Genomic DNA, 115,343 nt, shown 5'->3' with positions numbered 1-115,343 from the left:
GATCCGGGCCGGGGCCGAACGAAGACCGGCTATCTGTGGGCTGTCCTGCGCGACGATCGCGGCCACGGCGGCGCTGATCCACCAATCGTGGTCTACCACTACGCGCCAGGACGCGGTGGTGACCATGCTGAGCGCATCCTCGAGGGCTTCGACGGCATCCTTCAGGTCGACGGATACCAGGGCTATCATCGGCTCGCACGGCCCAAGCGCAAAGGCGGCGTGCCGCTGCGGCTGGCCGCATGTTGGTCCCACTCAAGGCGCAAGATCATCGCAGCGACTCCGAAAGCCGGCTCACCCATCGCCGAAGCCGTTCTCGCGCGCATCGCCGCACTCTATGCGATCGAGAAGGAGATCCGTGGCGCCGACGCCCCGGCTCGGCAAACGACCCGTAACGAGCGATCACGGCCGCTCGTCGCTGAACTCGAGAGGTTTCTGCGCGAGCAAGCCGCTCGCCTGTCGCCGGGCAGCGAGATGGGCAAGGCGATCGCCTATCTCCTGAACCATTGGGATGGCCTCACCTTGTTTCTCGACGATGGTTGCGTTGAGATGGACACCAATCCCGTCGAAAATCAAATCAGGCCGCTGACTCTGACGCGTAAAAATAGTTCATTTGCTGGTCACGACGAAGGTGGTCGTTCATGGGCGCGCATAGCTTCGCTCATCGCCACCTGCAAAATCAACAGCGTGGAGCCCTACGTCTGGATCAAAAATTAGGCGGCTTACAGGTGGCGGGCGAGATGATGCGCCGGCTCGTACGACGAGCCGAGCATCGAGCCCGGTATGCCGTCGTTGCTGGATGCGCTCCGTCTCGGCTTTCCGTTCCCAGACAATACTGCCCTTCCACGTACGCCCTTTCTTTCTCTGCCTGGGAACCAGCCGGTCGTTTGTATGCCGCCCACGTCTTTCTCATCGCCGCGTTCGCGATAATCAGCGACGCCGACCAGCGTCTCTCCGATAGAACCTGTTTTCGCCGACGCAGGCGCGCATGTCGGTGCGCCGGAACCAGATGGCGCGTCCGCATCGCAGCGGTGGATTGCCCGCAATAAAGATGACCTGCTCGTCGGTTCGCATGCGCAAGACATCATGCGGCAGCATCAGCGGCCGGCGCGCGAGCTGCTTGGACCGCGTCCGGGAGGAACCCGACGTCTGCGAGGACCGGCTCAGCTGATCGACCTCGACCGTCGTGTCGCCGCAGCGCTTGGAGATGTAGTCCGCCGTCTCGGGGTCGTTGATCGCCGAGAAGGAGATCCAGGATGCGCTTTCGAACCACTTGCTGGTGGCATCGCGGCCGCCATAGGCCTCGCGCATCTGGCCGATTGACTGGTAGAGCATCAAGAGGGTGATGCCGTATTTGCGCCCCGCATCACGCGCGGTTTCGAGAATGCGTAAGTAGCCGAGACGCGCGACCTCATCGAGTAGGAACAGGGTCCGGCCGGTCACTTCGCCATTGCGATTGTAGATGGCGTTGAGCAGCGAGCCGATGATGACGCGGGCGAGGCCGGCATGGTTCTCCAGGGTCTTCAGGTCGAGATTGATGAAGACGTCCGTCCGGCCCTCCGCGAGCTCGGCCGTCGTGAAGCTCGATCCGGACACCAGGGCGGCATAGTTGCCATAGGAGAGCCAGTGGGTTTCCTTCACCGCATTGGCGTAGACGCCGCTGAAGGTCTCTGGCGTCATGGCGATGAAGGGCGCGACATTCTCCTTCACGAATCCGGACTCGGAGTTGTCGTAAATCGTCTGAAGCCGCTGGCGCAACTTCGGCTCCGGCTCCGACAGGTTGGCGCGGACCTGGCGGAGGTGCTGATCCTTCTTTTCCGTATGACCGGACAAACAGACATCGGCGATCAACGCCGTCAGCAGTTGCAGCGCCGAGGCCCGAAAGAAGTCATCCCGCGCCGAGCCCTGGCGCGGATTGTCGGTCATGATGAACATCCCTCGTTTTGAAAAGGAAACCTCATGTCTGAAAGTCGAAAGCCCACGCACGATGCCTTCGCTGTGGCCGGTGACGGCCGAAATTCTACATGGACGCGGATCGGCGCCGCTTGGCCGAACGATGACGGCAAGGGTTTCAATATCGTGATCGCGCCCGGCTTGGCCGTTTTGGGTAAAATCGTGCTGCGCGAACCGAAGCCCCAGGCCGACCAGGAGCCTGACTAGTACCCACTTTTCTTGGAACGTGAGTCGTGATTCAAGGTCGGGATGATACCCGAAGCAAGAGAAGTCCACCTTTCGAGGAAAGATCGCAAGGTGCTTGAGGCGTGCTGTCGCTCACCGGTGACGTTGCAGCGCGATTTGAAGCGGGCGCGGATAGTTCTGTTGGCGGCGGATGGGCGCAGCACCCGGTCGATCGCCAAGGAAGTTGGGGTCCAGCCGCGGATTGTCAGCCTTTGGCGGCATCGCTATGCCGACCATGGCCTTGAAGGGCTGCAAGACAAGCCGCGGCCTGGCAAGCAGCCGATCTATACGAAGACGACCGACAAGCGGATTCTGAAGCTGCTGGATAAGCCGCCACCGCAAGGGTTTGCGCGCTGGACCGGCCCCCTGCTGGCCGAGGCGCTGGGCGATGTCGATGTCCAATATGTCTGGCGGTTCCTGCGCAGCCACAAGATTGACCTGGTGGCTCGCAAGTCCTGGTGCGAGAGCAACGACCCGAACTTTACGGCCAAAGCCGCCGATGTTGTCGGCCTCTATGTCGCGCCGCCGGCGAAGGCCATTGTGCTGTGCGTGGACGAGAAGCCCTCGATCCAGGCTTTGGAGCGAGCGCAGGGTTATCTGAAGTTGCCCAATGGCCGCGCCTTAACCGGCCAAAGCCACGATTACAAGCGGCATGGCACCACAACATTGTTTGCGGCGCTCGAAGTCGCCACCGGAAAGATCATCGCGACCCATTCAAAACGCCGGCGCCGCGTCGAGTTTCTCGATTTCATGAACAGCGTCACCGCGACTTTTCCGAACCGCAAGCTTCACGTCATCCTCGACAACCTCAACACCCATAAAAAGAACGAGGACTGGCTCAAGGCCCACCCCAACGTGCAATTTCATTTCACGCCGACAAGTGCGTCATGGCTCAATCAGGTCGAAGTATGGTTTTCCATCTTGCAGGGGCAGTCGCTCAGCGGCACCTCCTTCACGAGCCTCAAGCAGCTTCAGGAACACATCGATGCCTACGTCAACGCATACAACGACAGAGCCGAGCCCTTCGTCTGGACCAAGAAAAAGGTCCGTCAACGCCGTTTCAAAGGCCGCCGTATCACTCAGCTCTGATTCCGGGGACTAGATTCGATAACCTGTTTTGTTGAGTAGCGTGATGGTCAAGGTTGCCAAGCCCCGAGCCATGGCTCGATCGCGTCCTCGGCGGGCTTGAACACCGGGATGTGGTAGTTCGAGCGCATTGATGTGACGCGCTCGCGGGTCCAGCGATTGCCGTTGCCGGTCTTGAGGTCGTTGCGATTGAGGAGGCCGGCAATCAGATCGTCGCTGGCGATCAGCACCAGTTGACGCACGGCCTGGACGATATCGGCAGAGGTGCTGTTGCGCTGTCCGCGCCGGCGCTTCGGCAAGCGCAACTCGCTGTGGGCGCCCCCCACCCAATGGACGATGAGAACGATCTCCGAGGCCGCGTCGTCGATATCGGCCACGACCTCATGGATGAGGGTGCGCACAATGCGCTTCTTGAGGCGAGCATCCGTCGTCGGCGCATCCCAGACCGTTTTGAGGTTCGAGGCCAGAACGCCGAGCGAGACTGGATCGGCAAGGGGTGCGGGCGTGGCCGCATCATGCATGGCGATCTTGGCCTCAACCTCCGCCGCGTGAGCGAGCGCCCTGTTCCAGCGCGCTTCCAGCTCACTGGCCACCAGCCGGTTCGCGGGATCAGCGGCATCGTATTGCCGGAAAGCCCTGTCGGCGGCATAGCGCGCCGCTTCGAGGTCGCGACTGAGAGCATCGCGTACCTGATCGCGCCGTTCCCTGGCTCCCTTGGCGGCAGCGGTTGCGGCGGCGACAGCGCCCGGACCGACGACTCCAAGCAGCGATTCTTCGATGGCGTCATCGACGCGCAGTCCGCCGAAGGCGATGCAGTGGGCCCAGCCATTATCCATCCAGGCACGGTTGCAGCTGTAGCGCGGGATATGGTTCTCCATGCCGGAGTACCGGAGTGTGAGCTTGCGACCGCAGCGCTTACAGCGGATCAGACCGGCCAGCAACGCGTCACCATGGTTGGGCGCGCCGTGATGCCGACTGGTGGGAACATTGCTGCTGACCATGGTGCGAATCGCCTCGAACTTCTCCCAGCTCACATACCCTTCGTGAGTGTTGGGCTTCAGCGTCAGCCATTCGTTCCGCGCCTTGCGGCGGATCTTCAGGCTCACGCCAGCGGTGCTGTATCCCGCCGCCACAGCTGTCTTACCATAGGCATAGGCGCCGCCGTAGACCGGGTTCTCAATGATCCGGTGGATGGCAGAGTAGTTTGGTCGCCGCCAGGCCGTGTCGCCGTTGGTCTGCTTCACCGGCAGATCGAGATTGTACTCATGGAGCCAGCAGAGCGCCTGTCGCGCGCTGCCCAGTTCCTCGACCTTGTCGAACACCAGCTTGATCGCCTCCTGGACACGCCGATCCGGGTCTTTCTCATAACGGTCGCCGGCCTTCACGAAGCCGACGGGCGCTGTCACAACCAACTCGCCCCGGCGCGCCTTCTCGTAGCGGGCCGAGAGCGAGCGCTGGCGCAACAGATCCAGCTCGTACTCGTTGAGGCTGCCCTTGAGCCCGAGCAGCAGGCGGTCGTTGCCGTGCCTTGGCGCATAGATGGTCTCTTGATCGACCAGAACGGTATCGACCACGCGGCACATCTCGATGAGTTGCTGCCAATCCCGGCTGTTGCGGGCGAAGCGCGAGACCTCGCGGGCGCAAACCGCACCAACCCTGCCGAGGCAAACCTCCGCCACCATTCGCTCGAATCCGGCGCGTTGTATGCCGCCGGCGGCTGAACGACCATCTAACGACGGACAATCACGGACAAGCTCCGTTCGTACGGCGCTGCGAGGGCGAAGATGGGCTTTCACGTCGAACATCGCCAGCACAAAGCTCTCAACAATTGGGCCGAGAATTCTCATCAGCCGACGCGGCGGCGCGAGCGGATCATGGAGCGTTTCAAATCGTCCCGTCAGGCTCAACGGTTTCTGTCAGTTCACGATCAGGTCGCGAACCTTTTCCACATCCCCTATTCTGGAGCCGTCACTGCCGACTTCCGTCGTGCTTCGCGCGGGCGAGCCTTTGCGACTTGGCGCGAGATCTCCGCGACAAGCGCTATCGCCGAATCTCGAACCTTTGAGAAGCGCCTCCTTCGGCTCGCGGTCGATTAAGTTGACGATGCCCCGCTGCCTCCAGCAGCACGCCAGGCGCGATGGAATTGCACCCCACGGTGATCCGGGTTTTCCTGTGAATCGGGGAGAAGCGCCCTACGTCAGCTACTCGTCAGCCAGCCAGTCTATGCAGACTGGCTGCGCACTCTCGACTTTATCGGAGGTGGAATATGACAGGCATTGGCCGAGCTGGTAAATCGCACGTTGGGCCCGCAGGAGCCGACAGCGCATGGGGATCGAGTAGTTCGAGCCCGGAGCTCGGTCCCGCCCCCGGGGAGGGCGGGCAATCTTTCGACTCTGTCGTGGAGCGGATGCGCTCCGGGCCTCGAGATGGAACGGCTCCGCTCGTGAGCCTGCCACCAGCTTCGGCGGTGGCAGTCCAGATTTCCTCAAGTGGCGACGGAATCAAGGCAGCGAAGCAAAAAATGCGCAGCCTGCTTGCGGGGCTTGATGCTTCTAAAAATGCAGCCACACGAGCCCGGAACCCGAACCCGTCGGAGGCGCAAGAGCTGATCGATCAAGTCGTCAAGGCAGGCTCGGAAGTTCTGGGCTATTACGCGAGCCTCCCCCCGGACATGGCGCGGGGGCTTCTTTCCGACGGTCGGGCTCGCCGACTCCGCGAGGAAACTATCGCTGCGGGAAACGAATGCGACATCGTGGCCACCTGGATTATCGGCGACCTGGAGAAGAGCAGGAAGAAAGCAACAGCCTTGCTCAAGAATATGCGAGTTGCCAACGCTCAGCCTGACCAGCTGAGCCGAGCGGTATCCAGCGTGGCGAAGCACTACGAGGCCTGCATGGAGGGGTGGGGAAAGAAGGCATTGCGCATGGAACGGATGCAGTCCGTCTGCGCGGCCACCGCCAACTTGCCGAGCACCACGCCCGAGATGCGGCAGGCCGAAGAGGCCGCACTACGCCTGCAGACCGGCTGGGCACTTTATACGAAGTGCGTGTATCTGCAATCGCAGGTTGCTCTTGCTCAGCTTCTAATTGAGTCGCGGGCGAGCACGTTCGAACCAGCTGTAAGCGACGCCCTCATGGGTGAGGATGGGCGGGTGCGTCTGCTCGGGACCTTTATCGAGGATGTTTTTCCGGCATTTAACTCGGCGTCCGAAGCCGTTCTGAGCAGCAACGGAGCGGCACTCGACGCAGACCACTGCACCGTTCTGGAAGGAGTCATGGAGCGGCTTTCGGAATTTGCCTCAGGGGTGCACGGAATCGTTACCAGGCTAAGGGACGCCGGAACGGATGCCGACCTTCCATTAAAACTGTTGGGCCAGATCGCGGATGGTGCATGGGTCACCGCGGACGACGTCACGCGTCTTTTGGACGTGCAGCCAAAGACGCCCGCCGTGATTGAGCCGACGGCCCGGACTGCCGTAGTGGTTGAGGGGGGCGCGGCCCGCAGGGAGGGGAAGGGCAAGCGCGCACCGGCCGCAGGCGAGCGAAGTTCGGCGGCCGGGCCGCGCGAGCCGCAGCTCGCCACGCCCGACGCTGCCACGGCCCCGACAGTCAAGGTGATCGTACTCTCGGATCTGGGTACGAAGAAACTCGCGAGCGCGGAGGAGGCGGCACTCGCGAGGGCGTCATCGTCGGCGACCGGGCACCTGGAGATATTGCAGGCTCCGCCCTCCAGGAACGCACTGACCGGATTACTCAAGCGATTGGACGAACTTTTGCAGTTCGATCTGCCGGCTCAGCAAAGCGCGGTCTCGCAAGCGCGCCACGGGAAGCCCGAGGACGCCGATCACGCCGTGGATCTCGTCGTTAAGCGCCTGCAGACACAGGCCTCCGAGATTGAGGCCAGTGTAGCCGCGCTGGAGGAGCCTCGCCGACGTGTCCTACTCACGCCTGCGCAAGTGCCGGAAGTGCACGACAAAATAGCCCGGCTCAAGGCGATGTTGTCCGAGGTGCAGGGACAGGCAAACTCTTTCACGGCGCAAAAGGCGGTGATCACGATCGATTGCATGAAGACCTACGCGTTTCCGTCCCAGAAGTATCTTGAACAGTTGCGAGCGGCCGGGGAGTTGGCGGCTGTGAATTCACCGCGCGCCTTGAAGGATGATCCGGGGACACTGTTCGAGATCAAGCTGCAGCCCAAGGCCCTGCGCAATGGCGCGACGCCAAGCCCGATGTGGGTGCACATCCATACCAAGCGGCCGGTACATGCCAGGCAGTTGGCAACGCTGAGCGATGCCGGGTTCGCCGCTTGCCACGTGAAGTCAAATGACCAGCGCGGCTACAATCAGGACTGGCAGAGCGCTCGAGCTGCGACGGGGCGCGAGAACGTCGTGATCCACCGCGGCAAGCTCACGCCGGCGTTCTGTAGGTCCTTGTTGCGCACCGCAGCTGGCGGCCAGCCGTGGCATCCCCTTCCCGAGGCGGAGCACGCGTCGATGCAGTTCGCGCGCCTCGGGATGTAGTTACCTGGGTGTCCCGCGCCAGAGCGTCGCTGTGGTGACACGATCAAGTGGACCGTTTCTCACCGAGAGGAAATCCTCGATGAGCTCGAAGCCGGCGCGGGCTTCCTCGAACAGATCGACAACAGGGTCCGATTGAAATTCGATCGGGAGCGTCGTGACCCCAACTTCCTTTCGCTTGGCAGCTGAACCGTCAAATGCCGGCGATGTGTCGTCTCAAGTCCAGGCGCATGCGATCAGCGCTCCAGGCTCTTCATCTTCGAAAGTGAGTACACATGAAATTCGTCTCAATGAATCGGGGGGGGGCAACAAACGGATAGCGTGGACGCGCAAGATGCCTCTCCAGCCGACTCGTCGGCAGAGGCGGCGGCCTTTCAGCGGCAGCTGAGCGAGGTCGCTGTCCTGTCCGCTCCCGTGCTCATGCAGGTCCGCGCCTATCAAGCGGATGCATCGCGATCTGAGGCGCGACCCATCGTGCGGGCGAGCGGGCAACCATATACGCCGGCTCCGCACGGTGAAGGCGGTGGAACGACGCTGAATGCGTCGGCGCTGCCGCTCGGCCATGCAAATTTGGTTTTCGCAGGAAGCGGCATGGATCCTGTTTATTCCGACGATGCGTCTCTTATTGAGGGGCTCGGGCCGGCACTCTTCAAGGCTGGGGCCTCCGAGCGCACCGTCAGGCGCAATGTACGTTGTCTTCTCGGATTGGGGCATTGGCTCGTAAAGAACGGAAAGCCGGGCATTGCTGCCCGGCTTTCCGAAGAGTCGCTGGTCGAGGATGCCCTGGAGTTCGGCAAGCAGGAGGGGCAGGCCATCGCTACGCCACTGGTTCATCTTCGAGCCTCCCAATCGCCGGGCGGCATCGCGCCGATTGCAAGCCGGGTTGAGCTGAATCCCTATTCCCAAGATGCGGATCTCATCAAAGGGTACAAGGAAGATGCAGCGTCAGGCACCGCCAACACCGTCAGGAAGTATGCAACTCTTCTTATCGATTTCAGTGATTACCTCCGTGAGAACGATAAGCCCGGCATTGCTGCTCGACTTGGCGACGGCTCGCTGGATAATGATGTCAGCCAGTATAAGGAGGCGGACCCCCGTGGCCGCAGAAAAGCCGGGGCCGCACTGGCTCATCTCCTGAGGTCGCCGGCGGGTGCTAGAGCGATCGAGCTCCGGCCTCATATTCGCCCCGTTCCTGATTTCGAAGGCGCGGTTCGCGCTGAGCCGAGCCGGACCCGGGCCGCGACTGCACAGCACAGCTCGAGCGGAGCTATCAGCTGGCCGGAGACTCTGCCTGCGAACCAGCAGGATCTGCTTTTGGAGACGATGGACGGACCCAGCTCCTCGCCGCCTATCGAGACAATTGCGCACCATCAACAAGCAGCGGATGCAGGAGGGTCTTTTCGTGACTTGAACTTGCCCCGCGCCGACCATGGGGTTTCACCGCCGCATGGCCTGGCATTGGATGCTGCAGGGTCCCTGAACTGGCGCCACCATGACGACGAACTGACGGATAAACGTCACAGGAACCCGCTCGGGCCAGGCGAGCAGGTTCTCGTCATCAATGAGCATGATATAGGGGAGTTGAGATCAGCGAAGAGGCAGAAGACGCTAAGCAATCCGCAGGGCGTCGCCGTTGAGCGGCAGCTGATGCAGACGCCATCCCATCAACTGGCGGCGTCCCCATCGCAGATGCAGGCTCCGATGCTGTCGCAAAACGAGCTGATCGGCGAGCCGCTCTCGGGGGAAGACGCGGAGCTCTTGGCGAGGTTTCGTGTAGACGCCAAGCGGCGCAAGCTCACCCCAGGCGCCATCAATAACAGTGTTTCCGGGCTTGGGAGATTTGTTCGCTGGGTCAACGCAGAGCATGGGGGGTCCGTAGCTTCTCGGCTACGAAAAGGTACACCGCTGGATGAGGAAATTGCGGCGTACCGGAGATTGGGCCGTGACCCCCAGCACCGCATTACATCGGCCCTGGATGTTCTCCGGCGGCTCTTGCGTGGGGGTGAAGAAGCCGAAGCTCCCGAACCCCGCGTCCTCGGTGCCCCACGTCGCCTGGTTCCTCATCCAGAAGATGCGCCCCTCATCGAGGGCGCGCTGAGCCAAGCTCTGAAACATGTTAAAACTGCGAAGGATAAGGGGTCTGCGCAAAAGCGGGCGACACGTCTTCGCGCGCTGAGTGCGTGGCTTAAAGGGAATCGCAAAGGGAGCATCATCGGGCGACTTAACGGCTCTAGCAAGGAGCAGTTAACGCTGGACAACGATGTGCTGGCGTTCCAACGGACCGGAGGCGCAAGATACCGTCCCGATTTGTCGCATCTTCGCAGCTACTTAAAACTCATCGAGGCGAACCGAGAGCTGGGGCTGCCAGGCCCTGAGCAGCCGAGCTCGCCGGCCGCGTGGGGCGATCGGCATCCCGGCTCGGCGCAGGATCTTCCCTCAACGCCGGCAAGCCCAAGCGCGGGAGCTTGGGTTTGGTTGGGTGAACAGCTGCACGAACCAGCATCACCATCCAGGCCCCCGTCACATGCTAAGGGCAGGCTTGAGCCATCTGTTGATCTGAATGCGCCGACGCCGTCCGAGTTGCGCGACGATGCTCATTTTGCGCCAGCGCATCCTGCCAGGGCCCGTTCAGACACCTACGCTGGTCTTGAGCCATTTGTTGATCTGAATGCGCCGACGCCGTCCGAGTTGCGCGACGATGCTCACTTTGCGCCGGCGCATCCTGCCAGGGCTCGTTCAGACACCTACGCTGGTCTTGAGCCATTTGTTGATTTGAATGCGCCGACGCCGTCCGAGTTGCGCGACGATGCTCACTTTGCGCCGGCGCATCCTGCCGGGGCTCGTTCAGACACCTACGCTGGTCTTGAGCCATTTGTTGATCTGAATGCGCCGACGCCGTCCGAGTTGCGCGACGATGCTCACTTTGCGCCGGCGCATCCTGCCAGGGCTCGTTCAGACACCTACGCTGGTCTTGAGCCATTTGTTGATCTGAATGCGCCGACGCCGTCCGAGTTGCGCGACGATGCTCACTTTGCGCCGGCGCATCCTGCCAGGGCTCGTTCAGACACCTACGCTGGTCTTGAGCCATTTGTTGATCTGAATGCGCCGACGCCGTCCGAGTTGCGCGACGATGCTCACTTTGCGCCGGCGCATCCTGCCAGGGCTCGTTCAGACACCTACGCTGGTCTTGAGCCATTTGTTGATCTGAATGCGCCGACGCCGTCCGAGTTGCGCGACGATGCTCATTTTGCGCCAGCGCATCCTGCCAGGGCTCGTTCAGACACCTACGCTGGTCTTGAGCCATTTGTTGATCTGAATGCGCCGACGCCGTCCGAGTTGCGCGACGATGCTCATTTTGCGCCAGCGCATCCTGCCAGGGCCCGTTCAGACACCTACGCTGGTCTTGAGCCATTTGTTGATCTGAATGCGCCGACGCCGTCCGAGTTGCGCGACGATGCTCATTTTGCGCCAGCGCATCCTGCCAGGGCTCGCTCAGACACCTACGCCGGTCTTGAGGCAGCGGTTAATCCGAATCCGCGCACACCATTCGAGTTGCGTGACAATGCTTGGGCCCCGGCGCCTGACTTTCGGCCGCTGTTTGCCGGGCCAGTACCGGGGCATCACCAGGGCGCTCGACAGCCCGGCTCGCCGCAGGGGCTTTCTCCGGCGCCAGCCTTCTCGGATGATGAAGCTTTGGCGTGGTTGCGCGAGGAGCTGGCGCGACGGCAGATGCAAGAACCGGCCTCACCATCAACCGGCAGGGCTCCCTCAGACATCTACGGCGGCCTTGAGTCATTGGTGCATCTGGATGCGCCCACGCCGTGGGAATTGCGCGACGATGCTCACTTTGCGCCGGCGCCCGCTGCCAGGGCGCGCTCGGACACCTACCGCGGTTTTCCATTGGTTGATCTGACTGCGCCCACGCCGTCCGAATCACGCGACGATGCTAATTCTGTACGGCCGTTTCCGATCACCTCCGCCAACGCTCAGATCGGGGCTTTAGATCCGACAGTCTCGTCTCACGGCCACGGGCTGGTGCTCGAGGACACGGAATGGCTGGGCGACGAGCATATCGACAGGGATTACCGGCTCCAGGAGCAGGATTTGCAGAGGAACGATCCGGATCTCGCCGCCCGGACGCGGTTCGTGAATCCCCTCATCGTCCTAAATTATCTGGGCTCTAACGACGATGGCGTCGTGCAAACCGAGTTCCAGCGCATCGTCCATGATGATGAATTTAATGATACAGCCGACTTCCTGTTCCTGCCCGTGATTAATGCCAACCCTGAAGATCCTAATAACCTCGGCAACCATTGGTCGCTGCTGTTCGTTGATCGCAGTGACCGGGGGCAGCCGGTCGCCTACCACTACGATTCCTACAGGGGACTCAACAAAAAGCATGCAGAGCATCTCGCAAGTAGGCTGCACCTCCGCCTGGAGCCAGCCGGCATGGCCCAGCAGCAGAACACTTATGATTGCGGCGTCTTTGTCGTGGACGGGACGCGGGCGCTGGTTAGGCAATTGGAGCAAGGAGGGCAGACAGTCCACCTGGACCAGCTCGTCGTCGATCGGCAGGCACTGCAAAACCGACTCAGGGGCTGATGTCGCCGTGGGCGAGATAGAGTTGGCTGTGAATCGACGCTGAACATTGACCCCCGTACGCGCGAAGTCAATCAAGTACTTGGGACGCCGATCGGCGTCCGGACCCCACACGATGACATAATTGCGGTCGGCGCCCGCGGGACGAAAGGTCCGCTATCTTCAAGCCTGCACGCAATCACACGAATCGGAGGGGCTATGAAGCAATATGTTGGGCTTGACGTCTCACAAAAGGAGAGAATCAGGAACAGCAGAAGCCCGTTCCCGAAGATCATACGTCCGTCAGCAAGGACGAGGAATCGGGCGCACGAGGGTTGCAGCGCGATTTGCAGGATCGGTTGCAGCCGGCGCACGACGAGCCGGTGAGCGAGCCCGTCAGCGATAGTGCTTCCCATCCCGAAGTACCTGCAGGCTCGCGCCGGTTCGCCGCCTGCTCAAGGTCGGCATTGGCCTTGCGATTGTGGCCGTCTTCGGATGGTTGCCGCTGAAGGCCGTGCTGCAGACCTCGAGCGTTGCGGCCGTGGTCAATGCCAGGATCGTGACGTTGCGCTCGCCGATTGACGGCACCGTGAGCGCGAAGCCGCCGCAAGGCTCGACGCAACTCAGCGTGGTCCATGAGGGCGACGCGATCCTTCATGTCGTCAACGCGCGTGGCGATCGCGTGCGGCTCGACGATCTTCGGCGGCAGATGTCCCGGATGGAAAATGAGCGCCCGAGTTTCGCCGCCAAGCTTGCGGCCGCCGAGACGGCGCAACAGGACCTCGCCCGCCAGGCGGCCCAGTTCCGCGACGGTCGCATCCTCCAGCTCCAGGCGCGCATTGCCGAAATCCAGTCGGCGATCGAGGCCGCGGCCGCGCGACGGGAGAAGGCAGTGGCCGCCGTCGAGCGGGCCTCGTCACTGATCAAATCGGGCAGCGTCTCGACGGTCGAAATGGCCCGCCTGACGCGCGAGCAGGCGATCGCCCAGCAGACTGCGGATTTCACGGATCGTGAGCATCGATTTCGCGCGATCGTGAGCACTGAATTCAGACGATCGTGAGCAGCCCGCTACGGCCGATGGGAGATAGAGTCAGTGTTCTGGTTGCCGTCAAGGGTGATGGTTTTGGCGCTGCGTTTTCGCATGCTTTCTCCGGTGAGCTGGAGGCGGTGGGCGTTGTGGACGAGGCGATCGAGAATGGCGTCGGCGACCGTGGGGTCCCCAATGGCTCCATGCCAGGTGTCCACGGGGAGCTGACTTGTGACGATGGTGGATGCGCGGCCATGTCGGTCCTCGAGGATTTCGAGCAGATCGCGGCGTTCCGCGGCGGTGAGCACCGATAGTCCCCAATCATCCAAAATCAGAAGCTGAGCGCGGCCGAGGCTTTTGAGGAGCCGGGCGTAGCGTCCGTCTCCGCGCGCGAGCGCGAGCGCCTCGAACAGCCTTGGAACGCGATGATAGAGGACTGATCGGTTGTCGCGGCAGGCCTTGTGGCCGAGCGCGCAGGCTAACCAACTTTTGCCCAGGCCGGTTGCCCCGGTGACGAGCAAATTCTCGTGGCGATCGATCCAGCGACCTTCGACGAGTTTGGCGAAAACGGCGCGGTCGATGCCCCGCGGGGTGCGCAGATCGACGTCCTCGACGCAAGCAGTCTGGCGCAGTGCGGCGATCTTGAGGCGCGTGGTGAGCCGCCTGGTGTCGCGTTCGGCGGCTTCGCGGTCGACCAACAGGCCGATGCGATCTTCGAACGGCAGGGCTTCGAGATCGGGCGATCGGCGCTGCTCCTCGAAGGCCTTGGCCATTCCGGTCAGTCGGCGCCGTAGCTTTTGACGAGCGCCAGAATGCCAAGGCAGGTTCGAAAGCCTTGTTCTGGATGGGGCCGGGCGTCGATCGCGGCCTGGAAAAACGCTGCTGTCGAAGGACCGATCCGCTCGCCGGCGGCGATCACCGCGGCGGGGGTCCATTTGCCGTAGCGGCGATGGGCGCTGGGCATGTGGTCGGCGATGGTGGTGTGTCCGCGTCGGTTGGGCGCGCGGGCATGGCTGGCGATCCGCTGGCCCTTGTGGAAGATCTCGACCGTCCGATCGTCGATACGGGCATCGACCAGCTCGCCAATCAGACGATACGGCGCGGAGTACCAATGGCCGTCGACCTCGACATGATAATCGGGAGCGAGGCGGCAGCGCTTCCAGCGTGCGAAGGCATAAGGCTGATCTGGCAGCGGGGTTAGCTTGGGTTTGTCGAGTTCGGCAAACAGTTCGGCGCGGCTTGAGCCGAAGCCACGCATTTGACGAGCATTGAGTTCGTCGACGAGTGTCTTGATGCCGGCGTTGAGCTCGGCCCGGGAAAAGAAGCGCTGATTGCGCAGCCGGGCCAGAATCCAGCGCTGGGCGATTTGCACCGCGACCTCGACCTTCGCCTTGTCTTTTGGGCGCCGCGGCCGTGCGGCGAGAATGGCGGTGCCGTAATGGCTCGCCATCTCGGCATAAGTGCGATTGAGGCCGGGATCGTAGCGGTCGGGGTTGCTGACGGCGGCTTTGAGGTTGTCGCAGACCACGAACGTCGGCGTTCCGCTCAAAAACGTGAACAAGTTGACGTGGGCCCGGATCCAGTCGGCCAAGCTCTCGCTGGGGCAGGCCTCGGCGTAGGTGTAGTTCGAAGCGCCCATCGCCGCGACGAACAGCTTCATCGGCTGCACTTCCCCGGTCAGGGGATCGACGATGTCGATGGTGTCGCCGGCGAAATCCACGAACACCTTCTCGCCGCCCAGATGAATCTGCCGCATCGAAGGTCGGACCCGCCCCTTCCAGGCCTCGTAGGTAGTGCAGAACCACGTGTACCCGAAACCGTCGGGATTAACGGCGCGATACTCCTCCCAGAGCAGGCGACGGGTTACGTTGCGCCGGCGGAGCTCTTTATCGATGTAGCTCCAGTCGGGCACCGGCCGCTGCGGGCTCTGAGACGCTGGTCGTGGGGCCGGGAAAAGCAAAAGCTCCAGGTCTTCATCGGTCATTCCCTCCGGAAGCGGCCAGCTCAACCCAGCAGACGAGCTATGCGGGAAACTGGGTGATGACGGAATGAGATAGGCGGCGTATCGAGGCGGGTGTCGAGCCTGCCAGAACCTCAAGGAGAGCGATACGCCATGAACGAGCATAGCAACATTGTCCCACTGCGTCAGCCCGATGAGATCGACGATCCACTGACGAATATTTTGCGATCTGGTGCTCGGCAGCTGCTTGCGCAGGCTGTCGAGATGGAAGCCGAGGCGTTTCTCGCCGCGATGAAGGGCTTGAAGCGTCCCGATGGCCGCGACCGCCTCGTGCGGCACGGCCATGGTCCAGTGCGGACGATCCAGACGGGGATCGGCGCCGTCGAAGTCGCCCGGGTAAAGATTCGCGATCGCGCGGTGACCAGCGATGGCGAGCGGATCCGCTTCACCTCGGCGATCCTGCCGTTGTGGGCACGGCGCACGAAGAGCTTGGATGCACTTTTGCCGGTTCTGTACCTGCGAGGCATCTCGACGGGCGACTTCCAGGAGGCGCTGGCGGCGCTCTTGGGCAAGGATGCGCCGAATCTTTCTCCGGGGGTGGTTTCCAGACTGACGACGGAGTGGCAGCTCGAGTACGAGCGTTGGCAGAAGCGCGATCTGTCGGCGCGCCGGTACGTATACGTGTGGGCGGACGGCGTCTTCCTGCAGGCTCGCATGGAAGACCACAGCGAATGCATGCTGGTGCTGATCGGCGCGACGCCGGAAGGCAAGAAGGAACTCATCGGCTTCCAGGTCGGCGTGCGCGAGAGCACGCAGAGCTGGCACGAACTGCTCGTCGAGGCGAAAACCCGTGGGCTGAAGATCGCCCCGGAAATCGCCGTCGGTGACGGCGCGCTCGGCTTCTGGAAGGCGCTCGACGAGGTCTTTCCCGCCACGCGACATCAGCGGTGCTGGGTGCACAAAACCGCGAATATCTTGAACAAAGTCGCAGTGTCGGTACAGGCCAGCATGAAGAAGGATCTGCGCGAGGTCTATTTGGCGTCCAACCGAGCTTCGGCCGAAGTGGCGATCGATGTCTTTGCCGAGAAATACGGAGCGAAGTACGACAAGGCGGTCGAGTGCCTGACGAAAGATCGCGACGCAATGCTTGCGTTCTACGAATTCCCCGCCGAGCATTGGGACCACTTGCGGACGACGAATCCCATCGAAAGCGTGTTCGCGACGGTCCGGCACAGAACGGTGCGCACGAAAGGTTCGTTATCGTCAACGACTGCCAAGTTGTGGTGTTCAAGCTGCTCTGCGCCGCATCAAAGACCTGGCGGCGGCTGAAAGGCACAAATCAGTTGCCGAAGGTCATCGCAGGTGTCAGATTCGAAAACGGCATCGAGGTCATCCAAGTGCCGGAAAACCACGCCGCCTGATCGCCTCGTCACCCAAAATCCCGCATAGCTCAGACGAACTTAGGTTACGTTCTGACACAGGAGACATCAATGCTGTCTCCTCGGTCCTCCTTAGCTTAGCAGTTGCTGACTGATTTGTTTGCCCTAAGAAATTGGGGGCTACAGTACAAACCAGTTGCTGCCGATGCTCGCTGCGGCGAGGACACCTGTGTGATAGCCCGGCCGTGGTGGGGACGTGTTGCGCCGAGCACGTTTGACGGGTTGGACCAGAGGTCTGCCACACATGATGTGGGAGCTTGACGATAGCCGGAGCGCTGGGAATCGATAACGAAGCGGCGGCCCTATAGACAAGTCCAACCCGCACGCGTCAGCGGACGTAACAATTCCTTGGGCTGGGCATCGTTCAAAGCGCTTTCACCGGAAAAGCGGTGACCAAGACATGAGGGGCGTCCTGGCGAAGCTCCATTTCGTCGTCACCGCGGCTGGGCTGAGCACAACCAATCTCGTGCTTGCCGAGCGCTCTCGGGAACCGCTCTGCAATGGAGCATATAGCTTCGCTCCAGGTGGAGTTAAATGCTAGGGGCGCTGATCGCTCTGGGCCGGCATTACTTTGATCACGACCTGGAATGAATCGAGCCGGCGTACCCTCCGTCTCTCGCAAGGTCAAAGGTTGTTTTGCAGCCGACAGTAGCCGGTAATGCTTTGGCGGGCAAGAATTAGCTCCTAATAACGTTAGGGCAGGTCGCGGTTCCGGCCGCAAAGAGGTTGCCCGGTGCGTGATCGTCGTTAGATCGGACAAGAACGCGCAGTTGATCGAATCAGATGCGGCCTCGGTCGCCATATGCCTGCAGTGCGCTGTCGAGACACTTGAGTAACTCTTGTACGCCGAATGGTTTGGCGAGGAAGCCGATCGCTCCGGCGTCCAAGGCTGACGCGCGTACGCGCTCGTTGGGGAAAGCTGTAATGAAAATGAAGGGTGCTTGGTAACCACGCGTCCGCATCTCTGCCAGCAGCTCCAGGCCGCTCATCGCTGCCATCTGCACATCAGTTATGACGCAGGATATCTCGTTCAACCGCGGCGACCGCAGGAGCGCCTCGGCCGAGGCAAATATCTGCACGACGTAGCCACGCGATTTCAAAAGGTTTTCTGTCGCCGCACGGACCGAGGGGTCGTCGTCAACGACGGAAATCAAAGGCGTGGACAAGATGAGCCCTCCCGACGCAGTACAGCGGCTGCCAAACCGTCAGCCACTTTCGCGAAAGTGGGCTTAAGTGATGGAATTGTAAAATCATACTTGGGTTTGTTCAGTGTGATTGGCGCTAATTCCGAGCGTCTCGCTCATTCTGATCAAGTCAGCCAGCGAGCGGGCACGCATCTTTTTCATTACGTGTCCCCGGTAGATCTTGACGGTGATCTCGGCGAGCCCAAGTTCGGCGGCTACCTGCTTGTTCATCAGCCCCGTCGCGACCAGTTTCATCACTGCCTGTTCTCGCGGGCTTAGGGTCTCAAATAGAGATTTCAGGTTCGCCACGGTTCGCTGAGCTTCTCGTCTTTTGCGATCGCGTTCGGTCGCCGCAACGACGGCATCAAGCAGTTCCTGATCGCGGAAGGGCTTGCTGAGGAAATCGACCGCGCCTCCCTTCATGGCCCTGACGGTCATGGGAATGTCGCCATGGCCGGTAATGAAGATGATTGGGATGTGTATGTTCAACCTGGCGAGCTCGGTCTGGTAGTCAAGGCCGCTCAGGCCCGGCAGCCGGACATCAAGAACTAGACAGCTTGTGACGTCCGGCATTGTGCTCTGCAGCATTTCACGGGCCGATCCGAACGCCACGACCTCCAAGCCTACCGATCGAAAAAGGTTCGTAAGCGAGCGACGCATAGAGATGTCATCCTCGACGACAAAGACGATTGCCTTCGTCGAAGCCTCGGCATGTCCGCCTTGGCCTCTCCAGTCAAATCGTCCTGTCACGAGATGGCCTCCTTATGCAGCGGAAGGGCAAACTGGAACGTCGCGCCCGGTCCATTTTTCTGAACCACTGAAATTCGTCCTCCGTGAACTTCCACGATCGACCGGCAGATCGAAAGGCCCATTCCTAGGCCGCTCGATTTGGTGGTGAAGAAGGGGTCCAAGACGCGGTCCGCGTCATTCTCGGCGATCCCGACGCCGCAATCGGTCACGGAAAGCTGCACGTACCCCAGATCGTCCGTAGATGATTGAATCAGAAGTTCACGCGGCCGGTCTGTAACTGCGTCCATGGCCTCGATTCCGTTCATCACCAGATTGATGATCACTTGTTGTAGCTGAATTCGATCACCGAGGACCCTAGGCAGCGCAGACGCCAACTCGCTTCGCAACGTCACTTGGTGGCTCACCAGCTCTCGTGTTACCAGCGCGCTGACGTCCCTAACCACCTGATTAATGTCGAGCGGCACCATCTCGATCTCGCCCTTTTTCGCGAGTGCGCGAATACTACGGATCACCTCGCTTGCCCGGATTGCATCTTCTATGATCCATTCGACTGAAGAGCGCGCGGCTGCAAGATTGGGAACATCGCGAGCCATCCAGCCGAGGCACGCATCGGCGTTGCTGAGGATAGCGGCGAGTGGTTGGGTTATCTCGTGGGCGATAGAAGTTGTCATTTCTCCCAAGGTCGTTACACGCGTCACATGTGCAAGCTCCGCCTGTGCCTTTCGCAGCTCTTGTTCGGCCTGATCAGCGCGAATGGTAGCGGTGATGTCAGTGCTGACGCCGCGATAGCCCAAAAAATTTCCGTTTCCGTCGAAGAAGGGCTTGCCACTCGTGCGGACGTAGATCGGAGATCCCATCCTATTTACGGTACGGTAGATGAGATCCCGGAACGGCAGGTGTGCCTGCAACGTCGCCCGATGCTGACGCCACTTCTCCGGTTCTTCTTCCATGTCGCACGCGATGTCCCAGCGAAGCAGGCCCGTTAACCCTGTCGCCAAAATTCCCGCAGCGCTGGTGTGCTCGGACAAGTGAGTGACCCGATGATCTGGCCCGGTTTCCCAGAGCCAGTCGGAAGCAGTCTCGGCATAGTCGCGAAAGCGCTGTTCGCTCTCGCGCAGCGCTACAAGCGTGTTTTCCAAGCGTTCCCTAGCTGCGTGTTGCTCGGTAACATCCATATGTGTTCCGATCAGCTCGCTGACATTACCATCGCTGCCGACGACAACGTGTGCAACGGAGTGTATGCGCCTTATCCCGCCATCTGGCAGAATAACACGGAAATCATATTCGAACCGTTCGTGCTCCTGGTCAATCGCCTGACGCTGCACCTCCTGCAACCCTGGCAAGTCTTCCGGATGGATGCGCGATCGAATAGTCTCTAGCGAAACCGGCTCTTGTGGGTTAAAGCCAAACAGGCGGTCGACCTCAGCGGAGCGATAAACGAAATCTCGTGTGTGGACGTCCCAGGACCAGCTGCCTGTGTGAGTGAGATGCTGAGCCTCGGCCAGATAGGCCTCGCTTCGGCGCAACTGCTGTTCTGCTCGCCTAGCTGCCGTAATATCGGTGGCTGCCCCAACAAACTCAATTTCACCAGAGGCGGTTCGCGTGACTCGTGCCTGCGCATGGATGTGCTTCACGGAGCCGTCAGGTAGCAGCAGCCGGTACTCGTGCTCGAAATCCCTCAGGTCTCGCATCGCTTCATCGATAATCTCTTTGACAGAAGCCCTATCATCTGGGTGCGTGCGCTCAATGACGAGTTGTGGCGCCGGTGTCGTCTGAAGATCGATTTGGAAAATCCGAAATGTCTCCTTAGACCAGAAGGCCTCGCCGGTAGAGGCGTTCCAGCTGAAGCTGCCTGTATGACTCAACTCCTGCGCGTGAGCCAAATGCGCTTCGCTCCGCTGCAGCGCAAGCTCGGTCTGCTTGCGCTCCGTAATATCTTCGCACGCCATGAGGATGACGGGGCGGTCGCCGGCCCAAAGCATGGCCTTGGCGTTTTCACGCACCCACAATACAGAACCGTCCTTCCTGACTTTCCGGACGTCCCAAGTGCGCGATTGTCCAACATCCTCAAGACACGTCTGAATGCATTTGCGGACGAATGCGCGATCCTCCTCCAGAAATACGTCGAGCACGGATTGGCCCAATAGTTCTGCACAAGCAAATCCCAGTTGTGTCGCGCCCAACGTATTGACGTTGAGGACAATGCCGGCCTCATCGACCATGAAGTACATGGCTGGATTGTGCTCGAAAATTGCGCGCCACCGTTTTTCACGATCCTCCAAATCCGAGGCACTCCGCTGAAGCTTGGCCGCAGCCACACGTGCAGCCTCTCTTTCCTGGCGGAGTTTTCCAATCAGGTACGTTCCGACAACAGAGACAATAAGAAATGCAACAACCACAGGAACATCGCGGGGATCATCGATTCGTAAACTAAACGCCGGCGGCGCAAAGTAGTATGCGAGAGCAGCGATTGCGACGATGCAAAGCGCTGATGAAGCAATGAAGCTGCCCATCAACGAAAATAGTAAGACTACTAACAAATAGGCGAACGCCGCGGCGGCGAAATGCGCCTGAAAGTACACGCAAGTCAGTGTAACCGCGGCTAGCGCTATGCTGCCCAAGGTCAACTGAGGGGCTGAACGTTTGAAACTGCTGATCCTATACATTTTGAGACCGTCCGGCCTGTTATCCGGCGGGAGAGCTATAGCATTTTAGGCAAAAATGAGGCAATCTTGAACACTTGGGTCCGCATGATAGCGTGTGCAAGATCGATCATCGGCTGCCGAACTCAGCACGCGCGGGGAAAAAACGCATTATAAACATACGTATATTTGTCCTAAACCTTCAGTAGGTGTCGCTGACGCGACTTTAGTCGAAGCTGAAACGTCCGCTTTTGCGCATCGCTCGAGCCTACGGCCAATGCGCCCCATTAGGCCGCGGAATGAGGACAGTGGTTTCAGTTCAGCCGATAGGTTCGAAGGCGCGCCTCCGGACCGGCAAGGATCAGAAAAAAGCTGCCCAATGACTCGTCTCCCCGACACAGCCGCTCCCGCGAAGAAAGCGCAAGTTCGCCTGCCGACACAGAAGCCGGAGTCGCGCGAGTCCTACGCGCGATGATGATTCGTTCCAATCTTATCGCGCTTTAGCTGCGAAAAACTGGTTCCGCTGGAAGCGAGCGGCGTCGCAGAACGCAGGGCAGCCTCGTATGACTCGCCACGGCTTTGTCGAGTGCCATTCACGCTGATCACACCCACCATGCTCTCTGCTAACGCAGCGCGCATCGTAACGAGAACGACAAGCTGCGTCCGCAGGATCCCTACGTCGTCCTTAATCGCGTGAGGCAAGTGGAGCGACGCGCATATGGATCTTCGTAGGCGGACCAATACCTAGTCCGTCAGTCCCGTCATCGGCTTGGCAAAAATGTTGCACAAGCGTTCAGATGGCCGGTAGCCCTTGAGTGCGAAAGCGAAACCCTGAAAAAGCTCCTGCCTCTTTTCTCGCTAGTACCCACTTTTCTTGGAAAGTGAGTCGTGATTCAAGGTCGGGATGATACCCGAAGCAAGAGAAGTCCACCTTTCGAGGAAAGATCGCAAGGTGCTTGAGGCGTGCTGTCGCTCACCGGTGACGTTGCAGCGCGATTTGAAGCGGGCGCGGATAGTTCTGTTGGCGGCGGATGGGCGCTCACCCGGTCGATCGCCAAGGAAGTTGGGGTCCAGCCGCGGATTGTCAGCCTTTGGCGGCATCGCTATGCCGACCATGGCCTTGAAGGGCTGCAAGACAAGCCGCGGCCTGGCAAGCAGCCGATCTATACGAAGACGACCGACAAGCGGATTCTGAAGCTGCTGGATAAGCCGCCACCGCAAGGGTTTGCGCGCTGGACCGGCCCCCTGCTGGCCGAGGCGCTGGGCGATGTCGATGTCCAATATGTCTGGCGGTTCCTGCGCAGCCACAAGATTGACCTGGTGGCTCGCAAGTCCTGGTGCGAGAGCAACGACCCGAACTTTACGGCCAAAGCCGCCGATGTTGTCGGCCTCTATGTCGCGCCGCCGGCGAAGGCCATTGTGCTGTGCGTGGACGAGAAGCCCTCGATCCAGGCTTTGGAGCGAGCGCAGGGTTATCTGAAGTTGCCCAATGGCCGCGCCTTAACCGGCCAAAGCCACGATTACAAGCGGCATGGCACCACAACATTGTTTGCGGCGCTCGAAGTCGCCACCGGAAAGATCATCGCGACCCATTCAAAACGCCGGCGCCGCGTCGAGTTTCTCGATTTCATGAACAGCGTCACCGCGACTTTTCCGAACCGCAAGCTTCACGTCATCCTCGACAACCTCAACACCCATAAAAAGAACGAGGACTGGCTCAAGGCCCACCCCAACGTGCAATTTCATTTCACGCCGACAAGTGCGTCATGGCTCAATCAGGTCGAAGTATGGTTTTCCATCTTGCAGGGGCAGTCGCTCAGCGGCACCTCCTTCACGAGCCTCAAGCAGCTTCAGGAACACATCGATGCCTACGTCAACGCATACAACGACAGAGCCGAGCCCTTCGTCTGGACCAAGAAAAAGGTCCGTCAACGCCGTTTCAAAGGCCGCCGTATCACTCAGCTCTGATTCCGGGGACTAGGGTCTGTACCTAAATAGCGCCACGTGATTCTCTTGCCTACGTGTTGATTCGGGGGCGAGAGAATGCGCGCTGGTTTGTTTTGGCTGAACGACAGGCAATGGGCGCGTATCGAACCGCATCTGCCGAGGGGACTGACGGGGCCGGATCGGGACGACGACCGACGCATCGTCAGCGGCATCATTCACATGCTGCAATCGGGTGCACGATGGCGTGATTGTCCACGTGAATACGGCCCTTACACGACGATCTACAATCGCTTCAATCGCTGGGCCAAGCGAGGACGATGGTGCGCAATCTTCGAAGCGCTGGCCAAGCCTGGCGAAGACGGCGTCGTACTGTCGCTCGACTCGACCTCGATTAAAGCTCACCGGTGTGCCTCCGGCGGAAAAGGGGGGAGCACAATCAAGCAATCGGCCGCTCGCGCGGAGGCCGCACGACAAAAATCCATGCGCTGAGCGATCCGCTCTGCCGGCCGGTCGTCCTGCATCTGACTCCAGGCCAGGATGCCGATATCGCTGCGGCTCCCGATGTCCTGGCGCTCGCGCCACCCATGAGCGTGCTCCTCGCCGACAAAGGGTATGATGGCGACAAGCTTCGCGGCGAAATCATTCGTCGTGGCGCCAAGCCCGTAATCCCCAATAAATCTAACCGTGTCGTCATCCATCGCTTCAACAAACGCGCCTACAAAGGACGAAATGTCATCGAACGCTGCTTTTGCAGGCTCAAGGACTTCCGGCGCATCGCCACGCGATATGACAAGCTCGCCCGTAATTTTTTGGCCGCTGTTCATCTCGCCGCTCTCGTCGCATATTGGCTCAATTGAGTCTGGACCCTAGCCTCTCAGGGGCAGCTGCCCTGGCTGCGGCGCGGAATAATGCTGTGCGCCGGAGAGCGCAGGGGGAGTATTCGTGTCCGAATGGCGGCGGTTCAGATCCGGGACCTACCTCATGTGCTTGTAGTGTCGATAGTAGTGGAAGCGGTGGACTTGTTGAGCCGAGTCTGCAGCGTCACGTGATCGAGCTCGCTTTCCCACCAGGATACGAACACAGCCGCGATGCCATTGCCGATGATGTTGGTGAGGGCGCGCACCTCGCTCATGAACTTGTCGATAGAAAACACGATTGCCATGCCCGGCACCAGAGCTGGGTTTACTACCGATAATGTCGCAGCGAGCGTGATAAAGCCTGCGCCGGTGACGCCGCTTGCTCCCTTCGAAGTTAGCATTGCTACTAGCAGGATCGTGAGCTGCTGGCCAAAGCTGAGATCGACACCGAGTGCCTGGGCAATGAACAATGTTGCAAGTGTCATATAGATATTGGTGCCGTCAAGGTTGAAGGAGTAGCCAGTCGGCACCACCAGCCCGACCACCGGCTTGGAGCAGCCCAGCCGCTCGAGCTTCTCCATCAATTGAGGGAGCGCGCTTTCGGAGGATGAAGTACCGAGCACGATCAGAAGCTCGTCTTTAATATAGATAAGGAACTTGAAGATTGAAAAGCCGACGAGGCGGGCGATCAGACCAAGCACGACTACTACGAATAGGGCAGCAGTCACGTAAAACAGCGCGATCAGACCGATCAGATTGCCGAGTGCTGCGGGCCCGAACTTGCCGACTGTGAAAGCCATGGCGCCGAAGGCGCCGATCGGGGCCGCTTTCATTACAATAGCTATTACCCCGAACACCGCGTGCGCGACGTCGTCAATCATGCCGCGCAGACGCTCGCCACGCTTTCCCAACGCCATCAGCGAGAAGCCAAAAAGGATCGCGAACAGGAGAACCTGCAGAACATCGCCGCGAGCGAAGGCGCCGACCACGCTATCGGGAATGATGTTGAGAATAAAGTCGACGGTTTTCGAGGCTTCCGCCTGCTTGACGTAATTGGCGACCGCCGCAGCATCCGGTTTGACCGCAAGGCCATGGCCAATCCGGACCAGATTGCCCATGGCAAGGCCCAACAGCAAGGCAAAGCTGGAGACGATCTCGAAATAGAACAGCGCCTTGACGCCGACGCACCCGACTTTCTTGGCATCTTGAATATGCGCAATGCCAGACGTGACGGTGCAGAAAATAATGGGCGCGATCACCATCTTGATGAGCTTGATGAACCCATCACCGAGCGCCTTGACCCAGTCGTTTGTGGCGACAGACGGCCATAGGCAGCCAACCATGGCGCCAATTAGGATTGCGATCAGCACCTGGACGTAGAGTATCTTATACCAAGCTTGCGACGCGCGCACAGGCGCCGCGGTTGCCATGGTGGTCATGACGCTTCCTTCCCGAATATACTCGAATGTGTGCCGCGGCTCGGTGAGAGGCGACAGTGTCATACGAGACTAATCATTATAGCCTTGCGCGATTGAAGACGCGTCCGAGAGCCGGCGCGTCTTTCCAAAGGCAGGCGTTTAGTTGCGTTGTCCTTTCTCGCTAAGCAAGATATGCACCAAATCCCAAACTGCGGCGGACTAAAAAGTCGCGGACAATGGCCTCCCTTCGGTGGCATCGGCTTGAGTGCTCTTAGCCGTGTTCGCAAGGTCGAACATTAGGCTGCAGCGTAGCGCGCATTAGCGGAATGCTGGAGTGTTGAGATCGTGCAGCAGTACGTGCAGTTGGTAAAATTGCTATTTTGGATTGAACGAATTTACCGAATGGAAGTCTGGCTAGGAGCTGCGTTGCCCGGGTAGGACCTCTGATGGATGACTGCGTTTTTCCGCAAGCGGCCAATCTCGTCGATGACGCGGCGTTTGTCTCCACGCCTGTGCTGACGATGTGCAAGCTAAGCCGGTCAGGGGAGCGGCCGTCGCTCGCGGCCCCTCGCGCCTTTGCCGCGTCGCCGAACCAGCCTTACGACGAGTTTTCAGCTACTTCGTTTGCGTAGCTGCCGACCGGCAGGCTTCTTGCGATCGGTTCAGCTACCGGCCCTGCGAGCACGGGATTTGAGCCGCCGACAAACCAAACAGGCATTTCTCGAGTCGAGTCTGCCGTTTTCGTTGGGCGGCTGTTGCTGTCCGCTTGGAAACAAAGATGCCAGAAACCTGACAAAGCGTTAGGTCCACTCCACGGTGACGTCGGCGTCTACGCAAAGTGCTTTCACATAAGCATAGCGCCGCCGCTGTTCGCACGTGGCACTCGAATTGCTGATGACAAATGAGAAGCTGCCGCCGTCGGGTGGGACGAAGCGGACTTGTCACAGGAGTTGCCGATGAGCCTTGCGATGCTGCTCTTGCTCGCAGAAACGGTGCGCGTAAATTTGGGGGACAGAGCGAGCTGCCGCACGAACAAATGGCTATTCGCACCACATCGCTGGGCAGCCCGACGTGCAGGCAATCACTATCGCGATACGGCGACCTGCGCTCGTTGGCGGGCTGACGCACATGGATTTTGATTCGTCAGAGATCTCGCAATCCATTGCGCTCACGATAGAGCTCGCTAGCGTGACGACCGTGATCCTCCTCGTGATTGGTGTGCCCCTCGCCTGGTGGCTGGCGCGTTCAAAGACTTTTCTGAGCGAGGCTGTCGCTGCGCTAATTGCCCTTCCGCTGGTACTACCCCCAGCGGCTCTCGGCTTTTGCGTACTCGTTCTGCTCGGCCCCGACGGACCCGGCGGCGTTCTCGCCTCTTTCTGGGGCGAGCGCACGCTCGCTCTTACCTTCGTCGGGATCGTGGTCGGATCGGTGCTCTCGGCGCTGCCATTGGTCGTGCAGCCGATACGTAACGCCTTTCTTGCGGTTGGCGATCACCCGTTGGAAATGACAGGGCGTGTTTCGCCATTGTATGGCTTCGTTGCTATCATCGCACCGCTGGCGCGACTGGAGCTCGTTAAAGCGGCCGTGCTTGGATTTTCTCACACGATAGGCACATTCGGCGTCGTGATGATGATCGGCGGAAATATTCCTGGACGCACCAAGGTGTTGTCGGCCTATGTCGTGGACTACGTCCAAGAGCCGCGCTGGCACGAGGAAGTGTGGTTGCCGCTGGTATGGTGATGTTCGCATTTGCGACAATCTTCACCTTAGCCATCATCGACAGACATTGTACCGGGCGAGGCAACGAATCATCTTAGGTTTGCCAGGGCGATCGCTCTAAACGTCCAGCCTGTCGCCGCGCACAGCCCCGTAGGCGACGAGCCCCTTGGAACCAGGGGCAGATCGGATCAAATCAGACCTAAAGTCAAGCCAACGTGCGCACCACATTCTCAGTCCCTTGCGGGCTCTGTTCCTTGCTCGGCAACCGCGTTGGTACGTGCTGCCTGCATTAGGTTCGATTATGAGCGCTTTAACGCACCGTTGGTCAGCGATCGGCAAGTCTGATTGAGGCCGGGCAATGTGGTGCCCGTCGACTGAACCAATTCTATTCAACAATCGGCATCATGAGTGCCGCCTGCAGGAGCGTAGTTCCCTTCAGCGGTGAACGATCGGCTTGATTTGTTAAAGTGCTCACATCGACGTCGAAAACTGGACACCAATAGCGTAGCAGATCAATGGCCTAGCTTCTGGGACGCTGGCCGGATTCGACAAGCCGAAAATCTTAAAGCGGTGGCTTGTTATCTTTCAGGTGTTTCGCTCTGCTGGCTTGTTTCTTGCCGAACATCACCAATCGTAACGCTGGCGACAACTCGCTTGGAAGGTTTCATGGGTGATGCAACGGAAACCTTCTACGGCGTGATCAGACGACAGGGTATCACGCGTCGCAGTTTCCTTAAATTCTGCAGTTTCACGGCCGCGAGCTTGGGGCTTGGTGCAAGCAGTATTGCGCACGCCCTGGAAACCAAACCGCGAGTGCCCGTCATCTGGCTGCACGGGCTTGAGTGTACCTGCTGCTCGGAAAGCTTTATCCGCTCGGCTCATCCCTTGATCAAGGACGCGCTGCTGTCGATGATTTCGCTCGACTATGACCATATGATCATGGCGGCGGCAGGACACCAGGCTGAGGCCATCCTGGAGGAAACCCGTGCCAGGTACAAAGGCGGATATGTGCTTGCCGTTGAAGGTAACCCGCCCTTGAACGAGGGTGGCATGTTCTGCATTGACGGCGGCAAGCCGTTCGTTGAAAAGCTCACGTCGATGGCGGAAGAGTCCATGGCGATCGTCGCTTGGGGCACGTGTGCGTCCTGGGGATGCGTGCAGGCGGCCAAGCCAAATCCGACTCGCGCGGTGCCGATCGATAAGTTAATCACCAACAGGCCCTTCATCAAGGTGCCCGGGGGCCCGCCGATCGCAGAGGTCATGAGCGGCCTCGTGACTTTCATTACCACGTTCGGAAAGCTTCCAAAGCTTGATCACCAAGGGCGTCCAAGTATGTTTTATTCCGAGCGCATTCACGATAAGTGCTACCGGCGGTCCCATTTCGACGCTGGTCAATTCGTCGAAGAGTGGGACGACACCAACGCACGCAAGGGCTATTGCTTGTACAAGTTGGGCTGCAAGGGACCAACCACCTACAATGCCTGTTCGGCCCTTCGGTGGAACGGCGGCGTTTCATTTCCCATTCAATCCGGCCACGGCTGTCTCGGCTGCTCCGAAGATGGCTTCTGGGATAAAGGGTCATTTTACGACCGACTCACGACCATCAAGCAGTTCGGCATCGAGCAGAACGCCGACGAGATCGGCATGGCCGCTGCCGGCGTGGTGGGGCTAGCGGTCGCTGCCCACGCGGCGGTCACCGCCGCGAAGCGGTTGAGGCACCGGCCGGATCGCCCTGCCCACAAAGGCAAGCCGAGTTGAGGAGGTAACGACGGTGGCCGTCCAGACGCCGAATGGGTTCAATCTCGATCGTTCCGGCAAGCGAATCGTTATCGATCCGCTGACTCGCATCGAAGGCCACCTGCGCATCGAAGCTAATCTCGATTCCGACAATGTGATCCGCAATGCAGTCTCAAGCGGGACGATTTGGCGTGGCATCGAAGTCATCCTGCGTGGGCGCGATCCGCGCGACGCATGGGCGTTCACCGAGCGGATTTGCGGGGTCTGCACCGGTACCCATGCGCTCACCTCCGTGCGCGCGGTTGAAAATGCACTAGGAATTACGATTCCGGAGAATGCAAATTCGATCCGCAACATCATGCAGCTGTGCCTGCTCGTGCATGATCACCTCGTACATTTCTATCACCTCCATTCGTTGGATTGGGTCGACGTGGTCTCCGCCCTCAAGGACGATCCCAAGTCGACCTCTACACTGGCGCAATCTATCTCGCCCTGGCCGCTGTCATCCCCTGGCTATTTCAAGGATCTACAGATCCGGCTCGGCAAATTCTTCGGATCAGGGCAACTCGGTCCGTTCAAGAATGGCTATTGGGGGCATCCGGCCTACAAACTGCCACCGGAAGCGAACCTGATAGCGGTAGCTCATTATCTTGAAGCACTCGACTTCCAGAAGGAGATCGTCAAAACCCAAGCGATTTATGGCGGCAAGAACCCGCATCCAAATTGGCTGGTGGGCGGCGTGCCGTGCGCGATCAACATCGACGGAATCGGAGCGGTGGGCGCAATCGGCATGGAGCGACTGAACATTATATCCTCCATCATCGACCGTTCGATCGAGTTTGTCGAGCAGGTCTATCTGCCCGACATTGCCGCGATCTTTTCGTACTATAAGGACTGGCTCCACGGCGGCGGTCTTTCGAGCAAAAGCGTGATGTCCTATGGCGATATCCCCGAAAAGGCCAATGACTGTTCCGGCGAGAGTTTCAAGCTGCCGCGCGGGGTCATTCTTGATGGCAATCTCAAGGAGATATTGCCGATCGACCATGGTGATCCCGAACAGATCCAGGAATTCGTCGCGCATTCATGGTATAAATACCCCGGCCATTGCTGCGGACTGCTTCCCTGGGATGGTATCACCGAGCCGAGTTTTGAACTTGGGCCAAAACTCAAAGGCAGCAAGACAGATATTAAAGAACTCGACGAAGGCGGCAAATATTCCTGGATCAAAGCGCCGCGATGGCGCGGCCGCGCCGTGGAGGTTGGGCCGTTGGCCCGATACATTATCGGTTATGCGCAAGGCAAAGCCGAGTTCAAGGAGCCCGCCGAGAGACTGCTCAAGGGGCTCAATCTTCCCGTGACTGCGCTGTTCTCGACCCTTGGCCGTACTGCGGCGCGGGCGCTCGAATGCCAATGGGCGGCGCATCAGATGCGCCATTTCCAGGATAAGCTGGTAATCAACATCAAGGCGGGCAACACGGCAACTGCCGATATCAGCAGGTGGAGGCCGGAAACCTGGCGCAAGGAAGCCAAAGGCTACGGGTTCACTGAGGCGCCTCGCGGTGCGCTCGGGCACTGGATTACGATCAAGGACGCTAAGATTGACAACTATCAATGTGTCGTGCCGACGACATGGAACGGATCTCCTCGCGATTCAAGCGGCAATATTGGCGCTTTTGAAGCTTCGCTGATCGGCACTCCGATGGCCGATCCGCAGCGCCCGTTGGAGATTTTGCGCACCATCCACTCCTTTGATCCGTGCTTGGCTTGCTCGACGCACGTGATGAGTCATGAGGGTCAAGAAATGGCCTCAATTAGAGTTCGTTAGGCCCATGCGGAACAGGGCTCAGAAGTTTCTTGCCGCCGCCGATGCGGCACTGGCTGGTCGCAGCATCCGTGGGGGCACCGCCCACATTTATGCGCTGGTGCGACTCTGGCATTGGGCTAATGCAGCCGCGATTCTGGTACTGAGTTTAACAGGCTATCTTATTGGAACCGGGACACCGGCGATATGGGGAATGGCAAGCGGCGGTTTTCTATTCGGCTATATCCGCTTTGCTCATTTCTCGGCGGGATATGTACTCAGCGCCGGCTTTCTTCTGCGTATCTACTGGGCCTTGATGGGAAACGCGCACGCCATGCAGATCTTTTGCGTGCCGCTTTGGCGCCGGTGCTTTTGGCGGGAGTTGCACCACGAGATTCGCCGGTATTCGTTCCTTGCGGTTGAGCCTGAAAGGGGCCTCGGGCACAACCGCCTTGCTCAGCTAGCAATGTTCTTCATGTTTACGCAGACGATCACGTTCATGGTCGTCACCGGCTTTGCACTTTACGGGCAAGGTGCCGGTACTGACAGCTGGCAGTACAAGGTGTTCGGCTGGGTGTTTTCACTCTGGCCGAACAGCCAGGACTTTCACACCTGGCATCATCTCGGCCTGTGGGTGATCGTGATGTTCGCGCTGGTCCACATCTACGCGGTGCTCTGGGACGACGTCGTGTCGCGCCGCAGCTTCCCTTCTATCAAGTAGGTGAGCATTGGTTTGGCGATTGACTGGGAAGCGGATGCTCAATTCAACAGAGAAAAAGCGGATTTTGGTGCTCGGCATTGGCAATATTCTGTGGGCCGATGAGGGATTCGGTGTGCGTGCGGTCGAGGAGTTTCATCGTAGCTACGCGGTCGATGATACGTCACCGTTTTCGATGGCGGCACCCAGGGGCTCTACCTCGTTAGTTTTCTTGAGGGGGCCGACTGCCTGATCGTGTTCGACGCCATCGACTATGGATTGCTGCCCGGGCAGTTGGAGCTTGTACGAGATGACGAAGTGCCAAAATTCACGGGGGCCAAGAAGGTGAGCCTGCATCAGATGGGCTTCCAGGAGGTCTTGAGCGCGGCCGATTTGCTTGGCCGCCGCCCGCGAGAGCTCGCTCTTATCGGCTGCCAGCCGATGGATCTGGAGAATTGGGGCGGTCCGCTGACCGCGCCGGTGCGCTTTCAGATTCCCCCCGCGATTAGACTGGCCTGTAAGCTCCTAGAGCAGTGGGACTCGCCGGCAAAACCGCGGAGTGCGCCGCTGCCTGCATCAGAACGGCTGTTGGCGAACAATATTGACCATGCGAATTATGAAATGAAAGGCAGAGCCGATCTAGCGGCCTGCGGCTGATTATGTGCCTTGGCTTGCCAATGACGATTGTCGAGACCGACGGTGTCACCGCGTTATGCGAGTATGGCAATGAGCAGCGGCGCATCTCCGTCGTGCTGCTCGCTGATGTACGGGCCGGCGCCAAGGTGCTCGTTCATATCGACAGCGCAGTGCGGCTCCTGGACGAAAACGAAGCAAGGCTGATCTGCAAAGCACTTGACGGGCTTGAGGCCAGCCTCAACGGTCAGAGCTGCGATCGCTTCTTTGCGGACTTGATCGGTCACGAGCCGCAATTGCCGGAGCACCTACGCTAGCGCTTCCGCTCCCTTGCACCGGCTGGGGTTCATAGACCGGATTCCAGTCGCAGGACCATCGGCTTGGACAACGTCAGGCGCTACGCCGTTGGGTCGAACGCGACTCGCGCACCTAGAGATGATTGGCATGCGCCTTGCTAACCGCCATGCTGGCAGAACCGATCATGATCAGAGAGGAGTGTGATGAAGTTGCAGCCGGCTCAGCATGCTCTGACACGGCCCGCTCCGTCCGACGACGTGGAGGGCGTTAGCGCCGATGCGCGCCTGGTCGCGCACGTTCCCAGGAAGGCGACCTTGATGCCGCTGCCGGCGGCTGATCCCCTACATATTCTGCGGATCAGTGAAGCACCCTCGCGCGGCCCTGGTGGCACACTGACCGGCCGGCCCGGCCAGCGTAGACTGTCGACGCCGCGCCTATCCCCGAGGAACAATATACTCTGCCTGATCGGCAAGAGACCGGATCGTTTGCTCACGATCAACCGCATCTCCTCACCGATCCTTTGGGCACTCGCCGGCAGCACCGACGCCGGCAAGTGCAATACCCCTCGACACAGACAATGGAACATCGCATCGTGAAAGCAGCGATCCCCGTTGTATCTGGCGGCGCCGGCCGCGCGGCGAGCGGCTTTACCACAGGTTCTGGAACTCTCGATGTATTCTATCGCGGCGCGACAAGTGCGCTTGTCAATCGCGTTTGGCGGGTTTGCGACGAACGTGCAAGGAAGTATCCGAACGCTGCCCTGCTAATGTCAAATGTCGCTGCTGCTGTTGGGGGTCAGAGAAGCGGTGATCCGACACAATTGTACGGACTCGCAAATTTCAGCGATGCCGAGCGCAAGCTGATTGACGAATTGCTCGGGGAAGGCGAGGTGACCGGGTGGTTGCGTTGCCGGACGGCAGTTTGGCACAAATCCGGGAGTCCGTGCATGCCGGAATCTGGCGCGTGCGCATCGGAACCGAACCGGCGCACGAATATGTCGAGGTTGGAGCGATTCCGCAGATTGTCCGGCGTGCCGCAACTGACCTGACATCAACCGAACTTCTGATTGACACGCCGCCGGATGGCGCGATGAACGTTCAACCGGTGCTGGCCGAAATACGCGAGCGGGCCAGCGTCTGGCAATTTTGCATGAATGCGCATGTCATCAATCTGACGTTACTGCCAATGAGCGTTGTCGACTTGACATTCCTGCAGCAAAGCTTGGGCAACGGACCCGTCCAACTCATGTTGCGGGGCTACGGTGCCTGCAGAGTGCAGGCGACCGGGACTAGGAATGTTTGGTCCGTGCAGTTCTTCAATTCTACGGACAACATCATCCTTGATACGGTGGAGGTCGGGGGCGTGCCGATTGTTGCGTTGGCTGCCGACGAGGATTTCCAGGACTCTGCCGGACGCGTGCAGGAAATTCTCGAGGCGTACTTCACATGATGCGCTCGGGCACTCGACATCAGTTGCGATCCCACAGACGGCGCCTTCGGATGGATCATAGCTTGCGCGGGGGGAGGGGGCAGCATTGCGCATGAACCTCACTGCAAGCAACAAAATCCATGTCCGCGTATTGCTAGCTGCCGACGTAGTCGCCTCGGTCGAGATCCAGCCGCGAGTCCGGCCGCCGCTGGGTCGGATATTCGCCGGAAAGCAGGCCTCGTCACTGCTCAACGCAGTGCCGCGGCTCTTCGCGTTATGTGCCGCTGCGCAGCAAACCGCACTGTTGACCGCGATCGAAACGGCGCGCGACGAAGTGATCACCCTCGCAAAAAAAACAGCATCGTATTGCGCTGATCGTTACCGAGCGCATCATGGATTTGGCACGGGGCCTATTTGCCGGACATCTCACGCTAGAGGTCGCCAGTGCGGCAGCAATCCGCTCCCTGATGTCGGAATTGTCAGCGCTTGTTCGCTCCGCCCAGCGAGCCTCGTGCCCCCCCCTCAACGGGAAGCAACAGCGCGGATCGCGGCGGCGCTGGCCGCGCTGGGCGTACCGAATGAGGGACGCGCGCTCAGGTCCGGCAGCCCACTGTCGCTTCGCGTCGCGGCGCTTCATGAGGCCGGCTTGAAGTCGGCTCCGGCAGCATACTCGTTCCTGTCCGCTGCTGACGACTTCAACATCGCGAAGCGATTGCTCGGGGATGATTCGACGTTTTGCGATTGTCCGGATCTGGAAGGACATGTGCCCGAGACGGGTCCTTGGGCGCGCCAAATGACCCGGGATCGGTTCTTGCTGAGACCCTTCGGTGCGGCCGAGCGGCTGATGGCCAGAATAGTTGAAATCGTCCGGGCTATGTGCCTGGCTTGAGGCCGGCGCTCAGCCGGATACCGCAGAGCATGGGATTATCGAAAGATATAAGCTTGGGCCCGGTCGTGCCGCGGTCGAATGCGCCAGGGGACGTCTCTACCACGCTGTTGAGCTTGACGCTCACGGCCGGATATCTCGCTTCGAATTCCTGGCGCCGACGGAGTGGAATTTCCATAAGCGCGGACCGCTTGTACGGAACCTGCAGGGCGCCGTGCTGACAGCTCCGCGGCGCTGTGATGCAGTCCACGCGGTGATTGCGTCGCTGGATCCGTGCGTCGGGTTCACTCTCAATTTTCGTGAATTTCACGATGCATGAAATGGCCATTTGCATGGGGATCATTCAGATCGTCGAGGAGAAGGTACGGGAGCGATCCTCTTCGCGGGTGCGGAGCGTCTGTTTGGAATTGGGAACGCTGAGTCATGCCGCGCCTGAAGCGATCAGGTTCTGCTTTGCTGTCGCTGCAATGCGGACCGTTGCCGAAGGCGCCGCGCTTAATATCGTTGAACTACCGGGCGTTGCCTGGTGCATGAGCTGTTCGAAGAGCGTTGAAATTGCACGCCGGGGTGATTGCTGTCCTTGCTGCGGCAGTTATCAGTTGCAGGTAACCGCGGGCGAACAGATGCGCGTGAAAGCGCTGGAGATCGATTGATGTGTACCGTTTGCGGCTGCACGGAAGGTACACCGACGACCAAACACTCGAGGACAAATGATGCGAAGAGCCACGAGCGATACAATGACCATGTGCGGGACTCTTGCGATGGCCATTCTCCTCTTCGCCGGCCGGCCCACCATCAGGCACATGGCATACAGCCGCTTCCGAGCGGCGGCGCCGGCTCGGCTGATTCAAGGGTCGGGGGCATGAGCGGAAAGCAGGTCATCGAGATCGAGCGCGATATCCTGGGCAAGAATAATGGGATTGCGGCGGTCAACCGGGCCCTCTTCCTTGCCGATGACGTTCTCGTGTTTAATCTTTTATCCAGTCCCGGTGCAGGTAAAACGACGCTGCTGGTCCGTGCCGCGTCCGAGCTCAAGCGCAGCCGCCCGGTCGGTGTCATCGAAGCGACCAGCAGACCTCGAACGACGCTGAACGTATTCAGGCTGTCGGCGTGCCAGCCGTTCAAATCAATACCGGCAAGAATTGTCATCTCGATGCTGCAATGATCGGCGGAGCTTATCGCCGCTTGCCCCTGCTTTCAGGCGGCATTCTCTTCATCGAGAACGTCGGTAATCTGATCTGTCCCGCTGCCTTCGATCTTGGCGAGGCCTGCAAGATCGTGGTTTTCTCGATTACGGAAGGTGAAGACAAGCCCCTCAAATGTCCTGATATGTTTGCTGCTTCATCCCTCGTGGTGATCAACAAGATCGATCTGGCGCCGCTGCTTGAATTCGATTTGGAAAAGACCATCGAGAGAGCTGGCCTCGCAAATTCGGACAGTAGCTTGAGTGGATTTTCTGCCTGACAGCGGCGAGGATTCTTGCTGCGAATCAGGAGCGAAGATGACGAAGAAGAGCCGCCGGACGCATTATCCGGCATTCAAGGCGAAGGTTGCTTTGGCTGCGGTCAAAGGAGACAAGACACTGGCGGAGCTGGCGCAACTGTTTGATGTTCATCCGAACCAGATCACGATCTGGAAAAACCAGCTCCTGGAAGGCGCCGCCGGCGTGTTTGGGCATGACAAGACATCGGCCGAGACGCCGGTCGATTTGAAGGCGTTACATGCCAAGATCGGCGAGCTGGCGTTGGAAAGCGATTTTTTGTCCGGCGCGCTCACCAAGGCGGGCCTGCTGAGCGCAAAGCGATGATCGACCGCGGTCATGATCTTTCTATCGTGCGCCAGGCGAAGGTCCTGAAGCTGGCTCGCAGCACGGTCTACTATGAACCTCGGCCAGTTTCGGCCGAGGACCTTGCCTTGATGCGTCGGCTCGATGAGCTGCATCTCGATTATCCCTTCGCGGGAGCGCGTATGCTGCGATCGTTGCTGCGGCGGGAGGGGGTATACGCCGGTCGCCGCCACATCGCGACGCTGATGAAGCGCATGGGGATCGAGGCGGTCTATCGTCGCCCGAACACGAGCAAGCCGGCTCCGGGTCACAAGATCTACCCGTACCTGTTGCGCGGATTGAAGATCGAGCGGCCCGACCATGCGTGGGCAATGGACATCACCTACATTCCGATGCGGCGTGGCTTCGTCTATCTCGCGGCGGTCGTCGATGTGTTCAGCCGACGGGTCCTGGCCCATCGCGTCTCGATCACAATGGAGGCGGCCTTCTGCGTCCAAGCGGTCCAGGAGGCGTTGGCGAAGCACGGCAGACCCGAGATTTTCAACACGGATCAGGGCAGCCAGTTCACCAGCCTCGAGTTCACCGATGTGCTGCTGGACGCGAAGATCGCCATCAGCATGGACGGCAAGGGCGCCTGGCGCGACAACGTGTTTGTCGAGCGGCTCTGGCGCACGGTCAAATACGAAGAAGTTTATCTCCGCGCCTACGACAGCGTGTCCGAGGCGCGAGCGTCAATTGCCAAGTATCTGGCCTTCTACAATCAGGGACGCCCTCACTCGAGCCTTGACGGGCGCACGCCCGACGAGGCTTACTTCGGCACGCAAGCTATGGTGATGGCCGCATGACCGTCGCCGACGATTTTGTCGTCGCTCTGGTCGGGCTACGCCCTCCCGACGCAACGACAAAATCGTAAAGCCCCGCGTTCAGCATAACCCGGCAGGAATCCACTTAAATCCAGCGCGGCGCTGTCCAAACAACCGGGGCCAGCTCTGAGTATGCCAGACGGGTCAACCCAAAGATTGACGTGCTTGTCGTTTCGGCTCGTACTGGCGAGGGCTTTGGCGCGCTCTACGCCTGGATCAACAGGCAGGCGCGCCGTCAGAGGCGCGCCTTAGAGGACGCAAGGCGATGAGCGCCGCAGCCACCTGCGATCGAAAGCGACTGCGCGTGCGCGTGAGTGGAGCAGTGCAAGGGGTTGGCTTTCGTCCCTACGTCTATGGACTAGCCATGCGGTACGGATTGGCGGGATTTGTCATCAATGGTCCCGAGGGCGTTCTCATCGAGGTCGAGGGGCACCGTACGTCTGAGTTTATTGCCGCGTTGCCGCAGCGTGGAGAGGCTGGCCCGGTCATCGTTGTCACCAGTGCAAATCTCTACGGCGAACCCCTGCTGATCGATAACGTGGAGGCGTTGAGACAGCTCAAGGGGGTCGCCGACCTGGTCGTGACCCATGATCGCGATATCTTGGCGTGCGCTGATGATTCCGTGGTTTCGGTGGCCGCTGGCCGGGACCAATTCATCCGTCGTGCTCGCGGCTATGTTCCCGAGCCAATTCGGCTTGCAAGGTCTGTCCCGCCCGTGCTCGCCGTCGGCGGGATACTGAAGTCGACCGTCACCATCACGCGGGACGACCAAGCGTTCGTCTCTCAGCATATTGGCGATCTAAATACGGCCGAAAGCATCCGTGCGTTCGAGAAGACGATCCGGCACCTCACATCGAGCCTCGGCGTGGAGCCTGTCGCCGTCGCCCATGATTTGCATCCCGATATGGCTTCTACCCGGTTTGCGGAAGCAAATGCTCGCGCGATAGTCGCGGTTCAGCATCACCATGCACACGCTGCCGCAGTAATCGCTGAGCACGGCCATGCGGGACCTGCGCTTGCCCTGGTGCTCGATGGCCATGGCTTTGGCTCCGACGGCGGTAACTGGGGTGGCGAATTATTGTTGTGCGAAGAGACGTCGTCCCAGCGCATCGGGCACTTAGCGCCCCTGCAGATACCGGGTGGAGATCGTGCAGCCCGCGAGCCGTGGCGCATGGCCAGCGCAGTATTACACGGGCTCGGCCGGGGTAACGAAATCGGGCAGCGCTTTGCCGCGCAGCGGCAAGCCGGCTGTCTGTCGGACTTGCTCGATCAGCCGGGCGGGACCACCACGACCAGTGCGGGACGGTTGTTCGACGCGGCAGCGGCGCTGCTAGGTATTGCGAATCTGCAGAGCTATGACGGCGAAGCAGCGTTGAAGCTCGAAGCGCTGGTGCGGGGTACTACGATTCTGGAAGCCGGCTGGACGATCGAGGGCGGCGTGCTGTCCCTTGGTCCGCTATTTTCACGTTTGATTGCTGATGACATTGACGCTGCCGGAGGAGCCGGGCTGTTTCATGGCACGTTAGCCGCTGCCTGCGTTGACTGGGTCACACGCTCTGCGCGGACAACCGGCATCAATACCGTGGTTCTGAGCGGCGGCTGCTTCCTGAACGCGGTGCTGGCGGACAAAATCCCGCGGGGGTGCAGCGATGCCGGTCTTACCCCCCTGGTACCGCGACGGCTGCCGCCCAATGACGGCGGTTTGAGCCTCGGCCAGGCCTGGATTGCGGCTCTAAAGATTGCTCAACAGCCGCCCGCCGGGCAGGAGCTGCCTGATATGTGTCTTTCGGTTCCGGCAAAGATCGCGAAAATTCTTCCCAACGAAATGGCCCTCGTGTTCATCGATGGCGTCAACCTGGAGATATCGATTGCCCTCCTCGACGAGCTCGACGTCGGCGATTTCGTCCTGGTCCATGTCGGCTATGCGCTCGCTAAGATCGATCCAGCGGAAGCCAAGCGCACGCTAGAGCTCCTGCAGGAGCTAGGCGCTGCGAAGGAATGCCGATCGTGAAATATTCCAGCGAATTTCGCGACAAGACTATCGCGCAGGGACTTGCGCGAGCAATTGACGCTGAGGTCAGTTCACAACGAGCCTACCGGTTCGTGGAATTTTGCGGTGGACACACTCATGCAATCTCCCGCTACGGTCTTGAGGATCTGCTGCCCGCGAACGTTCGGATGATCCACGGGCCCGGTTGTCCCGTCTGCGTTCTGCCGGCGAGCCGTATCGACATGGCGATCCGGCTCGCCGAGCGGCCAGAGGTCATTCTGTGCGTCTACGGCGACCTGATGCGCGCGCCTGGGTCGCAAGGGCAGTCCCTGTTGCTTGCCAAAGCGCTGGGTGCCCACATTCGGATGGTCTACTCGACCCTCGACGCTATCCGGCTCGCCGAACAGACGCCGGGCCGCGAAGTGGTCTTCTTTGCCATCGGATTTGAGACCACGACGCCCCCGACGGCGGTCATGATCAGGATTGCCGAGCACAAGCGGCTCGAGGGCCTTAGCGTGTTCTGCAATCACGTTCTTACGCCCTCTGCGATGCACCGCATTCTCGAGAACCCGAAGATCCGCAACACGGGCGGGGTCCCCATTGACGGCTTCATCGGGCCTGCACATGTCAGCACCATTGTCGGTACGCAGCCTTACGAGCCCATGGCGGAACAATTCGAGAAGCCGATCGTGGTCGCCGGATTTGAACCCCTCGACGTGCTGCAGGCTGTCCTGATGCTGGTGCGGCAAGTGAACCAAAACCGCCACGAGGTGGAAAACCAATACAGCCGTGCAGTGACACGCGAAGGCAACCGGCGCGCCAAGGAGGAGGTCTCGCAGGTCTTCGAGCTGCGTGAGCAGTTTGAATGGCGCGGGCTTGGACTGGTACCCAACAGCGGACTGAAGCTGAAGCAATCATATGCAAAATTCGACGCCGAGACGCGCTTTGCGATCCATGACCTGCGTGTCGCAGACAATCCGGCCTGCGAATGCTGCGCGATCCTGCGTGGCGCCAAACGGCCGATCGATTGCAAGTTGTTTGGCAATATCTGCACGCCGGAAACGCCCATAGGAGCCTGCATGGTGTCATCAGAAGGAGCTTGTGCGGCGTATTGGACCTATCGCCGAGTTCGCGATGAGCAGGCGAGGCAGACGTCATGAGCGTGAAAGCCTATCAACGCAAGCTCGATGTGGAGAACGGACGCGTTGAACTTTCCCACGGGGCCGGAGGCCGTGCCATGGCACAGCTAATCTCCGGCCTCTTTCATCAGGCCTTCGGTAATGAATGGCTCGCCGGCTCCAATGATCAGTCGGCGTTCGATGTTACCGCAGGCAGGATGGTGATGACGACTGATGGCTATGTGATTTCGCCACTGTTCTTTCCTGGCGGCAACATCGGGTCATTGGCTGTGCACGGCACGATTAATGACATCGCGATGTCCGGTGCGCGTCCTCTCTATTTGTCGGCCAGCTTTATCATCGAGGAGGGTTTCCGGTTTTCGGATATCAAGACGATCGCGGAGTCGATGGGCGCGGCGGCATGTGCCGCCGGCGTCTATATCATTGCCGGGGATACCAAGGTGGTCGAGCGTGGCAAGGCGGACGGTCTGTTCATCTCTATGACCGGGATCGGGCTGGTGGCCGATGGGCTCGATCTTTCCGCTGACAAGGCAAAGGTCGGGGACCGTGTGCTGCTGTCCGGTAGCCTCGGTGATCATGGGGTGGCGATCATGTCAAAGCGTCAGAACGTTGCATTTCAAACCGAAATCGTCTCCGACTCAGCAGCGTTGCATAGTCTCGCTGCGGCCATGGTTGCCGCTGGCGGTGGCGGCATCCGGGTAATGCGCGACCCTACGCGCGGCGGGCTCGCTGCGGCTCTCAATGAGATCGCGCTTCAATCAGAGCTCGGCTTCCATCTGCAGGAATCGATGATTCCGGTGAAGCCTGCGGTTGCGGCTACCTGCGAACTGCTTGGACTCGAACCGATCCATGTTGCCAACGAAGGCAAGCTCGTCGCGATCGTGGCGCCGGATTCTGCCGATGCCGTTCTCGCAGCCATGAAGGCGCACCCCCTCGGGTCCAATGCGGCCGATATCGGTGAGGCGGTGGCTGACGATCACAAATTTGTGCAGATGACGACCGATTTCGGCGGCCGGCGAATCGTCGACTGGCTGTGGGGGGAACAATTGCCTCGGATCTGTTGAACAGGCTGCGCAACGTCCATTTCTTGGCCGCCATTTACTGACAACGCCATTAGCCCTCAGCTCAACAAGCGTTTCGCTTGATAGGCAATCCTACCTAATTGGCAAATTGCTGTCTTTGCTGCTTGAGGAGTTCGGCGAGGCTGGATTTCGGTTGTTGGCTTTTCTGCGGGCCGCGACTGCAATTCGGAACGATTCACCGGCATCGCGCAGTTTTCGACGGCTAAGTTCAGCGAACAGGATCACACGATCTACCCAGCACCCCTGGGTTTGAAATCCTGCGAAGCCTCGCAAATATCGCTGAATTCCTGCGCCATTTTGCCCGGCTGCGTCGCGATATCGCTGCGCGCTTCCGATAAGAAGGCGCGTCAGGCAGGGAGTATTCAAATGAAGGTCGGAGTTCCAAAGGAAATCAAGGCGCACGAATATCGCGTGGGCCTTACCCCAGGAGCTGCCCGTGAATACGTGGCAGCGGGCCACCGCGTGATGATCGAGACCAATGCCGGCGCTGGCATTGGTGCAACCGATGGCGATTATCGCAATGCCGGCGCAACGATCTTAACTTCGGCAGCTGAGGTATTCGCATCGAGCGAGATGATCGTAAAGGTCAAGGAGCCTCAGCCGGCCGAATGGTCCCAGCTGCGTGAGGATCAAATCCTGTTCACCTATTTGCACTTGGCCCCGGACCCGGAACAGGCTGCCGGCCTCTTGAAATCTGGATGCATTGCAATCGCCTATGAGACCGTAACTGATGCTCATGGTGGTCTTCCACTGCTGGCGCCGATGAGCGAGGTCGCGGGCAGGCTTTCGATCGAAGCGGCGGGTAGCGCTCTAAAGCGGAGTACAGGGGGGCGAGGGCTGCTGATCGGTGGGGTGCCCGGGGTTCAGCCTGCCCGAATCGTGGTGATTGGAGGTGGGGTCGTCGGTACGCACGCCGCGCGCATGGCGGCTGGTCTGGGCGCAGAGGTGACCATCATCGATCGTTCGATCATCCGGCTCCGTGAGCTGGACGAGCTATTCGAAGGACGGGTTCGCACTAGGTTTTCGACCATCGAATCCGTGGAGGAAGAGGTATTTGCGGCGGACGTGGTGATTGGTGCGGTGCTCGTCCCAGGGGCAAGCGCTCCGAAGCTGGTCCGCCGGAGCATGCTGAGCTCAATGCGCAAGAGAGCCGTACTCGTGGACGTCGCTATCGATCAGGGCGGCTGCTTTGAGACATCGCGCCCAACCACTCACGCTGATCCAACATACGAAGTAGATGGCATCATTCATTATTGTGTGGCCAATATGCCGGGTGCCGTGCCGCTAACCTCGAGCCAGGCACTGAATAACGCGACCCTGCCGTTTGGTTTGGCTCTGGCCAACAAGGGTTTTTCCGCCGTACTCGAGAATCCACATCTGCGCGCAGGCCTCAACGTCCATCGGGGCCGGCTAACATACAAGGCGGTGGCCGAGAGCCTCGGGCTGCCCTTCTCCCCGATCGAACAGGCTGCGGCCTGATCCCAGAGGCCCTCATGGGCGTTTCCTCCCTGACTAAGGCCACCCTTCGGGGTGGCTCTTTTTTTCGGCTATTAATCAACTGACCTCCGCCAGTATTGATTAGGAGTGCGGAACGAAGCAGAGGATCACCGGACGAACGCCTGCCTCAACCGCCGCCAGGATAGGGAGACGATGTACCTTCCGGTCCCATTGAGTGAAGCCGACAAGATGCGCCGCGGGCGACCTGATACTTGCCCGGACAGCTCCATGATGTCGCGACACATCGATCATAGCCGCGGCAGGCGGCCTTAAGGATCTCGGATCGTTCCCTAATGCTGGAGAAGGTGGTTTACCTGATCGCTGACGGCCGTGACACCGATCATGCGCAAACCACAGGATCGAGATCAGATTGTCATGTTCGTTGTAGGATTTGCGACACCGTATCGGGTCGGCGACCTGCGTTATCGAAATTTCTTCAGATGAATCAAGCTCAAGATGTCTGGCACAAGACTTGATAGCAAGAAACTGTTCCGCACCTTTTGCTTATGGAATAGCACTGATGGCCTACAAGATAATCGCATCCCAATGCACGGTCTGCGGTGCGTGCGAGTTCGAGTGTCCCAATGCCGCGATTAGCCTGAAGAACGACATCTATGTGATCAATCCGTCCCAGTGTACCCAATGTGAGGGGCATTCTGACGCGCCAAAGTGCGCCGTGGTTTGCCCCGTGCCAGATACTTGCGTGCCCGCATAGGAGCGGCAGCCGATGAGAGGGGCTCCTGCACGAAGCATGATGAAGATAATATCCAAAACAGCCGCCTTTGCGACCCGTCTCCCGTTTTCCTCGCTCGCTAGTACCCACTTTTCTTGGAAAGTGAGTCGTGATTCAAGGTCGGGATGATACCCGAAGCAAGAGAAGTCCACCTTTCGAGGAAAGATCGCAAGGTGCTTGAGGCGTGCTGTCGCTCACCGGTGACGTTGCAGCGCGATTTGAAGCGGGCGCGGATAGTTCTGTTGGCGGCGGATGGGCGCTCACCCGGTCGATCGCCAAGGAAGTTGGGGTCCAGCCGCGGATTGTCAGCCTTTGGCGGCATCGCTATGCCGACCATGGCCTTGAAGGGCTGCAAGACAAGCCGCGGCCTGGCAAGCAGCCGATCTATACGAAGACGACCGACAAGCGGATTCTGAAGCTGCTGGATAAGCCGCCACCGCAAGGGTTTGCGCGCTGGACCGGCCCCCTGCTGGCCGAGGCGCTGGGCGATGTCGATGTCCAATATGTCTGGCGGTTCCTGCGCAGCCACAAGATTGACCTGGTGGCTCGCAAGTCCTGGTGCGAGAGCAACGACCCGAACTTTACGGCCAAAGCCGCCGATGTTGTCGGCCTCTATGTCGCGCCGCCGGCGAAGGCCATTGTGCTGTGCGTGGACGAGAAGCCCTCGATCCAGGCTTTGGAGCGAGCGCAGGGTTATCTGAAGTTGCCCAATGGCCGCGCCTTAACCGGCCAAAGCCACGATTACAAGCGGCATGGCACCACAACATTGTTTGCGGCGCTCGAAGTCGCCACCGGAAAGATCATCGCGACCCATTCAAAACGCCGGCGCCGCGTCGAGTTTCTCGATTTCATGAACAGCGTCACCGCGACTTTTCCGAACCGCAAGCTTCACGTCATCCTCGACAACCTCAACACCCATAAAAAGAACGAGGACTGGCTCAAGGCCCACCCCAACGTGCAATTTCATTTCACGCCGACAAGTGCGTCATGGCTCAATCAGGTCGAAGTATGGTTTTCCATCTTGCAGGGGCAGTCGCTCAGCGGCACCTCCTTCACGAGCCTCAAGCAGCTTCAGGAACACATCGATACCTACGTCAACGCATACAACGACAGAGCCGAGCCCTTCGTCTGGACCAAGAAAAAGGTCCGTCAACGCCGTTTCAAAGGCCGCCGTATCACTCAGCTCTGATTCCGGGGACTAGCCCCGTGTTCGAAGAGAGCTGGCCCCGGTTGTTTGGACAGCGCCCCGCTGGATTTAAGTGGATTCCTGCCGGGTTATGCTGAACGCGGGGCTTTACGATTTTGTCGTTGCGTCGGGAGGGCGTAGCCCGACCAGAGCGACGACAAAATCGTCGGCGACGGTCATGCGGCCATTGCGGAGATAAACTTCTTCGTATTTGACCGTGCGCCAGAGCCGCTCGACAAACACGTTGTCGCGCCAGGCGCCCTTGCCGTCCAACGCGCCTAGTCGTCGGGCGCGTCCCCTAGCCACAACGCAATGCTGATGGCGATCTTCGCGTCCAGCAGCACATCGGTGAACTCGAGGCTGGTGAACTGGCTGCCCTGATCCGTGTTGAAAATCTCGGGTCTGCCGTGCTTCGCCAACGCCTCCTGGACCGCTTGGACGCAGAAGGCCGCCTCCATTGTGATCGAGACGCGATGGGCCAGGACCCGTCGGCTGAACACATCGACGACCGCCGCGAGATAGACGAAGCCACGCCGCATCGGAATGTAGGTGATGTCCATTGCCCACGCATGGTCGGGCCGCTCGATCTTCAATCCGCGCAACAGGTACGGGTAGATCTTGTGACCCGGAGCCGGCTTGCTCGTGTTCGGGCGACGATAGACCGCCTCGATCCCCATGCGCTTCATCAGCGTCGCGATGTGGCGGCGACCGGCGTATACCCCCTCCCGCCGCAGCAACGATCGCAGCATACGCGCTCCCGCGAAGGGATAATCGAGATGCAGCTCATCGAGCCGACGCATCAAGGCAAGGTCCTCGGCCGAAACTGGCCGAGGTTCATAGTAGACCGTGCTGCGAGCCAGCTTCAGGACCTTCGCCTGGCGCACGATAGAAAGATCATGACCGCGGTCGATCATCGCTTTGCGCTCAGCAGGCCCGCCTTGGTGAGCGCGCCGGACAAAAAATCGCTTTCCAACGCCAGCTCGCCGATCTTGGCATGTAACGCCTTCAAATCGACCGGCGTCTCGGCCGATGTCTTGTCATGCCCAAACACGCCGGCGGCGCCTTCCAGGAGCTGGTTTTTCCAGATCGTGATCTGGTTCGGATGAACATCAAACAGTTGCGCCAGCTCCGCCAGTGTCTTGCCGCCTTTGACCGCAGCCAAAGCAACCTTCGCCTTGAATGCCGGAGAATGCGTCCGGCGGCTCTTCTTCGTCATCTTCGCTCCTGATTCGCAGCAAGAATCCTCGCCGCTGTCAGGCAGAAAATCCACTCAAGCTACTGTCCGAATTTGCGGGGCCAGCTCTGTGTCCCTCGGCATGTACAACGCACGCGAAGACATCGATGTGATCGTGCGTGCCCCTTATCAAGGCGCGACGATGCTCGTGTGATCTAACGAGCCTAAGAAGTTCACGTGGCGTCGAGGTAGCTCGCCTTGAGATCTAGAGCGCGAGATCGCGCACGTCATTACATCGCAGGTGAGCACCTGTAGGTTTCAATAAGTATGAAGGATTGGAAGCCAGACTTGCGGCCTGCTTCCGCCTTACACCGCAGAGCGTTGCTGTCGCGCATAAACTCAAAAACTCCGCCGTGAATTTCACGCGCGGCCGCCTTGTTCCATTTCGAACACCGCCAAACCAAGAGTCCCTCGCAAAGGCGAGATGTCGGATTCGCAACAACAGCCCGTCACCGTACAAGTCGCGCTAAGAAACTGTTGTTGTTCTAGTTTTAGTGCTCATGAGACCCTGGCATGCCGGTTGCAAAGTCTTGGATCAAGAAGCCGCCCTCCCAACAGCTAACCTTTTAAAGGACACCAGATGAGTCTCGCCACGACCAACAGCGTCGCAGAAATCAGGGCTCGCAACAAAGAGCTGATCGAGGAGGTGCTGAAGGTCTATCCGGAGAAAACCGCGAAAAGGCGTGCCAAGCACCTCAACGTGCACCAAGCAGGTAAGTCGGACTGCGGGGTGAAGTCCAACATCAAATCCATACCCGGCGTGATGACGATAAGAGGGTGCGCCTATGCAGGGTCGAAGGGGGTGGTCTGGGGACCAATCAAGGACATGGTTCATATCAGCCATGGCCCGGTTGGCTGCGGCCAATATTCATGGGGCTCGCGGCGCAACTATTACGTTGGCACCACGGGCATCGATAGCTTCGTGACTCTGCAGTTCACCTCCGACTTCCAGGAAAAGGATATCGTATTTGGCGGCGACAAGAAACTGGACAAAATCCTTGATGAAATCCAAGAGCTGTTTCCACTCAACAACGGCATTACGATACAATCAGAGTGCCCGGTAGGGTTGATCGGTGACGATATCGAGGCGGTGTCAAGGGCGAAATCCAAAGAATATGGAGGCAAGACCATCGTGCCGGTCCGTTGTGAGGGCTTTCGGGGTGTGTCGCAGTCACTAGGCCATCACATTGCAAACGATGCGGTACGCGATTGGATTTTCGGGCATATCGAGGCCGAGGGCAAACCAAAGTTCGAGCCGACACCATACGATGTTGCGATCATCGGAGACTACAATATCGGCGGCGATGCTTGGTCATCGCGAATTCTGCTTGAAGAGATGGGACTACGGGTAATCGCGCAGTGGTCCGGCGACGGTTCACTGGCCGAGCTCGAAGCAACGCCGAAGGCAAAGCTCAACATTCTGCATTGCTACCGTTCCATGAACTATATCTCACGCCACATGGAAGAGAAGTTCGGCATCCCTTGGTGCGAGTACAACTTCTTCGGACCTTCAAAGATCGCGGACTCACTGCGCAGGATTGCGGGTTATTTTGACGACAAGATCAAGGAAGGCGCCGAGCGAGTGATCGAGAAGTATCAGCCGCTGGTGGACGCCGTGATTGCAAAATATCGCCCGCGCCTCGAGGGCAAGACGGTGATGCTGTACGTCGGCGGCCTTCGTCCGCGTCATGTGATTGGCGCGTACGAGGACCTCGGGATGGACGTCATTGGCACTGGCTACGAGTTCGGTCACAACGACGACTATCAGCGCACAGCTCAGCACTACGTGAAAGACAGCACCCTCATCTATGATGACGTCAATGGCTATGAGTTCGAGCGCTTCGTCGAAAAACTCCAGCCTGATCTTGTCGGCTCAGGCATCAAGGAAAAGTACGTTTTCCAAAAGATGAGTGTGCCGTTCCGGCAGATGCATTCGTGGGACTATTCGGGTCCATATCACGGTTATGACGGCTTTGCGATCTTCGCGCGCGACATGGACATGGCCGTCAACTCGCCAATTTGGAAAAGAACGAAAGCTCCCTGGAAGGAAGCGCCGAGCGCCAAGCTCCAGGCTGCAGAATAACGCAACTCGTCTCGCTCTCCGGGAAAGCCCGGGCGATTCCAATCTGATAGTGAAGGATTTCACCGATGCCGCAGAGTGCCGAACACGTGCTCGATCATGTCGAACTGTTCCGCGGTCCAGAATACCAGCAAATGCTGGCGAAGAAGAAGATATTCGAGAATCCGCGCGATCCTGCCGAGGTCGAACGTATCAAGGAATGGACCAAAACGGCCGAATATCGCGAAAAAAACTTCGCGCGGGAGGCGCTGGCGGTAAATCCGGCGAAGGCGTGTCAGCCGCTTGGCGCCGTATTCGCCTCTGTCGGCTTTGAGCGCACGCTGCCCTTCGTCCACGGCAGCCAAGGCTGTGTGGCCTATTACCGCAGTCATTTGTCGCGGCACTTCAAGGAGCCTAGCTCCTGTGTCTCTTCATCAATGACGGAAGATGCTGCCGTATTCGGCGGTCTGAACAACATGACCGACGGGCTCGCGAACAGCTACAAGATGTACAAGCCCAAGATGATTGCGGTTTCCACAACCTGCATGGCCGAAGTGATCGGCGATGACCTGAACGCCTTCATCAAGACGTCGAAAGAAAAGGGCTCGGTTCCGGCAGACTTCGACGTGCCGTTCGCCCACACGCCCGCATTCGTTGGCAGTCACGTCACCGGCTACGACAATGCCCTCAAAGGCATTCTGGAGCATTTTTGGGACGGCAAGGCCGGAACAGCGCCGAAGCTGGAGCGCAAACCGAATGGAGCGATCAACATCATTGGCGGGTTCGATGGATATACCGTCGGGAACCTTCGCGAGATTAAGCGCATCTTGGAATTGATGGGCATCCAGCACACAGTTCTCGCCGACAATTCTGAAGTGTTCGACACTCCGACAGACGGCGAATTCCGGATGTATGACGGTGGTACGACGCTGAAGGATGCGGCGAACGCGATTCACGCCAAGGCGACCATCTCCATGCAGCAATGGTGCACGGAAAAAACGCTGTCATTTGCGGCAGAGCATGGCCAGGACGTTCTATCCTTCAACTACCCGGTAGGCTTATCAGCAACGGATGACTTTATCGTCGCGCTGTCACGCATCAGCGGCAAGGAGATTCCGGAGCAACTCGCGCGAGAACGTGGCCGCTTGGTTGATGCCATTGCCGACTCAAGCGCTCATGTTCATGGCAAAAAGTTCGCGATCTATGGCGATCCGGATCTTTGCTATGGATTGGCTGCGTTTCTGCTCGAACTCGGCGCCGAGCCGACCCATGTGCTGTCCACCAATGGCAACAAAGCGTGGCAGGAGAAAATGCAGGCGCTGCTTGCAAGCTCGCCATTTGGACAGGGCTGCCAAGTCTATCCGGGGCGGGATCTCTGGCACATGCGTTCACTCTTGTTCACCGAGCCGGTCGATTTTCTGATTGGCAACACCTATGGGAAGTATCTGGAGCGTGATACCGCAACGCCACTAATCCGCATCGGCTTTCCGATTTTCGACCGGCATCACCATCACCGCTCCCCCATATGGGGCTATCAGGGCGGTCTGAATGTGCTGGTCAAGATCCTGGACAAGATCTTCGACGAGATCGACAACAAGACCAACATTCTTGGCAAAACCGACTACAGCTTCGACATCATTCGTTGATGAGCAACTACACGTGCCATCGTCCAGGACTGGACGATGGCACGAGCACATAACGGTTGAGTTTACAATTTGTTGCCCTGAGAGGAAGCAGGATGAGTTCACTGGCGGCCACGGTCCAGGATATCTTCGACGAGCCGGGCTGCGCCAAGAATGGCAGTAAGTCTGAGGCGGAACGCAGGAACGGCTGTACCAGACAGTTGCAGCCGGGTAGCGCTGCGGGTGGCTGTGCTTTCGACGGCGCGAAGGTTGCGCTGCAGCCGTTCACCGATGTCGCTCACTTGGTACATGGCCCGATCGCGTGCGAAGGTAATTCCTGGGACAATCGCGGCGCGGCGTCGTCCGGCTCGGATTTGTGGCGCACCGCTTTCACAACCGATTTGAGCGAAACCGATATTGTATTCGGAGGCGAGAAGCGGCTGTGCAAAGCGATCAAGGAGATCATCGACAAGTGCGATCCGCCCGCAATCTTCGTCTATCAAACCTGCATCCCGGCGATGATCGGCGATGACATCAATGCAGTCTGCAAGGCAGCGTCGCGAAGATTCTCAAAACCGGTGATCCCGATCAATTCTCCGGGCTTCGCCGGTTCGAAAAACCTCGGTAACAAGCTCGCGGGCGAAGCCTTGCTCGACTACGTGATCGGCACGCGAGAACCGGACTACACCACGCCGTACGACATCAATCTGATCGGAGAATACAACCTTTCAGGAGAGCTCTGGCAGGTGAAGCCAGTGTTAGACGAGCTTGGAGTGCGAATTCTCTGCTGCATTTCGGGCGATGGCAAATACCGCGAAGTCGCTTCATCTCATCGCGCGCGGGCGGCAATGTTGGTGTGCTCAAAATCCATGATCAACGTGGCACGCAAGATGGAGCAACGTTACGGGATCCCATTCTTCGAGGGGTCGTTCTACGGTATTCAGGATTCAAGCGAATCGCTACGCCAGATCGCCCGCTTATTGGTTGAGCGCGGCGCCCCGGCAGATCTGCTCGGGCGCACCGAAGCGGTGATCGCGCGCGAGGAAGCGCGGGCGTGGGCTGCCATCCAGCCGTACAAGCCGCGACTCGAAGGCAAAAGGGCCTTGTTAATGACCGGCGGTGTCAAGTCATGGTCGGTCGTCTCGGCGCTCCAGGAAGCCGGGCTGGAATTAGTCGGAACCAGTGTGAAGAAATCGACCATGGAAGACAAGGAGCGCATCAAGGAGCTCATGGGGCAGGATGCCCACATGATCGACGACATGACTGCGCGCGAAATGTACAAGATGTTGAAGGACGCAGAAGCGGACATCATGCTATCGGGCGGCAAGTCGCAATTTGTCGCGCTGAAGGCGGCGGTGCCATGGGTCGATATCAACCAGGAGCGTTGCCACGCCTATATGGGCTATGCCGGAATAGTCAAGCTGGTGGAGGAGATCGATAATTCGCTCTCAAGCCCGATGTGGGAGCAGCTACGTCGGCCAGCGCCATGGGAGGCTTTGGCCAAAGCGCGGGAGCAGATGCAGTCCATGGCCGCGATCGCCGGCGATCCGGTCCTCGCCGAAACAGCGCGCCGCGCGAGGAATATCTGCGTGTGTAACAGGGTTGATCTGGGCACGATTGAGGACGCAATCTCCGTGCACGGCTTGAGGAGCGTCGCAGCGGTCCGAGAGCATACCAATGCGGCCGGTGGCTGCTGTCAAGGACGCATCGAAGATATGTTGATGTCCGAGCCATCTGATATGCGACAGGCCGCAGAGTAGGGAGTCGCCATGGCCCTGGTCACGGCGCCGACAAAAGCCTGCGTTGTCAACCCGCTGAAGATGAGCCAGCCGATCGGCGGCGCATACGCCTTCATGGGTTTGCGCGGTGCGATGCCGCTTCTGCACGGCTCACAGGGGTGCACATCCTTCGGTCTCACGCTCTTTGTCCGGCACTTCAAAGAAGCAATACCGCTGCAGACCACCGCGATGAGCGAGGTCGCGACCGTACTCGGCGGATATGAAAATTTGGAGCAGGCGATACTTAACATCTCCAAGCGCGCTAAGCCGAAGATCATCGGAATCTGCTCGACCGGTGTCACCGAGACCAACGGCGACGATGTGGAAGCGTACCTCAAACTAATCCGGAGTGCGTATCCGCAACTCACAAAGTTGCCGCTCGTATATGTATCAACGCCTGATTTCAAGGGCGCGTTCCAGGATGGGTGGGAGAAGGCAGTTGCACGCATGGTGGAGGTGCTGGTGGACCGGCCAAGTGCCAATGGCCTGCGGGATCCCTCGAAGGTAAATGTTCTACCGGGGTGTCACCTGACGCCCGGCGACCTTGATGAACTCCGTGCCTTGCTGGAGGATTTCGGATTGTACCCCTCCTTTCTCCCTGACTTGGCGGGATCGCTCGACGGGCATATCCCCGATGAGTTTACGTCAACGACCATCGGCGGCATTGACGTCGACGAGATCGCGAGCATGGGGCGCGCAGGGTGGACCATTGCAATCGGTGCGCAGATGCAGCGCGCGGCTGAGGTCATGCAGACTAAAACCGGGGTGCCTTTTCGTGTGTTCGAGCGACTGTGTGGTCTTCATCCAAACGACGATTTCATGATGTTTTTGAGCGAGATTAGCGGGCGCCCGATACCCTCGAAATATCGACGCCAGCGCAGTCAGCTCGCCGATGCTATGTTGGACGCGCACTTCCATATTGGCGGCCGCAAAGTCGCGATCGGTGCCGAGCCAGACCTTCTGTTCGATTTATCCGGCATGCTGCACGATATGGGCGCGCAGGTGACCGTCGCCGTGACGACCACTCAGTCTGAGGTGATCGAGCGAATCAGGACCAAGGAGGTTCTCATTGGTGACCTCGAAGATCTGGAAGGATTTGCAAAAGAAAAGCATTGCGATCTGCTGATCACGCATTCGCATGGAAGGCAAGCGGCGGGGCGGCTGAAAGTGCCGTTCTATCGCGTAGGTTTTCCGATATTCGATCGGCTTGGCGCGGGCCACCAAGTATCCGTCGGCTATCGTGGTACCCGCAATGTGATCTTCCAAATCGCCAATCTCGTGATCGCGCATCGCGACGAGAATGACCGACCTACACCCGATAGGTGGCGGACCACGCCCGGACTGCCACAACACGTGGGGCATCGCCGCTCCACTGGCGCGCCTGAAAGGTCAATTGCATGAAGGTCGCTTTTGCCACTCAGGATCTGAGACGCGTCGATGCTCATTTTGGCTGGGCAAAGAATATTGCAATCTACGATGTCGCGCCCAGCGGGCATGTCTTTCTTAAAGCTATCGAGTTTGAGGGCGATCTTGAGGAGGACGGCAGTGGTGACAAGTTGGCGCCAAAGATCCAGGCGATCAAGGATTGCGCCATCCTATACGTCGCGGCCATTGGTGGTGCCGCGGCTGCGCGAGTGGTGGCCAGCAAAATTCATCCTATCAAGGTGAGCAAACCGGAAAGCATTCACGTGTTGCTGGAAAAGCTCGAGTCGGTGCTGAAGGGCACGCCACCTCCCTGGCTGCGCAAGGTCCTTGCAAAGGACCAACCGCGATCGTTTGAGTTCGACGAATGAGATGATATGACCGCAAAAATAGCGCAGCAGGGCAGCGTCGTCGACGCACCATTTCTAATCGAGTTAGTCAAGCTTTGGCGCGCCCAGGATACCAATGAAGCCTGGGAAGGGAAGAGCGACCTTGATCTGCTCGAACCCTATATCCTGAACAGGGAGAGACGACGCGCATTGCCGATCATCGGTGATCCCGATCCCAATACACTATGGCGGCTTGAGTTGTTCTTCAATGCGGTCGGCCTGTCAGTAGAGAGGGAGACCGGCATTATGGTTCAGCCGATCCTGAAGCTGCATCATGAAGGCTTCGGGCGCATAGTGCTCATCGCAGGGCGGTTGGTCGCCGTAAACAAGCAGCTGCGCGACGTGCATCGCTTGGGATTCGATAATTGCGTCAAGCTGGCTCAAGAGGGGGATAGATATGTCAGCGAGGGAATTGGCCTGATTCGGAAATTTCCAGACGTGGCTAACTATTGAGGATACTCACTCATGGGCGATCAGTGAAATACTGAAGGCCGAACTAAAGAAAGTGTCCGCCAAGGCGATACAGGCCAAGATGGATCTGCACGACCTTTCGGAAGAATTGCCCATCAACTGGACGTCGATTATGGCGGTGGCGCAGAAGGCGTACGATGTCTATGTCGAACTGGAGCGCAAGAGTCGCGAGCTAAAAGAGCTGGAAAATACTTGAAGGGCAATGCATGTCATTTGCAACGCGAGACGGCCGCGACTGGATGCCACAATACCTAGCCTCGATCGATGCCAAGAAGTGCATCGGCTGTGGCCGCTGTTTCAAGGTGTGCGGTCAAGATGTCATGACTTTGAAAGGCATCAACGAGGAGGGCGAACTCGTCAACCTTGACAATGACGCGGACGATGAAGTCGAAAAAAAGATTATGGTTCTGAACGATCAGGGCGCCTGCATCGGCTGCGGTGCGTGCGATAGGGTTTGCCCGGCCAGCTGCCAGACCCACGTCCCAGCCGCAGCTGCATGAGCGAAGGGGATCTATCTCCCGTTCGCCACGCGTGGAGGGAGGCCCCGCTGGATCAGGTCAATCCGCAACGGAGACTCGTGCCAGCCGGCCCGAATGGCCCGATTTTTTCCCTGAATGGCAAGACGGAACGAGCGGAGATGCGCATGGCCGAATGCTGCTCAGCCCCGAGGCAAGCCATACCGGCTGTCTGGCGCCTGCTTGCAAGTCTCGCTCGTATCGCAGGATCCGCGTTTTTTTCGAAAAGCGACTTGGCCTTGGGCGGGCGATCATATTACCGTCGTGGTCGTCTAGTCGGTTTTCCGAATAGGCACTTCCTTCGGAGCCAGTCGTGCTCATCCTATCCTGTGGCCTTCGGTTGCGGGATCGGCAGGAGCGAAAGTCTGCCGCGGTCCACGGGTTTTACAATTGTCCGGCCGATCATAGCCGCCGATCGCGTTGAAGCGCATGTGATGGTGGCACCTGTGTCTTCGCGATTCTATCCTGGGACCGGATGGTGCTGCTCCGAATTGGATGACAGTGCAATAGCACGTGCGAGTCGCGGACGCCGCGACAAAAGCACCGGGCAGCAATTCTGCGCGCACGCCGCCGATCCTCGATAGACGGCTGCATTGGTCAATGGCAGCGACGACCGAAAGTAAAGGGCGGTGCTGCAGATCTGCGCCGTTGAACGTCACATTTTTGATGATCAAGCGCGGACAATATCGCACGTTATCAGCCTGCGATTGCTGGCCAGCGGGTGCGTGACTCGCTTGCGGATTGCGCAGCCGCAGCCTCCGAGCGCCGGCAGATGCTTAGGTCAGGTTGTGGTCAGTTAGGTTGTATATTATGAACGCGAGCTTGCGCGGCATGAGCTCAATCGCGTGCAATGTTGCCGATAGGAGAGCGATCTGATGTATGGCAGAGTCGTTGGCTCATCCAGCCAATCCACAAGCGCTAATCAAGTTGATGAACCGGGAGATAGCCCCCGCTTTGCGGAAACACTTGCAGGTATGGAGCCAGGCGGGTCGTCATCTGAAACAAGGGCGTACTATCTGAATTCCGGTCCGCCCATTGTTGAGATCGACCAGCGTTCCTTCGATCGAGGGCTGCGGAGATTTTTGGGCCGCGACATCATGAACATCGCCATTAATCCGCAAGAGTACTCAGACTTCGTATCAAAGAAAGCTGAGCGGGCAGCAACGGTTGCTGGCAGCTATAGCGCCACTCACTATGATCCAGCCAGGCCCGTGCGCTTCTTCAGCTATCAATTGGGTGACGAAACAGTTGGCCTGTTGAGAGCAGGAGGTCCGGTTCGGATCAAGGGGGAGACCTTCCGGGAAAAGTTTGGGCGCAACGATCTCACGTCCGTGGTGGACCTTCGGGTCACTCATCCCCTGGTTGAGAACGCGGGCGATATTTTGCTTGAGCACCAGCTGAGAGAGGATGGTGATGATCCCTTGATCTTGTCAAAACCAGGCTTGCCCGGCATGGAACCCCGCCTAGCAGAAATGGGTTTTGTTCATGTGGGTCGAAATCACTGGGTGCTTGATCCTCACCAGCATCCCGAGGTGTGGACGAAGAATGAGAACGACCAGTGGCAGCGAGTAGGCAAGCCTACGAAGTACCTTAGTAAGGTGGAGGATGATGATGCCGCCGCTGAATCGACGGTCCAGGCGGACTATTCTGACGAAGATGATCCGTCAGTCTATTTGGAGCGCGTCTTCACGGGGCTAAGCATGGAGTAACGCAACGGCGACCCTGAGCCATTTTTCGAAAGCTGAGAGCAGTGATATCGACACTCAGTTTCGAAAGCGAATTGTTGCACGATGAGCCGTCACCTTGCTTGAAGTGCATGTTGCCGAACGCGCATGGAGTAAGGTGGCTGCAATAGCAACACCGAACCTGAAGTGATGGGCGTTTGACCGTTCAAAGCGCGGGCGCAACAGTCTTAGTTCAAAGGGGGCGCGCGCTCGCTGCGCGCGCCCTGCGCCGGCTGGAAGCGAGCACATGGCTCTTCTGCGAAGGCCGCGACGCCGTGAGACATACGCCATCGGAGGGCACCGTGGCCCCGCTATGCGGCGTGGCCATTAACGAGCAGCAGCGACATCCGCCGCGTTTGGCCGTCCGGCAAGCCCGGAGCGCGGAGCAGCAGTTCTGCAGCTAGCACGGAGGGAACGAGAAGGCTCAATGTGCCTTTGTCTGAAATATACGCCGCTGTGCAACGAGATCTGCTGAAATAGCCAAGTTTGCGCGTCGGATGACCAGACACGATTCGTTTCGGCGCTCGTACGGTTATTGCAGGGGCAATTGCACAGCGACAATTAAGTCTTGCAAGAGCAACCTATGCAGCCAACTCTCGTCTATGCGATTTGCAGCTTTAACGACATTCCGAGCCGCCAGGCCATCGGATTTCATCTTATGGTCCTCGAAGATGACGGCAATCACCGGCCGTGGCCCATCATTGTGGTGCGATGGGGCAAGAAGGTGCTTGGCTATGTCAATAAATGCCCGCACCACAGCGTCAATTTGGACTGGGAGCAGAACGAATTCCTCGATCCAAACGGTATCCGGCTGATGTGCGGCAAGCACGGTTCGACCTTCGAACTCGGCACCGGGCGGTGCGTCGAAGGTCCATGTCAAGGTAGAGCGCTTACGCCGATCGCGTTGGTAGTTGTGGATGGCGACATCTGCGCCGTCGGTGTGCATCTCGCGGAGGACGATGCATGAGCCAACAACTGAAGACCGCCCTCAGACCGGGCGGTTCTCGTTGCGGTTTTTCACAGCCTCCATCCTCTTTAGTCCGTCGTCATACGAGATTTCCTCATAGGATAGATCGAGATCCCTTGTGGCATCGAGGAGGTAATCAAGCTTGCCGGCCGGATCGAGCTTCTTGATGTCGTCCTTGTTCAGCCCGACCAAGTCCATCATCTCCTTCCAAACCGTGGATTCATCGCAGGGTAAGACGTGGAAGTTAATATCGCCGAGCTTAACTCGATACTTCGCCAGCAAATCGATGTTGTTGCAGAAAATGAAATAGCTGCCGATTGGGCTCAAGGCACCGTCGAGGACGGTCGCGACGTCAACAAGATACGCGAAGGAATGTAGGTAGCCGGCCAGCACGGGGATAGTGCGTTCTCCGTTTTGGGCGATCGTCAGAACCTGCTCAATGGAATAGTCTGGCGGTCGTTTCTCGTCCGCGACCTGAGTCTGGAACTTTAGTGCGACGTCGCCGCGAAAGCCGAACCGACCCGGCTTGGTGGTCGCGCCTTTGAATACGGCGTTGAGAAGGCGGCTCTCCTTCTCAAGTCTGCCGAGTGCAGTGTTCTCGATAGCGGTCATTAAATCTGTCCTTGATCTATGCTCTTCACCGACGCGTTGTCGGAGCCAGATGCGATGCAAATTGCCTGCCGTCGCCTGCGTGGCGGCGTTCAGTGAAGCTCGGAAAGAAAACGCGCCGGTGGCTGGCACCGCCTTACGTGCCTTGTCAGGAACCCGACATCCGTTGCCAGCCAAGGGGCGCGGAAATGAGCATCATCAGGCGTCTGCGCGCTGGCACGTGACTTGCTCTTAGCTGGGCCTAAGCTGACGAGGCAAAGACGTGATCAACCTGACCGATAGCGCAGTCAATGCAATCAAGAGCGCGATTTCATCTTCGGAGCGGCGGGCGGGTGGTCTGCGCGTCATGATCGAAGCAGGCGGCTGCAATGGATTCAAATACAAGATGGGCATCGCCGATGAGCCAAAGCCTGACGACACCGTGATCGACTGCGATGGGCTCAAGGTGTTTGTCGATAGCAAGAGCCGAGAGCATCTGGCCGGCACAACCATCGATTTCGTGCTGGCACCGGAGAGCTCTGGCTTTACCTTTCATAACCCGAACGCGGCCACCAACTGCTCCTGTGGAAAATCATTCGGCTGATGGAAACATTGATCAGGCGATAAGGAAAGGGCAATGAACCACACCGGCCGAACCAGACCGACTGAAGAACTCGTCGATCCCCACGATGCGAGAGGGTCCCGTTCGCTGCGCGAACGAAGAGATCGGACCCAATCGCCAAGCCGAAGCTGGCGCCTGTTAGCTGATCGGCACGATAGCAGCATGCTCTTGGCGCGGCTCGACAATGCTGGCAAGCCGTACAAGCTTCCGAGCGTGAGTCTAGAAGGGATTCAGGGGCACCTGGTAGGTAAGATCGGAGGTTTGGATCGCCTGGTCCTCGTTGTTGCTGCAGGCGGGGTGGTGCAGTGAGCGAGAATCGAGCGCCGATTTACCTCGATAACAATGCAACGACGCGAACTGATCCATCCGTCGTGCAAACCATGTTGCCTTTCTTCACTGAGCAATTCGGCAATGCCTCGTCCGCGCATGCCTTTGGCAACGAGGCCGCAATTGCGGTGAGGCAGGCACGGAGAAGCTTGAGCGGCCTGCTAGGTAGTGCATACGATCACGAAATCGTCTTCACCTCGGGAGGGACCGAAGCCAATAATGCCGCAATCCTCTCGGCACTTGCAACCCAGGAAGGTCGAGACGAGGTTGTCACCACTTCGGTTGAGCACTCCGCCGTACTTGCGCTAACGGAGCAATTGGCGGCAAGGGGAGTCAAGACGCGCATTATTGCCGTAGATGCTTGCGGCCGGCTCGACATCGAGGCGTTTCGCTGCGCGCTTGGGCCACGCACAGCGATTGCCTCGGTTATGTGGGCCAATAACGAGACCGGAACGATATTTCCCGTGAAGTGTCTGGCCGGGTGGACCCGTGAGGCGGGAGCGCTATTTCACACAGATGCGGTGCAGGCCATTGGTAAAGTACGCTTAAACCTAAAGGACAGCACGATCGACATGCTTTCACTATCCGCGCACAAACTGCACGGCCCGAAGGGGGTAGGTGCGTTATATTTGCGTAAAGGGACAAAATTCCAGCCGCTGATCTGCGGCGGATCACAGGAACGAGGGCGGCGCGCTGGGACCGAGAATATTCCCGGAATCGTCGGACTAGGAAAAGCTGCCGAACTTGCGGCGGAGCGGCTTGAACCCGAGCGCATCCGCATTGGCGCGTTACGTGACCGCCTTGAGCAGGGAATTTTGCGCAATGGCGAGTGCGTTGTGCTTGGCGACATTCGCAATCGTTTGGCGAATACGACTAATATTGCCTTCGACCATCTCGAAGGTGAAGCGATTGCCCACCGTCTTAACCGGGCGGGCATCGCCGTATCGCTCGGGTCAGCCTGCAGGTCGGGCTCAATGCAGCCATCGCATGTTCTGCGTGCCATGCAGGTGCCTGCGTGGCGGATGCACGGCGCCGTGCGCTTTTCTCTTTCGCGCGAAACCTCCCTCGCCGAAGTCGATGAGGCCGTGTGCGCTGTGTCAGATATCGTGACTCGCATGCGCGCCAGCTCCCGCGCCACGGTCAGGGAGCAGACCTCGTGAAAATCATGATCCGCCGCTCTCCGGACACGGGCTTGTCAATCTACGTGCCAAAAAAGGATATCGAAGAGTCAATCGTGGCCTCCGAGTACGAGACCCTATGGGGCGGCTGGATCAAAGTCGCTAACGGTTGGGTGCTCGATTTGCCCGAGATGGCGAGCGACACACGGTTACCGATCACAATCGACGCGAAGAAGCGGGATGAGAGCGGCGACGATCCATGAAGCGCTCACGGAGATGAGCGCTGTCGATGCGGCGGATGCAAAGGTTACTCTCGCGGACCTTGGCGCCCGCCCTGGGGACCGAGATCATTGTCGTCTCTCTCGTCCTGGCATCAGGGAATTGAAAATGCGATGTGCTGAGCACACCAGATGCATCGGTCGGCTTATTCGCCGGTAAGTCGGCGCTGTCTCGGGGCTTTGGGGGTCGACTGGCTGCGGCGCAGCATATCAAGATCAGCAAACGTCGGCCCGCCGCGACGGCATTGATGAGGCGGGGTTTACTCAGCCAGTCGGGACAAGGCGATTGCACCATCATCTTTGGCCCTCATTGCTGCCTGTCATATTCGGACGCGTGTTGCCCTAGTATTGGCCTTATGATGTCCGGCTTCCCCAGTTCGGATCGGGCCAATTGAGAGCGGCAGCGCGCGAAAGCCCGTTCAGATGAGCTGGATCGGGGCGAGCCCCGCGAGAGTGAAAAGCACACGAGATGGAGCCCCGAGTGAGAATGGCGACGCATCTGTCGCTTTGCCAACAAGCTCATCATTGCTGTCTTGCAAGTGCCAACGCTATCGCTGCGCCTACTCGGTGTACTGTGGTTGCATTCGCATCATCCTCGCCACGGCATGCAAGTTGCTAATCTTCCTGAAGCGCGCTCTAGGATGATCTGTGGGCGTCGATGCTTGCAGGGGAGTGATCTCGGTCGTGGAGCGCGGAAAATATATCAAAGCAGCGGTCAATAGCGGGAAGATCATGCAGTCCATAACCGAGCATAAGGGCTGCCGCGCTTCGGCGAAGACCGGGCGGGCGAGCTGCGGCTCGCAGGCCGGCCGAGGCGATCTGCCGGTCGAAATCTGGGAAAGGGTGAAAAACCATCCCTGTTACAGCGAGGATGCGCACCATCATTACGCTCGCATGCATGTCGCGGTCGCACCTGCCTGCAATATCCAGTGCAACTACTGCAACCGAAAATACGACTGCGCCAATGAATCGCGTCCGGGTGTGGTGAGCGAGAAGCTCACCCCTGAGCAGGCAGTGAGAAAAGTGATCGCGGTCGCGACGACCATTCCGCAGATGACGGTACTTGGCATCGCTGGTCCCGGCGATGCCCTGGCCAATCCAGCAAAGACGTTCAAAACGCTCGCGTTGGTCACCGAGGCTGCTCCTGACATCAAGCTGTGTCTGTCAACCAACGGACTAGCGCTGCCAGACTATGTCGATACCATCGTGAGGGCCAAAGTTGACCACGTCACCATCACCATCAACATGGTCGATCCTGAAATCGGAGCCAAGATTTATCCATGGATCTTCTTCAACCACAAGCGATACACCGGCATCGAGGCGGCAAGGATACTCACCAATCGCCAGCTTCAAGGGCTCGAGATGCTTAGCGAACGGGGCATTTTGTGCAAGATCAACTCGGTGATGATCCCCAATATCAATGATGACCACCTGGTCGAGGTCAACAAGGCGGTCACGTCGCGCGGTGCCTTCCTTCACAATATCATGCCGCTGATCTCCGTACCCGAGCACGGAACAGCATTTGGCCTCAACGGTCAGCGCGGTCCGACGGCTCAAGAATTGAAGACGCTGCAAGATGCTTGCGAAGGGAAGATAAACATGATGCGGCATTGCCGGCAGTGCCGCGCTGATGCGGTCGGTCTACTCGGCGAGGATCGCAGCGCGGAGTTCACCAATGATCAGGTGATGAAAATGGACGTCCATTATGACCTAGAGATGCGCAAGGCTTATCAAAAAAGGGTAGAGAATGAGCGCGTCTCCAAAGTCGCGGCCGGTCAAAAGGAGTTGGCGGGAGTCTCCGGAGAGATGAGCGCGATCACTGTTCTAGTAGCCGTCGCAACTAAGGGCTCGGGATTGATCAACGAGCACTTTGGACATGCAAAGGAATTCCAACTGTACGAGCTCTCCACATCCGGCGCCAAGTTCGTCGGGCTACGTCGTGTGGAGGGTTACTGCCAGGCCGGCTATGGCGAGGAAGATAGGCTATCCGTGATCATGCGCGACATCCGTGACTGCCACGCGGTCTTCGTGGCTAAGATCGGCGGCTGCCCCAAGAGCGGCCTGATCAAGGCTGGGATCGAGCCGGTCGATCAATTCGCCTATGAGTACATTGAGAAGTCGACGATCGCTTGGTTCAGGGCCTATGTCGGCAAAGTAAAGCGCGGGGAGATCCAGCATGTGCAGCGCGGCGTGCCCCCGCGTTGGCCTGGAGATCGGATCTCTGCGGCGTAAGGAGGAATATGTGCCATTCAAAATCATCGCCTCGCAGTGCACGAGCTGCTCAGCTTGCGAGCCTTTATGCCCGAACGTTGCTATTTCGGAGAAGGGGGGAAACTTTGTCATTGAAGCGGCGAAATGCAGCGAATGCGTGGGGCATTTTGACGAACCGCAATGTGCCGCTGCCTGTCCGGTCGACAACACCTGCGTGGTTGACAGGGCCTTGCCTCGCTACCAGGCGCCCGTCTGAAGTGTGGAGCCTGACCGGCAATGCAATCGCTGGTGCTGAACACGTCCCAAACGTCGCGCTGCGAACTGGCGGCTCCGCAGGCGCCGGCGTCTGCTCTTACGGACGGTGGCCGCTCTGGATTCCTGCGATGGGGCTGTTGCTGGCGGGCAGCACAGCCTGGCGACATTTCGGCGCTCGAGGGCGCCTCGTGATGCGGAGCAGAGTGTCCCCTCGGCGTGCCCCCGCGCCGTCGGTGCATGAGGAGCGAAATATGAACAGAATTCCCCGGGATAGCGACGCCGTCGAGCTAAGCGACCCACCCGCCTTCAGCTTTGGCCAAAAGCTTCGCGCCAATCGCGTCATCCGGAATGATGGCACCTATCCCGGCAAGGAGATCGGAGACGTCTTGGTCAAGAAGGGGGAGGTGGGCTACGTCGTCTCGATCGGCACGTTCTTGCAGCAATTCTACATCTACGGCGTGGAGTTTTTGGAAAGCGGCTACCGCGTTGGCATGAAACGCAAGGAACTTGAGCCAGTGGATGCAGGCGAGGAGGTCGATGATTTGCCACTACCGGAGGAGTCATGACTCAGCGAGGTTTTCCAAAATATTGGTGGGGCCAGCGGGGTAAACCGACAGCCGACCTGATCAAGCACCGCTCATCGGTCGATACGGAGACGGACGGAGCTTCGCTCGCCGCCAGGCCGAGCCGCCAGACCGTCATCGATACTCTCAACAACAAAGCGCATGAGCCTATCTTTATCGTTGATTTTGGTGAGGAGCTGCTCATCTGCTGGAGTTCAAGAGAACATCAAAAGGCATTGAAGGGAGGCTTTCATCATGAATTCCGCACTGATGAGGAAAGTAAAACCGGGGTTGGCGCGTCATCTCAACGAGCTTGATCGCAAACGGATCGAACGCGGCTTGAGCGCGCGGAAGCGCTATCTCTACGTCTCGCCAAACGTGACGCCCGTGTGGGGCGGCTACTGCATCGAGAGTCCCTGCTGCTCGCGCAATATCGACAAGGATGGCGCGCTCGTCGATGTCGCGCTGATCCTTTATGATGGCGTGACCGGGATCTGGAAGCTGTTTCGCAAAAATCATGCGGGGGGAGTCTGGGAATTTTACAGCCTCTATCATCGCTTGATCCCTGCAATCGACGAATTGAATGCGGATCCTGAGCGCCTGTTCTGGCAATGAAGGACCACCGTCCCCGAGGATAGAAGAACGACGATGGCGATCACGACCGAGGAATTGATCGAGATCGAACGGCTGCTTGCTGCCGATAGCGACGGCATGGGTCCCTTTGTCCAGCTGCGCCGCGGGCGGGGCGTGATGCGTGAGTTCGACACTCAACGCGGGCGACCGGGATCGCATTGGCCAAAGGAATGTTGGGCCGTGAGCAATGAGCCGGCCGAATACGGCGCAGTGCTGTGCAAGCCTACCGATGATGTCTTGGAGTGGTGTCGCATGGTCGAGCAGTGCTACGACGCGCATCTGCAATCACGTGAAGGAGTCCCGCTAAGATATTCGAAATCGACCACATTACAGTCGAGCTTGTCGGGTGTCAGCTCGTGATCGTAAGCGGCCAAAATAAGGAATCGGTATGAGCTTGTAACAAATCATCATCCACGTCCGCTTCGCCCCGAATGGGCGGGTGATACAAATCGGCCAGCGTCCAGGGAAGCTCACTCCGAACGGGTGGTTCGATGTCCTCAACACCCGTGCCAGCTCGGCTTATCAGCCGCTCGCTCGTGGCCGCGGGGTATTCCGGTTGAGCCGAACTGCTGTCGATACCTTAAAGCAGGAAACGACGGGGCCGGGTTGAGCGAACCGGTAACCGCGATTTGATGAGTGAACAGATCGAGGGCGACGCCGTCTCTCCGGCCGACATTATTGTTCTGAGCGAGGCCATGGGCATTCAATCGCTGATAGCGGCGAGAACGTCGGCATTGCCGCAACTTCCCTCAATTGTGAGGCGCGCTATGACGCATTTGGTGTGCAACTTGCTCTTCGAGAAAGTTGATCGGGGGGATTGTTGCATGAATGAGAGGTCTCGATGCCGGGAGAAGAGGTTGTCATTGATCAGCAGGCGACCTTCGGACGTGAATGTGCCTATCGCTCATCTCAGCGACGACAGCGAGTAAGGCGCCCGACCATTCCGACTGCCTTCGCAAGCGGGAGTTGGTGTCAGCAGGTGTCCATGCGCCAATGGACGGTCATCGTTGGACATTGCGGGCGGCTATGCGCTCACATCTCATCCCGACAGCTGAAATTCACTATCAGAGGATAGGCGCGTGAACTCAGAAAAAGAATTTCATCTCCCTCAACTCTATAGGCACCATGTCTTTGCGTGCAACACGCAGCGTCCGCCAAACCATCCCCACGGCAGTTGTGGCGCCTCCGGCGCGCAAGCTCTGTGGGATCGAATGGGCAAGGCGATCGAAGCGCAAGGCCTCGACGATATTGGCTTCGCGACTGCGGGCTGCCTTGGCTTTTGTAACTCTGGTCCTTTGCTGGTTGTCTATCCCGACGGAGTCTGGTATCGCGCGACCACGCCTGAGGATGTCGACGAGATCGTCATATCCCACCTCAAGCACGGCCAACGTGTCGACCGGCTTGTGATAGTGCTCAAGCGAAGCTAGAGGCGTCGCTTGGCGGCCGCTTGCCGGGTTAGCTAGCATGGTCGGCTCGACGTTGGGGGGCGGATCGTCTGAGATTAACCGGGCACTTCGCGGCCAAGATTAGGCTGTCAGCGGCGTATCGCCTTCTTATCAGGCAAATGGGAAAATGGCTTCGGTCTTAAGCGTGGCGAAACAGACGTATGATCATATTCTGAGTCGACGTTTGTGTAATGTTACTCACGTGCTGCGCGATTCGTAACTTGCAGCGCGAGCAACGCCAGCGGTTCCCTCTCTTGCGAGCTGACGCGTCGATGGCGCGTCAGCCGGCTTTCCGTGTCAGTCCGGCGAGAGTAGGAGACGAGCTCGATGATCCTGCTGGGATCCGAGTTTATCAAACGGCCTCTCCACTCTGGCTCTGCTCTAACGTCAGAACTTGTAAGCGACGCCGCCGCTGACGAGCCATGGATCAATATGGGCGCGGCCCGTAACGGCAATCGCATTGTTTAAGGTGGCCGAGTACTCCGGCCGCAGCCACAGCTTTTTAACGTCAAAGTTGAGGCCCCAGTGGCGATCGAGCATGTAATCGAAACCGAATTGGACTGCCGCGCCGAATTGGTTTTTGATGTTTAGATCCGTGACGGAAAGCCCGGCGAGCGAAGTATTGGCTGCCGATTGGTTGAAGAATACAGTGTAGTTGATGCCCGCGCCGACATAGGGCTTAAGCGGCCCAAAATCGGTGAAGTGATATTGCAGGGTCAGTGTAGGAGGCAAGAGCCAGGCTTTGCCGATATCGAGCCCTGTGAGCGCGCCATTGCCGCTGACGTGATGGCTGGTCACGCCGAGAATGAGTTCGGCGGCTAAGTTAGCTGTGAAGAAATAGGTGATGTCGAGCTCTGGTATAGCTTGATCGCTGATCGAAAGCCCAGAGTTGGGTGATGACAGCAACGGCGTCCCTGGAACGTTGACGGAACTGCCTGCGGTATCCGGCAAAACGCCAAGCACGCGCAGGCGGATCATCCACGGGTTGCGGGGTTCAATAGGGGGAGCTTTATAGTAGACCGGCGCCGGACCCAGATCAGCACCACGTACCGAGTTGCTGGCCAACGAGGTCGCTAGCGCGAAGACCGATACAGTTGCCAGGACTGTTCTTGCTCTCATCGAATTCTCCATTCCAAAAGTCGCGCGAGAAGCCGCGCAAGGTCTCTGTCACACATAAGGAACGGCGAAAGATTTGATACCAATCAAATATGGGAGCGATCGTGCCGCTCAGTTGCATCAGGATCACAGCTGCGAAACACGTTTTGCTAAAGGAAATACTCGCGCCAAGCAAGCCGCAAGTCGAGAACGTCATTCTTCTGGTGTGATCGTCCGGAACAGGCTCATTCGCTTGATCCCATCTTCGGGCAGCGCGTGCGAGTTGCTTGGTGCAGGCATCCCTGGAGATGCTCCTGCGTCTGGTGGCCAAGCAGCGACAGCGCGGGCTCGCGATCGAGCCCGGCACATCGTATTCCGTCTAAGTCGATCAACGGTCGTCGTATCAGGAGTGGATCACTCACCATCAATGCGAGTGCGCTCGCCGCGTCGATAGAATCGAGATTGACTTCGCCCGACTTGACACGAGGCGCGGCTCGGTTGAACCAGGAGCCGACGGGCATATTGCGAAAGAAGCTGCGCAATTCGTCCGCATGCCATGGCTCCTTCAAGATGTCCTGGACGACCACGTCATGACCGGCGGACTTTAGCGCTTGAATCTGACGCGCGTTCGTGGCGCAGCCGGGCTTCTGATAAAAGATGATTGTAGCCACGGCGTACCTATGTAGGCGTGCTATGCTGGGCGAATAGCACAGGGCTGCTGCTTCCCGGGAGCCATTCGAAGTTCTTGACAGTCAACGTCAATATCAGCGCATGGTGCGCCCTCAGCGAATTTGCAAAGCCGCTGGCCCGTCTCATTTTGACTCCGTCCGGCATCTTTACTCCTCACATGGCTGAGCTTGCGCGAGCGGCAGCAAGTTCTGTTCCACAATGGCGGCATCGGCTAAGTCAGCCTATTTGGCTGTTGGCGTTCATGTTTGCGATTGTTTGTTCGTTGTCTGACAGCCGGGCAGATCTTGTCAGATCCAAAACAGCCTACGATCGCGCGCCGGCTGGTTGCTTTTGGAAACGTAATCAGAAGCTTAAGGTGCCGGGTTAGACCTTGGCACGGCTGTTGCTGATAAGCGGCAGCAACACTGAGTGAGGGCTGAGTGCACGCCGACGTGTAAGGCGAGCGATGCGCTCCTTCCCTTGAACCCGTGTGCCCCCGCTTCTGCGAGGGAAGCAAAGCTCGCAAAAGAAGCGCGCAACGTTTGGCAAATCGGTTGATGGAGAGAAGCATGGCTTCACTAAGACAAATCGCCTTCTACGGGAAGGGCGGAATCGGCAAGTCCACCACTTCGCAGAACACGCTAGCGGCGCTGGCAGAGATGGGTCAGAAGATCCTGATTGTAGGGTGCGATCCGAAAGCGGACTCGACTCGCCTTATTCTGCACGCCAAGGCTCAAGACACGATTTTGAGTCTTGCCGCGAGCGCCGGCAGCGTGGAGGATCTAGAGCTCGAGGACGTAATGAAGGTTGGCTACCAGGACATTCGCTGCGTTGAGTCCGGTGGCCCTGAGCCAGGTGTCGGCTGCGCCGGCCGCGGTGTCATCACCTCGATCAATTTTCTTGAAGAGAACGGAGCCTACGAGAACATTGACTATGTTTCTTACGATGTGCTTGGCGACGTTGTTTGCGGTGGCTTTGCGATGCCAATCCGCGAAAACAAGGCGCAGGAGATCTACATCGTGATGTCTGGTGAAATGATGGCAATGTATGCCGCAAACAATATTTCCAAGGGGATCCTGAAGTACGCGAACTCAGGTGGGGTGCGGTTGGGCGGCCTGATCTGCAACGAGCGGCAGACCGACAAGGAATTGGAACTGGCGGAAGCGTTGGCCAAGAAGCTTGGCACTCAACTGATCTACTTCGTGCCGCGTGACAATGTGGTGCAGCATGCAGAGCTGCGTCGCATGACGGTGCTTGAATATGCACCCGATTCCAAGCAGGCTGATCACTATCGGAAACTAGCGGCCAAGGTTCACAATAATGGCGGCAAGGGCATCATCCCGACCCCGATCTCAATGGATGAGCTCGAGGACATGCTGATGGAGCATGGCATTATAAAGGCCGTGGATGAATCAATCATCGGCAAAACCGCCGCCGAACTCGCAGCCTCGTAAAGGCCGCGAGTCGCCGCCTTGCGAAGGCGAGCGACAGATGCCGGTCTCCCTCACCCCCCTTCCCGGGGGGGGGCCGGCATACTGACGATCGGCCGCGAAAACCAGAGTGCGCCGTGACGAACCACGCATTGTGAAAAACCGCAGAGTTATGTCCGAGCCGCACGTCCTTCCGTTCACGACTGCCTGTGCTGCTGACGCCAATAGCCAGTTGCACAAGGGAATTTCAACCTACCGGCTGCTCACCGGTGAACATCCTGCAAATGCCGATATCGCCATCGACAGCAATCTCGATCGCCATGCCCTGGCGTCTATCCTGGCGGCTGCCACGATGGATGGTGGCTGTCTGTCTGAGAAAGTTGGCCTGTCCGGCGTTGAATTGGCGGTCTTACTGGAGCAGCACTTTCTCCCAACCGGGATCAGGGCCCCGGAGCAGGCCGCGCCCTTCAAGCGGGAAGAGGATGAGGAGATCGCAAAGCTTCGCGATCTGTTGCTCAAGCATCGCTCGACGGAAGGGGATATCGGCCGGTGGCTGGCTGCGATGATCGCGCGCCGCGCCATGGAGCCGGACCATCTTTGGGAAGCTCTCGGCTTGCGTGATCGTGGCGAACTCTCGCTCGTGATGAGCCGGCATTTCGCGCCGCTCGCCGCGAGCAATGTCAACAATATGCGTTGGAAGCGCTTCTTCTACCGCATGCTTTGCGAGGACGAAGGCCTTGCGATGTGCACGACACCCGTGTGCAATCAATGTAACGAATTCAACATCTGTTTCGGTGAAGAAAGCGGTGAGAGCCGGATGGCCGAGCGTCGGCGCGATTTGCTGTTGCAGGCCGCAGCATGGCCGGCTGTGTCCAGCGGCCGGGCATCTGAAACGCCAGGAGAGACCGCAGTCGCATCGTTATCCGAAAAGGCTTCAGCGCATTTGTAGGCCGCAGGTCGGAGGAGGGCGCGGATCACCAACTTGGATGCGAGCGGACGGCCGTGTGGTTAAGGCGGCAAGATCGAGTGCTAGGCTACAGTTCACCCGTGTTGGTGCGCCGCAACGGACCTGTCGCACCAAAGGGCAACGCGTTCGGCCTCATAGCGCTGTCGCATTTGCCACGATGCATTTGCTGAACAAGGTCATAAAGAGAAGCGTGACTTCTTGCACTAGGTCGGCCGTTAGGATCACAAAGACTGCGGCGGTAACGGCGGGCGCGGTCAACAAAAACATCGCGTCCGCGCAATTATCGAAGCAGATCTTCCGCTTACCATGATGGAGTGCCGCACGGACCCGGGAAAGAGGCGCCGACGCGAGGGTCGACGCAAGGGTGTCGATGAAATATGTGGTCCCTTGCCACAATATCCATGCCGTCTTCGGGCTGTGTAGTCATCAGGAGCTAACGATGGAAAAGGTCAACCAAGTGTTAGGATATACCGGGCCCGCGAACTTCAGGTGTCAGTCATGAGAAGTCTTTCCGCGCCGTCACCGAGTTCTCATCAGATTGAGCGCAACCGCAAAACCCGCGGGCGCGTTGTCGTTACTGTTTCGGATCCGCTCAATGTGGGCGCTCACCAGAGCTAAACCGAAGGAGAATATTCGATGATCAGCTCATCCCCAGCAACCGGTATTCTAGATCGACTCGGCAAGGCCTCATCGGCAGAGGAGTTTTTTTCGCTGCTTGGCGTCGAGTACGACCCTAAGATCGTGAATGTCGCGCGCCTTCACATTTTGAAGCGCATGGGACAATACCTCGCACAGGAGAAATTTGCTGGTGCCGCAGAGCCGGAAATCAGAACTCGATGCAAGGCGATGCTGGAACGGGCATATGGAGATTTCGTGGCATCGTCACCGATCGACGAGCGAGTGTTCAAGGTTTTGAAGGATGCCGTCTCAGACTCCAAGAAGGCTGCGGCCTTCGTTCCTTTGAGCGAGTTGAAGTGACCTAGCGTTCCACTGTAAGCGAAGTCTGTCCGGCGGACGCCGAGGCGCTCCGTTAATGCGGCTTTCTATTTATCGCGGCAAGTCTCTTAGTCATGGCCCGGCCAACGGCTGTCGTATTCCCGACCCATGTCCGGATTATTCGTGACCAGGTATCAGCAGCTGTTTGATGTGTGGCGCAAGCCAATACGTCCCACTGACTTCAATCGTCTTTGCAACTGGTACGACACTTGCTGTTGTCCTGCTGATCTGATCATCGATGCCGACAGATGGTGGCGCCCGCGGTGAGTTTGAAGGAGGACCCATGATGCTGCTTACATTGCCTGCCGAGCCCCCCTGCGGCATCATATCGAGGCCTACGATGCCGTCAGGTCTGTTCGCAACGGTCTTTGACGCGGTCGCAGTTTCGTAGTGACGGTGAGATGGTAGTCAATAATAGGTGTCCCCTTCGCGCGGCTCTTGCGGCGGCTATGCACAGTAGCGTCCGCATCAAATCGGCCCCCGATCCCGCTCAAATGTGTCTGCATCTCATCGCAGATAGAAACTGCGCTACGAAAAGTGGTGCCCTCCTCCCACACGGAGTGCCAGCGCTGGAGGCTCGGCACGGTCGCGTGACAGAAGCCTTGCCAGGACCTCCATCGATGGTACCGGCGAGGCGCCGCGAACGGACTAGTCAACTAAGGCATGGAAGTGGCCGGTCAGGATCACCTCGTCCTGGCCGGCCACGGTGGCGCTCGTCGAGCCCGGCACCCAAGGATTCAGTTTGCAAGATCCCTCCAAAGCCGGCCGAATGGGTGCGCCAATTGCGACGACGCGTATTGTGGTGCGACTGGTCCGAGCGCGCAGGCGGGCAGAGCAGCCAGCCACTTGCCGGCCAAAAGTGAACTTCGGTTAACGAAAGCGAAAAAGCAACCCGTGGCGCGGGCGCGCCTATCTCCAGAGGAATTTAGACTATGAGCAAGGTCAGCAAAACGGCGATGCCAGCAGGGGCCGGCCGCGGAGCAGCCAAAAAAGAACTGCCGGAGCATTTCAAGTCGTACAAGCACGTCTGGGTCTTCGTCGAGCTGGAGCGGGGCCAAGTGCATCCCGTTTCCTGGGAGCTCATGGGTGCGGGGCGTGGTCTTGCCGACAGGCTAAAGGTGAATCTTGCCGCTGTCGTTGTCGGTCCGGAGGGGCAGCACACACGCAACGCCGCACTTGAAGCCTTTTGCTACGGCGCCGATCTGGCCTATCTCGTGAGCGACAATGTGTTGTCGGATTACCGCAACGAATCTTATACGAAAGCGCTCACCGAACTCGTCAACACCTACAAGCCCGAGATATTACTGTTGGGTGCCACGACGCTTGGTCGCGATCTCGCAGGTTCCGTGGCGACGAATCTATCGACGGGGCTTACTGCCGACTGCACCACGCTGGACGTGGACGCCGACGGTTCACTTGCGGCGACGCGGCCAACTTTTGGCGGCTCGTTGCTCTGCACAATCTATACCTTGAATTACCGCCCGCAGATGGCCACGGTCCGCCCGCGAGTGATGCCGATGCCTGCACGCGTTATGCGCGATGCCGCTCGTATCGTCGTTCATCCGCTCGGCCTTGTAGAAGACGATATAGTCACGAAAGTATTGTCCTTCCTACCCGACCGCGATGCAGAAACTTCCACTCTGGCCTATGCCGATGTTGTGGTTGCGGGCGGCCTTGGACTGGGATCGCCTGAGAACTTCCGGTTGGTACGCGAGCTCGCAGCTCTGCTTGGGGCTGAATATGGCTGCTCGCGTCCTCTCGTGCAAAAGGGCTGGGTTACGTCTGACCGGCAAATCGGTCAGACAGGCAAAACCATCCGGCCGAAGCTCTATATTGCCGCGGGCATTTCCGGTGCGATCCAGCACCGGGTCGGCGTCGAGGGCGCGGATCTGATCGTCGCCGTTAACACGGACAAAAACGCTCCGATCTTCGACTTCGCCCATCTCGCGATCGTCAGTGATGCTATGCAATTGTTGCCAGCCCTGACGGCTGCATTTCGCGCGCGGCTTCTGCCAGATTCGCGCGCCAGGATCGCGGTCTAGAGGAGATATTGATGATTGAAGAGAGATTCGATGCGATCGTGGTCGGAGCCGGTATGGCCGGCAACGCGGCGGCATTGACGATGGCCAAACAGGGCATGAAGGTGCTGCAGCTCGAGCGGGGCGAATATCCCGGATCGAAAAATGTGCAGGGGGCCATCCTCTATGCCGACATGATGGAAAAGCTGATCCCCGAGTTTCGAGAGGAGGCGCCACTCGAACGCCACCTGATCGAACAGCGGTTCTGGATGATGGACGATCGCTCGCATGTCGGCATGCACTACCGTTCGGAGGACTTCAACGAGCAGAGGCCGAACCGCTATACGATTATACGCGCCCAGTTTGACAAATGGTTTTCTTCAAAGGTGCGGGAAGCTGGCGCGATCGTGCTTTGCGAGACCACCGTCACAGAGCTCGCGCAGGACGATCGTAACAGGGTCGTCGGTGTTCGTACAGATCGCCGTGACGGCGAGATACATGCTGACGTCGTCGTTCTGGCCGAAGGGGTCAATGGCTTGCTCGGCACGCGTGCGGGCCTGCGCGCCCGTCCGGCACCCGATAACGTTGCGCTCGCGGTGAAGGAAATGCACTTCTTGCCCCGTGAAACCATCGAAGCACGCTTCAATCTTAAGGGGGATGAAGGCGTCGTGATAGAGGCTGCCGGTACCATTTCCCGCGGCATGACCGGGATGGGTTTCATCTACGCCAACAAAGAGTGCATTTCGCTTGGCATCGGTTGTCTCGTCGCCGACTTCCAACGCACGGGCCAAACGCCGTATGGCCTGCTCGATGAATTCAAAAGGCATCCCTCTGTGGCGCCACTGATAGCAGGGTCCGAAGTAAAGGAATATTCGGCGCATCTCATTCCCGAAGGCGGTTACAAATCGATCCCACAGCTTTATGGGGAGGGCTGGGTCGTCGTGGGCGATGCCGCCCAACTCAACAATGCCGTTCATCGTGAGGGCTCCAATCTCGCGATGACATCGGGCCGTATCGCGGCCGAAGCGATAGGTCTGGTCAAATCGCGCGGCGAACCGATGAGTGCAACAAATCTCTCAATCTACAAAAAGATGTTGGACGATTCTTTCGTCATCAAAGATCTCAAGAAGTACAAGGATTTGCCACCCCTCATGCATACCCACTCCGAAAATTTCTTTCTCACTTATCCGCAGCTTATCTCCAAGGCGATGCAGAACTTTGTGCGCGTCGATGGTACGCCCAAGGTTGAGAAGGAGAAGGCGAGCCTCAAATCCTTTGTCAAGACGCGGTCATGGTCAGGTCTGGTCGGCGATGCTTACCGTTTTGCCAGGGCCTGGCGGTGATCGCGACAGTGTGAAGTCCAACAGTGGAAGGCAAAAGCATGAATGTCGAACCCTCCGTGCGCGTCGAAGACAAGCTGTACTACAACCGTTATCTTGTCGACGCCGGGCACCCTCACGTCAGGGTACGTGCGCACAAGACGCCATCGCCGCAGCTCCTCACACTTTTGAAGGCCTGCCCGGCGCGATGCTACGAGCTCAACGACAACGGCCAGGTCGAAGTTACAGTTGATGGCTGCATTGAATGCGGTACCTGCCGCGTGATCGCCGAGCCGACCGGCGACATCGAATGGAGCCACCCGCGCGGCGGATATGGTGTTCTGTTCAAGTTTGGGTGATGACAGAGCGAAGGGTGGTGCGGCGTTAGCCGACGCAATCTCACTGTATCTGTGGCGCGCTCACTGTCACCTGCATAGCGCCGGGTTGTTTGAGAAGACACCCGTCATCGCAACGCGACGCAAGACGTGACATGCAGATAAGCAGCAAAAGGCTCGTTGTGGCGCCACTGAGTAGCGCCACGATGCCGTCGATCTGATGGCAGAGAAAAGATCAGTCTCCTGCCTGAGGGGAGGCAGGCCCAGCGGCCTCGAGTGCGATCGCCACTGACTGTGTGATCGCAGCAAAGCGCACGGCGGTCTGGATCGTCTCCGAATTGACGCCCGCGGCTCTCAATGTCCTCTCATGGGCATCAATGCAGATACCGCAGCCGTTTATGGAGGAGACAGCAAGCGACCACAGGTCGAAATCGGACTTGTCCACGCCGGGATTGCCAATCACGTCCATGCGCAGCCGCGGCGGCATCGTCTTGTATTCTGGGTTGGAAGCGAGGTGAACGAAGCGGTAGTAGACATTGTTCATTACCACTACGGAGGCCGCAGCTTTCGCTGCGGCGATCGCCACAGATGTCATCACGCCCGAGGCTGCCGATTCCACCGCGGCAATCAGGGCTGAATTGCGGGTGGCAACTGCACTCGCTACCAGCACCCCGTATTTTCGCCGCGGCGAAAGCGTCTCATCGGCCATCAAGGAGGTCAAGTTAATCCTGACATCCTTCGCGAAATCGGGAATCTTGTCGTAGATTTGTTCGATCGGCGACATGCTGCGTCACGCAACCTTCAGTGTTTCCCCGCCGATTTCGCGGTTGCAGGGACAGAGCTCGTCGGTTTGCAGCGCGTCTAGAACGCGGAGTGTGTCCTTAGGACTGCGGCCCACACTCAGATTGGTCGCATAGACGTGCTGAATCGTGTTTTGGGGGTCAACAATGAAGGTATAACGATAGGCAACCCCTTCGGGTGAACGCACCCCGAGGCCATCGACGAGCGTTCCCTTTGTGTCGGCAAATTGCCAGATTGGTAGATTGTGCAGGTCGACATGTGAGCGCCGCCAAGCAAGCTTGCAGAACTCGTTGTCAGTCGAGCCACCCAGTACAACCGCATCTCGGTCAGCGAATTCCTTGGAAAGCCGAGCAAATTCTGCGATCTCTGTCGGGCAGACGAAGGTAAAGTCCTTTGGGTAAAAGAAGATGATCTTCCATTTCTCCGGAAAGCTCATTTCGGTCAGCGTCTCAAACGCACTCTGCCCTTCCTCTTCCTGCGCTTGAAAACCGGGCTTCACGCCTGTGATGTCGAATGGCGGCAACTGACTTCCAATTCCGAGCATGGTGTCCTCACAAACTTGCTTTTGTAGATCGTGACCTCACTGGTGGAGCAAACCATATGCCACGCATTCTTAGACCTAGAATTGGCGCAACAAGACCAGCCCAGCGGCTTGGATACAGGCGCCTTTGAGCACGAAAGTACACGGGCGCTGGCTACGCGGTTGGCGGGAAGACGGCAGCCAGACCTAAACCGAAGCAATCTCGTCCCCGACCGGTAGGCACTGCACAGCCGGCCTGGCCGGGCTATGGCAGTTTGGCGCTCGCCGCTGGTAACTGCGACGTCGTGCCGTTCAAGGTCCACAATCGGCGCGTTCGCAAGGCATCGAGGCGGCGCAGCAGCGGACGCGGGAGCTAAGGCGGCTTCCGCAAATGGCGAAGGGTTTCGATGGGCGTGCGCCGCCCGGTATCGTTCCGACCAATAGCCGCAGCTGGGGTTGAACGGCGCCGGCCGCAAGGCATGTTTTTCGGAACGTCTGTTAAGTCCGGTACGCCTGGCTATCGTAACGATTCGGCGCGCAGGTCCGGTCAGCTCATTCCCGTTGTTTGGCGAATTTGCTGATCGCAAGGAGATGGGGTCCTGCTGCGAAGCGCCCGGGAGACGGCGGGCGCAGCCTCGGCAACCGTTTTTGTCAAGACCGGATTGTTCTGCTGCCGAACGGTTGGGAAATCGAGATCTGTTCTCCCCTCGCAACGTTCGCTTGCGAGCATAATGTGTGTGCCCCCCTCGAGTGCCGCTGCACCTGTAAGGTGATGCCTTCCTCGCTGCGCGACATCCAAAGCGGAATCGGCAGGTAGCCTCAAGATCGTCTTTGGCAGGTAAAGAACTGCCCGGAGCGCTATTCGAATCTATCTCATCTAGACTATCGATGATGGCCGCGATCTTGCTGGTGTGTTTCTCGCGTCCAGACATAGCCGTCCAAGGTGCTCATGGGGATGTGGCAGGCCTTGCAAGCCACCGCTCGGCAGCCCGAGCGGAACGGCGCGCGCGACTTCCGCGAAGAGCTATGCGGGATTTTGGGTGACGAGGCGATCAGGCGGCGTGGTTTTCCGGCACTTGGATGACCTCGATGCCGTTTTCGAATCTGACACCTGCGCTGACCTTCGGCAACTGATTTGTGCCTTTCAGCCGCCGCCAGGTCTTTGATGCGGCGCAGAGCAGCTTGAACACCATCAACTTGGCAGTCGTTGACGATAACGAACCTTTCGTGCGCACCGTTCTGTGCCGGACCGTCGCGAACACGCTTTCGATGGGATTCGTCGTCCGCAAGTGGTCCCAATGCTCGGCGGGGAATTCGTAGAACGCAAGCATTGCGTCGCGATCTTTCGTCAGGCACTCGACCGCCTTGTCGTACTTCGCTCCGTATTTCTCGGCAAAGACATCGATCGCCACTTCGGCCGAAGCTCGGTTGGACGCCAAATAGACCTCGCGCAGATCCTTCTTCATGCTGGCCTGTACCGACACTGCGACTTTGTTCAAGATATTCGCGGTTTTGTGCACCCAGCACCGCTGATGTCGCGTGGCGGGAAAGACCTCGTCGAGCGCCTTCCAGAAGCCGAGCGCGCCGTCACCGACGGCGATTTCCGGGGCGATCTTCAGCCCACGGGTTTTCGCCTCGACGAGCAGTTCGTGCCAGCTCTGCGTGCTCTCGCGCACGCCGACCTGGAAGCCGATGAGTTCCTTCTTGCCTTCCGGCGTCGCGCCGATCAGCACCAGCATGCATTCGCTGTGGTCTTCCATGCGAGCCTGCAGGAAGACGCCGTCCGCCCACACGTATACGTACCGGCGCGCCGACAGATCGCGCTTCTGCCAACGCTCGTACTCGAGCTGCCACTCCGTCGTCAGTCTGGAAACCACCGCCGGAGAAAGATTCGGCGCATCCTTGCCCAGGAGCGCCGCCAGCGCCTCCTGGAAGTCGCCCGTCGAGATGCCTCGCAGGTACAGAACCGGCAAAAGTGCATCCAAGCTCTTCGTGCGCCGTGCCCACAACGGCAGGATCGCCGAGGTGAAGCGGATCCGCTCGCCATCGCTGGTCACCGCGCGATCGCGAATCTTTACCCGGGCGACTTCGACGGCGCCGATCCCCGTCTGGATCGTCCGCACTGGACCATGGCCGTGCCGCACGAGGCGGTCGCGGCCATCGGGAAGCTTCAAGCCCTTCATCGCGGCGAGAAACGCCTCGGCTTCCATCTCGACAGCCTGCGCAAGCAGCTGCCGAGCACCAGATCGCAAAATATTCGTCAGTGGATCGTCGATCTCATCGGGCTGACGCAGTGGGACAATGTTGCTATGCTCGTTCATGGCGTATCGCTCTCCTTGAGGTTCTGGCAGGCTCGACACCCGCCTCGATACGCCGCCTATCTCATTCCGTCATCACCCAGTTTCCCGCATAGCTCTTCCGCGAATACTTCCGCTCCAATACTGAGCCGTAGGGCATCAAAGGAGCGGCGCGTGATGCGCGCCAAAAGCGGCACGCCAGAGTGGCCAGTTTCAAGGGTCAGAACCAAGGTGACCTCAGCATCGCCGTGCGGCAGAGAGGCCGTTATGCGTGCTCGAAATACATTGAGGATAGAGCTTGCGCGCGGAGGTTCGCACGCAATGCTGACGTCGCCGGCAGCGATGCGCAGCCGCAGCCTTGCGCCCGGCCTTAGCGGTACTGCTGGTATCAGAAAGCGCGCGGATTTGAGGCGGAGCTTGACCAGCCCGTAGCGCCCGTCATAACCGCCGACCATAGTATCCAGACAGATTGCCGCTTCACTGCGGCTGGCGAGCGCCGGGTCGCTCTGGGTGACATTGAGCGGACCGGCCGCAGTCACGGTGCCATCTTTCATCATGACGAGATGATCGGCGAGACGTTCGATATCGGTGATGTCATGGCTGATGTAGATCATCGGCAACGCAAGCGATTGCAGGATGCGTTCGAGAAATGGCAGGATCTCGCATTTGGCGGAGCGGTCGCGCACAATGAGTGGATCGTCCAGCAGGAGTAGCCGAGGCTGGCCTAGCAGCGCACTGCCAAGGGCAAGTCGCTGCCGCTCGGTCTTGGAAAGATGTGATGGCGTACGCTCGAGCAGTGGCGCCAAGCCGAGCAATTCGACCACACCATCAAAATCGATCAGTGTCGGTTCCGAGTTTGACGCGTTGTATAAAAGGGTGCGTCGTACCGACAAATGAGAAGAGAGGATCGGTAGCTGAAATACATATGCGACGCGACGCAGATGAGGCGGTCGAAACGTCGTCTCATCTTGCCAAATCTCCCCATCAATCGCACAGAAGCCATTCGGCAGACGCTGCACGCCAGCGATGCAGCGCGCGAGTGTAGTTTTGCCGCACCCAGGCGGACCAAAAATCGCTGTGACGCCTTTGGCCGGTACGCTGAACTGCGTATCAAGCAGAATGCTCGCGAGCGAGCCGTTGAAGGCAACCTCAATATAGCCCTTCTTGGCTTCTTTGGTGAACCCGCCCATGTGCTGTATCTTCCATCTAAGTGAGGAGCCTAGCGGCTGCACTGGAGGTGATCGTTATGCTGCTGGCCATCCAGTCTATTCCGCTCCAGCACGGCGCTGCTGCTCGCAAGAGGGTATAAAGTGGGAGGGAGGCGTGCAGAGCGGTTTCAAGTCCGGAGCCTTGTTGAGCAGCTCCACGCCGGTGGATCGTGGCAATCGGTACGGTGGCCGGCGCGCTTACCTTAAGAGTTAAGCGCCGCCTTTCCAGCAACGCGAGGTCTTTGGTCTGCTTGGCCGGGCCGAGGCCTTCTGGTGAATGTTGAATGGCGCGGCTTGAGAGGTTGGGGGGCAAAGATGCCGGCTCACGCCAAAGCTGAATACTGGCCCGCGGCCGGAAATCGGCATCAATGATCCCACAGCTTCGCGAGCCGATTTGAAGTCTGCCCAGTAGCTGATCGTAGCCTCTGCACTCTCAGGTGCGACCAGCATCAGCGCCAGGTCGATTAACATGAATCGAATAAGTCTCATTGGAACTCCGGCTCCGCCTGAGCCGCTTCCTTCCCGGCAACTGGCTGATACTTACCCAGCAATCCGCGTGCCGTTCGAAGTGATAACTGGGCGGTTAGCGGCAAGGGAGGCGTTTTATCTGTCTCCACTCCGCGTCTTAAATCGCCGCATCCTATTGTAGGACTTTGACGCTCGCGTCTCCAACCGCACATGCAGGGCCGTGAGGCGGCACCCAAGGATCATGCCAAGCCTCTCGCGTTCGAGATCGTGCTTTGGCGAATATGCGGCCGTAGAGCTCGTCAATGATGCACAACTCCATGCCATCCGACTGACGCGCCATCCGATCTACTCGGCGGAGAAGGCCTGTAGACGGTCGCTTGGCGAAAGCGCTGACCGAGATGATATGCGGTGCCCGCGCGCTCAAAGTGCTTGAATCGACCGTAACGTCAGGTTGTAGGCATGGCGAAGCAGAAAACCATATTGGGAGCCAACATGGGCACATAAGTGCTAAACGGCCGATCTCTGTTTGTCGCGGTCTTCGCAATGCGTGTTGCGAGTGGCGGGATAATGATTCGGAGCGCGGCAATCATTGCAGCCGGCCCGCGAGAAGCGAGACTCATGGCTGCCGAGGCATTCCAATCCGGTAAACAGATCACCTCTCGGGGCAAAGAAAAACAGAGAAGCACAGGCGTCTTATGAGGGGTTTGGTCAATCAAGAGCGACGAATGGGCTGGACTTGCAATGCGCATCGCTTTGCAGCCGTCCTCGCTGCGATCGCGATCGCTGCGACATGGTGCACAGGACACGCTCGCGCGCGAGATCGGCGAGCCGAGGAAGTCTTGGCGTCGTGCAAATCAGACGTGATCCGCTTCTGTGACCGCTTTACAGGCCGTAGCGATGTTGACGTGGCCATGTTTTGTCTTAGGGACAATTTCAAAAACTTGCACCGCGAATGCCGGCGCATGATGCCAACCGCGGCAAACGAAAACGATGCACCGAGACAATCGCTCAACAAGCGCCCGGTAGGCCCTCATCGAGAGACGCGGCAGTTGCGAACTCGAACGATAGTGAAGTATTCAGACTGACGGGCGGCGGGGTTGGCCAGCTTGGTGGCTGAAGGTCGACCGGGCTGGAGCATCAGCCTGCCGAGGCGCAGTCGGCTGGGTGGGACCGATCCGTGATTGGATTGGCTCGATTAGCGATACAGTTGCCCAGGCGTGGTGCGGCCTTGAATTTCGAGTTTCGTGCTGCAGCAGTTGCGCTTTGTTCAGCGCTGTAGCCATTCGCGGCTTCGAGGTTTTGTGAAGTTGCTTTCGTCTCTCTGTGGCTGGTCCCAAGGGCAATCAGCGTCAGCTGTGGAGGCAGTGGACCGTACTGTCATCAATTTATGGCATTGTGGCCCGCGACTACGTATTTTTGCGGAAGTGGCTAAGTCGGCTGCGACAGCCAATGATTGCCGGAATATCAGCGCGTTTGTTTCATCGCGGTTGCCTTAGATTTCTCAGGATTACCTTCGGCTAGACTGAGCTGTAACAGATTGGGCTAGGAAACCTCTTTTGTTAGCCGCTGATCGATTTCCCCATGCAACCGCTTGATACCATTGCGGCGTTCTCTATGGGCGCTTCAGGGGAGTCGCTTCGCCCGATTGTGGTGCTCCTGACCGAATACACTTTAGAGCTCAAGGCGAAAGGAAACGCCGTCGACGAGAGCCGTTCAAAGGCAGAGAGCTGTTCATGCAGACGCTTCTCAAGGGCCTTGCGTTCGGTGCCAGGCAGGTCGGTGTTAAGTAGCCGGCGGCAGCGCCAGATTCCGTTTCGCAGCCATCTGATCTCACTTAGCGTATCATCAATCGAAGTCATCACGGATGTTGATCCTTAAGTGTAAAACATGGCGATGCTCGTCGAGCGGTCGTTCCCTGGCTCCGCATTCCTGCCGGATAGTTGAGCCGACAACGGCGTATCGCCCGCTCGTGTCCGGAGGAGGCGAGAAGTCCGATGTATGCGACGCTTATAAGTCAATATTATCCTACGCCGCGCGTTTGGCGAGAAATCGCGGCAGATCCTCGCGGTTTCAATGCGCCGCGAACGTGTGTCCTGCACAATTCCAGCGCTCATAGGGTTAAGCGTGTTTAACGCGAGATCAACAAGGCGCACTAGCTGCTCGAGTTATTTGGTCGCGGCGCAGCTAGGCTACACTGAGCTCGACACAGAAAATCTGTCGTACCAGTGACAGATGCACCTGTCCGATTATCCAGTCGGAAGGATACCGTGAAGAGCCGCCCGATCGCCGTTTGCCGGTTCACGTGACCAATGTTAAAATGGCTGGGAACTCCGCGTCGAAGAGAATTAGCGAGCCCGCGGTGTTGACATCGGGGCGCGCTGCGTCTCGTAGCCAAGCGCGTTAGCGCGATAGGCTGCAAGCTTTTGAGCTCAGCTATCGCCCAAGCGTTTGACCCCGGGGAGAAGTATGGCCGCCTCGCCTCACGTCACAGCAAAGTTGCCGGCCTAAACGCGCTGCTGCCGGCGGACCGGCACCCGCCACCAGCCGGTCCAGCACAAAGTGATTCGTCTGCGGAGAGCTGAGCCCAAGGTTACGGAATTACAAACGCCATCCGTCATTTCGTCGCTCCGGACTGCGTCAGGTTATCGACAGGTGGCGCTCGTATCATGAGCGCCGCTACTCCCTTGCAGGCTTGGCTCAATGGGCGCAGAGCTCGCAGGCGAGACCGGTGGACTGCAATATCAATTGATCCGCGAGCGAAACGCCGTCTGGATTCGCTACACTGTCTGCAGTGGGTGCTAGTTGCAGAAGCGTATCCGGGCCATTCGTGCCTGTCGGCACGCTTGTGGGATCGCACCTCACTCCTTGTGGGCCGGTGGCGCGTCAGCCATAGTGGAGGATTGGCGGTTCTAAGATGCGCCGCCCCGGCGCATTCGCTTCATTTTGCTACCGAAGAAACGATATCGATGAACACAGAACAGCTCGTCACTCGTATTCCTTCCGCAACTTCCGATTTGGAAAGCTCCGAACCAGGCTCTCCGGCCGCACCGCTGTGGGGAGAGACCTTGGCCGGCGTGCACACGTCCGCTGCCGGAGCGGTTGCCTCGCCGGAGGAGGTGCTGGCCAACTGGGCTGCCGAAGACGGGCAGGGGCAACATGGGGATCGGCAACAAGCGGTAAGCCGAACGTCGGCTTGGCGGGGGACGGGTGATCTCAATCAGCCGCTAGATCTGTCGTCTCGGTCCCTTACCGCCTTGCCTGCGCCCATTTTGGCCGAGGTGCGCCGCCTGAATGTGGATCACAATCAGCTCGACAGCCTGCCCGAGACACTTTCGACCGGCCTCCAGCGGCTCTAGGCCATCAGCAATGGGCTGACGCGCCTGCCTGCAGAGACCGTGAACTACCATCACTAGGCGTTCCGCCTGGCGGTCGCCGAAGATCTGCGGCAGGCAGCCGTCAGGCCCCGTTTACGCGAGCAGTATTTCGAGTTGGCTTCGGGAGCGAACGGGAGCTGCGAAGATCGCGTTACTTTGGTCTGGAACGGCATGCAGACCGCACGCCTGAACGCTGATGTCGAGGACGGACTCTATGACGGGCGCCTCGGCGAACTGCTCCAGAACGACCGCGTCTTGTTTCGCTTGGAAGCGCTTGACGGGATCGCGCGCGAGAGGGTCAACTCACTTCGCCGTGCCGATCCCGACGCGGATGTCGACGAGATCGAGGTTTATCTTGCCTACCAAGCCCAGCTGCGGGACGCCCTGGAGCTGCGGCACAACGCTCCCGACATGCGCTTCATGAATGTGTCTCAAGTGACCGAGGCCGATGTGGCCAGGGCCGAGGCGTCGGCGCGGGACGGGAAGCGGCGGAATTTCGGGACTATTTAGCGACGCGATGGCAACCATGGAAAGCGTGGTGAGGCGTATGGTACCCCAAGATTATGCTGAAATGCAGGAGCGGCTCGTCGGCGTGATGGGTGTACAATTTGAAACCCGCTTGGATGAGCGACTGGCTGAGCATGGTCTGACGGGCGATGCCGATGCCGAGCCGGTCCTCGGCGCCAGATACGAAACGAGATTGCCCGCGCGATCAAAAGCGCGCTCCTGCATCAGGTCCTCGGGAAGCTCGGCCTTCAGCTATGAGCGCACCTCCGAAGGAGGGTCCGTCGATCCGCCTCGCCGGTCACAAAAGTCAAAATTTAATCGACGCCTTCCGGGACGGACTGCCTGCATGACGGACTGTCTGCATGAGCCATTGCCGAATGAGCTCTGTTAATTGCGCCCGTGCGTCCGTGCGGACGATCATGGTATAGGATGGACATCCAAGAGAAGATTAGCAAAACGCAATGCGTTCACGTTGCGAGCGCCGTTGAACTCAGCGCTCAACGGCCTCTCATAGGCCAGACAAATAGATGGGGGATCAGACCGATCTCTTCAAGTCGCCCTCGTGCAACGTAGGCTACCGATGTCCGTCCCCCGCGGCCGATCCCACCTTCGCAGCGTCACACTCGAATCCAGATCGCGAAACATGCCGTAATTCCGCCGGATCCATTGATGCAGCTCGGTGGACCAGTCCTTCTCGTTGCGCAGATACCCAGTGAAGGAAAAGCCAAGCCGATCTATATATCTCTTAAGGAACAGCGGTAGTGCGGAAATTCGAATCACCCGATCGCCGTCCATCGCTTCAGGTAATCCGCCGCGCAGTGCGAATTCATTGTGGATGATGACCAGCGAGGCCGGGGGAATTCGCCGCCGCAGCATCTCGTAACCACGAAAGGAGATGCGATCTGCGCCCGCGACGAAGAGTACGACAGGGGTGACACAGCACCGCGCCGTCTCCTTGACGAAGCCAATCTCCTCGCACATCTTGAAGAATTCGTCGAAGGCGTGAAAGCCGAGATCGATTACTTTGGGTACACGATCGTGAACGATGAGAGGGTCCATCAGCTGCATCTTGCCGTATGTGTCGATCACATCCGCGGTCTCCGTGATGTTGGGCAGGTAGTCGAGCAATGATGGCTCTTTCAAGTTGACGTCAAACGACAGCGTTGTACCGTCTTTCAGCAGCAAGAACTCGCTCATGGCCCGAGCGATGAGGGTTTTACCGACCTGCGGGCTAGGTGAGCAGATGATGTAGATGGGGGTCGCTAACATAGCCAGCAGATCAATTTCGTTCTGTGCGTGGGCTCGAGCTTGCCGGATATACGGCTACTTCTCGCCGGCCCGGGTGGCGGACTTGGCCCCGGCCAATTCCGTCAAGTTGATGCGATCAAATTCGCTCCAGACATTTGCCAGCCAGTGCCGGACATAGCCGCGCAGCACGAAGGAGTTGTTCGCGGGTTCATCATTGCGTCCCTTGTTCGCGACGAAGTCTATGAACGGGACGGACGCGACTTCCACCTGCTCATACGCCATCTCGTTAAGCTTCGGGATGGTCAACTCAGTCGCATGTTTGATGCGATGAAAATAGGAATTATAAGTGGCTTGATCCCACTGGAAGAATTGAGTGTCGTTGATGAAGTTCTTGACCAGGTAGTACTTTGCACCGGTCATGAAAGTCGCGGTTTCCTCGATCTCGTCTAGCGACGCGATAGATGATCCCAGGATGTGGAACACGGCAAATGTGATCTGGCCAGACCGTGCCGAGTCCAGAAAGCCGATGTTGCGCAAGGAAGCCAGCGCAGAGGACAGTAGGCCTGCGCGAGCATCGATGACAGTGACGGACAGCCCTGAGTTCAAGGTATCGAAGATCTTCATCTGGTCCGCCGTCGCAGTCATGTCGACGATCTCAGTGATCCCGGGGTAAAAGCGCTTCAGCGTTCCCCGGGGCGACTCCGTGTCGAACGCGCGTATTTGCACGTTATTGACGCTAAAGTAGTCCAGTAGCGTTCGTGATACGGTCGTCTTGCCGACTCCTCCCTTGTCCGCACCGACTACAATTACCACTGGCTTCACCATAGAAAAATCTCCTGAGCTCTTGCTATTGCCGCGCGCAAAGTGCGCTATCGGCGCGTCACTGCTTTGGGTGCGAACATGGCGGAAAGAAGGGGCAATGAACCGCCGATGCGAGAGCTCTGCAACTGATAAGCGTTTTCAACATCTAGCGAGTAACGTCGCGTGATGATGCAGCTCCGGCAATGGGAGTAATCACTTGTACTGGTGATTTACGTGAGGTTTGTGTGCGGCTGGAATATGCGGGGCAAGAATCAAAGTCTGCCCATGGTGATCGTTGGATTGCCGTAGGTTCGCTATGGATGCTGTCGCTGCCGCTATCAAATTTTAATGGGAGACCGAGTCTTACGTAGCGTCAGATTGCGAGCTCGATGAAAGCGCAAATCGGGGGGATGCTAGGCGGTCCGACTATGGCTTCGCAGACCATCAAAGGTCTACTGGATCAGATCGCCGTCTTTTCGGTATGCCGAGGAATATCTCCACGAGCTAAAGGTGAGTGGCTAAAGGCCTCTCTGCGCGCGAGAGCTAAGCACATGGGCTGCTAGAAAATAAATTGGGCGGCGTCGTCGGGCCGGTGTCTAGCTGATCGGCGCCCGGCGGGGGTGTAGTCCTGGACGGCACAATGGCCGCCTGCGCTGCGTCCTTTGGGGCGCGGCCGACGATAATTGTGAGCAGACCCCCGCCCCACAGCCGCTGCGCTGCTCTCTTTGGCGTCTTCCAGCGTCACCGCATCGACGACGGCATTCTGGTTTTCGAGATAGTCGATAGGCAACTTGTCAAGCTGATGCTGCAGTAGCGTTCGCGCCAGTTTTGATGATGTGTTGAGAGCTACCAGTTGCGAGCCCTTCAGGTAGGACTTTGCGTCATCGAGCTCCTGCTGAGTCGGTCCTTCCGCGGCGATCTGTCGGACCTGCTTCTCGATTTCTTCAACCGTTTCACCGGCCCGATCGGCGCAGGTGCCGCTGGTACCGAGAAACATGGCTGAATGATCCAGCCAGACAAGCTGCTCACGGACTGAATAAGCCAGTCCGCGCTTCTCGCGGACTTCGCGGAACAGGCGTGACGTCAGGCCGCCGCCGCCGAGAATGTGGTTGACGATACAGGCGGGCATGAAACCCGGCTCGCTGCGACGGACGGCTGGACCGCCAAAAGTCACAACTGTCTGCGGCACATCGAGCTGAATAAAGACCCGCTGCGGCGGCTTTGCTGCGATGACGTCGGCGACCGGCATCGCTTCCGCGTTGCTCGGCAGGCTGCCAAAGGTCTTATCGAGCAGCTTGCAGACGGCCCCTGGATCGACCCCGCCGACCACCGCGATTTTGAACGTGTCTTTTTGCAATGACGCGCCGGACATAACCCTTGAGATCCTCGGCCTCTATCTTCGGCACGCTTTCCAAGTAGCCATCGACTGGGCGAGCATAGGGATGATCCCCAAAAGCGACTTCGAGGAACTTGCGGCGAGCCAGCGACGAAGGATCGGTTGAGTCGTGCCGAAGGCGCGCAAGCACAGCGGCACGGTTCCGTTCGACGTCGGCGGCCTCAAAACGCGGCGAGGTTAGCGCGATCCGTAAAAGCTCGAAGGCCTCCTCCGCGCTGTCATTGATCGTGCGCAAGGCACCGCGGAAGTGATCATGGGTCACGTGAAAACGCAGCTCAATGGCATGGCGGTCCAGCCGCTGATGAAAGGTCTTGAAGTCAAATTTGCCGGAACCTTCCTTGAGCAGCCCAGAAACCATGTGGGCTACGCCAGGTCTTTGAGCGGGATCCTGAGCCGCGCCGCCGGTGAAGGCATATTCCATCGAGATCAATGGGACAGTGGAGTCCTGCACGAACCAGGCTTCTATGCCGCAAGACGAAATCAAACGCTTGATCCTGGTCCGGTCCAGTGATCGTGGTGCGGCATGCGAATTTGACGAAGCGAGCACCGCCATGGAGAGGGAGGCTCCTCCAAGGAGGATCCCGCGTCGAGTGCAAGGATGGATCACTAGAGCGTCTCCCAGTGTTGCGGGGTAGACTCTTTGACGAGATAGCCGGTTACCGCTCGTTTCTTGTCGAGCCATATCCGCGCGGCCTCATGCACCTGCGGTGCGCCGACCGCGCGGATGTCGTCCGGCCAGCGTTGTACATCCTCGATGCATAGTCCCGTCGTCAGGGCGCGGCCATACCAGTGAGCGAGCAGTTCCTGACTGTCTTGGGCGTAGGCGACTTGCGCGGTTAGCCGCGTCTTCGCCCGCTGGAGATCTTCGGCACTCGCGGGATTACGGGCAATACCGGCGATTACCTCGTCGATGCAGCGCTCGATCAGGCTGAGGTTGGCGCCAGGCTTTGGTATGACGGAAATCTCGAATAGCGATGGATCGAGCGCGGCAGAGTGGTAGCTCGCCCTGGCGGTGACCGCGAGCTGCTTTTCGACAACCAGCGAGAGATAGAGATATGAGTTAATGCCGCCGCCCATCAACTGCTCGAGCACCTCAAGCGCTGGACCCTCGCCCGCGGCCGCGCTGCGAGTCGAGGGTACGAGATAATAGCGGCGCAGGGCCGGCTGCTCGACGCGGGCATCGGCCAGTGTCACTCTGCGCTGCGCGGCCGGCGGCGGTTCCTGCGGCCGCAGGCGTTCCTTGGGAATCGAAGGTTGCGCGGGGATGCCGCCAAACGTCTCCTTCACCATGGAGCGCATTTCCTTGGTGGCTACGTCGCCAGCGACAATCAGGATCGCGTTGTTAGGTGCATAGAAGCGCCGGTAGAAGGCAAGCGCGTCCTCTCGGGTAAGCTTTTCGATTTCCTGGCGCCACGCGATAATAGGGTGGCCGTAGGGGTGGTTGAGGTAAAGCGCCGCCATCATCTGCTCAGCAAGCCGGTTACCTGGATGGTTGGCGACCCTCATATTGAATTCCTCCAGCACGACGTCTCGCTCGGAGAGCACGTTCTCGTCCTTGAGAACGAGACCGGTCATGCGGTCGGCTTCAAATTCCATCATCTTGCCGAGGTGCTCTCGAGGCACGTGGTGGAAGTAGCTGGTGAAGTCGAACCCGGTAAAGGCGTTCTGGTAGCCGCTGGCGCGCAGCACGGCCTTGGAGAATTCATCCGCCGGATGTTTGGAAGTACCCTTGAACATCAGGTGTTCGAGGAAATGCGCAAGCCCCGATTTGCCGGGCGGTTCATCCGCGGAACCGACCTTATACCAGATCATCTGAGTGACGACTGGTGTGCGATGATCCTGGATCACAACCACCTGCAGGTCGTTCTGAAGCGTGAAGCATGCTGCTCGATCTGATCTGACCGTGCCGGCATAGACGCTAACCGCCGGAGTGGTGCGCGTCGTCGAGTCCAAGGCTTCAGGTGGCCAAATGTAACCGTCGACATGTCATGAACACAACCTTGCGCACAACGTCTCAGGAGAACTTGGCGTCTCTGGAGATTTGGGGGTAGATCAAGCGCGATATACGCTGGCACAACACTCAGCAGCTTGCCGTCACACATCTCGCTCTACACGATGAGCGGCTTGACGATTTGTCTGCCAGCGAGCAGCTCCTCTGAGTACACTGCGCCGAAGTAGTCCAGGATGAACGTGCGACAACAGCGTAGTTTATCGGCCGCGCGCATCAGGTGCCGCGGGGGAGCGCGATTGAGAAGATTTGCCGCAAAAGCCCATCGGTTGTTGACGCGCGAGGTAAACAAATGCTCAGCGATAGCTTCGATGAGACAGTGGAAGTCACTTGCCGGCCGTCGCGGTTTACGTAAGGCAAAGGGAAGCCGAGCGCACCGCTCACCGTCCTTAAATCACCTGCCAACAAGTCACTCAGATTAAGGATACCAAGGGCACCGCAGATCGCGGTCATGTGATTTGCGGTTGCAAGCCGGAGCCTGGTTGGCGCATGTTAACTACTTCGCTATTTCTCCTCTCTCTTATCTGAACGACAAGATGCCAGAAGGGCGTGGATGTAGCAGTGCCGAGCGGGTTTGATGAGGATGTGATCCTCCCGGAGGACGTTCATGCCGGCAAGATTCTGCCAACCAATCATGCCGTCCGCTGCCGGCGGCTAAAGGGCTGAAAACGGTTTGCGAGCAAGTTTTTTCCCGGGAAGGCAGAGGAGGAGATCCTCACATGGCAGGACCGGGTGTCATGGAGATCGTGCGCCGCCATCGCGCGCTGTAGCTTCGCAGTGCCGATAGACCGCGTCATTTCGGCTGATACAAGGAGGCTCTTTGCTGGCGCAAGCTGCAGATCAGGAGGAACACGAGGCTGCGGAGTCCGAGAGATAATCGATCTGCTGCTCGTCCGGCTTGATTCCGCCAGACGAAAGGGCCCACAGCGCAGTCCAACTCCGCCTGCGGATACGGAAAAGATGTCGGTGCTCAAGAGTACATGCAGCAGGAAATGAGATAGAGGCCTGATCTTGCCCCGCCGATCCGGCCAATCGCTCTTCGTGTGATGCCTGTAGGCTCTACATAAAGTCATATTCCTCATCATACGGATCGTTCGCGGGCTTCGCTACACTCTCGGTATACTTGGCATTGCCGCTGTTGTCTTCAGTCGCGGCAAGATACAAAGGCGGCTTACCCGCCCGCTGCCAATTGCCGCCTTCGTTCTTCCATTTGTCATCGTGCTTGGTGGGATCTAGCACCATCATCGAGTCACTAACCTCAAGAAAGCCCAACGCTGCCGCGCGGGCTTTCGCTTCCGGATTGGAAGAGTGGGAGAGAACGAGCGGTTTGTTTCCGTCGATCTGGAGCTGATGTTCAAGCAAGATATCGCCCGCGTTCTCGACGAGCGGATGAGTAACCCGGAAAGCTATTGTTGAGGTGATTTCATCTCGTCCAGGAAATTGATGGCGCTAATCATTGTTGCCCTTGAACAGCTCACTCATGCGGCCTCCGGGTTCCGTTCTCAGAAGCCCGACGCTCTTGTTCCCAAGCTGATAGCTGAAAAAGCACGATTTCTCCGAAATAGACTTCGTGCCGAAGCGAAATGCAGTGTCCGCTGTGCGTGAGCCTTTTCGGAAACCCAGCGCGAGTATCGCTGCGGATTGGCAGCAATATCCTCTATGTCTCCTCCATAAAAATCTGCCAGCTTATTCTCAAACGAAGATTTTGAGATCTCAACCACCGGCCGCTCGTCAACCAGCGCGTATGGCGGGACTGCTGCCAAAGATGCATCAACGGAGCAGCTCGATGGCGCCAAACTCAGAGCAGAGAATACATCCAAGAATCTTGGGCTATCCGTGTGGGAGCCATCGTCCGAGCTCGTTCCCATTTCATCGAGCTCGGACGCACGTTCGCTGTTAGATAGAGCTTTAGTGTTTTGAAACATAACACGTCCTGTTATGTCGGCGAGGCCGCGCCGGAGTGGGGTTCCGCGCTCATAGTAAGCCTAGCTGTCGGCAAGCTGACAGCTAAGCATCACGCTTCGCTATTCCTGCCCGCTCTTGATCGCCTTATCTTGAACGAGCCAATGCTTTCCGGCTGCCCGCCTGAGGTGCTGCGCTGGCATCGCCGGCGTCCATCTTGCCTTGAAGGGCGAGGGACAGTCCGAAATTGTTGCGCAGCATCGGGTTTGCAGGTTCCGCCGCGAGAGCTTGGCGGTATAGCTCTTGGGCTTCCTGATGACGGCCCTCGTGATCGAGAACAACTGCTTTGGCATTTAATGCGCGCAGGTCGCCAGGGGTTGCCAATAACACGCCGTCGAGCACCTCAAGCGCATCATTCGGACAGTTGCGTGCCAGCAGGGCTCGCGCAAGAGGAATAGCCGCATCAATGTTGTTCGGCTGTTGCTTCAATGCGTCGCGCAGAGCCCCTTCATCAGCATCTCGGCCAAGCGCGTGCGAAATGCGCTCGCGCGCGGCGGGGTCGATCTCTTCGCTGTCTGCGAGGTCTGATGCGGACCTCTGCTGCGGTGAAAGGCCATGTTTGTCTGCGGTAGCGCAACCAGCGAGCAGCACAACAGTCAGCATCGCAAGCAGAGCCGGCCGCAGCCTTGGACTGGCGGAGCACAGATATCGGCGGAAGCTGGTGTCATTAGATTTCATCGGCTACTCACAAGGTAGTGCTGCGCACTCTTAGCTTGCAGCTGTTAGGAGCCCTCCTGAGGAAGGCGCCTTTGGAAGCTTGACGGATCCGATCGGCCGGACCGTGAAGTCCGCGGCGAGATCTTGATAGGACAGAACAGGCAAGTCGATTCCGTTGCGCGTGAGAAAACCGCGCACGAAACGCCGGATATCCATCGAACCGAGGACGACAGGCTGGCTCTTACTTTGCGCGATGGTCGCATGAATCTGACGAAATTGTGCAAGCAGCTTTTCGCTCTGCCATTCATCCAAGACGAGATATGGGCCTACGGCCGTTTCCCGTACTGCGCCGCGGATGATTTCCTCGCTCTCACGCTCGATGATAAAGGCGACCACGACGCGATGGGCATTAGCATACCGGAAGCAGATTTGGCGTTTTAAGGTAGCACGAACATACTCGGTGAGCAGGACGGCGTTTTGCTCGCGCTCGCTCCATTCTGCCAATGCCTCCAGAAGCAAGCGGGTATTGCGGATTGGAATGCCTTCATCGAGCAAGCGGCGCAGGACCTCGGCGATCCGAGGGACGGTGGCCGTACGCAGTACCTCCTTCACCAGATCAGGGTATTCCTGCTCCATCCGAGCGAGCAATTGGCGGGTTTCCTGAATACCGACCAGGCGCTGTGCAAAGCGCGTCAATGTGGAATGGAGACGTAAGGCAAGAACTTCGCTTAGCCGATGATATCCGATTCCGGCGGCCTTGAGAGCCGCTGCATGCCGTTCTTCGATCCAGACCCGATTCGTTTCAGGGTCTTGTTGAAAGGGGATGCCGCTCAATTCGATGTTCGCGACATCGTCGTTGAGTGCCAAGTGCCCGGGATTGATCACATCACGCTCAACTGGCACACTATCGACATCGACCCTGAACTGCGACGAGGACAAGCTGTCGCCAATCTGGGCAGGGATCCGCGGAATGGTGATGCCAAGGTCCGCCGACACGAGCCTTGAAACACGCGAAATGCTCTCTTCCAGCTCGTCTTTGTCGATCGAATCCGTCAGGTTTGGTGCAAGGAACAACGCGATCGGAAGCGCTTCCGCATGTGCGGCCTGCTTTTGGACCGCTGCAGGAACCGGCGCCGATGCCGCGGCGCTAGCTCCTATTTTGGCGGCAGGCTTGTCGTCTTTGGGGCCGACCTTGACGTAGCTTGCGGCAGCGAACAGGACGGCCAGCACGGCAAACGGGGGCAAAGGAAAGCCAGGAACGAGCCCCATGAATACCAAGACGCAAGCGGCTAGCCTAAGTGCCTCCGTACTTGCGGTAAGTTGGTGAACGATATCGGCGCCGAGTCTGAGTTTGGAGGGTCCGTTGACGCGCGTGACAATGGTCGCGGCGGTAATTGACAGCAGCAGCGCCGGAATCTGCGAAATGAGCGCATCACCAATCGTCAAAAGAGTATATTGATGCAGCGCTTCATCGAGCGACATGCCCTTGGAGAGCAGGCCGATGCTTATTCCGCCAAGCATATTGATGCAGATCACGATCAGCCCGGCGATCGCGTCTCCCTTAACGAACTTCATGGCACCATCCATAGCGCCATGAAGCTGACTCTCTTGTTCCAAGGCGGCACGTCGGCGGCGTGCTTCGTGTTGATCGATGTGGCTGTTGCGTAGCTCCGCATCGATCGCCATCTGCTTGCCTGGTAGCGCGTCAAGCGTGAAGCGCGCAGACACCTCTGCGACGCGTTCGGCACCCTTGGCAAGAACCATGAATTGGACCATGGTCACGATCAAGAATATGACAATTCCGACCGCAATATTCCCTGAAATGACGAAGTCGCCGAAGGTGTGAATGATGCTGCCCGCGTCGCCTTCGGCGAGGATCAGCCGTGTTGTTGCAATCGTCAGCGCCAGCCGAAATACGGTGGAGATCAGGATGACGCCCGGCAAGGACGAGAAATCAAGCGGTGTGCTGAGATAGAGGGCAACCATCAGCAGCAATATGGCAAAGCCAAGATTGAAGCCGATCAGCATGTCGATCACGATGATTGGGATTGGCATGATCATCATGCCGATCGCTAGAAGCAGCATCAAGGCAACCATGAAATCCGGGTGGGCCGGAGCGCGCACGACAAAGCCGCGCAAGGTGTTAGCCATGATAGATCCCTATTGCTTTCGGATGAGGGCTGTACTCGCGCGCAATGACACATAGGTCTGGAAGACCTCGCGAGCCTCGGCCATGCGGCCAGCGTGCCGTAGCGCGTGACTGCGCAACAGCGTCATCGGTATGCGAGAAGAGGGTTGCGTATCAAGTGCGTCCAGCCGGTCCAGCACATGGAGTGCTTCCTCGCCGAGGCCCTCGGCGATGAGCGTGTAGGCTAGAATGCGGAGTAGACCGACGTCGTTGGAATGCTCGCGAGCTGCAATTCGCAACAGAGCCAGGCTGTGTGCGCTCTGCCCGCACGCGAGATGGACATATGAGAGTGCGCAAAGCAGGTCGCGCTCTGGCCCGGAGATCGACGGAATATCGCCGGATTTTGAGACTCCTGGAGCCAGGGGAACGGCGACGCGATGCAATCCATCAGGATCGGCCATGGCTAACCCTTGATTAAGCTGTTTTGGTTTTGTCGGAGCATTAGTAACCGCTGCAGCTCCTGCTGCAGGATTGCCAAGCACTCTCGCGCCGTCTTGTCTTCCGGCGTCGCCTCCAATGTTCGCGTCAAGCGTTCCAGAAGAACACCATGCTTGTCAGCGCGCAGTACGTCGGGATGACGAAGGCGCGGAACTACGAAGGAGAGTAGTCCGCGGGACAGATTGGGACCATAAAGCGAAGCCAATCTCGCGCGTGCATCTACCTCATTCGCTCCTGCTTCGCTTTCGAATAAAGTGACGCGTGAGATGGCGCCGACGGAATCGACCCCGAGCGCCGCTTCGCTCGCGCCATCAATTGGCAGATCATACGAAGCCGCATCCTGCCACGACGCCCGCTTCGTGCCGCTATCCGCATGGGCGCCTCCGACTTCGAGCTTATCACCTCGCGAAGGAGGCGAGCCGATGACTGGTGCGTGCTGGCCCGCATCTAACCCCTGCGATGAGTTGCCGGGCCCTACGGAGTTCTGAGGCAGCCTAGCCATAGCCTTCTCCTTCTCTTTTGCAGGGTAGAGACCTTAATAGGGCAAAGCGGCAGATCGGCCGTTGCGGCTGAGCAGAACTCGTCCATCCTCGATTCGATCAACGGTCCATCCATTACTTAAGAGCGCGCCGACGAAATACTTCTGCCCGGCAATAAGCAGATAAGGTTCGCTTCCGCGCCAGACGGCTTGGACAGCAATCGAAGACGGCATCTTTTCCTCTTTCACCGCGACAGCGTTCACAAGGGTCGGGGTACCATTGCTTTGACGATCGAACCATTGCTGGATTTCTTTCCATTTTGCGACGAGGTCCGGCGCAATCGTCCCTTCCGCGGTCACGACGCCGGGCCCGTGCCCGATCTTGACGTCAGGAAGGCCCTCTCGTTCGATCTGTTGGCGCAGTGATGCGGCCATTTCATCAGCAGCTCTCGCGTCAAAATGATCGACGGTTGGTTTAGCGGCAATTTCGACCGCGTGCGATGATCCGGTGCTTGGCGCCACCGCCCTATCGCCGGGGGCAAAGATGATTGAGACGGTGCCGATCGCGACAGAGCTGAGCAAGATCAGGCTGAGTGCCACGATCGAGCGGCGAGATCGCTTGCTCGAAGCAATTGGTTGGAAATCCTCTGCCGACCAGCGGATGGACATCGCGCCGGCATGAATGATCGCGGGAAGCGGCACTCTGACGCGCTCACCTGTTGCAATGCTAGCGTGACGGTCAATGCTGATTCTGGCAGCGAGCGCTTCGAGCTCGATCGAATCGCGCTGCGGGATGACGCGAAGATGATGCGGTTCGAGCCCTTGTTCAACGAAGATCATGTCCGCATCGAGGCCGCTGCCCACAATGCTCTCGCCGCCCGCCGTCTTTCCTTTGAGCCCGGTATAGACCCCCGAAAGCACCTCGAACTCAAGCGAAACAGAGTCGTTCACGATAATCCCCCGAATAACGAGAGAAGCCGTACGGCGGTGCCGTACGGCTCATCCAGACTTCGTCATTCACAGCGCGGCGACGGTAGCAACTGCGGTGAGCCACCCGTCTTGCAGAATTACTGGACGCGCTCGTCGGCGACCTTCTTCTCGGACGAGAGTTCGGTCGTAATTCTGCGCATTGCCACGGCCTGGGCCTGAACCTTCTGGCTCACACGCTCGAATTCAGCCATCTGGTTCTGGAAGCCGCTATCGCCGGTCTGCTGGGCACCAGCAGCGCCGCCATTTCCGCCAACATTGTCAACCGCCATGTCTATTTGCCTTTCTTTTGGGATAACGCTGGTTCTGATTTGTTACGAGGTGCGGGCCGGCGAGACGATCGCAGGAATGGAAAGGAACATGGGCGTACCGCCGAGCGTGCTGAGCCCGAGGTTCAGCTCCGGGCTCTTGCAGGCAGTCTCGTGCTTGGATTGCACCTCGGTCTTTTCGCCGGCGTCTTTGTGGTCTTCGGCCTTATCATGGTGACCCTCGTCGGGCACCAAGGTGTGGACCACCTTGTCAAAGACCTTGTCCACGGTCCCGCCCAGTGCCGAACCAATTGCCGCTCCGGCCGGGCCGCCTAGGTAACCGCCGGCGGCGCTTCCAATCATTTCTCCGATCATTGCGTTCTCCTATGTTCGTCTTGTTGCGCAGACGACTGTTCGCCTAGCTTCAGCGGCCTCATGCTAGGGGCGCTAGCTTTCGAAAAGCTGACGAGCCTCACGTTGAGGCGAGTGATATTTTGCGGCAGGCTTGCATCTGCTCGCAATCATCGGATCGCCCTGTCGCTCCCAGCGGCGCCCTATAGCCGGCTTGGATGAAGGCGAGTTGAGCCGTGCTTAGCTGCGCGTTCAGGAATGATTTGACTTGGCGGAACCTTCGCAGGCGCGTGGCTTGCAGGGTGGAGCACGGAAGCGGGATAAGGTCATCGAGCCGTGCGGATCTCAGCCCTCGCTTGTCCCGTTTGGCTAAGATGGCGGCTTGCGAAAGCTCACCTTTCGCGAAGTCTTGATGTTTGGGAAAATGCAGCGAGAGTTCAAGCTGTTGATCGCTCCTCGCAGATGATGTGCAGTTCCGGCGGGAGCGCTGATTGCGGTGAGGATGAGATGATTGGCTGATAACCGGCAACGTCGTGTCATTTGCCTGAAGACATGGGAGCACCGCTGGTACCAGACGAATCTTGCCAGGAGGGAATATTAAATCTTGCGATACGTTCAGCGAAGGATGCGTTTCGGACATCCGATCGATGCCAAAGTGCGTGCGGCTTGGCTCGCTGATCATCGTCAGCTTTTCGACAGGTGTTCGGGCTACCGTATCTGTGAGTTGAATGCGCGTGATGTGCTCGTGCGGTTACGGTGATGGGGCGAGAGAGGATCTCCATAGGCTGCCGGTTCTGGCAAGGGAATTAGTCGTTCGTTCGGATGAGCTGATCAGGCGCTCTCATGCAGATCTGAAGCGGCGGATCTTGGGTGACTATGCGCGTAACGCTCACAGTTTTACAGATGTCGTCTATGCAACAGGAGTGAACTAAATGCAGTATCTTCCCGTGGCCGGCCTGCCAGTGGTGGGTGCGCCCGACTCGATGAACGGAGTGGCGCCGGAGGGCGCTGTTGTCACTCCCACCTTCAACGCCATGTTGGGGCAATATGCCCCGGCGAGCTACCAGTACTTGCCGGTAGCCTCACCAGCCCTCGTCGGTACGGCCGTTGGGAGTGTCGTTCCGGTCGTCGTGGCGCCAGCCGTCGTTACGACGCAGGCGTACATGATGGCGCCTCCTCCTTCCACCATGCTGATGAGCCAGCTGAATCAGAATGCCGAGCCTGCTGTGGATCCGGTGTGGACGCATGAGGTCAAGGATGGCAAGGCCACGATCAACCTTGGGGACAAGTATACGATTACGGCCAATGAGAAGGATGGCACGTGGACAGTCCGCAACAACCAGACCGGCCATGTCACGGTCATTCATGGCGACCCGCACGTTGATGCCGACGGAGACGGCAAGGATGACTTCGATTTCAAGAAGGATATGACGTTTCAGCTCGACGACGGCACGAAGATTACTGTGAATAATGTCGACTACGGCAATGGCCAGGCCATCTCTTCAAAGCTTACGATTACGAACGGCCACAACGCGATCGTTGTCGAGGGGCTCGGCGACGACAAGGATGGCAAAAACAATCTGAGGGTGACGCAGTCCAACGCTGGGATGACCCTTGACGAGTTGACGTCTGATGGTGCCCAAACGATCCATGAGAGTGGACAGGGATGGGTCGATGGCGCCGGACGCGCCGTGAATCAGGCGAGTATCGACGACGGCGAGCAAGGGCGTGGGCCGGGCAACTACCAGTATGCAAGCGGAGCGCCCACCTCTACGGCGCCCGTCTTCTTCGTTCCTCCTCCGCCGCCGCCTCTTGCGATGGTGCCTGTTGCGGCTGCCCAGGTGCCCACGCAGTCTTCTCAGCCGGCGCCAGTGTGGTCACATGAGGTCAGGGACGGCAAGGCTGAGATCAAGCTTGGTGATAAGTATTCGATCTTGGTCGACGAAAATGACGGAACAGTGCTCATTCGTAACAGTCAAACAGGCAAGATCACCTCGATTAAAGGCGATCCCCACGTCGATGCCGACGGTGACGGCAAGGTCGACTTTGACTTCAAGAAGAACATGACTTTCCAGCTCGACGACGGCACGAAGATTACTGTCGACACCGTTGATATCGGCAAGGGCAAAACGATGGCCTCGAAGCTGACCATTACTAACGGCGACAATGCCATGGTCGTCGAAGGGCTTGGAGACCGCTTTGACGGTAAGAACAATCTCAAGGTGACGCAGTCGAATGCGGGCCGTACGCTTGATCAATTGACTTCGGACGGAGCCCAGACGATTTATGAACAACCAGGCTCGGGGTGGGTTGACCGGTCTGGACGCCAGGTGAACCAGGAAATCATCGACAGCAATGAGAATCCAGGCACAACGTCCGATGCTTGAGTTGGCCTGAGGTCTGGCTGGTACTGCGAAGCGGTTCCAGCTTATGGGATAAGTCACTGAAGTGGGCGCTAGCGCCCGCTTTTCGTGTTCAGTGAGGAGATGAAGATACTAGTACCCACTTTTCTTGGAACGTGAGTCGTGATTCAAGGTCGGGATGATACCCGAAGCAAGAGAAGTCCACCTTTCGAGGAAAGATCGCAAGGTGCTTGAGGCGTGCTGTCGCTCACCGGTGACGTTGCAGCGCGATTTGAAGCGGGCGCGGATAGTTCTGTTGGCGGCGGATGGGCGCAGCACCCGGTCGATCGCCAAGGAAGTTGGGGTCCAGCCGCGGATTGTCAGCCTTTGGCGGCATCGCTATGCCGACCATGGCCTTGAAGGGCTGCAAGACAAGCCGCGGCCTGGCAAGCAGCCGATCTATACGAAGACGACCGACAAGCGGATTCTGAAGCTGCTGGATAAGCCGCCACCGCAAGGGTTTGCGCGCTGGACCGGCCCCCTTCTGGCCGAGGCGCTGGGCGATGTCGATGTCCAATATGTCTGGCGGTTCCTGCGCAGCCACAAGATTGACCTGGTGGCTCGCAAGTCCTGGTGCGAGAGCAACGACCCGAACTTTACGGCCAAAGCCGCCGATGTTGTCGGCCTCTATGTCGCGCCGCCGGCGAAGGCCATTGTGCTGTGCGTGGACGAGAAGCCCTCGATCCAGGCTTTGGAGCGAGCGCAGGGTTATCTGAAGTTGCCCAATGGCCGCGCCTTGACCGGCCAAAGCCACGATTACAAGCGGCATGGCACCACAACATTGTTTGCGGCGCTCGAAGTCGCCACCGGAAAGATCATCGCGACCCATTCAAAACGCCGGCGCCGCGTCGAGTTTCTCGATTTCATGAACAGCGTCACCGCGGCTTTTCCGAACCGCAAGCTTCACGTCATCCTCGACAACCTCAACACCCATAAAAAGAACGAGGACTGGCTCAAGGCCCACCCCAACGTGCAATTTCATTTCACGCCGACAAGTGCGCCATGGCTCAATCAGGTCGAAGTATGGTTTTCCATCTTGCAGGGGCAGTCGCTCAGCGGCACCTCCTTCACGAGCCTCAAGCAGCTTCAGGAACACATCGATGCCTACGTCAACGCATACAACGACAGAGCCGAGCCCTTCGTCTGGACCAAGAAAAAGGTCCGTCAACGCCGTTTCAAAGGCCGCCGTATCACTCAGCTCTGATTCCGGGTACTAGGTGCGGCGGCCTCGATGAGGATCTTAGCTCTTAGCGTGATAGGGGCAGTCTGAGCTTTGGCGCCAATTCGTAGCGACAAATACGCCATAACTCAGGATCAGGCAGCAGCAACATGCCTCGATGCTGAGGGGTAGCGGTCCCCGGAGTTCTGCAGATATGGGCGCAGCGAGCGCCAAGTCTGCCTATGTTCCGGAAAATCTCGGAGGATCTCTCTAGTCATCTGGAACGGAAGTTCGTGACATTAGTTGATCGCTCGGATCTCTAGAGAGGAGAGCGCTCGTGGCGAATGCAGGTGTGAAAGGCCGGCCGATCGCGCCGTTGGTGCTGAGTTCGCAGGAGCGGGCGTACTTGGAGAGGCAAGTTCGTCGTCATCGTGTAGCCCGATCGCTATCTGAGCGATGCCGCGCGATCCTGCGGTGTGCAGATGGTCTGCCAAGCAAGTCTGTGGCTGCCGAACTTGGCATCCATGAACACACCGTCGGCAAGTGGCGCCGCCGATTCTTGAAGGATCGTTGTGATGGCCTGCTTGACGAAGCCCGCCCGGGCCGCCCTCGAACCATCGACGATGATCAGGTTGCCGAGGTAATCGAGCGGACATTGCGTACGACGCCGCCCGACGCAACGCACTGGTCGATCCGCTCGATGGCTGCGGATACTGGCTTTTCTCACACCACGATCCGCCGAATGTGGACGGCGTTCGGCTTGCAGCCGCACCGCAGCCAGACATTTAAACTATCGAGCGATCCGCTATTCGTCGATAAGGTGCGCGATATTGTCGGGCTTTATCTGTCGCCGCCTAACCGAGCCGTTGTCCTCAGTGTCGATGAGAAAAGCCAGATCCAGGCACTCGATCGCGAGCAGCCGGTCTTGCCGATGATGCCTGGGGTGCCGGAACGTCGCACGCATAGCTATGTGCGGCATGGTACGACCACGCTGTTTGCCGCGCTCGATGTCGCTTCCGGCTTCGTCATTGGCAAATGCTACAAGCGCCATCGGGCGCTCGAGTTCTTGAAGTTTCTCAAAGAGATCGACGCTCAAATCCCTGAGGGGCTCGCTGTCCATATCGTCATGGACAACTACGCTACCCACAAGACCCCCAAGATTAAAGCGTGGCTCGCTCGCCGGCCGCACTATCATGTCCACTTCACGCCGACTTCCGCGTCGTGGATCAATCAGATCGAGCGCTGGTTCGCTGAACTCACCAGAAAGCAGATCCGGCGAGGTGTTCACACCTCCGTCAGGCAGCTCGAAGCCGACATCCGTACCTTCATCGAATTGCACAACAACAACCCGAAGCCCTTCAAATGGACCAAGTCCGCAGACCAGATCTTGGCTTCCGTCAAACGCTTTTGCCACAAAGCCCAGCAGACTTTATGTGGCGAACTTTAGATTCATGTGACTAGCGCACGATCTCGCGGGCGGCTGCAGAACCAATCGAGGATAATAGATGACGAAGTTCATCGGCGGGGAGCGCTCGGGCTCGCTTAGAACGTCTGGTGCCCTGGCTAAAGAGCGCTCCTGATGAACCCTCATCGAAGAATATGTGACACGGCGGCATGAGCAAGTCGCTGCGGCGTCTTCCGAAAGTTGCGAGGTCCTGCAGAACGGCCGCACCGCCTGCCTGGAGGATCACCTAAGACGGTCTAGCGGCTGCTGTTGCCAAGTCCGCCTGCTTCACCCGATCGTTTTCGGTTCGGCTTGCCGTCCGTCAGGTCCTCCCTGTGCGCGTCTGATAATCCGGCCTTCAGCCATCATCTAGCTCGCTCATAGCGTCATCCATGTCTGACTGGGTATCGCTTATGACCTGGGTAGCGACGGCAACCAGAGCTTTTTCGAAGGCCCGCTGCAACAATGCTGCGTGCGAGTTGTCGCCGCCGTTCGCGGCGTTATCGGTGTTTGTGCCAGCGTCTGGCGCCGTTGCTGCGATATCGGCTGCGCCTGTGTCCATGTCATAAAACTCAGATAGCGGCGGTGCCGCGAGATGACCTATTCCTTTCGTGCTAGCAGGGGCAGCTTGCAAGAAGCTGACGAAGAGTGAGGCCGGATTGATGCCGCGATTCGTGCCCCGAGTGATCTCAGGTGGTCCGGTGTTTGGAGGTTTGTGCGAAGAACTGTGCTGGTTCTAACAACCGGTATGTTGAAGGTATTTAGGGGGGCCGGTCATACCCAGACTATCCTGATCCGCAACGCGCTTACCTTCATCTCGACGACATGGATCGCCTCGCGGTCCTTTCTGGCGGAGCTTCAGAAGACCCAGGTTGGGGCGGTCCCGCCTGCAATGGCCGGGCATGCGAGGGGCCGGCGTGCGGCGGCTCATCCTGAAAAAGGGGCGGTGCGCGATGGTCCTGCATGCGATGTCCCCGCTTGAGGCTCACCGTGCCGTGGCTCGGCTTCCGATGGGCCGACATCCAGAGTCTGCCATATCACATCTTGATCGAAGCCGGGATGTTCCTCGATCGCCTGAGCTATGGCCTGCGGCGAGAGATGCTGCTGGCCGTTGTCCGGCTCTGGCGCAGCGACGGCCGCAGGCGCGGCATATAGATTATCCTGCCAACCCGAGTCTGGCCCAAGGGGATGCGCTAAATCTGGGTAAGGCGGATAGAGGTGTCCTGTCTCCAAGTATGGAGAGTAGGGATGGCCCGCGTCGAGATAGGGTGAATAAGCCTCGCCCTGCAGCACTGGATGGGCGACTCCCTGCGCCGAAGCGGGAGCCTCTGAACCGCTGAGCTGCCGCTCGAACTCGGTTGCATCTGTAGCCGTCCGTGCTGTGTCGGGCTCCGGGCTCGTATTCGCCGGGGCGACTGCATTGAAATCCACCCTGTTTCTCCTTCCAACTGATGACGCGCATTGAGCTATGCGAAGCCTCAGCTAGCTCGGAAGCGCGCGTGCGGAGGCCCACATTGATCTTTAATGCCTCGCACTGCGTGAAGGCAGCGCTACCCAATTTCCCTCGAGCATCCGGTCTCTTATCCATCTATCGGGCTGCCTCAAGCAGGGCAGCCGTCAAGACCTCGCAGGCTCATGCTGGGGGCTTTAGCTTTCGAAAAGCTGACGATCGGATGCGACTTCAGTCGGAGCGGTCTTGCATCTTCGACCATCACTTCTGGCCTGGACCGGCTTCGCGCACAGCGCCCCCATGAAGCGGCGTTTCGGGAGAAGCTTCCGGCCGCCCGTCCCGGAAGACCGTGCTCGAGGAGCCGCGAAACAACATCAAAACCGACTCGTGTTGTGACCTCTCGGCGGCGGGACTGCGCCGGGCCTGCGCTTCCGCCACAAGGCCCTTGAGGGTCTGGTCCACCAGCGCAACAAATCTGGGTGGGCCAGAAGCAAGGATGAGGCCCTCTCCCGGGGCAGGTTTCACGATATAGCGCTCATCCGAGATGTTGAGCGCGTCGAGCGCGGCCTTGAGCGCATCGAAGCTGATTGGGTTCAATACAATGAGCCGGCTTTGCGCCTCTTGGGCGGCGGAGATGTAAAGGACAAGTCCGTCATAGTACCACTGGAGATTGTACAAAGCAGTCAAACGGTCAAGGAATTCTCGTGGCGGCAGGTCCGGCATTCGTCCACGAATCCGGCCCCTGACGTCGGCGCTGACATTGACCCTGATATTGAGATTGTTTCCGAACTCCTGCAGCGCCGCAGCAAGATCCTGATCGAGAACGGTGTAGCTATAAGGGGCGGGCGGCAGCGAAAGGGATGCAGCAGACGTGCGCAAAATTCCGACACAGATGAGAACACCGGCACAAAAAGTTCTTTTTAAGATATGTACCACCGTGGACCGCGCGAGCATTCCTTGACGCCTTCCGCTCATTATGAAGTTAGAGTTTCGCCGCAGCTTGGAAGCCAAACGTGATCATTAGATGACCAAGTCAACCTGATCTCCGTCAGGTTTTCGTCAGCTCGGCAGCCTATGAACTTGATCGGTTCATCGGCTAAAGCTTAGGTCATCAAACCAGCACAATGACACACTCCATGTTGTTAGGCGCAACGCCGATCCCTCCCAGTTCAGCCGGTTGTCTTTCCGGTGCCTGCTCTCCGGCAGCTGCTGGCGAGCAGGCGCGTTTCGAGCAGTCCCTGGCGCAAGTAGCTCCCAATCAGGGGTCGCCTTTCCCGACCGCGAATCCACCCGCAGCGACTCCTCCGATATTGGAGGTCCAGCGCACGAATGTGCTGGCAAGTCCGCCGGGCGACCGAATCCTCCAAACCCTTTCCGGCATCTACCAGGGTCGAGCCGTTTCTCCGGCGATTGCGCCGGCTGTCGTAAATGGGGTGCAGCCTGGGCCGGCTGCGCAGCCACTTTTGCCGGCGGATAACGCCGGAGCCAATGCGGCTGTTAAGCCGGTTGGAGCTGATTTCGAATCGATGATGACGAATCTGCGAGACGTCTACAAAGACGTTGTTCAGGTTTCCCTCGTCTCCAAGGGCACCAGCGCCGTCAGCTCGTCGCTAAACAAGCTGCTATCGGCCGGCTGAGTAAGCTGATGACTGGCGATATGAAGAGGGGGAGCTCCGGCGGCCGTCAATCGTGGCGACGGCTTCGCGTGTTTCTTGCTATGCCCCTTCTCCTCTCGCTGATCGGCTGTAAGACCGATCTCTACACCAAAATTCAGGAGCGCGAGGCTAATGAGATGCTCGCGCTTCTCCTTGGCAAGGGCGTTGATGCTGTCCGTGTTGTCGCCAAGGACGGAACCAGCACAATCCAGGTCGAGGAAAAGCAGCTCGCTTATTCGATTGACCTGCTCAATGTTGAGGGGCTGCCGCGCCAATCCTTCAAGAATCTCGGCGAGGTGTTCAAGGGATCGGGCCTCGTTGCCTCGCCGATCGAGGAGCGGGCACGATACGTTTATGCTCTAAGCGAAGAATTGTCGCGCACGATCAGCGATATAGATGGCGTCCTTTCAGCACGCGTTCACGTCGTTCTGCCGAAGAACGACTTGTTGCGGCAAGGTGCGACCCCATCCTCGGCATCGGTCTTCATTCGACATGGCTCCAGCGCGAGGCTTTCGGCACTATTGCCGCAGATCAAGATGCTCGTCGCAAACAGCATTGAAGGGCTGTCCTATGACAAGGTCGCCGTTGTCTTCGTGCCGGTCGAGCGCGCTCCAGTCGAGCAGTCTGCCGGTCCGGGAGTCCCTGTGGCTCAGTCAGCAAGAGCCGGCTCATCGCCGTTACTTGCGCTTGCTGTAGGAAGCGCCGGAGCGGTATTCGGCATCGTCGCTTGCGTATTGCTGGGCCCGCGCATGCGTCAGTTTGGAAAATCATCGCGTAAGCTGAGCGTGTTCGGTAGGGGCTCGCGCCTGTCTGCTGACCAAGCGGCGGGCAAGATGATTGCTGATGCGTCATAGTCTGGACGCTCATGCCGCCATCAATGTCAACCACAGCCACAAAAACCAATCGCTCGTTCACGCTCGCAGCCGATCGGCTGCGCGAGCTTGCTGCCTCGGCCGATCCCGGTCGTTTCGCCGGGCTTCTTGACCCGCTGCTTTCACCTTCCACTTTGGCTCGGCTACAGCAGAGTGCCAGGCTACAGCCAAGGCTCGCCGAACTGCTTTTGGGCAGCAAGGGGGAGGTGAGCTGCGGCGACTGGAGCGAAGATGCTCTCCTGGGGCATGATCCGCGGCGGGCTGCGCTGCTCGCGGGCGGCATTTGGCATGCACGCTCCATCCTCAAGCTGTTCTCCAGGCACGATCTGCCTGTGTTGGTGGAGTTGATCGGTGCCGAGGCGCATGCTTTCGCAGTCCGGCATTTATCCTGCGCCGTCGCAACGGCCCCGATCGCCGATCCAGAGCAATTGTCCCGACAGATCGAATATGACGGGCATGCTTGTCTCGGCGCTTGGCTCGAAGAGACTTCATCGCTTGCTCGTATCCGCGTGCTTCTACGCTTGCCCGCTGGGACGGCCGCCGAGAGCTCAACTGCCGAGCACCGTAGCGCAGCAGGCCCGCTGCTTTCCCTCGTCATGGCTCATTTGCGCACTGAGGATGCTGGGGCATGACGGCCGATGCCCTCGCACCACCCGCGGCCCCGAAGATTCGGGCTCTTGGACCGCTGATCCCAGCTGCGCAGCTTGAGATCTGGCACGATGCCATACAGGCGCTGGCCGCTGCCGAGCGGCATCTGCAGCGGGTTCGAGGGTGGGCACGCCTGGCTTATGAGCGGGAACGTGCGCAGGGCCGCGCCGAGGGTGCAAAGGCTGGCGCAGAGGAAATGGCCCGGCTGATTGCGCAGGCGACTTGTGAACTGGCCCAACGCAAGGCGGTTCTGGAGCGGGAATTGCCGCAACTGGTCTTTGAGATCGTTCGCGATCTGCTTGGCGCATTTGATTCGGGCAAGATGCTGGTCCAGTGCGTTCGTCATGCCATCGAGCAAAGATATAAAAACACGGAGGTCTGCCTTCACGTATCCCCACTGAAAGCCGACCTGCTAGCCAGTGAGTTCAAGGATTATGACGGACTTGAGGGCCGGCCGAAGCTCAGGATTGAGGCGGATCCGGCGCTGAGCGCGGACCAATGTGTTTTATGGAGCGAGTTCGGCAACGTCGATCTTGGGCTTGCCGCGCAGCTGCGCGCGCTGCGCCTCGGCTTTGGCTTGACGGAGGAAGCTGAATCGTGACCGTGCAACGACCGACCCATCATGCCGCGGCCGCAGAAGGAACCGTAAAGGCCGCACTCTCATCCTTAAGATCTTCCGCCAAGCACATCGATACACGCGCTGTCCGCGGCCGGATCACGCGGGCCGTGGGCACGCTGCTGCACGCCGTCTTGCCGGAGGCCAGGGTCGGAGAACTGTGCTTATTGCAGGATCCTCGCAGCGGATGGTCGCTCGAGGCCGAGGTAATCGGTCTGTTGCCGGATGGGGTGTTACTCACGCCCATCGGGGACATGGTGGGGCTGTCCAATCGCGCAGAGGTGGTGACGACCGGGCGAATGCAGGAAGTGGCTGCCGGCCCCGATTTGCTCGGCCGCGTGATCGACAGTTTTGGCCGGCCGCTCGACGGCAAGGGCCCTATAAAAGCCGGCGAAGCCAGACCGCTGCGCGGCAGGGCGCCTAATCCGATGAAACGGCGCGCGATTGAACAGCCGTTCCCGCTCGGCGTCCGTGTCCTGGATGGTCTTCTCACATGCGGAGAAGGTCAGCGGATCGGAATTTATGGTGATGCCGGTTGCGGCAAGTCGACGCTGATGTCGCAAATCGTAAGAGGCGCAGCGGCCGACGTCACTATCGTTGCGCTGATCGGCGAGCGCGGTCGAGAGGTGCGTGAATTCATCGAACGTCATCTTGGCGAAGCCCTTCACCGTTCCGTCGTTGTGGTGGAGACTTCCGACCGTTCGGCGATGGAGCGGGCCCAATGCGCCCACATGGCGACAGCGCTAGCCGAATATTTTCGTGATCAGGGCCTTCGCGTCGTTCTGATGATGGATTCTTTGACGCGCTTTAGCCGCGCCATGCGTGAAATCGGACTTGCCGCAGGAGAACCGCCGACCCGGCGCGGATTTCCGCCATCCGTTTTTGCACTGTTGCCGGGCTTGTTGGAGCGCGCCGGCATGGGCGAGCATGGCTCCATTACGGCCTTCTATACTGTGCTTGTCGAAGGTGACGGCACGGGTGATCCGATAGCGGAAGAATCACGCGGCATCCTCGATGGCCACATTATTCTCTCCCGCGCGTTGGCCTCCCGGGAGCATTTTCCGGCGATCGACGTGTTGTCGAGCCGCAGCCGCGTCATGGATGCGATCGTGTCCGTGCCGCATCGCAAGGCGGCATCCTTTTTCCGTGATCTGCTGTCACGGTACGCTGAGGCCGAGTTCCTGATCAAGGTCGGTGAATACAAACAAGGCTCTGATCCGCTGACCGATCGGGCGATCGCCTCGATCGAGCAACTGCGTGCCTTTCTGCGCCAGGGGCAGGGTGAGGCGTGCAGCTTTGAGGAGACGATCGCATGGATATCGCGTCTGACCGCCTAAGTCCCGTTCACGCCTCGAAGCTGCGGCTCGTAAAGGACATGCGGGAGCGAAGCGCCATTCGTGAATTGTCTAACATGGAAGCCAAGCGCCACCTTGCGATCCAAGCTGTCCAACGAGCTTTCGAGCATCTTACACATGCCGAAGAGCGCCGGGCAAAGCTCGAGGCAGAGCTCTATCGGGAGATGCTAGCAGCCGATGCGATGTCTGTTTGCGAGCTGCAGCGGCGCTATCATCTCATCATCGGCCGGCTCACAGACGAGATTGCAGCGGCGCAGCAGGTTCTTGAAAATGCCCGTGCTGCTCAGACGCAAGCTGAGACTGCGGTTCTTGAGGCGAGGGCCGTTTGGGCCAGGCGTTCAGCGGCGAGCCAGAAATGGCGTGAGATTGATCAAGACGTTCGGCGCACCACGAGTGCTCATTTCGAAGCCGCCGCCGAAATCGAAGCTGATGATGAAGTCTTGCTCCGCTACCGGCGCGGCCCGTCAGGGCAGACGGGAGGTGAGCCAGCATGATTGCAGATCCTCTCACGCGCGAGCTCGGGGCCTGCGGCGCGGAAGCCGCACCGGCCTCGGACCGGCCGGCTGAGCGCGCAGCCTTCATGCCGTCGCTGATCCTGTCGCACGCAGTGGCCTCGTGGCTTAACGAGATCACAGCGTTGCGTGCGCCTCTACAAGGCCTCCTCGGCGAGAAGCCGCTATCTGTGCGCGTGAGCCGGACCGTCTGGCAGGCGGAGCCGGCTGCGGCACCGATGCTCGACTGCGTCTTCGAAGTAGAAGGTGAAACCTTGATCCTGTCCTTGCCGGGTAAGCTTGCGGAAGCGCTGGTTCGGACCGTGCAGAATGGGCTTACCTTACCTTCTGAGCCGGCGCGTTCGCTGGTCCTGGAACTTGCGCTTGAACCCTTGCTTGCTGCGCTGGAAAGAATGACGCAGCGGAATCTGCAGCTTGTTCGCACCGAGGAAGCGCGGAGTACGCAGCCTTATCTTGAATTTGACGTCGCCTATGGTGAGCTCGCCAGCAAGGCTCGGCTGCTTCTATTCTCTCCGTTCGACGGTCCGGTGCCTCCGGCTTTCACCGTCCTCGGCGAGCTGCTCGGCCGATTACCGCGACAGGCGGCCAGGCTGCTTTCCGAACTCCCGGTCATCGTTGCAGGCCATATCGGCTCGCTCCGCGTCGCGATCGGCGTTCTTCGCCAAGCAGAGCAAGGCGATGCGCTGCTCCCGGACACAATTCCACTCGCGCGAGGCCAAATTGTTCTCGTTGCAGACCGATTGTGGGCCCCTGCAGAGATTGGCGGCGACAGGCTGGTGCTGCGAGGACCATTCCGCTTGCGATCCCACCCTCTAAAAAGTGAAGATGTGATGCCCCAAAACCAGATGCAACAGCAGCCCCCGTCAGAGGCGGATATCGACAGCATCGAGATCACACTCGTATTCGAATGTGGCCGCTGGCCGATGCCGTTGGGAACCTTGCGAACCATCAACGAAGGCCACGTGTTCGAACTTGGCCGGCATCTTGACGGGCCGGTCGATATCGTTGCGAACGGCCAACGTATCGGCCGAGGCGACATCGTGCGGATCGGCGAGGAGCTCGCCGTCAGGTTACGCGGCAGGTTGGCGCTTAATGACTGAAATTCAACCCAGCATCCTGGCGCTTCTTGCAATAACGGTCGGCCTTGGTCTCCTGGCCTTTGCTGTCGTCACAACTACAGCCTTTATCAAGGTCTCGGTTGTTCTCTTCCTCGTGCGCAATGCGCTAGGAACTCAATCGATACCGCCGAACATCGTCCTTTACGGAGCGGCACTCATCCTGACCGTCTTCATCAGCGCTCCAGTCTTCGAGCAGACCTATAACCGCCTTACCGATCCGCAACTTCGCTACCAGAGTTTCGATGACTGGGTGATGGCCGCCAAGGAGGGACAGGAGCCGCTGCGTGTTCATCTGAAGAAATTCACCAATGAAGAGCAGCGCCGCTTCTTCCTGTCATCCACCGAACATGTCTGGTCGGAGGAGATGCGCGGCAGCGTAACGGCAGATGATTTCTCAATTCTTGTGCCGTCGTTCTTGATTTCCGAACTCAAGCGGGGATTCGAAATCGGTTTTCTTCTCTATCTTCCCTTCATCACGATCGATCTGATTGTCACCACGATTTTGATGGCCATGGGTATGTCGATGGTATCCCCCACAGTGATATCTGTCCCCTTCAAGCTCTTTCTGTTCGTCACTATCGACGGCTGGTCACGTCTCATGCACGGGCTAGTACTAAGCTACACCACGCCAGGAGGTTGACCATGAACGAAGCCAGCATCCTTACGCACCTCAGTCAATCGCTCGTGCTCTTCATGATCTGGGTTCTGCCGCCGTTGCTCGCAGCTCTGATCTCCGGACTGATCATTGGCCTTATCCAGGCGGCAACTCAGCTCCAGGACCAAACCCTGCCACTGACGGTCAAGCTTCTGGTTGTCGTCGCCGTGCTCGCCGGTTTTTCCCCGGTTCTCAGCGCCCCGCTGATCGACCAGGCCGAGCGCATCTTCAGCGAGTTTCCGGCACTCACCGCAAGATACTAGCAGAGCTTGGATGGCTGGCCTGTCACCCGCAGAGGCGCAAGTTCTCGTTCAGGGCTCGATCGAATTCGTCGCCGCAACCGGCCTGAGTGCGGCCCGCGCCCTAGGCATCATGCTGGTGCTTCCTGTCTTCACCCGGCCGCGTATCAGCGGCCTCATTCGGGGAAGCCTGACGATTGCGATTGGCCTGCCTTGCCTTGCTCAGATCAAGCTCGGTCTGCAGGCCTTGGACCCGAACACGCGCTTGGTTAGCGTTACCATGCTTGGCGTGAAGGAGGTGTTCGTCGGTCTGATGCTCGGCATCCTGCTCAGTATTCCACTATGGAGCATACAGGCAGTCGGCGACATCATCGATACCCAACGAGGAATTTCAAGCCAAGTTGCGGGGGAGGATCCCGCGACGCACAGCCAAGCGACTGGAACCGGGCTCTTTCTCGGTGTTACGGCGGTTACGATCTTCGTTCTGGTCGGCGGGCTGCAGACCATGGTGAGCGGCCTTTATGGCAGCTACCTAGTGTGGCCTGTCTATCAGTTTTTGCCTGCCTTGACAGTGCAAGGGGCAATGGAGTGTCTTGCCCTTCTCGATCGTATCATGATGACGACCTTGTTGGTCGCCGGGCCGGTTCTGGCCCTGCTGTTGCTGGTGGATATCTCGGTCATGATGCTCGGCCGTTTTGCATCTCAGCTCAAGATGAACGATCTCTCTCCGATGATCAAGAATGTTGCATTCGGGGTCATTATGGTCAGCTACACCGTCTATCTGCTCGAATATGCCGGTTCTGAAATCCTGACCTCGAACGACATGCTCGATCATCTGAGGAAGCTGTTGAAATGAGCTCTACGAGTGAGGAGAAAAAGCTTCCTCCGACGCCCAAGAAGCTGCGCGATGCGCGCAAGAAGGGGCAGAGCGCGCGCAGCTCCGATCTAGTGAGCGGCGTCAGCGCCTGTGCCGGTTTCGGCTGTCTGTGGTGGCGAGCGGGTGCCATTGAGGACAAGTGGCAGGAGACGGTCCGGCTGGTCGATAAACTGCAGGAGCAGCCGTTCACAAGCGCGGTGCCACAAGCGCTCAGCGGCTTGCTAGAACTTTCGATTGCCACTGTCGCTCCGTTGCTCGCCGCTGCCGTGACAGCAGCTCTTCTGGCCAATGTCCTGGCCAATGGCGGCTTTATGTTTGCTTCGGAGCCGCTCAAGCCGAAGCTCGAGAAACTCGATCCCATCAAAGGCTTGAAGCGTATCGTCTCGAAACGTTCGGCCATCGAGCTTGGCAAGACCCTGGCTAAAGTGGTTTTGCTTGGTGCGATCTTCTTTTTAACCGTGACCGCGAGCTGGAAAGCGCTGGTGTACCTGCCAGTCTGCGGCATGGGCTGTTTTGGTTTCGTCTTCACCGAGGTTAAACTGCTGATTGGCATTGCCGCTGGAGCTTTTCTGGTCGGCGGATTGGCTGACCTTCTAATCCAGCGTTGGTTGTTTATGCAGGACATGCGCATGACGGAAACGGAGGCCAAGCGGGAGAACAAGGAACAGCAAGGCAATCCGCAGGTGAAGCGCGAGCACCGGCGGCTGCGGCAAGAGTCGGCAAACGAGGCTCCACTCGGCATCAGCCGGGCCACGTTGATATTGCGGGGACCGGCAACGTTGATTGGTCTGCGCTATGTTCGCGGCGAGACCGGTGTGCCGGTGTTGGTCTGCCGTGGCGAGGGTGAAGCTGCTTCACAGCTGCTTGGTGAGGCGCGCGCGCTTCGCCTCAACATTGTGGAGGACAATGTTCTGGCGCGTCAGCTGCTCGGCAAGGCAAGGCTCGGCAACCCGGTGCCTTCGCAGTATTTCGAGTCAGTCGCAAAAGCGCTCTATGCGGCGGGGCTAGTCTAGGGTCCAGACTCAATTGAGCCAATATGCGACGAGAGCGGCGAGATGAACAGCGGCCAAAAAATTACGGGCGAGCTTGTCATATCGCGTGGCGATGCGCCGGAAGTCCTTGAGCCTGCAAAAGCAGCGTTCGATGACATTTCGTCCTTTGTAGGCGCGTTTGTTGAAGCGATGGATGACGACACGGTTAGATTTATTGGGGATTACGGGCTTGGCGCCACGACGAATGATTGCGCCGCGAAGCTTGTCGCCATCATACCCTTTGTCGGCGAGGAGCACGCTCATGGGTGGCGCGAGCGCCAGGACATCGGGAGCCGCAGCGATATCGGCATCCTGGCCTGGAGTCAGATGCAGGACGACCGGCCGGCAGAGCGGATCGCTCAGCGCATGGATTTTTGTCGTGCGGCCTCCGCGCGAGCGGCCGATTGCTTGATTGTGCTTCCCCTTTTCCGCCGGAGGCACACCGGTGAGCTTTAATCGAGGTCGAGTCGAGCGACAGTACGACGCCGTCTTCGCCAGGCTTGGCCAGCGCTTCGAAGATTGCGCACCATCGTCCTCGCTTGGCCCAGCGATTGAAGCGATTGTAGATCGTCGTGTAAGGGCCGTATTCACGTGGACAATCACGCCATCGTGCACCCGATTGCAGCATGTGAATGATGCCGCTGACGATGCGTCGGTCGTCGTCCCGATCCGGCCCCGTCAGTCCCCTCGGCAGATGCGGTTCGATACGCGCCCATTGCCTGTCGTTCAGCCAAAACAAACCAGCGCGCATTCTCTCGCCCCCGAATCAACACGTAGGCAAGAGAATCACGTGGCGCTATTTAGTCGTCCGTTAAGAAGCCGGATTGATCGAGGCTGGCCGGGCGAGCGTGCGCCATAGCTGGGCCAGGAACAGGCACAAGAGATATCTCAGCCAGGCGAGGATGCGGCGGAAGTTGTGTCCGACGGCTGAGAGGACGACGTTGGCGGCATCGCCGGCGCGGCCTTTGAGGTAGCAGCGCCCGAGGTGGCCTTCCGCCTTCAGGTGTCCGATGATGGGCTCGATGGCGGAGCGGCGGCGCAGCTCGCGCTTGATGACACCGAAAACGCCGCGCTTCTGGCCGGAGATGAAGACGCGACGGGGATTTTGTGCGTCGTGGCCGCGGTATCCCTTGTCGACATAGGCCCGCTCGATCGGACAGCCGGTGAGTGTCTCGGTGCGGTCAATGACGTCCCGCAAGGTGTGACCGTCGTAGGGGTTGTCGGGCAGTGCGCTGGCGTGCAGCACGAACAGGCCACCGGGAGCCCGGCGGTTGTTGGTGACGATGGAGGCCTTCACGCCGAACTCGTAAGGCGCGCTGGCCTTGCCCTTGCCGATGCACTCCACTTCCGGGGCATGGAAGGAATAGAGCTTCCAGCCGCGCTGGCGCTGCTGCTGCGAGCGGATCTGCGTGGCCCGGCCGAGCGGGAGGGCGAACGCCTGCTCCAGTGCTGGCTGGCCTTCGATCTTGCGGCGGATGTCGCGGATGATCCGGCCCAGCCGGCTACGCAGGATACGCAACTGCCGCTGATGCCGCCTGAACTGTTTGGCATGGGCGTAGCGGCCGGCCATCATCGCGGCGGCCTTGGCGATGCGAGCATAGGATTGCCGCAGCCTGACGCCGTGCCTGATCGCCAGGCGGTTGAGCCCCTTGATGGCCGCATGCAGCAGCTTGGCATCGGTCGGAAAGGTGATGGCCTTCGGCTGCACCGTGGTGTCGACCGTAACCCGCTTGAGGTCCTGGCTGCGTAATGCACCGGCCTCGTGCGCTACCCGCAAGCTCTCGGCCAGCAGCAACTCCAGCTTGTCGCCAAGCCGCTTGCGCCAATGGCTCAGGTCCGAGCGCTCGTGCGGGAACGTGTGCTGAAAGAACTCTTCCCCGGTGAAGAACTGGAAGTATGGGTCATGGACCCAGCGCTCGCACACCTCCTCATCGGACAGCCCGTAAATGTGCTTGAGCAACAGCAGACCGATCATGAAGCGCGTCTCGATCCCGGGCCTGCCGTTCTCGCTGTAGAGCGGCGCGATCTCGCCGTCGATCCAGTCCCAATCGACCTTGCCGGCGAGCAGAACCAGCTCGTGCTTCATATTGATGATCTGGTCGAGCCGAGCCCGGAACAGATCGTTCGATCCCGTCGTCTTGTGCTTCTTCGGCCGCATCGTTCCCTCCGATGCAGACAAGGAATCATGCTTCCCGCTTCGAGGGAATCCACGAAAACCAAATCGCAAGGTTCTGACGCCCAAAGCATCAAAACCTTGCAATCTGGAAATGCCCCTTAGCCCAAATCGAGATTCCCGATCAGTGGCTTAGTCCTTCTTCACGGACGACTATTTAGGTACAGACCCTAGTCATCCGGAACGCAAGTTCGTCGCATTGGTTGATAGCTTGAATCTCGAGAGAGGAGAGCGCTTGTGGCGAATGCAGGTGGGAAAGGCCGGCCGATCGCGCCGTTGGTGCTGAGTCCGCAGGAGCGGGCGTACTTGGAGAGGCAAGTTCGTCGTCATCGTGCTGCGCGGTTGCTTTCCTGAGCGATGCCGCGCGATCCTGCGGTGGGCGGATGGCTTGCCAAGCAAGTCTGTGGCTGCCGAACTCGGCCTCCACGAACACACCGTTGGCAAGTCGCGCCGCCGATTTTTGAAGGATCGCTGTGATGGCTTGCTTGACGAGGCACGCCCTGGCCGCCCTCGCACCATCAACGACGATCAGGTTGCCGCCATGATCGATCGCACGCTGCGTACGACGCCGGCCGAGGCGACGCAATGGTTGATCCGCTCGATGGCTGCGGAAACTGGCTTTTCCCGCACCACGATCCGCCGAATGTGGTCGGCGTTCGGCTTGCAACCGCACCGTAGCCAGACATTCAAGTTGTCGAGCGATCCGCGGCTCGTCGACAAGGCACGCGACATCGTCGGCTTTACCTGTCCCCGCCGAACCGAGCCCTTGTCCTCAGCATCGATGAGAAAAGCCAGATTCAGGCACTCGATCGCGAGCAGCCGGTCTTGCCAATGATGCCCGGCATACCGGAGCGTCGTACGCACAGCTATGTGCGGCATGGTGCGACCACGCTGTTTGCCGCGCTCGATGTCGCCTCGGGGTTCGTCATCGGCAAATGCTACAAGCGCCACCGGGCAGTCGAGTCTTGAAGTTTTTAAAAGAGATCGATGCTCAAGTTCCTGAAGGCCTCGATGTCCATATCGTCATGGACATGTGTAGACGCCCCCGTTGGTGCAAGAAGAATCTTTCGAAGAGTGCGGAGCGTGGTCGGGCGCTG

Annotated in this window: 94 protein-coding genes and 14 pseudogenes (1 of these 108 running past the window's edge); 75 read left to right on the top strand and 33 right to left on the bottom strand. The window is 58.8% G+C overall.

Annotated features, from left to right (window positions below; translation table 11 throughout):
- On the top strand, window positions 1-714 hold the 3' portion of the coding sequence (gene tnpC, locus LPJ38_RS37370; protein ID WP_109866563.1) for an IS66 family transposase. Its footprint begins 834 nt before the window's first position; only the last 714 of its 1,548 coding nucleotides appear in the window; the start codon falls outside the window, past its left edge; the stop codon is at window positions 712-714.
- 213 nt (window positions 715-927) lie between these two features.
- Here the strand turns inward: tnpC and LPJ38_RS37365 are convergent.
- Window positions 928-1,929: pseudogene (locus LPJ38_RS37365) on the bottom strand (type IV secretory system conjugative DNA transfer family protein); the annotation flags it as partial.
- A 270-nt stretch (window positions 1,930-2,199) separates the two neighbouring features.
- Between LPJ38_RS37365 and LPJ38_RS37360 the strand changes: the two are divergent.
- A complete protein-coding gene (locus LPJ38_RS37360) occupies window positions 2,200-3,264 on the top strand; it encodes an IS630-like element ISRj1 family transposase (protein WP_011084514.1) in 1,065 nt (354 codons plus the stop codon).
- Window positions 3,265-3,311: 47 nt separating this feature from the next.
- Here the strand turns inward: LPJ38_RS37360 and LPJ38_RS37355 are convergent, their stop codons facing one another.
- Window positions 3,312-5,108 carry a recombinase family protein gene (locus LPJ38_RS37355; RefSeq protein WP_145643179.1) on the bottom strand — a complete coding sequence of 599 codons (1,797 nt, stop codon included), beginning with the start codon at window positions 5,106-5,108 and terminating at the stop codon, window positions 3,312-3,314.
- Here LPJ38_RS37355 and LPJ38_RS37350 point away from each other — a divergent pair.
- The 4 genes and pseudogenes from LPJ38_RS37350 to LPJ38_RS37335 form a co-directional block, all read left to right on the top strand.
- Window positions 4,995-5,346: pseudogene (locus tag LPJ38_RS37350) on the top strand (DDE-type integrase/transposase/recombinase); the annotation flags it as partial. The gene LPJ38_RS37355 and the pseudogene LPJ38_RS37350 overlap by 114 nt on opposite strands.
- 181 nt (window positions 5,347-5,527) lie before the next feature.
- A complete protein-coding gene (locus LPJ38_RS37345; RefSeq protein WP_028144443.1) occupies window positions 5,528-7,780 on the top strand; it encodes a hypothetical protein in 2,253 nt (750 codons plus the stop codon).
- Between the two features lie 318 nt (window positions 7,781-8,098).
- Window positions 8,099-12,379 carry a Ulp1 family isopeptidase gene (locus LPJ38_RS37340; protein WP_231088541.1) on the top strand — a complete coding sequence of 1,427 codons (4,281 nt, stop codon included), beginning with the start codon at window positions 8,099-8,101 and terminating at the stop codon, window positions 12,377-12,379.
- A gap of 457 nt (window positions 12,380-12,836) precedes the next feature.
- On the top strand, window positions 12,837-13,415 hold the full coding sequence (locus LPJ38_RS37335; RefSeq protein WP_011084521.1) for a hypothetical protein: 579 nt from the start codon (window positions 12,837-12,839) through the stop codon (window positions 13,413-13,415).
- Between the two features lie 8 nt (window positions 13,416-13,423).
- Here LPJ38_RS37335 and istB read toward each other — a convergent pair whose 3' ends face one another.
- Together istB and istA are read right to left on the bottom strand one after the other, a co-directional pair.
- Window positions 13,424-14,155 (bottom strand): IS21-like element ISFK1 family helper ATPase IstB, encoded by a 732-nt coding sequence (gene istB, locus LPJ38_RS37330; RefSeq protein ID WP_014497992.1) that lies wholly within the window; start codon window positions 14,153-14,155, stop codon window positions 13,424-13,426.
- An 8-nt stretch (window positions 14,156-14,163) separates the two neighbouring features.
- Window positions 14,164-15,456, bottom strand: a pseudogene (gene istA / locus LPJ38_RS37325) (IS21 family transposase); the annotation flags it as partial.
- Between the two features lie 39 nt (window positions 15,457-15,495).
- Here istA and LPJ38_RS37320 point away from each other — a divergent pair.
- A pseudogene (locus tag LPJ38_RS37320) lies at window positions 15,496-16,763 on the top strand (IS256 family transposase).
- A gap of 797 nt (window positions 16,764-17,560) precedes the next feature.
- Here LPJ38_RS37320 and LPJ38_RS37315 read toward each other — a convergent pair.
- The 3 genes from LPJ38_RS37315 to LPJ38_RS37305 all read right to left on the bottom strand — a co-directional run bounded on the left by LPJ38_RS37315 (window position 17,561) and on the right by LPJ38_RS37305 (window position 21,381).
- On the bottom strand, window positions 17,561-17,947 hold the full coding sequence (locus LPJ38_RS37315; RefSeq protein ID WP_014497989.1) for a response regulator transcription factor: 387 nt from the start codon (window positions 17,945-17,947) through the stop codon (window positions 17,561-17,563).
- An 84-nt stretch (window positions 17,948-18,031) separates the two neighbouring features.
- A complete protein-coding gene (locus LPJ38_RS37310; RefSeq protein ID WP_071916610.1) occupies window positions 18,032-18,715 on the bottom strand; it encodes a response regulator transcription factor in 684 nt (227 codons plus the stop codon).
- Entirely contained in the window at window positions 18,712-21,381 is a 2,670-nt protein-coding gene (locus LPJ38_RS37305; RefSeq protein WP_011084527.1) for a PAS domain-containing protein, read from the bottom strand. The genes LPJ38_RS37310 and LPJ38_RS37305 overlap by 4 nt, the downstream gene beginning before the upstream one ends.
- Window positions 21,382-22,261: 880 nt before the next feature.
- Here LPJ38_RS37305 and LPJ38_RS37300 point away from each other — a divergent pair.
- Both LPJ38_RS37300 and LPJ38_RS37295 read left to right on the top strand, forming a co-directional pair.
- Window positions 22,262-23,325: pseudogene (locus tag LPJ38_RS37300) on the top strand (IS630-like element ISRj1 family transposase).
- Window positions 23,326-23,400: 75 nt separating this feature from the next.
- Window positions 23,401-24,161 (top strand): IS5 family transposase gene (locus LPJ38_RS37295; protein WP_110115998.1). Its coding sequence is split into 2 segments (ribosomal slippage): window positions 23,401-23,740 and window positions 23,740-24,161, totalling 762 coding nucleotides; the frame shifts between segments, so codons are not numbered across the junction.
- A gap of 122 nt (window positions 24,162-24,283) precedes the next feature.
- On the opposite strand, the gene dctA is transcribed toward LPJ38_RS37295, so the two are convergent.
- A complete protein-coding gene (dctA, locus tag LPJ38_RS37290) occupies window positions 24,284-25,600 on the bottom strand; it encodes a C4-dicarboxylate transporter DctA (protein WP_011084529.1) in 1,317 nt (438 codons plus the stop codon).
- A 1,107-nt stretch (window positions 25,601-26,707) separates the two neighbouring features.
- Between dctA and LPJ38_RS37285 the strand changes: the two genes are divergently transcribed.
- From LPJ38_RS37285 to LPJ38_RS37190, 20 genes and pseudogenes are all read left to right on the top strand, one after another.
- Complete coding sequence (locus LPJ38_RS37285) at window positions 26,708-27,319, top strand: molybdate ABC transporter permease subunit (RefSeq protein ID WP_011084530.1); 612 nt, start codon at window positions 26,708-26,710, stop codon at window positions 27,317-27,319.
- 645 nt (window positions 27,320-27,964) lie between these two features.
- Window positions 27,965-29,056: a hydrogenase small subunit gene (locus LPJ38_RS37280; RefSeq protein ID WP_011084531.1), complete on the top strand. Its 1,092-nt coding sequence runs from the start codon at window positions 27,965-27,967 to the stop codon at window positions 29,054-29,056.
- 13 nt (window positions 29,057-29,069) lie between these two features.
- Window positions 29,070-30,860: a nickel-dependent hydrogenase large subunit gene (locus tag LPJ38_RS37275; protein ID WP_011084532.1), complete on the top strand. Its 1,791-nt coding sequence runs from the start codon at window positions 29,070-29,072 to the stop codon at window positions 30,858-30,860.
- On the top strand, window positions 30,823-31,557 hold the full coding sequence (cybH, locus tag LPJ38_RS37270) for a Ni/Fe-hydrogenase, b-type cytochrome subunit (protein WP_011084533.1): 735 nt from the start codon (window positions 30,823-30,825) through the stop codon (window positions 31,555-31,557). The genes LPJ38_RS37275 and cybH overlap by 38 nt, the downstream gene beginning before the upstream one ends.
- Window positions 31,558-31,591: 34 nt before the next feature.
- Window positions 31,592-32,190 (top strand): annotated as a pseudogene (locus LPJ38_RS37265) (HyaD/HybD family hydrogenase maturation endopeptidase).
- Window positions 32,191-32,192: 2 nt separating this feature from the next.
- Window positions 32,193-32,483, top strand: a complete 291-nt coding sequence (locus tag LPJ38_RS37260) for a HypC/HybG/HupF family hydrogenase formation chaperone (protein WP_011084536.1) — start codon at window positions 32,193-32,195, stop codon at window positions 32,481-32,483.
- A 572-nt stretch (window positions 32,484-33,055) separates the two neighbouring features.
- Window positions 33,056-33,912 (top strand): annotated as a pseudogene (locus tag LPJ38_RS38420) (hydrogenase expression/formation protein).
- A 91-nt stretch (window positions 33,913-34,003) separates the two neighbouring features.
- Complete coding sequence (locus LPJ38_RS37250; protein WP_225005516.1) at window positions 34,004-34,780, top strand: hypothetical protein; 777 nt, start codon at window positions 34,004-34,006, stop codon at window positions 34,778-34,780.
- Window positions 34,749-35,096 (top strand): nickel-dependent hydrogenase large subunit, encoded by a 348-nt coding sequence (locus LPJ38_RS37245; RefSeq protein ID WP_231088540.1) that lies wholly within the window; start codon window positions 34,749-34,751, stop codon window positions 35,094-35,096. The genes LPJ38_RS37250 and LPJ38_RS37245 overlap by 32 nt, the downstream gene beginning before the upstream one ends.
- On the top strand, window positions 35,089-35,430 hold the full coding sequence (gene hypA / locus LPJ38_RS37240) for a hydrogenase maturation nickel metallochaperone HypA (protein ID WP_011084541.1): 342 nt from the start codon (window positions 35,089-35,091) through the stop codon (window positions 35,428-35,430). The genes LPJ38_RS37245 and hypA overlap by 8 nt, the downstream gene beginning before the upstream one ends.
- A gap of 209 nt (window positions 35,431-35,639) precedes the next feature.
- Window positions 35,640-35,942, top strand: coding sequence for a P-loop NTPase family protein (locus LPJ38_RS37235; protein ID WP_014497976.1), 303 nt, complete (start codon window positions 35,640-35,642; stop codon window positions 35,940-35,942).
- The gene (gene hypB / locus LPJ38_RS37230) at window positions 35,888-36,241 is read left to right on the top strand and encodes a hydrogenase nickel incorporation protein HypB (protein ID WP_011084543.1); all 354 of its coding nucleotides are present in this window, start codon (window positions 35,888-35,890) and stop codon (window positions 36,239-36,241) included. The genes LPJ38_RS37235 and hypB overlap by 55 nt, the downstream gene beginning before the upstream one ends.
- A 37-nt stretch (window positions 36,242-36,278) precedes the next feature.
- A protein-coding gene (locus LPJ38_RS37225) for an IS3-like element ISRj2 family transposase (RefSeq protein WP_231088539.1) occupies window positions 36,279-37,408 on the top strand; the annotation gives its coding sequence in 2 pieces (ribosomal slippage) (window positions 36,279-36,531 and window positions 36,531-37,408; 1,131 coding nt in all).
- 358 nt (window positions 37,409-37,766) lie between these two features.
- Window positions 37,767-39,185 (top strand): annotated as a pseudogene (locus LPJ38_RS37215) (Kae1-like domain-containing protein); the annotation flags it as partial.
- A gap of 18 nt (window positions 39,186-39,203) precedes the next feature.
- Window positions 39,204-39,437: a HypC/HybG/HupF family hydrogenase formation chaperone gene (locus LPJ38_RS38460; protein WP_080588819.1), complete on the top strand. Its 234-nt coding sequence runs from the start codon at window positions 39,204-39,206 to the stop codon at window positions 39,435-39,437.
- On the top strand, window positions 39,434-40,576 hold the full coding sequence (gene hypD / locus LPJ38_RS37210; protein ID WP_028154318.1) for a hydrogenase formation protein HypD: 1,143 nt from the start codon (window positions 39,434-39,436) through the stop codon (window positions 40,574-40,576). Before LPJ38_RS38460 ends, hypD begins: the two co-directional genes overlap by 4 nt.
- Complete coding sequence (gene hypE, locus LPJ38_RS37205; protein WP_095424338.1) at window positions 40,573-41,619, top strand: hydrogenase expression/formation protein HypE; 1,047 nt, start codon at window positions 40,573-40,575, stop codon at window positions 41,617-41,619. Before hypD ends, hypE begins: the two co-directional genes overlap by 4 nt.
- A 384-nt stretch (window positions 41,620-42,003) precedes the next feature.
- On the top strand, window positions 42,004-43,116 hold the full coding sequence (gene ald / locus LPJ38_RS37200; RefSeq protein ID WP_011084547.1) for an alanine dehydrogenase: 1,113 nt from the start codon (window positions 42,004-42,006) through the stop codon (window positions 43,114-43,116).
- A 538-nt stretch (window positions 43,117-43,654) separates the two neighbouring features.
- On the top strand, window positions 43,655-43,849 hold the full coding sequence (locus LPJ38_RS37195) for a 4Fe-4S binding protein (protein WP_011084548.1): 195 nt from the start codon (window positions 43,655-43,657) through the stop codon (window positions 43,847-43,849).
- 143 nt (window positions 43,850-43,992) lie between these two features.
- Window positions 43,993-45,056: pseudogene (locus LPJ38_RS37190) on the top strand (IS630-like element ISRj1 family transposase).
- Between the two features lie 186 nt (window positions 45,057-45,242).
- On the opposite strand, the pseudogene LPJ38_RS37185 reads toward LPJ38_RS37190, so the two are convergent.
- A pseudogene (locus LPJ38_RS37185) lies at window positions 45,243-46,269 on the bottom strand (IS3 family transposase); the annotation flags it as partial.
- Between the two features lie 598 nt (window positions 46,270-46,867).
- Between LPJ38_RS37185 and nifD the strand changes: the two are divergent.
- From nifD to LPJ38_RS37135, 10 genes are all read left to right on the top strand, one after another.
- Entirely contained in the window at window positions 46,868-48,370 is a 1,503-nt protein-coding gene (gene nifD, locus LPJ38_RS37180) for a nitrogenase molybdenum-iron protein alpha chain (protein ID WP_011084552.1), read from the top strand.
- A 65-nt stretch (window positions 48,371-48,435) separates the two neighbouring features.
- Window positions 48,436-49,992, top strand: a complete 1,557-nt coding sequence (nifK, locus tag LPJ38_RS37175; protein ID WP_011084553.1) for a nitrogenase molybdenum-iron protein subunit beta — start codon at window positions 48,436-48,438, stop codon at window positions 49,990-49,992.
- Between the two features lie 92 nt (window positions 49,993-50,084).
- Window positions 50,085-51,728 (top strand): nitrogenase iron-molybdenum cofactor biosynthesis protein NifE, encoded by a 1,644-nt coding sequence (gene nifE / locus LPJ38_RS37170; RefSeq protein WP_011084554.1) that lies wholly within the window; start codon window positions 50,085-50,087, stop codon window positions 51,726-51,728.
- Between the two features lie 9 nt (window positions 51,729-51,737).
- Window positions 51,738-53,147: a nitrogenase iron-molybdenum cofactor biosynthesis protein NifN gene (nifN, locus tag LPJ38_RS37165; RefSeq protein ID WP_011084555.1), complete on the top strand. Its 1,410-nt coding sequence runs from the start codon at window positions 51,738-51,740 to the stop codon at window positions 53,145-53,147.
- Window positions 53,144-53,539 (top strand): nitrogen fixation protein NifX, encoded by a 396-nt coding sequence (nifX, locus tag LPJ38_RS37160; protein ID WP_011084556.1) that lies wholly within the window; start codon window positions 53,144-53,146, stop codon window positions 53,537-53,539. Before nifN ends, nifX begins: the two co-directional genes overlap by 4 nt.
- Before the next feature lie 6 nt (window positions 53,540-53,545).
- Window positions 53,546-54,010, top strand: a complete 465-nt coding sequence (locus LPJ38_RS37155; protein WP_011084557.1) for a NifX-associated nitrogen fixation protein — start codon at window positions 53,546-53,548, stop codon at window positions 54,008-54,010.
- Window positions 54,011-54,062: 52 nt separating this feature from the next.
- Window positions 54,063-54,224 carry a CCE_0567 family metalloprotein gene (locus tag LPJ38_RS37150; protein WP_011084558.1) on the top strand — a complete coding sequence of 54 codons (162 nt, stop codon included), beginning with the start codon at window positions 54,063-54,065 and terminating at the stop codon, window positions 54,222-54,224.
- 10 nt (window positions 54,225-54,234) lie between these two features.
- Entirely contained in the window at window positions 54,235-54,528 is a 294-nt protein-coding gene (fdxB, locus tag LPJ38_RS37145; protein WP_011084559.1) for a ferredoxin III, nif-specific, read from the top strand.
- 890 nt (window positions 54,529-55,418) lie between these two features.
- On the top strand, window positions 55,419-56,252 hold the full coding sequence (locus LPJ38_RS37140; RefSeq protein WP_223153749.1) for a host specificity protein: 834 nt from the start codon (window positions 55,419-55,421) through the stop codon (window positions 56,250-56,252).
- A gap of 598 nt (window positions 56,253-56,850) precedes the next feature.
- Entirely contained in the window at window positions 56,851-57,234 is a 384-nt protein-coding gene (locus LPJ38_RS37135; protein ID WP_011084562.1) for a Rieske (2Fe-2S) protein, read from the top strand.
- 21 nt (window positions 57,235-57,255) lie between these two features.
- On the opposite strand, the gene LPJ38_RS37130 is transcribed toward LPJ38_RS37135, so the two are convergent.
- Window positions 57,256-57,846 carry a hypothetical protein gene (locus LPJ38_RS37130; RefSeq protein ID WP_014497969.1) on the bottom strand — a complete coding sequence of 197 codons (591 nt, stop codon included), beginning with the start codon at window positions 57,844-57,846 and terminating at the stop codon, window positions 57,256-57,258.
- 259 nt (window positions 57,847-58,105) lie between these two features.
- Here LPJ38_RS37130 and LPJ38_RS37125 point away from each other — a divergent pair, with 259 nt between their 5' ends.
- The 10 genes from LPJ38_RS37125 (at window position 58,106) to LPJ38_RS37075 (ending at window position 65,256) form a co-directional block, all read left to right on the top strand.
- Entirely contained in the window at window positions 58,106-58,426 is a 321-nt protein-coding gene (locus tag LPJ38_RS37125; protein ID WP_011084564.1) for an iron-sulfur cluster assembly accessory protein, read from the top strand.
- Between the two features lie 323 nt (window positions 58,427-58,749).
- On the top strand, window positions 58,750-59,931 hold the full coding sequence (gene nifS / locus LPJ38_RS37120; RefSeq protein ID WP_011084565.1) for a cysteine desulfurase NifS: 1,182 nt from the start codon (window positions 58,750-58,752) through the stop codon (window positions 59,929-59,931).
- Complete coding sequence (gene nifT, locus LPJ38_RS37115) at window positions 59,928-60,152, top strand: putative nitrogen fixation protein NifT (RefSeq protein WP_011084566.1); 225 nt, start codon at window positions 59,928-59,930, stop codon at window positions 60,150-60,152. Before nifS ends, nifT begins: the two co-directional genes overlap by 4 nt.
- A gap of 747 nt (window positions 60,153-60,899) precedes the next feature.
- Window positions 60,900-62,399, top strand: coding sequence for a nitrogenase cofactor biosynthesis protein NifB (gene nifB, locus LPJ38_RS37110; RefSeq protein ID WP_011084568.1), 1,500 nt, complete (start codon window positions 60,900-60,902; stop codon window positions 62,397-62,399).
- A 10-nt stretch (window positions 62,400-62,409) separates the two neighbouring features.
- A complete protein-coding gene (locus LPJ38_RS37105) occupies window positions 62,410-62,634 on the top strand; it encodes a 4Fe-4S binding protein (RefSeq protein WP_011084569.1) in 225 nt (74 codons plus the stop codon).
- A gap of 250 nt (window positions 62,635-62,884) precedes the next feature.
- A complete protein-coding gene (locus LPJ38_RS37100; RefSeq protein WP_161966261.1) occupies window positions 62,885-63,199 on the top strand; it encodes a nitrogen fixation protein NifZ in 315 nt (104 codons plus the stop codon).
- Window positions 63,196-63,513, top strand: a complete 318-nt coding sequence (locus tag LPJ38_RS37095) for a hypothetical protein (protein WP_014497965.1) — start codon at window positions 63,196-63,198, stop codon at window positions 63,511-63,513. The genes LPJ38_RS37100 and LPJ38_RS37095 overlap by 4 nt, the downstream gene beginning before the upstream one ends.
- Complete coding sequence (locus tag LPJ38_RS37090; protein ID WP_014497964.1) at window positions 63,452-63,811, top strand: DUF3024 domain-containing protein; 360 nt, start codon at window positions 63,452-63,454, stop codon at window positions 63,809-63,811. The genes LPJ38_RS37095 and LPJ38_RS37090 overlap by 62 nt, the downstream gene beginning before the upstream one ends.
- Window positions 63,812-63,844: 33 nt before the next feature.
- Window positions 63,845-64,189, top strand: a complete 345-nt coding sequence (locus LPJ38_RS37085) for a hypothetical protein (protein WP_011084572.1) — start codon at window positions 63,845-63,847, stop codon at window positions 64,187-64,189.
- Window positions 64,190-64,908: 719 nt separating this feature from the next.
- Entirely contained in the window at window positions 64,909-65,256 is a 348-nt protein-coding gene (locus tag LPJ38_RS37075; RefSeq protein ID WP_011084574.1) for a (2Fe-2S) ferredoxin domain-containing protein, read from the top strand.
- 405 nt (window positions 65,257-65,661) lie between these two features.
- Here the strand turns inward: LPJ38_RS37075 and LPJ38_RS37070 are convergent, their stop codons facing one another.
- Window positions 65,662-66,405, bottom strand: a complete 744-nt coding sequence (locus LPJ38_RS37070; RefSeq protein WP_018647470.1) for an OmpW/AlkL family protein — start codon at window positions 66,403-66,405, stop codon at window positions 65,662-65,664.
- A gap of 209 nt (window positions 66,406-66,614) precedes the next feature.
- Entirely contained in the window at window positions 66,615-67,040 is a 426-nt protein-coding gene (locus tag LPJ38_RS37065) for an ArsC/Spx/MgsR family protein (protein WP_011084576.1), read from the bottom strand.
- A 74-nt stretch (window positions 67,041-67,114) separates the two neighbouring features.
- Between LPJ38_RS37065 and LPJ38_RS37060 the strand changes: the two genes are divergently transcribed.
- The 7 genes from LPJ38_RS37060 to LPJ38_RS37030 all read left to right on the top strand — a co-directional run bounded on the left by LPJ38_RS37060 (window position 67,115) and on the right by LPJ38_RS37030 (window position 74,127).
- On the top strand, window positions 67,115-67,426 hold the full coding sequence (locus LPJ38_RS37060) for a hypothetical protein (protein WP_161170736.1): 312 nt from the start codon (window positions 67,115-67,117) through the stop codon (window positions 67,424-67,426).
- A gap of 181 nt (window positions 67,427-67,607) precedes the next feature.
- The gene (gene nifH, locus LPJ38_RS37055) at window positions 67,608-68,492 is read left to right on the top strand and encodes a nitrogenase iron protein (RefSeq protein WP_011084578.1); all 885 of its coding nucleotides are present in this window, start codon (window positions 67,608-67,610) and stop codon (window positions 68,490-68,492) included.
- 106 nt (window positions 68,493-68,598) lie between these two features.
- On the top strand, window positions 68,599-69,417 hold the full coding sequence (locus LPJ38_RS37050; protein ID WP_145642883.1) for a nitrogen fixation protein NifQ: 819 nt from the start codon (window positions 68,599-68,601) through the stop codon (window positions 69,415-69,417).
- Between the two features lie 654 nt (window positions 69,418-70,071).
- Entirely contained in the window at window positions 70,072-70,413 is a 342-nt protein-coding gene (gene nifW, locus LPJ38_RS37045) for a nitrogenase stabilizing/protective protein NifW (protein WP_011084580.1), read from the top strand.
- A gap of 950 nt (window positions 70,414-71,363) precedes the next feature.
- Window positions 71,364-72,473, top strand: coding sequence for an electron transfer flavoprotein subunit alpha/FixB family protein (locus tag LPJ38_RS37040; RefSeq protein WP_014497958.1), 1,110 nt, complete (start codon window positions 71,364-71,366; stop codon window positions 72,471-72,473).
- Between the two features lie 11 nt (window positions 72,474-72,484).
- On the top strand, window positions 72,485-73,792 hold the full coding sequence (locus tag LPJ38_RS37035) for an FAD-dependent monooxygenase (protein ID WP_011084583.1): 1,308 nt from the start codon (window positions 72,485-72,487) through the stop codon (window positions 73,790-73,792).
- A gap of 38 nt (window positions 73,793-73,830) precedes the next feature.
- Window positions 73,831-74,127 carry a ferredoxin family protein gene (locus LPJ38_RS37030; RefSeq protein WP_011084584.1) on the top strand — a complete coding sequence of 99 codons (297 nt, stop codon included), beginning with the start codon at window positions 73,831-73,833 and terminating at the stop codon, window positions 74,125-74,127.
- A 211-nt stretch (window positions 74,128-74,338) separates the two neighbouring features.
- Here the strand turns inward: LPJ38_RS37030 and ahpD are convergent, their stop codons facing one another.
- The 4 genes from ahpD to modC form a co-directional block, all read right to left on the bottom strand.
- Window positions 74,339-74,887 carry an alkylhydroperoxidase, AhpD family gene (gene ahpD, locus LPJ38_RS37025; RefSeq protein WP_145642885.1) on the bottom strand — a complete coding sequence of 183 codons (549 nt, stop codon included), beginning with the start codon at window positions 74,885-74,887 and terminating at the stop codon, window positions 74,339-74,341.
- Window positions 74,888-74,893: 6 nt separating this feature from the next.
- On the bottom strand, window positions 74,894-75,448 hold the full coding sequence (locus LPJ38_RS37020; protein WP_011084586.1) for a peroxiredoxin: 555 nt from the start codon (window positions 75,446-75,448) through the stop codon (window positions 74,894-74,896).
- A gap of 1,028 nt (window positions 75,449-76,476) precedes the next feature.
- Complete coding sequence (locus tag LPJ38_RS37015) at window positions 76,477-77,745, bottom strand: IS256 family transposase (protein WP_014497957.1); 1,269 nt, start codon at window positions 77,743-77,745, stop codon at window positions 76,477-76,479.
- Window positions 77,746-77,801: 56 nt separating this feature from the next.
- Window positions 77,802-78,911, bottom strand: coding sequence for a molybdenum ABC transporter ATP-binding protein (modC, locus tag LPJ38_RS37010; RefSeq protein ID WP_014497956.1), 1,110 nt, complete (start codon window positions 78,909-78,911; stop codon window positions 77,802-77,804).
- Between the two features lie 2,067 nt (window positions 78,912-80,978).
- On the opposite strand from modC, the gene LPJ38_RS37005 reads away from it, so the two are divergent.
- The 3 genes from LPJ38_RS37005 to LPJ38_RS36995 all read left to right on the top strand — a co-directional run bounded on the left by LPJ38_RS37005 (window position 80,979) and on the right by LPJ38_RS36995 (window position 83,281).
- Entirely contained in the window at window positions 80,979-81,275 is a 297-nt protein-coding gene (locus LPJ38_RS37005; RefSeq protein WP_161170740.1) for a hypothetical protein, read from the top strand.
- Between the two features lie 1,088 nt (window positions 81,276-82,363).
- Entirely contained in the window at window positions 82,364-82,753 is a 390-nt protein-coding gene (locus tag LPJ38_RS37000; protein ID WP_014497954.1) for a hypothetical protein, read from the top strand.
- Between the two features lie 66 nt (window positions 82,754-82,819).
- Entirely contained in the window at window positions 82,820-83,281 is a 462-nt protein-coding gene (locus tag LPJ38_RS36995) for an NEL-type E3 ubiquitin ligase domain-containing protein (protein ID WP_074076604.1), read from the top strand.
- Between the two features lie 546 nt (window positions 83,282-83,827).
- Here LPJ38_RS36995 and LPJ38_RS36990 read toward each other — a convergent pair.
- The 13 genes and pseudogenes from LPJ38_RS36990 to LPJ38_RS36930 form a co-directional block, all read right to left on the bottom strand.
- Window positions 83,828-84,547: a hypothetical protein gene (locus LPJ38_RS36990; protein ID WP_011084599.1), complete on the bottom strand. Its 720-nt coding sequence runs from the start codon at window positions 84,545-84,547 to the stop codon at window positions 83,828-83,830.
- Between the two features lie 54 nt (window positions 84,548-84,601).
- The gene (locus tag LPJ38_RS36985) at window positions 84,602-85,351 is read right to left on the bottom strand and encodes a P-loop NTPase family protein (protein ID WP_011084600.1); all 750 of its coding nucleotides are present in this window, start codon (window positions 85,349-85,351) and stop codon (window positions 84,602-84,604) included.
- A 519-nt stretch (window positions 85,352-85,870) separates the two neighbouring features.
- Window positions 85,871-87,276 (bottom strand): annotated as a pseudogene (locus LPJ38_RS36980) (M16 family metallopeptidase).
- A gap of 53 nt (window positions 87,277-87,329) precedes the next feature.
- On the bottom strand, window positions 87,330-88,676 hold the full coding sequence (locus LPJ38_RS36975) for a M16 family metallopeptidase (RefSeq protein WP_018647480.1): 1,347 nt from the start codon (window positions 88,674-88,676) through the stop codon (window positions 87,330-87,332).
- A gap of 1,114 nt (window positions 88,677-89,790) precedes the next feature.
- Window positions 89,791-90,599: pseudogene (locus LPJ38_RS38455) on the bottom strand (effector protein NopP).
- Between the two features lie 181 nt (window positions 90,600-90,780).
- Window positions 90,781-91,371 (bottom strand): tetratricopeptide repeat protein, encoded by a 591-nt coding sequence (locus LPJ38_RS36965; RefSeq protein ID WP_011084608.1) that lies wholly within the window; start codon window positions 91,369-91,371, stop codon window positions 90,781-90,783.
- 30 nt (window positions 91,372-91,401) lie between these two features.
- Window positions 91,402-93,501, bottom strand: coding sequence for a type III secretion system export apparatus subunit SctV (gene sctV / locus LPJ38_RS36960; RefSeq protein WP_011084609.1), 2,100 nt, complete (start codon window positions 93,499-93,501; stop codon window positions 91,402-91,404).
- A 9-nt stretch (window positions 93,502-93,510) separates the two neighbouring features.
- Window positions 93,511-93,939 carry a tetratricopeptide repeat protein gene (locus LPJ38_RS36955; protein ID WP_011084610.1) on the bottom strand — a complete coding sequence of 143 codons (429 nt, stop codon included), beginning with the start codon at window positions 93,937-93,939 and terminating at the stop codon, window positions 93,511-93,513.
- Window positions 93,940-93,941: 2 nt separating this feature from the next.
- Window positions 93,942-94,478, bottom strand: coding sequence for a hypothetical protein (locus tag LPJ38_RS36950; protein WP_011084611.1), 537 nt, complete (start codon window positions 94,476-94,478; stop codon window positions 93,942-93,944).
- 33 nt (window positions 94,479-94,511) lie between these two features.
- The gene (locus LPJ38_RS36945; protein WP_011084612.1) at window positions 94,512-95,405 is read right to left on the bottom strand and encodes a SctD/MshK family protein; all 894 of its coding nucleotides are present in this window, start codon (window positions 95,403-95,405) and stop codon (window positions 94,512-94,514) included.
- 116 nt (window positions 95,406-95,521) lie between these two features.
- Entirely contained in the window at window positions 95,522-95,713 is a 192-nt protein-coding gene (locus tag LPJ38_RS36940; RefSeq protein ID WP_014497948.1) for a hypothetical protein, read from the bottom strand.
- Window positions 95,714-95,755: 42 nt separating this feature from the next.
- On the bottom strand, window positions 95,756-96,064 hold the full coding sequence (locus LPJ38_RS36935) for a hypothetical protein (RefSeq protein ID WP_011084613.1): 309 nt from the start codon (window positions 96,062-96,064) through the stop codon (window positions 95,756-95,758).
- Between the two features lie 97 nt (window positions 96,065-96,161).
- Window positions 96,162-96,722, bottom strand: coding sequence for a hypothetical protein (locus LPJ38_RS36930; protein WP_014497947.1), 561 nt, complete (start codon window positions 96,720-96,722; stop codon window positions 96,162-96,164).
- Window positions 96,723-96,972: 250 nt separating this feature from the next.
- On the opposite strand from LPJ38_RS36930, the gene LPJ38_RS36925 reads away from it, so the two are divergent.
- The 3 genes from LPJ38_RS36925 (at window position 96,973) to LPJ38_RS36915 (ending at window position 101,048) form a co-directional block, all read left to right on the top strand.
- Window positions 96,973-98,427: a DUF1521 domain-containing protein gene (locus LPJ38_RS36925; protein WP_014497946.1), complete on the top strand. Its 1,455-nt coding sequence runs from the start codon at window positions 96,973-96,975 to the stop codon at window positions 98,425-98,427.
- Window positions 98,428-98,581: 154 nt separating this feature from the next.
- A complete protein-coding gene (locus LPJ38_RS36920) occupies window positions 98,582-99,646 on the top strand; it encodes an IS630-like element ISRj1 family transposase (RefSeq protein ID WP_039228620.1) in 1,065 nt (354 codons plus the stop codon).
- Window positions 99,647-99,938: 292 nt separating this feature from the next.
- Window positions 99,939-101,048, top strand: a complete 1,110-nt coding sequence (locus LPJ38_RS36915) for an IS630-like element ISBj5 family transposase (RefSeq protein WP_011085265.1) — start codon at window positions 99,939-99,941, stop codon at window positions 101,046-101,048.
- A gap of 355 nt (window positions 101,049-101,403) precedes the next feature.
- On the opposite strand, the gene LPJ38_RS36910 is transcribed toward LPJ38_RS36915, so the two are convergent.
- Window positions 101,404-101,607, bottom strand: a complete 204-nt coding sequence (locus tag LPJ38_RS36910; RefSeq protein ID WP_011084616.1) for a hypothetical protein — start codon at window positions 101,605-101,607, stop codon at window positions 101,404-101,406.
- A gap of 416 nt (window positions 101,608-102,023) precedes the next feature.
- Here LPJ38_RS36910 and LPJ38_RS36905 point away from each other — a divergent pair, with 416 nt between their 5' ends.
- Complete coding sequence (locus tag LPJ38_RS36905; protein ID WP_161966260.1) at window positions 102,024-102,200, top strand: hypothetical protein; 177 nt, start codon at window positions 102,024-102,026, stop codon at window positions 102,198-102,200.
- A 556-nt stretch (window positions 102,201-102,756) separates the two neighbouring features.
- Here LPJ38_RS36905 and LPJ38_RS36900 read toward each other — a convergent pair.
- Window positions 102,757-103,449, bottom strand: a complete 693-nt coding sequence (locus LPJ38_RS36900) for a secretin N-terminal domain-containing protein (protein WP_231088537.1) — start codon at window positions 103,447-103,449, stop codon at window positions 102,757-102,759.
- 170 nt (window positions 103,450-103,619) lie between these two features.
- Here LPJ38_RS36900 and LPJ38_RS36895 point away from each other — a divergent pair, with 170 nt between their 5' ends.
- Genes LPJ38_RS36895 through LPJ38_RS36845 form a run of 11 tightly spaced genes read left to right on the top strand, consistent with a single transcriptional unit; the run spans window position 103,620 to window position 112,055 of the window.
- The gene (locus tag LPJ38_RS36895) at window positions 103,620-104,132 is read left to right on the top strand and encodes a nodulation protein NolB (protein WP_085968164.1); all 513 of its coding nucleotides are present in this window, start codon (window positions 103,620-103,622) and stop codon (window positions 104,130-104,132) included.
- 8 nt (window positions 104,133-104,140) lie between these two features.
- Window positions 104,141-105,004, top strand: coding sequence for a type III secretion system inner membrane ring lipoprotein SctJ (gene sctJ / locus LPJ38_RS36890; RefSeq protein WP_011084621.1), 864 nt, complete (start codon window positions 104,141-104,143; stop codon window positions 105,002-105,004).
- Window positions 105,005-105,015: 11 nt separating this feature from the next.
- Window positions 105,016-105,654 (top strand): nodulation protein, encoded by a 639-nt coding sequence (locus tag LPJ38_RS36885; RefSeq protein ID WP_011084622.1) that lies wholly within the window; start codon window positions 105,016-105,018, stop codon window positions 105,652-105,654.
- Window positions 105,651-106,271, top strand: a complete 621-nt coding sequence (sctL, locus tag LPJ38_RS36880; RefSeq protein ID WP_011084623.1) for a type III secretion system stator protein SctL — start codon at window positions 105,651-105,653, stop codon at window positions 106,269-106,271. The genes LPJ38_RS36885 and sctL overlap by 4 nt, the downstream gene beginning before the upstream one ends.
- Window positions 106,268-107,623: a type III secretion system ATPase SctN gene (gene sctN, locus LPJ38_RS36875; RefSeq protein WP_011084624.1), complete on the top strand. Its 1,356-nt coding sequence runs from the start codon at window positions 106,268-106,270 to the stop codon at window positions 107,621-107,623. Before sctL ends, sctN begins: the two co-directional genes overlap by 4 nt.
- Complete coding sequence (locus LPJ38_RS36870; RefSeq protein ID WP_095425549.1) at window positions 107,599-108,135, top strand: hypothetical protein; 537 nt, start codon at window positions 107,599-107,601, stop codon at window positions 108,133-108,135. The genes sctN and LPJ38_RS36870 overlap by 25 nt, the downstream gene beginning before the upstream one ends.
- Window positions 108,132-109,253 carry a type III secretion system cytoplasmic ring protein SctQ gene (gene sctQ, locus LPJ38_RS36865; protein WP_011084626.1) on the top strand — a complete coding sequence of 374 codons (1,122 nt, stop codon included), beginning with the start codon at window positions 108,132-108,134 and terminating at the stop codon, window positions 109,251-109,253. The genes LPJ38_RS36870 and sctQ overlap by 4 nt, the downstream gene beginning before the upstream one ends.
- Window positions 109,246-109,911: a type III secretion system export apparatus subunit SctR gene (gene sctR / locus LPJ38_RS36860; protein ID WP_011084627.1), complete on the top strand. Its 666-nt coding sequence runs from the start codon at window positions 109,246-109,248 to the stop codon at window positions 109,909-109,911. Before sctQ ends, sctR begins: the two co-directional genes overlap by 8 nt.
- A gap of 2 nt (window positions 109,912-109,913) precedes the next feature.
- Window positions 109,914-110,189, top strand: a complete 276-nt coding sequence (locus LPJ38_RS36855; protein WP_011084628.1) for an EscS/YscS/HrcS family type III secretion system export apparatus protein — start codon at window positions 109,914-109,916, stop codon at window positions 110,187-110,189.
- A 10-nt stretch (window positions 110,190-110,199) separates the two neighbouring features.
- The gene (sctT, locus tag LPJ38_RS36850) at window positions 110,200-111,021 is read left to right on the top strand and encodes a type III secretion system export apparatus subunit SctT (RefSeq protein ID WP_011084629.1); all 822 of its coding nucleotides are present in this window, start codon (window positions 110,200-110,202) and stop codon (window positions 111,019-111,021) included.
- Window positions 111,018-112,055, top strand: a complete 1,038-nt coding sequence (locus LPJ38_RS36845; RefSeq protein ID WP_011084630.1) for an EscU/YscU/HrcU family type III secretion system export apparatus switch protein — start codon at window positions 111,018-111,020, stop codon at window positions 112,053-112,055. Before sctT ends, LPJ38_RS36845 begins: the two co-directional genes overlap by 4 nt.
- Before the next feature lie 9 nt (window positions 112,056-112,064).
- On the opposite strand, the pseudogene LPJ38_RS36840 reads toward LPJ38_RS36845, so the two are convergent.
- Both LPJ38_RS36840 and LPJ38_RS36835 read right to left on the bottom strand, forming a co-directional pair.
- Window positions 112,065-112,846, bottom strand: a pseudogene (locus tag LPJ38_RS36840) (IS5-like element ISBj2 family transposase).
- Window positions 112,847-112,884: 38 nt separating this feature from the next.
- Window positions 112,885-114,231, bottom strand: a complete 1,347-nt coding sequence (locus LPJ38_RS36835; RefSeq protein ID WP_011084757.1) for an IS5-like element ISBj5_B family transposase — start codon at window positions 114,229-114,231, stop codon at window positions 112,885-112,887.
- Window positions 114,232-114,483: 252 nt separating this feature from the next.
- Here LPJ38_RS36835 and LPJ38_RS36830 point away from each other — a divergent pair.
- A pseudogene (locus LPJ38_RS36830) lies at window positions 114,484-115,277 on the top strand (IS630 family transposase); the annotation flags it as partial.
- Between the last annotated feature and the right edge of the window lie 66 nt (window positions 115,278-115,343).

The sequence above is a fragment of the Bradyrhizobium daqingense genome, from assembly GCF_021044685.1.
GTDB lineage: Bacteria > Pseudomonadota > Alphaproteobacteria > Rhizobiales > Xanthobacteraceae > Bradyrhizobium > Bradyrhizobium daqingense.
Note: the sequence above shows the minus strand (reverse complement) of the source record. Positions and strands in the feature narration are given on the sequence as shown.

Coding starts and splice junctions, on each gene's coding strand:
- LPJ38_RS37360 (WP_011084514.1), top strand. CDS start 2,200: ATGATACCCGAAGCAAGAGAAGTCCACCTTTCGAGGAAAGATCGCAAG.
- LPJ38_RS37355 (WP_145643179.1), bottom strand. CDS start 5,108: ATGAGAATTCTCGGCCCAATTGTTGAGAGCTTTGTGCTGGCGATGTTC.
- LPJ38_RS37345 (WP_028144443.1), top strand. CDS start 5,528: ATGACAGGCATTGGCCGAGCTGGTAAATCGCACGTTGGGCCCGCAGGA.
- istB (WP_014497992.1), bottom strand. CDS start 14,155: ATGGCCAAGGCCTTCGAGGAGCAGCGCCGATCGCCCGATCTCGAAGCC.
- LPJ38_RS37305 (WP_011084527.1), bottom strand. CDS start 21,381: ATGTATAGGATCAGCAGTTTCAAACGTTCAGCCCCTCAGTTGACCTTG.
- dctA (WP_011084529.1), bottom strand. CDS start 25,600: ATGACCACCATGGCAACCGCGGCGCCTGTGCGCGCGTCGCAAGCTTGG.
- LPJ38_RS37285 (WP_011084530.1), top strand. CDS start 26,708: ATGGATTTTGATTCGTCAGAGATCTCGCAATCCATTGCGCTCACGATA.
- LPJ38_RS37280 (WP_011084531.1), top strand. CDS start 27,965: ATGGGTGATGCAACGGAAACCTTCTACGGCGTGATCAGACGACAGGGT.
- cybH (WP_011084533.1), top strand. CDS start 30,823: ATGAGGGTCAAGAAATGGCCTCAATTAGAGTTCGTTAGGCCCATGCGG.
- LPJ38_RS37260 (WP_011084536.1), top strand. CDS start 32,193: ATGTGCCTTGGCTTGCCAATGACGATTGTCGAGACCGACGGTGTCACC.
- LPJ38_RS37250 (WP_225005516.1), top strand. CDS start 34,004: ATGAACCTCACTGCAAGCAACAAAATCCATGTCCGCGTATTGCTAGCT.
- hypA (WP_011084541.1), top strand. CDS start 35,089: ATGCATGAAATGGCCATTTGCATGGGGATCATTCAGATCGTCGAGGAG.
- LPJ38_RS37235 (WP_014497976.1), top strand. CDS start 35,640: ATGAGCGGAAAGCAGGTCATCGAGATCGAGCGCGATATCCTGGGCAAG.
- LPJ38_RS38460 (WP_080588819.1), top strand. CDS start 39,204: ATGTGTCTTTCGGTTCCGGCAAAGATCGCGAAAATTCTTCCCAACGAA.
- hypE (WP_095424338.1), top strand. CDS start 40,573: ATGAGCGTGAAAGCCTATCAACGCAAGCTCGATGTGGAGAACGGACGC.
- ald (WP_011084547.1), top strand. CDS start 42,004: ATGAAGGTCGGAGTTCCAAAGGAAATCAAGGCGCACGAATATCGCGTG.
- LPJ38_RS37195 (WP_011084548.1), top strand. CDS start 43,655: ATGGCCTACAAGATAATCGCATCCCAATGCACGGTCTGCGGTGCGTGC.
- nifD (WP_011084552.1), top strand. CDS start 46,868: ATGAGTCTCGCCACGACCAACAGCGTCGCAGAAATCAGGGCTCGCAAC.
- nifK (WP_011084553.1), top strand. CDS start 48,436: ATGCCGCAGAGTGCCGAACACGTGCTCGATCATGTCGAACTGTTCCGC.
- nifE (WP_011084554.1), top strand. CDS start 50,085: ATGAGTTCACTGGCGGCCACGGTCCAGGATATCTTCGACGAGCCGGGC.
- nifN (WP_011084555.1), top strand. CDS start 51,738: ATGGCCCTGGTCACGGCGCCGACAAAAGCCTGCGTTGTCAACCCGCTG.
- nifX (WP_011084556.1), top strand. CDS start 53,144: ATGAAGGTCGCTTTTGCCACTCAGGATCTGAGACGCGTCGATGCTCAT.
- LPJ38_RS37155 (WP_011084557.1), top strand. CDS start 53,546: ATGACCGCAAAAATAGCGCAGCAGGGCAGCGTCGTCGACGCACCATTT.
- fdxB (WP_011084559.1), top strand. CDS start 54,235: ATGTCATTTGCAACGCGAGACGGCCGCGACTGGATGCCACAATACCTA.
- LPJ38_RS37140 (WP_223153749.1), top strand. CDS start 55,419: ATGTATGGCAGAGTCGTTGGCTCATCCAGCCAATCCACAAGCGCTAAT.
- LPJ38_RS37135 (WP_011084562.1), top strand. CDS start 56,851: ATGCAGCCAACTCTCGTCTATGCGATTTGCAGCTTTAACGACATTCCG.
- LPJ38_RS37130 (WP_014497969.1), bottom strand. CDS start 57,846: ATGACCGCTATCGAGAACACTGCACTCGGCAGACTTGAGAAGGAGAGC.
- nifB (WP_011084568.1), top strand. CDS start 60,900: ATGCAGTCCATAACCGAGCATAAGGGCTGCCGCGCTTCGGCGAAGACC.
- LPJ38_RS37100 (WP_161966261.1), top strand. CDS start 62,885: ATGAACAGAATTCCCCGGGATAGCGACGCCGTCGAGCTAAGCGACCCA.
- LPJ38_RS37095 (WP_014497965.1), top strand. CDS start 63,196: ATGACTCAGCGAGGTTTTCCAAAATATTGGTGGGGCCAGCGGGGTAAA.
- LPJ38_RS37090 (WP_014497964.1), top strand. CDS start 63,452: ATGAATTCCGCACTGATGAGGAAAGTAAAACCGGGGTTGGCGCGTCAT.
- LPJ38_RS37085 (WP_011084572.1), top strand. CDS start 63,845: ATGGCGATCACGACCGAGGAATTGATCGAGATCGAACGGCTGCTTGCT.
- LPJ38_RS37070 (WP_018647470.1), bottom strand. CDS start 66,405: ATGGAGAATTCGATGAGAGCAAGAACAGTCCTGGCAACTGTATCGGTC.
- nifH (WP_011084578.1), top strand. CDS start 67,608: ATGGCTTCACTAAGACAAATCGCCTTCTACGGGAAGGGCGGAATCGGC.
- nifW (WP_011084580.1), top strand. CDS start 70,072: ATGATCAGCTCATCCCCAGCAACCGGTATTCTAGATCGACTCGGCAAG.
- LPJ38_RS37040 (WP_014497958.1), top strand. CDS start 71,364: ATGAGCAAGGTCAGCAAAACGGCGATGCCAGCAGGGGCCGGCCGCGGA.
- LPJ38_RS37035 (WP_011084583.1), top strand. CDS start 72,485: ATGATTGAAGAGAGATTCGATGCGATCGTGGTCGGAGCCGGTATGGCC.
- LPJ38_RS37030 (WP_011084584.1), top strand. CDS start 73,831: ATGAATGTCGAACCCTCCGTGCGCGTCGAAGACAAGCTGTACTACAAC.
- ahpD (WP_145642885.1), bottom strand. CDS start 74,887: ATGTCGCCGATCGAACAAATCTACGACAAGATTCCCGATTTCGCGAAG.
- LPJ38_RS37020 (WP_011084586.1), bottom strand. CDS start 75,448: ATGCTCGGAATTGGAAGTCAGTTGCCGCCATTCGACATCACAGGCGTG.
- LPJ38_RS37015 (WP_014497957.1), bottom strand. CDS start 77,745: ATGAACGAGCATAGCAACATTGTCCCACTGCGTCAGCCCGATGAGATC.
- modC (WP_014497956.1), bottom strand. CDS start 78,911: ATGGGCGGGTTCACCAAAGAAGCCAAGAAGGGCTATATTGAGGTTGCC.
- LPJ38_RS37005 (WP_161170740.1), top strand. CDS start 80,979: ATGCAACCGCTTGATACCATTGCGGCGTTCTCTATGGGCGCTTCAGGG.
- LPJ38_RS37000 (WP_014497954.1), top strand. CDS start 82,364: ATGAACACAGAACAGCTCGTCACTCGTATTCCTTCCGCAACTTCCGAT.
- LPJ38_RS36990 (WP_011084599.1), bottom strand. CDS start 84,547: ATGTTAGCGACCCCCATCTACATCATCTGCTCACCTAGCCCGCAGGTC.
- LPJ38_RS36985 (WP_011084600.1), bottom strand. CDS start 85,351: ATGGTGAAGCCAGTGGTAATTGTAGTCGGTGCGGACAAGGGAGGAGTC.
- LPJ38_RS36965 (WP_011084608.1), bottom strand. CDS start 91,371: ATGAAATCTAATGACACCAGCTTCCGCCGATATCTGTGCTCCGCCAGT.
- sctV (WP_011084609.1), bottom strand. CDS start 93,501: ATGGCTAACACCTTGCGCGGCTTTGTCGTGCGCGCTCCGGCCCACCCG.
- LPJ38_RS36955 (WP_011084610.1), bottom strand. CDS start 93,939: ATGGCCGATCCTGATGGATTGCATCGCGTCGCCGTTCCCCTGGCTCCA.
- LPJ38_RS36950 (WP_011084611.1), bottom strand. CDS start 94,478: ATGGCTAGGCTGCCTCAGAACTCCGTAGGGCCCGGCAACTCATCGCAG.
- LPJ38_RS36940 (WP_014497948.1), bottom strand. CDS start 95,713: ATGGCGGTTGACAATGTTGGCGGAAATGGCGGCGCTGCTGGTGCCCAG.
- LPJ38_RS36935 (WP_011084613.1), bottom strand. CDS start 96,064: ATGATCGGAGAAATGATTGGAAGCGCCGCCGGCGGTTACCTAGGCGGC.
- LPJ38_RS36930 (WP_014497947.1), bottom strand. CDS start 96,722: ATGATCAGCGAGCCAAGCCGCACGCACTTTGGCATCGATCGGATGTCC.
- LPJ38_RS36925 (WP_014497946.1), top strand. CDS start 96,973: ATGCAGTATCTTCCCGTGGCCGGCCTGCCAGTGGTGGGTGCGCCCGAC.
- LPJ38_RS36920 (WP_039228620.1), top strand. CDS start 98,582: ATGATACCCGAAGCAAGAGAAGTCCACCTTTCGAGGAAAGATCGCAAG.
- LPJ38_RS36910 (WP_011084616.1), bottom strand. CDS start 101,607: ATGGACACAGGCGCAGCCGATATCGCAGCAACGGCGCCAGACGCTGGC.
- LPJ38_RS36900 (WP_231088537.1), bottom strand. CDS start 103,449: ATGCTCGCGCGGTCCACGGTGGTACATATCTTAAAAAGAACTTTTTGT.
- LPJ38_RS36895 (WP_085968164.1), top strand. CDS start 103,620: ATGACACACTCCATGTTGTTAGGCGCAACGCCGATCCCTCCCAGTTCA.
- sctJ (WP_011084621.1), top strand. CDS start 104,141: ATGACTGGCGATATGAAGAGGGGGAGCTCCGGCGGCCGTCAATCGTGG.
- LPJ38_RS36885 (WP_011084622.1), top strand. CDS start 105,016: ATGCCGCCATCAATGTCAACCACAGCCACAAAAACCAATCGCTCGTTC.
- sctL (WP_011084623.1), top strand. CDS start 105,651: ATGACGGCCGATGCCCTCGCACCACCCGCGGCCCCGAAGATTCGGGCT.
- LPJ38_RS36870 (WP_095425549.1), top strand. CDS start 107,599: ATGGATATCGCGTCTGACCGCCTAAGTCCCGTTCACGCCTCGAAGCTG.
- sctQ (WP_011084626.1), top strand. CDS start 108,132: ATGATTGCAGATCCTCTCACGCGCGAGCTCGGGGCCTGCGGCGCGGAA.
- sctR (WP_011084627.1), top strand. CDS start 109,246: ATGACTGAAATTCAACCCAGCATCCTGGCGCTTCTTGCAATAACGGTC.
- LPJ38_RS36855 (WP_011084628.1), top strand. CDS start 109,914: ATGAACGAAGCCAGCATCCTTACGCACCTCAGTCAATCGCTCGTGCTC.
- sctT (WP_011084629.1), top strand. CDS start 110,200: ATGGCTGGCCTGTCACCCGCAGAGGCGCAAGTTCTCGTTCAGGGCTCG.
- LPJ38_RS36845 (WP_011084630.1), top strand. CDS start 111,018: ATGAGCTCTACGAGTGAGGAGAAAAAGCTTCCTCCGACGCCCAAGAAG.
- LPJ38_RS36835 (WP_011084757.1), bottom strand. CDS start 114,231: ATGCGGCCGAAGAAGCACAAGACGACGGGATCGAACGATCTGTTCCGG.